The organism is Kribbella sp. NPDC051137, from assembly GCF_040682535.1.
Classification (GTDB): Bacteria; Actinomycetota; Actinomycetes; order Propionibacteriales; family Kribbellaceae; genus Kribbella; species Kribbella karoonensis.
Genome location: NZ_JBFBBI010000002.1, coordinates 1,319,494 through 1,432,539, shown reverse-complemented (window position 1 = coordinate 1,432,539; position 113,046 = coordinate 1,319,494). Strand labels below are relative to the sequence as shown.

Genomic DNA, 113,046 nt, shown 5'->3' with positions numbered 1-113,046 from the left:
TGGAACGTAGCCCACGACGGCGCGGGTTCTTGCAGCGGTGGGGTCTTGTGGCGAGACTGGCCCGCATGGAGGGGACCTGCGCATGGTGACGACGATCGGAGTGGTGGGACCGTCGGACCTGGTCACCTCCAGCAGCCGGATCGTCAAGGGGCTACGCGGCGTCGAGGTCGTTCCGCTGCGGTACCGGCGGGAGACCGACACGCCGAAGGTGATGGCCGAGGCGCCGGGCAGTGTCGACGCGTGGCTGTTCACCGGTGTGGTCCCGTACCAGATCGCCGCCGCCCAGGATCTGCTCGACCGGCCGGCCGCTCATGTCGAGTACACCGGCGCCACGCTGATGCGCACGCTGGTGCAACTGCTCCGCGAGGGACACGACGTCACCTCGCTGAGCATCGACGTACTCGACGAGGCCGACGTCCGGGAGACGTTCGACGAGGTCGGGCTGCCGATGCGCGGCGTGCGGGTGCTGCCGTACCGGCCCGGGCTGAGCCTCGACGACATCGTCACGTTCCACCGGCAGGCCAAGGCCGAGGTGGCGATCACCTGTCTGCGATCGGCGTACGAGAAGCTCCGGACCGAGCAGACCACGGTGCGGCTCGCGCCGTCGGTGCACTCGGTGCGCGCCGCGGTGAACAGCCTGCTGCTCGTTCATGACGCATTGCGCAGTGACGATGCGCAGATCGCGCTCGGGCTGGTCGAGATCTCGCCGGACGCCGAGAGCGCGCTGCGCCGCGAGGCCGGGTCGCTCGGCGGCAGCGTACTGCGCTACGACGACAAGCGCTGGCTGGTGATCGCGACCCGCGGACCGCTCGAGCAGGCGACCGCCGCGTTCACCGAGCTGAGCATGCTGACCCGGCTGAAGGAGCAGTTCGGGCCGGTCCGGATCGGCTTCGGCATCGGCGGCTCCGGCACCGAGACCGAGGTCCTCGCCCGCCGCGCGCTCGGCCGCGCGAAGACCGCCGGGCGGACGGCGGCCGTGGTGTCACTGCGCAACGACATCGACCTGGTCCTGGTCGGCGGCGCCGCGCCCCGCGCGCAGCAACGCTCGAAACTCCAGCTGCTCGCACAGCGTGCCGGCCTCTCGAAGGCGACCCTCGAACGCCTCCAGGAGCTCGTCCGCGCCACACCGGACGACGGGCTCACCACCCGCTCGGTCGCCGACCACCTCGGCATCCAGCCGCGGACCGCCCGGCGCGTCCTGAACCGCCTCGAGCGGGCCGGGCTCGCGGACGCCACCGGCACCCAGCTCGGCACCGGCAGCGGCCGGCCGCTGGTCGTGTACCGGGTTCATCTGTAGATCGTTTTGTTTCCCGAACGGTTGACGCGCCGACGCACGTCCGGCTAATTTCAGCCATGACCGTAATTCGGTGCGCACTGTCCCGGGAGGCCTTGTGGACAAGCGATTCGCACGGGGATTGATCAGTGTTCTGCTCATCTGCACAGGATTCGTGAGTGTTTCTGCTCCAGCCCGAGCTGCAGTTGCGGCCCCGACCGTAACCGACCTCGGGCCGGCATCCTCCGTCACCTCGACCAGCGTCGCCGAGCAGGTCGGCGACCGGATCTGGACCATCACCTCCGGCGTCTCGCCCGTCCAGGTCGGCGCGTTCGACCCCGCCACCAGGACCGTCGACCGCAAACTCTCGCTGCCCACCGGCGCCGGTGCCTGGGCGATGACCCATGTCGGCACCGACCTCTACATCGGGCTCTACACTCCCGGCGACGTCTACAAGGTCGACACCACCACCGGGACGGCCACGAAGGTCGCGCAGTTCGGTTCGTTCATCTGGTCGATCGCGGCGACCCCGGACGGGAAGATCGTGGCCGGCACCTACCCCGACGGCGCGGTCCACGAGTACGACCCGGCCACCGGCGCGACCAGGTCGTACGGCGCCGCGGTCGCGGGCGAGCAGTACGTCCGCAGCATCGCCGCCGACGCGACCACGATCTACGCCGGCGTCGGCACCAAGGCGCACCTGATCGCGATCGACCGGGCCGGCGGCGAGCGCCGCGAGATCCTGCCGGCGCGGTACGCGGACCGGACCTTCGTCGCCACGCTCGCGCTCGACGGAACGAGGCTCGCCGCGAGCCTCTCCCCCACCGGGACGATGCTCGTCTACGACACCAACGACCTGAGCAACCCGGTCGAGGTGCAGACCCCGGGCGGCGACCAGTACATCACCGCGATCACGCTGACCGGTGACGACATCTACCTCGGCACGCGGCCGTCCGGGACGCTCTACCGGTACCGCGGCAACACCCTCACGCGACTGGGATCGCCGTACGACGGGGCGTACTTCAACCGGATCTTCGTCGACAGCAGCACCGTCCGGGCCGAGCTGACCAGCCAGGTCGTCGACTTCGACGAGTCGACCGGGACGTTCACCGGCACCGACCTCGGCCAGGCCGGGCTGCCTCCGGCGCCTGAGCAGGCGATGGCGATCACGGCGACCCAGTCGTCGGTCCTGGTCAGCGGCAAGGCCGGCATCCAGGTGCACGACCTGGCGACCGGCGCGAGCACCCGGACCTTCCTGCCCGGCGAGGCGAAGACGATGACGCCGGTCGGCCAGAGCGTGTACCTCGGGGTCTACACGTTGGCCCGGCTCTGGCAGATGAAGCCCGACGGCTCGGCACTGCACGAACTCGGCCAGGTCGGCAACGAGCAGACCCGGCCGACCGACGAGGCGTACGACGAGAGCTCGCGGACGTGGCTGATCTCCACCGAGCCCGACTACGGCAAGTACGACGGGACCCTCGTCGAGCAGCACCTCGACACCGGGCAACGCGAGGTCCATCGCGGCGTCGTACCGCAGCAGTCGGTCCGCTCCGTCACCACCGCGGACGGCGTCGCGTACCTCGGCGGCGCGACGCGGAACAGTCTCGGCACCGATCCGATCTTGCCGCAGGCAACCGTTGTCGCGTTCGACCTGCGAAGCAATCGCACGCTGTGGGAGACGGCACCGTTGCCGAAGGCGCAGAGCTACAGCGACGTCGTCGTGTATCGCGGCAAGCTCTACGCGACCACCGACGACGGGCGGCTCGCCGTACTCGATCCGCTGACCGGCAAGCTGCTCGCGTCCACCACGATCGGTAGCGGGCAGAGCCGGCTGACGATCGCCCGCAGCGGTCTGTACGGCACGGACAACACGAGGGTCTTCAAGGTCGACGGCACCACAGTCACCACGGTGGTCGACGGTCTCGGTGCGCAGATCTACGGCTACCCGTTGATCACCACGTCACACAACGGCGACGCGCTCTACACGATCAAGGGCCGCAACCTGATCCGGATCGGCGGCCTCCGATGACGATCTCCCGCCGCACGGCACTGACGAGCGCACTCGCCACCAGCACGCTCGCTTCCCTCCCCACGCCGGCCCGAGGAGCCGACCTGCCCGTCCCGCCTGCTTCCGCCGCGGTCGAACCGGTCGACGGCACCACTCTCCCCACATCCGGGCCCGCAGTCACGACCGCAGCCGTCGTCGCGATGGCTGTCCTCGACGGGCGCGCGTACGTGATCAGCCGCGGTATCGTGCCGCCGCGACTGACCGAGGTCGACCTGGCCACCAAGCGCGTCACACGAACGGTGGAGTTCCCGGTAGGCGAAGGCGGCTGGGGCATCACCGTTGCCGCAGGCAAGATCTACGCCGGCCTCTACCCCGTCCCCGACGTCTATTGTTTCGACCCGGCCGACGGCTCCTTGACCCGCGTCGGCAGCCTCGCCGGTCCCGGCGGCTTCGTCTGGGACCTGACGACGGCCCCCGACGGCGGGGTCTTCGCGGTCAGCTACCCGAACGGCGCCGTCTGGCAGATCGACCCCGCGACGAACGCGCTCACCCAACTCGGCGCACCGGTCCCGGGAGCGCAGTACGGCCGGTACGTCGGTGCCGCAGGCAACTACGTGTACGCCGGGATCTACACACCCTCCCAGCTCGTCGGCTACGACCGCAGCACGAAGACCTTCCGAGACCTCACCCCGGCCTCGGCCCGCGGGCAGAACTTCGGCCCGTTCGCAGCCGCGGACAACCGGATCTACGTGGGCAGCAGCGAGGCAGTGTGGAGCATGTCCCTCGACGGCAGCGACGTACGGAGCGTGCCGCTGCCCGCCGACGAGACAGGCGTCGACGCGATCACCGTCGCCACGGACGGTACGGTGTACCTCACGACCCGCACGTCCGGCACGGTGTGGAAATGGGGCGCCTCCGACTCGGTCCTGACCGCGGTCGGAACGCCCGCGCCGGCGGACGAGCACCGCCGGATCGTGCTGCTCGACGAGAACACGCTGCTCGGCTCGACCGGTTCCGGCGTGCTGTGGTGGCTCGACGTACGGACCGGCGAGTTCGAGCTGCTCGACCTCGTCGACGCCGGGTTCACGCCCGCACCGGACAAACCGCAGTCGATCGCCCTCGGCGAGCCGAACCTGTACGTCGGCGGGCACTGGGTGATCTCCGAGCACGCCGGCGACCAGGTCCGCCGGCTCCGGGTCGCGGGCGAGGCCAAGACCCTCAACTGGATCCGCGGCGAGCTCTACACCGCGCTGTACCCGAGCACCGAGGTCGTGCGGGTGAACCCGCGGACGAAGGAGGTGCACAGCTTCGGGACGATCGGTCACGAGCAGATCCGCCCCTGGCAGGCGGCGTACGACGAGAAGTCGAAGCTGCTCGCGATCGCCTCGGCGCCCGGCACGGGCAAGCTCACCGGCGCGCTCACGTTGCTCGACGTACGGACGGGTGAGTTGGACGTGCACTACGGCGTACTGCCCGACCAGTCGGTGATGTCGGTCCATGTCGTCGACGGCGTCGCGTACCTCGGCGGCGACGTGGTCGGCGGTGGCGGGATCACGCCGACCCGTACCGCGGCCGCGATCGGTGCGTTCGACCTGGCGCGGCGCAAGCTGCTGTGGACGGTCGAGCCGCTTGCCGGTGAACGCTCCATCCAGAGTGTCGCCGTACACGACGGAACCCTGTACGGCGTCCTCAAACGGACCAGCGGCTCGTGGTTCACGTACGACCTGAGCACCGGAGCGGTCGCCCGCGGCACGAACAAGCTCTCCGGCTACGGACAGCTCTTCGTTGACCGGACCGGGGTTTACTGTGAGACCAACTTCGGCGGGAACCTGTACCAGCTCGGAGCGAATACGGCGACACTGCTGGTGAACAACCTCGGCGACGGGTGGTACACCGTGCCGCAACTGACCCCGGTCCGTGGCGCCCCGCGCAGTGTGTGGGGCCTGTCCGACCGCGACCTCGTCCAATTGCCTTTGCCCTGAGCAACCAACGGAGGGAATCGCTTTCATGGAGAAGCTCGCACGGGACGGCGGTACGCCGGTGCGCACCGAGCCGCTGCCGTCGACGATGGACGCCCGCGGCCGGCGCTTCGGCGACGACGAGGTCAAGGCGGTCGAGCGGGTGCTTCGCAGCGGCATGCTCTCGGCCACCTGGGGCGCCGAGGTACCGGCGCTGGAGCTGGAGTTCGCCTCGCTGCTCGGCGCCGGGTACGCGGTCGCCTGCAGCTCGGGTACGGCGGCGCTGCACCTGGCCGTCGCGGCGGTGAACCCGGATCCGGGTGACGAGATCATCACCACGCCGATCAGCGACATGGGCACGGTGTTCCCGATCATGATGCAGAACGCCGTACCGGTGTTCGCGGACGTCGACCCGATCACCGGCAACCTGACGCCGGAGACCGTCGAGGCCGCGATCACGCCGCGGACCAAGGCGGTGATCGTCGTTCACCTGTTCGGCAAGCCGGCCGCGGTCCGGGAGCTGCGCGAGCTGTGCGACCGGCACGGGATCCTGCTGATCGAGGACTGCGCGCAGGCCTACCTGGCGCCGGTCGGCGACACGTACGTCGGCCGGATCGGGCACATCGGCTGCTTCAGTCTCCAGCAGACCAAGCACATCAGCGCCGGCGACGGCGGGCTGACCGTCACCGACAACGCACAGCACGCGCGCCGGATGCGGCTGTTCGCGGACAAGGGCTGGCCGCGCGACACCGACGAGCGCACGTACCTGTTCCTGGCGCTCAACTACCGGATGACCGAGCTCGTCGCCTCGGTGACCCGCGCCCAGCTCACGAAGCTGCGTGCCGTCGTGAAGGACCGCCGTACGGCGGCCGCCCGGCTCACCGCCGCGATCGGGGACCTGGCCGGCGTCACGGCACCGCCCGACGGCGGCGACCACGTCTACTGGCAGTACCCGCTGATCATCTCCCCGGCGGCCGGCGACATGCGCGAGTGGGCCGCCGCGCTGACCGCCGAGGGGGTTCCGGCGAACGGGGGCTATCTGACCAGCCCGCTGTACGCCGCGCCCGCGGTCCGCGAGCGAGTCACGTACGGCAGTTCGGGGTACCCGCTGCGGGACGTCGAGTATCCGGTAGGCCTGTGCCCGAACGCCGAGGAACTGATCGGCCGGACTCTCCTCGTCCTGCCCTGGAACGAGAACTACACCGACGCGGACGTCGACGACATCGCCGCCGCCGTCCGCAAGGTCCACAACGCCCTGGAGACCGAATGACTGAAACGCCCCGGCTGCTCGACTGCGACATCCTGGTCGGGCACGACGTGACGACCGGCCGCTGGGGGCAGCCCGAGACCATCGCGAAGGTGCTCGCGGACAGCGGGATCTCCGGCGGCGTCGTGGCGGCGCTGCGGGCGGTGCACTTCGACGTACCGTCCGGGAACGCCGAGGCCGTGCATGTTGCCGCGGGCAACGGCTGGACGGCCTGCCCGGTGCTCGACCTACGCGACCCGCTCGGCGCCGAGAAGGAGCTGGAGCGGCTGCTCGCCGGCGACGCGCCGCCGCGGGCGGTCCGGCTGGCACCGACCGCGCAGAGCGTCGAGCCCGGGTTCCCGGCGTTCGAGCACGTCGTCCGGCTGCTCGCCGGCGCGGGGCTGACGATCTTCACCGAGGGCGACGTACGCAAGGTCGGACCCGCGCTGCGCGGGCTCGGCGCGCGGGTGGTGTTCCTCGACACGCACTTCTACTACCTGGGGGACTTCGTGCTGCTGGCCCGCTCGGAGCCCGGGTTCCACACCTCGACGCGGATGCTGACCGGGCCGGACTCGCTGGAGATCGTCGCCGCCGAGGTCGGCGCGGACCGGCTCGTGCTCGGCTGCCGGACGCCGTTCCACGAGACGCGGTCCGTCGTACGCCGGTTGCTCTCGTCGAAACTGAGCCCCGACGAGGTCGCGCAGGCCGGCAGCCGCAGCCTCGAGACCCTCCTGGAGCCCGCATGCTGATCGACGTCCACGCCCACTGGGGTCCGTGGTTCTTCTCGATGGACGTCGCGAGCATCGAGGTGAACATCGACGGCCTGGACCGGTTCGGCATCGACCTGCAACTGGTCTCCGCGATCGAGGCGATCGTGTACGACGCCCCGCTCGGCAACCGGTCGCTCGCCGCTCAGCTCCCGGCCGACCCGCGGCTGCGCGGCATGATCGTCGTCGACCCCCGACGGCTCGACGAAGCCCGCAAGGACCTCGACGAACTGCTCGCCGGGGACGGGCGGACGCGGTGGGTGGGCGCGAAGATCCACAGCGAGTACAGCCGGACCCCGATCAGCACGCCGCCGATGCAGGCCGCGATCGAGCTCACCACGGAGTACGGGCTGCCGACGCTCGTCCACACCTGGGGCGACACCGTGGTCGATCTCGCCGACGTCGCGGCGCGGGTGCCCGGCGCGCGGGTGCTCGCCGGCCACATGGGCGCGAACGGCTGGCCCCGGGTCCCCGAGGCGGCCGACCGCTCCGACCGGATCTGGTTCGAGCCGTGCTGGTCCGCCCCGGAGGCGAACCGGATCCGCTGGATCCTGGACCGGATCGGCCACGACCGGATGATGTTCGGCACCGACGCCACCCTGATCGACCCCTCCGTCGCCCTCGGCGCTCTGGAAGCCGCCGACCTCACCCCGGCCGAACACGCCGCCATCACCCACCGCAACGCCCAGTCCCTCTTCGGCCTCTGACCCTCGCCCGCCCTGCGCACACGAGGGGACAACCCGTCGTGTGCGTCAGGGGGTGACGAAGACCAGGATGTCGGTTTCGGGGCCGCGGAGCTCGGGTTCGCGCCAGCCGAGGTGGCGGTAGAAGGCGATCGCGTCGTGGTTCTGGTTCCAGGCGAGCAGCCAGGCGCGGGTGTTGGCCCGGGTCGCCGCCTCCAGCAGGCGGCGGGCCAGGCCGGTGCCGCGGGCGTGCGCGAGTACGCCGAGCTCGTCGACCTCGAACGCGCCGATCAGCAACTCCTCGACCTGCTCCGCGCCGATCCGGTCGAGCACGCTGCCGTACGACCGGTCGGTCCGGAACGGCGCCGGCGTCGTCCACCCGGTCAGGAACCCGGCGATCCGCCCGTCGCCCGACCGCTCGACCCACGCCTGGAACCCGTCCCGTTCCGCATCGCCCTCGAGCCGTTTGCGGAACGCGTTCCGGGTCTGTTCCGGGTCCCGGTGCTCGAACGGCGGTGCCGTGAACACCTCGACGTACGCCGTGGTCAGTTCGTCCGCGATCTCGAGTATGTCCCGCCCATGCGTGTACACCGCTCCAACCTAGGCGATGGAGCGGTGCGTCGTACTGCGAACTACTTGGCCGCGGCCGCCTTCTCCACGTTGGCCGGCGGACGGTCCGGAGCCGCCGCCGCTGCGCTGCCGGCCGGAGTCGGGGCGGGTGTGGCCGCGATCGTCTCCAGTTCGGCGCGGAACTGCGGAAGCATCCAGCGCAGCGGCTGGTCCAGAACCCGTGCGATGGTCGCCTCGTCGACCTTCAGCAGGTCGCCGATCCGGGCGAGCGCATCCGGCTCGTCGGTAGCGGCGTACAGCAGATGGACGACCTCGTGCCGGTGCGCGAACACCGCGAGCGCGGCAGCGGCCAGCCCGGCGTCGATTTCTGGCGGACTTGTGATTTCCCCGTTGACTGTCACGTCTCCAACAACCCGCCGGGGGGCGGATCGGTTACGCGTCAGTCTTTACAGCTGCCCAAACTCTCAGTTGGGCAGCCAGGAGACCTTGCCGAGCAGGTACGTCGCGCCGATCAGCGCGGTGGTGTCGATCAGGGTGTGGGCGACGACCAGCGGCATCACGCGGCCCCAGCGGCGGTACAGGTACGTGAAGATCACGCCCATGATCACGTTGCCGGCGAAGCCGCCGAGGCCCTGGTAGAGGTGGTACGAGCCGCGGAGCAGGGCGCTGGTCGCGGTGGCGCGGCGAACGGACCAGCCGAGCTGGTCGAGGCGGTGGTTGAGGTAGCCGAGCACGATGACTTCCTCGAGTACGGCGTTCTGCGCGGAGACGGCGAACAGGATCGGGATCCGCCACCAGTAGTCCGGGAGCTGCGACGGGTCGACGGTCAGGTTCACGCCGGCGGCGTGTGCACCGATGTAGAACAGCAGTCCCGCTCCCCCGATCACCGCCGCGATCGCCGTACCCCGGCCGAGGTCCCGCCACCGGTCGCGCAGGTCGAACCCGATCGTCGCGAGCGACTCCTTGCCCCGCACCAGCAGATGCCCTACCAGTACGACGGGCACCAGCGCGGTCGCCACCGCGAACAGCTGCCAGGCCAGATCCAGCCACGGCCGCCCCGGCGCCCGGGACCCCACGATGACCGCCGTCTGCCCACCCAACGGCTTCCCGGAGGTCAGCACCCCCGCAAACGAGATGACAGCCGCCACCCCGGACGCCCCCAACGAGAGCGCCAGCACCAACCAAACCTCCCGCCCAAGCACCCGCCGGCCAACGCCGGCCGGCGCCGCCGATCCGGTGGGCGCCGCGGGCGCGGATCCGGTGGAGGCCGCGGGTGTGGGTGGGGTGGTTCGGTCCGCTGGTGGGGTGGGGCTTTCGGCGGACTTCGTCATGGGTCAACTATGGCGCGGCGGACCAGCGAGGAGGTTCAGGAGGTGGTGGAAGGCGTCGGCGGGGTCGGTGGTGAGGGCGTACTGGGACTGGACCTGGAGGCCGTCGGAGAGGGCTATCAGGAGGGTGGCGATGGTGTCGGGGTCCGCGTCGGGGGTGAGGGTGCCTTCGGACTGGCGGATGCGGATGGCGTCGGCCAGGCGGGTGCGGATGGTCGCGTAGCGGTCGACGAAGAACTCGTGCGAGGTGTGCTCGGGGTCGCCCGCCTCGGCGGAGAACGTGGAGTAGAGCTGGACCAGCCCGGGCACGGTGCCGTTGTGCCGGATGACCGCCTGCAGCCCGTCGATCGGGTCCTCGTCGGCGAACCGCGCGGCATCCGCCTCGTCGCGGGCCCGCAGTACCTCCTCGAAGAGCTTCTCCTTCGAACCGAAGTAGTGCAGCATCCCCGCCTCGCTCAGCCCGGCGGCCGCCGCCAGCTCCCGCGTCGACGTCTTCCGGTAGCCGTGCCGCGCGATCACCTCGAGCGCCGCGCGCAGGATCTCCGCGCGCTTCGCGACCCCCTTCGCGTACGGACCCCGGGAACTAGCCATATCCAAAACCTAGCATCACTTGGTTTTCAGTCGTAGCATCGTCGCCATGAACGTCGACGACCTGCTCGGCCGGCTCTCCCTGGAGGAGAAGGTCCGGATCCTCACCGGCCAGGACTTCTGGTCCACCCACGCGCTGCCATCGATCGGCCTCCGCTCGATGGTGCTGTCCGACGGCCCGAGCGGCGTCCGCGGCCCGGTCTGGGACGAGCGCGACCCGTCGCTGAACCTCCCGTCCGCGACCGCGCTCTCCTCCTCGTGGGACGTCGGCATCGCGCACCGGTACGGCGTGGTGTCCGCGCTCGAGGCGCGCCGCAAGAACGTCGACGTCGTCCTCGGCCCGACCATCAACCTGCACCGCTCCCCGCTCGGCGGCCGGCACTTCGAGGCGTTCAGCGAGGACCCGGTGCTGACCGCGGACCTCGCCGCCGCGTACGTCGCCGGCGTCCAGGAGCTCGGTGTCGGCGCCACCCCGAAGCACTACGTCGCGAACGACTTCGAGACCGACCGCTTCACCGCGAACGTCGAGGTCGACGAGCGAACGCTCCGCGAGGTGTACCTGCTCGCGTTCGAGAAGGCGGTCACCGAGTCGAAGGCGTGGCTGGTGATGAGCGCGTACAACTCGATCAACGGTGCGACCGCGTCGGAGAACGAATTGCTCGAGACGCCGCTGAACACGGACTGGGGTTTCGACGGGGTGGTGGTGAGCGACTGGACGGCCGTGCGCAGCGTCGAGAGCGCCAAGCACTCACAGGATCTGGCGATGCCCGGGCCGGTCGGCGCCTGGGGCGACGCGCTGGTGGCGGCGGTTCGCTCGGGCGAGGTCACGCAGGACGCGATCGACCGGAAGGTACGCCGGATCCTCGCGCTCGCCGCTCGCGTTGGCGCACTGGAGGGCTTCGAGAAGCCGGCTGATCCCCCGCACGTCGACGGTGTGGCCTTCGCCCGGACGGCGTCGGCCGAAGGCACCGTCCTGCTCACGAACAGGCCGGCAGGCTCCGCTCGGAGTGAGTTGCCCTGGCGGGCTGACGAGCTCCGGAAGGTTGCGGTGATCGGGCACAACGCGCGTGACGCCCGGACGCAGGGCGGCGGGAGTGCGACCGTCATCCCGGAGAAGGTCGTCTCGCCGCTCGACGCGATCCGCGCGGCACTCCCCGGCAGCGACGTCAGCTATTCGATCGGCGCGGTCGTCCAGGAAGGTGTCGCGGACCTCCCGCTCGGCACGATGACCAACCCGCACACCGGCGAGCACGGTGCCCGCGTCCGGTTCCTGGCGGCCGACGACGCGGAACTGTTCGCCGAGGACCGTTTCTCCAGCGCGCTTGTGTACCTCGGAGGCAACGCCCCGATCGGCGACTCGGCCGTCTTCGAGTTCCGCACCACCTGGACACCCGCCGAGTCCGGCCCGGTGAGGCTCGGCTTCGCGTCGGTCGGCCACGGCCGGATCTTCGCCGACGGCAAGCTCCTCCGCGAGGACACCGCCGTACCCGTGGGCACCGACCTGGGTGCCGCGCTGCTCTCCCCACCGTCGATCTCGACCCCGCTGGACGTCACCGCCGGTACGCCGGTCGACGTCCGGATCGAGCTGGATCTGCCCAAGGTCGAAGGCGGGCTGAGCAATGCGCTGAGCATCACGGTCGGCGTCGAGCCCGCCGACGACGACCCGCAGGCACTGATCGACGAGGCCGTCGCCGCGGCCCGGGACGCCGACGTCGCACTCGTTGTCGTCGGCACCAACTCGAAGGTCGAGTCCGAGGGGTACGACCGGACCAGCCTCGCGCTGCCCGGCCGCCAGGACGACCTGGTCCGCGCCGTCGCGGCGGCCAACCCGCGGACGGTCGTGGTCGTCAACGCGGGCTCCCCCGTCCTGCTCCCCTGGCGGGACGACGTCGCCGCGGTGCTGGCGACGTACTTCGGCGGTCAGGAGTACGGCGACGCGCTCGCCGACGTGCTGCTCGGCCGGACCGAGCCGGGCGGCCGGCTGCCCACCACCTGGCCGCGTGCGGAGTCCGACGTACCAGTCATCAACGTCACGCCGGAGAACGGCGTCGTGCGGTACGACGAGGGCATCCACATCGGGTACCGGGCCTGGTTGAAGGCCGGGACGGCGCCGGCGTACGAGTTCGGCCACGGGCTCGGGTACACCACGTGGGAGCTGTCCGACCTGCGCGCCAACGACCCGTCGTCGGTCGCGCTGACAGTCCGCAACACGGGCGACCGGGCCGGCAAGCATGTCGTCCAGGTGTACGTCGAGCGCCCGGACAGCGCGGTGGAGCGCCCGGTGCGCTGGCTGGCCGGGTTCGAGGTCGTACGTCTCGAGGCCGGTCAGGCCCGTGAGATCACGGTCAACCTGCACCAGCACACCTTCGAGCACTGGGACAGTGGCCAGGGATGGACCACTGAACCGGGTGCTTTCACGATCCGAGCCGGCTCGTCGGTTTCGGACCTGCCGCTCTCCACGGAGCTTCAGGTCCGTTAGCTGCCCGGCTGTACGAGCTTCAACGGGGCTCGGGAGGGTTCGATGCCGGCCGTCGTACGACACGGCGGCCGGTATCGGACTGCCAGTACAGCACGGAGCGCCCGGAGCGGCGGCGCTCCAGCAGACCCGCGTCGGTCAGCACCCGCAGGTGGTCGGAGACAGTCGCGAGCGACAGGCCGGTCGTTGCCGCGAGCAACGTCGTACTGACCGGCGCGGCGGCCTCGGCCAGGATCAGCGCACGGTTGCGCCCGAGCAGCTGCACCAACGGCTCGTCCGGGGTCTCACTCGGCGCGAAGATCCCGGTCACCGGGTACGTCAGCGCGAACCGGTCCGGTAGCCGCCAGCTGACGTTGACGCGCTGCGTGTGCGCCGCGATGAACATCAGGTCCCGCCCGCGGACGTCCGTCGGCGGGTAGTCCCAGCGGTTCACCTGGATCCGCCCGTCGCCGAGCCAGCGCACGTCCGGCCCGAGCCCACGCAGTACGCCGGACCAGCCCTGCTCGCTGAGCCGCGCCGTCCGCGACACCACGTCGGCCTGCAGCACCCGCAGCCGCCGCGGCCACTCCGGCTCGACCGTCTCCGTCCACACCCAGCGCAGCAGCTCCGCCGCCGCCTCGGACAACCCGGACGTCTCGCGGACGACGGCCGGCAACGGCGTCCGTACGACGCTGAGGTCCGCCCGGATGCGGTCGTCGTCCAACGACGTCAGGTACGCGAGCTCCGCCTCCAAGGTGAGGTCCGGCTCCAGCGGCGGCACCGTGAGGAAGTCCGCGGCCCAACTCACCCCGAACGCGCTCTTCACCAGCTCCTCCCACAACGGATTGGCGTCGAGGATCGCCCGGTACGCCGCCACGTGCGTGTCCTTCCACGGCCGGAACCACGGCTCGACCGGCGACCGCAGCAGCTTCAGCGCAGCCACCGTTTCGGTGAGCTGCGACGTACCGAACCGCGCGTTCACGAGCGTGTCGGCATCGACCAGGAACTCGGACAACGTTTCGCCTCCACCCGAAACTGTAGGCGGCGGCGAGCGGGCCGTCGATCCTGCACAGCATGAGCACCTACCGGGCGGTCTTCGCCAACGCCGAGTTCCGGAACCTGTGGATCGGGAGCGCGCTGAGCAACGCGTCCGCGACGATGACGAGTCTGACGCTCGCGCTGATGGTCGACAGCGCGACCGGGTCGGCGCTGCTGTCCGCGATGATCATGTTCGGGCCGTCGCTGGCGCAGGTGCTCGGGCTCTCGACGCTGATGTCGGCCGCGGACACGGCGCGGCCGCGGCAGGTCCTCACCTTGCTGAGCATGCTCGCGACCGTCGAGGTCGCCGCGCAGGCCGCCTTCGAGCTGCCGCCCGGTGCCCGACTGGTGCTCGCGCTCGCGCTGGCGTACGGGTTGTCGATCGGCTCCGGGGCACGGTGGGGCCTGCTCAGCGAGGTGGTCGACGAGCGGCAGTTCGTCCTCGGCCGGTCGGCGATCAACCTGTCGGTCGGCGCGATGCAGATCGCGGGCTTCGGGATCGCCGGCGTCCTGCTGCAGACGCTCAGCCCGTCGACCGTCCTCTGGCTGGCCACCGGGTTCTCCGCGGTCGCCGTACCGGTCAACCGTTTCGGGCTCCGGGACCGCCCGCCGCGGCGGGTCGCGCGGACCGGTCTCGCCGAGACCTGGCGCGGCAACCGCACGCTGCTCGCGCAACGGCGTACGCGACCGTTGTTCGTCGCGCTCTCGATCCCGAACGGCCTGATCGTCGGGTGCGAGGCGTTGTTCGTCCCGTACGCCGGTTCGCGCGCGGGCTGGCTGCTCGCCGCGGGGGCGGCCGGGATGATGACCGGTGACCTCGTGGTCGGCCGGTTCCTGACCCCGAACGGCCGGCGGATCGCGGCACGGTTCCTGCGGTTCGTGCTCGCCGTACCGTTCCTCGGGTTCGCGTTCGACCTGCCGATCGCGGCGCTCTGCGTGCTGGTCGCGATCGGCAGCAGCGGGTACTCCGCCTCACTCGCCCAGCAGGAACTGCTCGTCGACCTCACCCCACCGGAGCTCCGCGGGCAGGTGCTCGGGCTGGAGTCCGCGCTCCGGATGACGACGTTCGGCGTGGTCGCGATCCTCGCCGGCGCGCTCGCGGACCTGACCTCGCCCGCACCCGCGATGACGCTCTGCGCCGCAGGCTCGCTGCTCGTGACTGTTGCCCTGACCCGCCCTCTAAGCTCGCTGCATGGAAGCGGTGCGGTTGCGGGAGGTCTCCAAACGGTACGGGCGGCGGGAGATCCTGACCGACGTCGACCTGCACCTGGACGCGGGTGAACTGGTCGCGCTGATCGGCGCGAACGGCTCGGGGAAGTCGACCGTACTGCGGTTGCTCGTCGGCCTGTCGCGCCCGTCGGCCGGTTCGGTCGAGCGTGCCGCCCGTGTCGTCGGCTACGTGCCGGACGTGTTCGCGTCGCACGATCGGCTGTCCGCCGCGACGTACCTGATGCACATCGGGCGGATCCGCGGACTCAGCGCCGACACTGCTCGCGACCGCTCGCACGAACTGCTCGAGCGGCTCGCGTTGTCCGGCGGCGCGGCTACCCCGATGCGCAAGCTGTCGAAGGGCAACGCGCAGAAGGTCGCGCTCGCCCAGGCACTTCTCGAACCGCCGCAACTGCTCGTGCTCGACGAGCCGTGGTCCGGACTCGACGCCACCGCCCACACCACGCTGCGCGAACTGCTGACCGAGACCGCCGAGCAAGGCGCGGCCGTCGCGTTCACCGAACACTCCGCCGAAACCGTCCGCACGACCGCCACCCGCGTCTGCGAGATCAAGCACGGCCGGCTCACCACCACGTCGGAGCAGCTCAGCATCACCGAGGTGTCGCTGATCCCCGGCACTGACATCGACTGGGCACAGCACCCCGACGTCCTCGACGTACGACGGCAGAACGGCCACGTCACGCTGACGCTGCCGACCGGACGGCACGACGCGGCGCTGCTGACCGCGCTCAACCACGGCTGGTCGGTCATGACCGTACGGCGGGTGAAATGAGCGCCCTCTACAAGTACCTGATGCACAGCGTTCTGCTCTCCCAGCGCTACCTCCCGCCGATGCTGATCTTCTTCGGCGCACTCGCCGTCGGTACAGCCTCCGACAACGGTCCACTGCAGTCGTCGTACGCGTTCGGCGTGCTGGTGATGCTCGTCTGCTCGACCTGGCTGACCGTCGCGATCGTCAATCACGAGGACCCGACGCAGCGGCAGATCATGCTCGTCACGGTCGGCAACTCGCTACGCGTCCTCGCGGTCACGATCGCGGTGGTGGTCACGTGGTGTGTGCCGTTGGTGCTGTTCGGGCTGATCTGCCCGCTGGTCACCGGCGATCACCGCGCGACGGCCGGCGACGTCCTGGTCGGGGCGCTCGCGATGCTCGCCTCCGCGATGATCGGGATCGCGATCGGCGTGCTGTGCTCGCGGCTGCTGATCCGCCGGATCGGGATCGCGATGCTGGCCGCGGCGACACTGATCCTGCTGATGATGGTGCGCCGGATCTCGCCGGTCGCCGCCTTGATGAAGGTGCTGTCCGACGAGAAGTCCGCGGCCGCGAACGCCGTACCGACGACGCTGCTCGCTGTCCTGTGCCTGGCTGTCCTGGTTGCCGCCGTACTCGTCGCGCGCACGGTGTCCGACCGGAAGGAGTAGTCAGGAGGCCGCGATCGACGACAGTCCGTGCCGGGCGGCCGAACCGCGGACGATCAGCGACGTGGCGAGCTCGACGTGGTGCGACACGACCGGCTCCCCCGCCGCGAGCTGCAGTGCCGTGCGGAGTGCGACCGCGCCCATCTCACGCAGCGGCTGACGGACGGTCGTGAGCGGCGGCGACGCGAGCCGGGCGACCTCGGTGTCGTCGAAGCCGACCAGGCTGAGGTCCTCGGGCACCCTCAGCCCGCGCGCCCGGGCCGCTTCCAGGATGCCGAGCGCGACCTCGTCGCTGCCGGCGAAGATCGCGGTCGGCCGGTCCTGCAGGTCGAGCAGCTTGGTCCCGCCGGCCACCCCGTCGTCGTACAGGAAGTCGCTGAGCCAGATGTACTCCGGGGGTACCTCGGCGCCGACGGACTCCATCGCGCTGCGGTAGCCGCTCATCCGCGCCTGGTTGCAGGTGGACGTCGGCGGGCCACCGACGTAGGCGATCCGGCGATGCCCGAGCGACAGCAGGTGCTGGGTCGCCGCCATACCGCCGGCGAAGTTCGTGGAGCCGACGCTGGTCACGTCGGGCTCGGGGATGTTCCCCGGATCGATGACCACCAGCGGCAGTCTCGCCCGCGCCAGCGCGGCCAGGTCGGCGGCGGACAGTTCGCTGGTGATACCGATCGCGGCCCGCCGGCCGTTCGCGACCAACTGCCGGATCCAGCGCGCCGTCCGGCCCGGGACACCGCCCGGGCCGAAGGCCGGCCGATGCTTCGGATGGGACGTCAGTACGACGTCCACGCCGGCCGTCTGGCCCGCCTCGATCACCCCCTGGATCACCTCGACCGAGTACGCGTTGAGGACGCCCTGGTAGAACAGCTCGACCGTGTCGCGCTGCGCCGGCTCCGGGCGGCGTCCGACGTACCCGTGCTTCTCGAGCACCTCCTGGACGCGGGCGCGGGTGGCCGGCGAGACGTCGCTGCGCCCGTTCAGCACCTTCGAGACCGTGGCGATCGAGACACCGGCCGATCCGGCCACGGTGGCCAGGGTGACGCGTCCCTTCAACCGCGACATGTCATCACCCTCCTCCTGGGTCCGCGCTGATCGTGACCGGCGTCGTCAGGACCCGGTCGTGCCCGACTACCCTCACATCTCCGGTCATCAGCAGCGTCGCACGACACGGCAGGTCCAGCGCGGACGTGCCCACCATCACGTCGAACTCCCCCGGCTCGACGATCCGCCGCAGATCCGGACCTGTGTACGCCGTGCGATCGGCGTGCACGCGGAACGTGACGTCCGCCGCCTGCCCCGGCTCCAGCGACACCCGCGCGAACCCGGTCAGCACCTTCAACGGCCGCGCGACCTGGGCGACCAGGTCCCGCAGGTACAACTGCACGACCTCGTCGCCTGCCCGGTCGCCGGTGTTCCGCACCCGCACCGTCGCGGTGAACTCGCCGTCACTGCCGATCTCGGACGCACTCAGCCGCAGGTCGCCGACGGAGAAGCTCGTGTACGACGCGCCGTACCCGAACGGGTACAACGGCCGCGTTTCCAGCCCGCTGATGCCGGCACTCTCCACACTGCCGAGCGCGGGCTGCAGGTACGTCCCGGGCTGGCCGCCCGACTGGCGCGGGATCTGCACCGGCAGCTTCCCGCTCGGTACGATCCGCCCGCTCAGCACCCCGGCGATGGCCGCGGCCCCTTCCTGGCCCGGGATGAACGCCTGCACCAGCCCTGCCAGCCGGTCCGCGTACTCGCCGAGCGCGTAGGGCCGCCCCGACACCACCACGAGCACCACCGGCCTACCGGTGTCGAGCAAGGCGTTGACCAGCTCACCCTGGACGCCGGGCAACCTCAGATCCTCCGCGTCACAGCCCTCGCCGGACGTCCCGTGCCCGAACAATCCTGACAGGTCACCGACGAAGGCAACCGTCACGTCACTGTCCTGAGCCAACGCGACAGCCTGCTCGAACCCGGAGCGGTCATCACCGGTCACGGCGCACCCCTGGGCGTACTCGACGCCGGTCAGCTCGTTGCGCAAGGCCTCCAGTGGCGACTGGATGGTGATGCCGAGGCCTCTCTCGGGGTAGCGCGGGAGGACGTGGTTCGGGAAGGCGTAGCACCCCATCAAGGTGCGCGGGTCGTCCGCGCACGGCCCCACGACGGCAACCTTCGTCAGGTCGGTCAGCGGGAGGACGGTGCCCGCGTCGAGGAGGACGATCGATTTCTCGGCCAGTTCGGCTCCGACGGCCCTGTTCTGTTCCGAGTTCAGGTCGACGGGCTCGGCACTGACCGAGGCCTCGGGAGTCCAGTCGGCGTCGAGCAGGCCCAGTTCGGCCTTCTGCTCCAGGACCCTTCGAGCTGCTCGGTCGATCAGGTCCTCGGAGAGTTCGCCGGAGCGTACCTTCGCGACCAGTCCGGCGTACCCGATCGTGTCCGGCAGTTCGACGTCCGTGCCGGCCGTCAGCGCGAGCACTCCGGCGCCGGCGTCGTCCGCCGCGACGTGGTGCATCGACGCCAGGAACGGGACCGCCCAGTAGTCCGACACGACCGTACCGCCGAACCCCCAGTCGCCGCGCAGTACGTCGGTGAACAGCCACGGGTCGGCGCTCGCCGGCAGGCCGTCGATGTCGGCGTACGAGCTCATCACCGACCCGGCTCCGGCCGTCGCGATCGCGGTCTCGAACGTCGGCAGGATGATGTCGAGCAGTTCGCGGCGCCCCATCGACACCGGCCCGTGGTTCCGGCCGGCCCGCGAGGCGGAGTACCCGGCGAAGTGTTTCAGCGTCGCGAGCACACCCGCGCTCTGCAGCCCGCGCACGTACGCCGACCCCAGAATCCCCACCAGATAAGGGTCTTCGCCCATCGTCTCCTCGACCCGGCCCCACCGGTAGTCGCGCACCACGTCGAGCACCGGCGACAGTCCCTGGTGGACGCCGACCGCCGCCATGTCCCGCCCGATCGCGGCCGCCATCCGCTCGATCAGCGCCGGGTCGAACGTCGCACCCCACGCGATCGACGCCGGATAGACGGTCGCGCCGTACGTCGTGAACCCGGTCAGGCACTCCTCGTGCACCAGCGCCGGCACGCCGAGCCGGGAGCCCTTGAGGACCACCTCGTGCTGGCGGGTCAGCTCCGCGACACCCTGCTCGACCGACTGCGGGTAGCTGCCCCAGACCCGGGTGAGATGCCCGAGTCCGTGCCGGCTCGCGTCCTCCAGCGACAGCGAACCACCGGTGGAGAACACGTCCTCCATCGGCGCGACGTTGATCGTCTCGTCCGCCGACCGCTCGGCAAGCTCCTGGTCGGCCATGTCGTTGCCGGCCCAGCGACTGCCGAGCTGCGCGACCTTCTCCTCCAGGGTCATCGCCGCCAGCAGCAGCCCGGCCCGCTCGGCGGCGGGCAGGGACGGGTCGGACCAGGGGCGATCGGTCGAGATGGACAAGAAAATCTCCCTTGATGAACATTCGTTTCGGTGAGCAATTATCGAAAAGTTTTCGATGCTCTCCGGCATCTCTGGCAACCTGTCGCCGGACTCTGGATCTCCTGCATGACCAGGCGATTGCGTGACCTCACTGTGACCCCGAAAAGTCCTTAGTTCAAGTCTTGACAGTCCATTCCCCGAAATCTATGTTTCGAAAACAAGTCATATCGGCAGGTGCTTCCGCAACCTGTGGGGGCAGCACGGAGTACGGAGATCACTGTGGATCCCAACACGACATCCCGGCGTACTTTCCTCGGCCTGGTCGGCGGTGGCGCGCTGGCAGCCGGCCTCGCGGCCTGCGGTAGCTCCGGCCCGAGCAGCACGCCCGGGTCGACCACCGGAGCCGGCGGCGGCACCGGCAGCGGTGCGACGTACTGGTTCCTCACCGGACAGCCGCAGCAGGGCATCCGCGAGGCGCAGGTCAAGCGGTTCAACGACGCCAACCCGAACACCAAGATCAAGACGACCGAGTTCCAGAACGACGCGTTCAAGCAGAAGATCAAGACCGCCATCGGCGCCGGTCAGGGCCCGACGCTGATCTGGGGCTGGGGCGGCGGCGGCCTGAAGGCGTACGTGGAGGCGGGCCAGGTCGAGGACCTGACCGACTGGTTCAACCAGCAGACCGAGCTGAAGAACTCGATCTTCCCGTCGGCGTTCACGGCGGCGACCGTCAACGGCAAGCTCTACGCCGTCCCGGGCGAGACCGTGACGCCGATCGTGCTGTTCTACGACAAGCGCGCGTTCGAGAAGATCGGTGCCCAGCCGCCGCAGTCGTGGGGCGACATCATGGACCTGGTGCCGAAGTTCAACGACAAGGGCATCGCACCGTTCTCGCTCGGCGGTCAGTCCCGCTGGACCAACATGATGTGGCTGGAGTTCCTGTTCGACCGGATCGGCGGCAGCGAGGTCTTCCAGAACATCTACGACGGCAAGAAGGACGGCTGGTCCGACCCGTCGGCGCTCAAGGCGCTCGAAGAGATGCAGAAGCTGATCAAGGCGAACGGTTTCGTCAAGGGCTTCTCGTCGATCACCGCCGACTCCAACGCCGACCAGGCGCTGCTCTACACCGGCAAGGCCGCGATGATGCTGCACGGCGCCTGGACCTACGGCAACATGAAGGCTTCCGGCGGCGACTTCGTGACCGGTGGGCACCTCGGCTACATGAACTTCCCGCCGGTCGACGGCGGCAAGGGCGACCCGACCGACACGGTCGGCAACCCGGGCCAGTACATGTCGATCTCCTCCAAGGCCAGCCAGGCCGACAAGGACACCGCGAAGAAGTTCATCGCGAACAACACGCTCGACGACGCCACGGTGGACGCCTGGGTGAAGTCCGGCAACATCCCGGTCGTGAAGAGCGCGAAGGACAAGCTGTCCTCGATCACCGACAAGAACGACAACGCCTGGCTGAACTTCGTCTACGACACCGCGGCGAACGCGAAGAACTTCGCCCAGTCCTGGGACCAGGCGCTCAGCCCGACCCAGGCCGAGACACTGCTCGACAACATCGCCAAGCTCTTCCAGCTGTCGATCTCCCCGCAGCAGTTCGCGACGAACATGAACGCGGTGATTGGCCAGTGACGGTTACCGCTCCGCCCGTCGCGCCGGCGGCCACTCAGCAACGATCGTCGTCCGGTGCCGGGCGGAGCGGTTCGGTTGCCTGGATGGTGCTGCCCGCGCTCCTGCTGTTCGTCGTGTTCGGTGTCATCCCGCTGATCGGCGTACTGATCCTGAGTTTCACCCAGTGGGACGGGCTCGGCGCGATCCACGCCGCCGGGGTGTCCAACTGGAAGTCGGTGCTCACCGACTCCCAACTGCTGCACAGCATCCTGGTGACGTTCGAAATCATGATCCTCTCGTGGGCCGTGCAGACGCCGATGAGCCTGCTGCTCGGCACCTTCCTGGCCGGCCGGCAGCGGTACCGCGCGTTCCTCGCGGTGCTGTACTTCATCCCGCTGCTGCTCAGCTCGGCCGCGATCGCGATCACCTACAAGGCGTTGCTCGACCCGAACTTCGGGCTCGGGCCGGGCCTGCACCTCGGGTTCCTCACCCAGGACTGGCTCGGCAGGAGCAACCTGGCGATCGGCGTCCTGATCTTCATCGTGTCCTGGCAGTTCATCCCGTTCCACTCGCTGATCTACCAGGGCGGCGTGCGGCAGATCCCGACCACGATGTACGAGGCGGCCGCGATCGACGGCGCCGGCCGGGTCCGGCAGTTCTTCAGCATCACGGTGCCGCAGCTGAAGTACACGATCATCACCTCGTCGACGCTGATGGTGGTCGGCTCGCTGACGTTCTTCGACCTGATCTTCGTCCTGACCGCGGGCGGCCCCGGTGACGCCACCCGGGTGCTCGCGCTCGACATGTACAAGCGCGGCTTCATGTCCAACCAGATGGGACCGGCCAGTGTGATCGCCTCGCTGATCGTGCTCCTCGGTCTCGCGCTCGCGCTGCTGCTGCGGCGACTCGGCGGCAGCACGACGGCCAGCCAGCAGGAAGGTGCGTGACCGATGCAGGTTCGCAAACTCACGCAACTGAACTGGTTCGGTGGCCTGGCCGGATGGATCTGGCTGGCGATCGTGCTGATCCCGCTGTACTGGATCGTCATCACCAGCTTCAAGGACCAGAGCGCGTACTTCTCGCAGAACCCGTTCGCGCTGCCGGCCGCGCCGACCGCCAACAACTACAAGCTGGTCATCGAGTCCGACTTCCCGCGGTACTTCGTGAACAGCGTGATCGTCACCGCGGGCACGATCATCCCGGCCGTCGCGATCTCGTTCATGGCGGCGTACGCGATCATCCGCGGTGCCGGCAGCAAGTTCCTTGCCGGGGTCAACGGCCTGTTCCTGATGGGGCTGGCGATCCCGTTGCAGGCGACGATCATCCCGGTCTACCTGCTGATCATCCGGATGCACCTGTACGACAGCCTGCTGGCGCTGATCCTGCCGTCGATCGCGTTCGCGATCCCGCTGTCCGTGCTGGTGCTCGCGAACTTCATCCGCGACGTACCGAAGGAGCTCTTCGAGTCGATGCGGGTCGACGGCGCGACCGAGTGGGGCATGATGCGCAAGCTCGCGCTGCCACTCACCCGGCCGGCGCTGGTGACCGTCAGCATCTACAACGGCCTCGGCGTCTGGAACGGGTTCCTGCTGCCGCTGATCCTCACCCAGAGTCCCGACAAGCGCACGCTCCCGCTGGCGCTGTGGACCTTCCAGGGTCAGTACAGCGTGAACGTCCCGGCGGTCCTCGCCTCCGTCGTCCTGACCACGCTACCGATCGTGATCCTGTACGCCGTCGGCCGCCGCCAGCTTCTCAGCGGTCTCACCGCAGGCTTCAGCCGCTAGGAACTCTACTTTCTGCTCGGGGGTTTCGGTCGGAGCCGAGCCATGCCCATCGACGTGCGTGGCGACGGCTCCACTTGTTCACCAGGGAGGCAGAAATGAAAGATCGCAATGCACCCGTGAGTGATTCGACCAACCTGACACCGCGGATCTCCCGCCGAGTACTGCTCGGCGCGGGCGCCGCCGCAGCGGCGGGTGTGGGCCTTGCGGCGCCCGCATTCGCAGACCCGGGCCCGGCGGCCGGACCCGGCGGGGTAACCCCGTTCGGACCTGTCGTCGTGACCGGTCAAAGTAGTTCGCGTACGTCGTACGCCCGCGCTGTCCGGCTCGGCACCTCGGCGCCGGGCAAGTCGCAGACCCTGCTCGCGACCTACCAGGGCGGAGGCCCGGGGTTCCCGCTCTATCGCAGTGATGACGCCGGCCGTACGTGGACGAAGCAGAGCAGCGTTCCCGACGCGGGCACGGCGTCGGGCGTGTATCTGCAGCCGTTCCTCTACGAACTGCCCCGCGCGTTCGCCGGTCTCCCCAAGGGCGCGCTGCTCTTCTCGTGCAACTGGCTCGGAAAGAGCTTCGACAGCACGAACATCCAGCTCTACGCCAGCACGGACGGCGGTCTCACCTGGCAGTTCCTGAGCACGGTGGCGCAGGGTGGACCGGCCAACACGACGAACGGCGCGACGCCGGTGTGGGAGCCGTTCCTTCTGCTGCACAACGACAAGCTGATCTGTTACTACTCCGACCAGCGCGACCCGCACTTCGGTCAGAAGCTGGCGCACCAGACCAGCACGGATCTGCGGACCTGGGGCCCGGTCGTCGACGACGCGACCGGAACCGCCTACGCCGAGCGCCCCGGAATGACCACAGTGGCACGGTTGAAAGGCGATCTGTGGATCATGACCTACGAGTTCGGGGAGCCCGACGACCCGTCCAACCCTGATCAGAACAACTACTCGTACCACGTGCACTACCGGCTGGCGAAGGACCCGGAGTCGTTCCGGTTCTCCCCCGACACCCCGCTCGTGGACCCGAACGGCTACGCCCCGAACGGGGCCCCGGTCGTCACCTGGTCCCGGTCGGGCGGCGTGAACGGCACAATCATTGTCACAGGCAACGACGATCAGGACTTCCTGATCAATCGCGAACTCGGTGACCCCGGGGCCTGGCGGCGTTTCTCGTCGCCGATGCCGGCCGGCTACAGCCGGTTCACGATCCCGATGGACGGCCCCGGGGACCCGCAGAACCGCGGCCTGGTTTTCGTCATCACGGGAGCGCAGTACGGCAAGACCGGGCCCGTCGAGGCGGGCATCATCGCGCTGGACGGCTGACCGCAGGTACGGCATCAGCCGATAGGAGCTTCCGGCTCCGGGGTCTGGTCGCCCACGACGCGAGCGCCAGTACGGCGAACGCGGCGGGGGCGATCATCCCGGAGTACCGGTGCGCGGCTCCGTTGGAGGCGGCGGCGCCGAGCATGTTGATCAGCACCCCGGCGTACGCCCACTCCTTCAGCCGCGGTAACCCCGGTACGGCGATCACCACCGCCGCGGCGAGCTTGGCGCTGCCGAGGATGGGCGACAGGTAGCTCGGATACCCGAGGTCGATCAGCATCGGGTAGAACGGCGCCAGCTCGAACAGGTCCATCGTGCCGCCGACGGCACACTCCCCCACCACGACCGCGGTGGTGGCCCAGTAGGTTCTTCGCATCCGACTCACCGGCTATCGAAACGGGTCCGTACTCTTCTGCTAACGGTACGATAGCGTTTCGATGGAGGTGGAGCAATGGTCTCTCGCGGCGACGGTGCGCGGCAGCGGATGCTCGAGGCCGCGCTCGCGGTGCTGGACGAGTCCGGCCTGGCCGGCTTCACGATGGAGGCGGTCGCCCGCCGGGCCGGCGCCAGCAAGGCGACGCTCTACCGCCGCTGGCCGAGCACCGGCGCACTGCTCGTCGACGCGATGGACGCGACCTACCGCCCGTTCCCCACGCCCGACACCGGCTCGGTCTCCAAGGACGTCACGGAGATCCTGACCGCGTTCGTCGCGCTGCTCGAACGGACGCCGTTCCCGCGCCTGCTCGCCGCCTTCATCGACGCCGCCGAACGCGATCCCGCGCTCTCGGGCATCCACCAGGACCTCACGAAACGCCGCCGCGAGCCGATGCTCGCGGTGCTGGAACGCGGACGCGACCGTGGCGAACTACCGCCCGACACCGACCCCGAGCTGACCACCGACCTGCTGACCAGCCCGTTCTTCTACCGTCACTTCGTCGCCCACCGGCCGATCCCGCGGCGGATGGTGTCCGACGTGGTGGCCCGGGTGCTGTTCCCGAAGACCTGACGGGTCCCGTCCGCGAGAATCACCAGCCCGGCGCGACCCGGCCGGGACCGCAGCCAGTCGAGCCCGTCCTCGCCGAGCGCGAACGCGGCCGTCGCGTCGATGTCGGCCTGGGTGAGTGACCGGTGGACGACGGTGACCGATGCCAGCACGATCGGCGTCACGCCGGTGCGGCCGTCAGTGATGTGGCGGCCGCGGCGGTGCAGGCCGGACGTCGCGATCGCGCCGTTCCGGATCGGGACCACCGCCACGAGCTTGTCCGGCGCGAACGGGTCCTCGATCCCGACCCGCCACGCCTCCGAGTCCGGACCCGAGACCCGGCAGGTCAGGTCCCCACCCGCACCGAGGCAGTAGTCCGTGGCCGGCAATTGCGCGAGCTTCTGCGCGGCGCGTTCCACCGCCCAGCCCTTCACGACGCCGCTCGGGTCGAGCCGGGCGTCCCGCCGTACGTCGAACGCGCCGCCGGACTCGATCCGGGCCTGCTCGCCGAGCGCGAGCACCTCCGCGACCTCGGGCGGGCAGTCCGCGATCGCCGGCGCGCCACGGTTCAGCCGGGACACGTACGAGTCGGCGCGGTAGGTGCTGAAGACCTGGTCCGCGGTGCGCAGTACGTCGAGTACCTCGGCCCACGCCCGTACGGCGCGGTCGTCGTCGGTGTGCCGGCCGCGCAGGGCGAGGCTGATCGGCATACCCATCACGTGCTCGACGTACCGCTTCATTTGCCCTGGTCCAATGCGCTTTGCAGAGAACGGATGTAGCCGTCGCTCGTCACGGTCGCGCCGCTGACCATGTCGATCTGTGCGCTCTGGGCCTGGACGGTCTCGTTGATCAGGATCGGCAGCGCGTACTGGTTGATCTCGGCGTCGCGGTGGTTGCCGTTCGGGTACTGGACGACGCTGACCGCGGTGATCTTGCCGGCCTGTTCGGTGAGCTGGACCTGGACGGGTCCCCACTGGGTCTGGGCGACGTCTCCGGTCACGGTCGACGTACCGGAACTCGCCGACGGCGTACTCGAGGGGGCTGTCGAGGGTTGTGCTGTCGAGGGTTCTGCTGTGGAGGGTGCCGGTGTGGTGACCGGGGATTCGTTGGGGCCGCCACCGATGACCGGGCCGCCGGCGGTGGACTCCGGGCCGGACGTCGAGGTGTGGTAGCCGAACATCAGGACGACCGCCGAGACGGTACCGAGGAGCCAGAGGACGATACGTTTCACGGGGTCACCACTTGAAGGTCTCGAGATGGAGCCGTTCGGCCGGCAGGCCGGCGGCGGTGAGGGTGGACCTGACCAGGTCGGTCCAAGCCTCGGGCCCGCACAGGTACACGTCCCGTTCGGCGATGTCCGGGATCCAGTGCAGGAGGGCTTGCAGGTCGTCGTACGCCGGGACGCCGGCCCCGAACCACGAGTCCGGCCGCCGGCGCGCGCCCGGCAACGTCAGCAAGGACAGCCCGCGCTCGTGCCAGAGCTTCTGGAACTCGTCGGGAAACAACGGCCGGTCCGTGTACCGCTGGACCAGCACCGCGTCGCCCGGCGCGTAGTCGAGTCCTTCCGCGAGCGCACGGAGCGGTGTGACGCCGACGCCTGCACCGATCAGCGCGATCTTCCGCTGTGTGCGGGCGCGCGGGCTCATCCGTCCGTACGGGCCTTCCACGAGCACCCGCGTACCGGGTTGCAGCGAGCTGAGCGCCGCGCTGCCGTCGCCGGCGTCCTGCACGGTGATGCGCAGGCCACGGCCGTCCGGTGCGGCTGACAACGAGTACGGGTTCGCCCGCGTCCAGCCGGGTCGGTCCAGGAACCGCCAGGCGAAGAACTGCCCGGCCTCGACGCGCAACCGGTCCAGCCGTCGCCCACCGACGTACACCGAGACGATCCCGTCGGATTCCGGTACGACGGCCGTCACCCGAAGGCGATGCCGGCCGTTGCGCCACACGGGGACGCCGATCCGGTACACGAGCACCGTGGCCGCGGCAACGGCCCACGCGGTCCACCAGAACACGGTCCGTCCGGTCGACGCGAGGAACTCCTGCCCGGTCCACAGTTGGTGCGGGAGCGCGAGGCCGACGCCCAGGTACGCGTACAGGTGCAGGAGATGCCACGACTCGTAGCGGAGTCGCCGGCGGACCGCACGGATGCTGGTCAGCACGGTCAGGCAGAGCGCGATCGTGCCGCCGACCGCCAGCAGCATGCCCGGGTAGTGCAGCGTCAGGTCCCACAGCGTCGCGGGTGTGCGCCCGAGCTCACCGGCGGCGTACCCCCAGGTGATCGTGACCAGGTGCGCGAGCATCAGGTTGAACGACGTGAACCCGGTGAGGCGGTGGATGCGCGCCAGCCGGTCCTGCCCGAACGCGGCCTCGAGGACGGGCACCCGCGCCATCAGGACGACCTGCGCCAGCAGCAGTACAGCGGAGCCGAGGCCCGTGAGGCGCCCGATCGACGTCAGTCCGGTCGCCCAGCCGCCGAGCTCCTGGACGCCACCGGCGGCGATCCACCAGTACGCGACGAGCAGCAGAGCCAGCCACAGCACCGCCAGCGATCCGAGCCGTACGGCGCCGTCGGTGCGGGCCCGCCGGCCCGGCAGCACGGCAACGGGCATTCCGGTCATGGGACTCCTCGCAGGGACGACGAACTCGTCTCAGTGTCGAGTCCGGCGCTGAGCGGGTGCTTCAGCTTTCCTGGGAGTCCGCTGTGAAGCGGGCGTTTGAGGCCGGGCCGTTGCCGACGGTCACCGGAAAAGGTATCGTCGGGTATTTGTGCCGGGAAATGAAAAGAAGCCCTCTCGGGGCTTCCAAGAACAGAATATCAAAGCTTTTCGGGCAAAGCAACACAAAAGATCGGGGGCACGGGTGCTGGAACAGGAGATCGCCGCAGAGCAAGGGGAAGTGACGGCGATGTACGAGCGGCTCGACGTACTACGGGAAAAGGCCCGCGGTGAACTCGGCCGGGTCCAGGCCGAGGAAACCGTGGGCACCGATCAGGCCGCCTCGGAGCGGGAATCCTTCACGCGGCTGTATTCCGGCCGGTTCGCCCAATTGTCGTCGGTGGAACGCGGCCTGTGCTTCGGCCGGATCGACGAGACGGCCGGCGACCGGTTCCACATCGGCCGGATCGGACTGTTCGACGACGACTACAACCCGCTGCTGATCGACTGGCGGACGCCGGTCGCGCAGGTGTTCTACCGGGCCACGTCCGCCGAGCCGCTCGGCGTGAAGCGCAGGCGGCACATCCGCCTGCACGGCCGTACCGTCGTCGGCGTCGACGACGACCTGCTGGACGCCGACGCGCTCGCCGACAACGAACGCGGCACGCTGATCGGCGAGGCCGCGCTGCTCTCGTCGCTCGGCGCGAGCCGCACCGGCCGGATGAACGAGATCGTCGCGACGATCCAGTCCGAGCAGGACGAGATCATCCGCTCCGGGCTGCCCGGGGTACTCGTCGTACAGGGCGGCCCCGGCACCGGCAAGACCGTGGTCGCGTTGCACCGGGCGGCGTACCTGCTCTACACACATCGCGAGCAGCTCGGACGGACCGGCGTACTGGTCGTCGGGCCGAACACGACGTTCCTGCGGTACATCGACGAGGTACTCCCTTCGCTCGGCGAGAACGACGTCGTGCTCGCGACCGTGGGCGAGCTGTTCCCGGGCGTGACCGCGACCGCGCCGGAGCCGGCCGAAGCCGTGCGGATCAAGGGCGAGGCGGCGATGGCCGACGTTATCGCGCGGGCGATCGCCGGCTTCCGGGTGGTGCCGGCCCGGCCGGTCCGGCTGAAGCTGAATTCCGAGGAGCTGGTGCTGCGCCCGGACGCGATCCGGAAGGCGCAGCAGGGCGCGCTCGCCGCGCAGCCGCTGCACAACCGGGCCCGGCCGCTGTTCGTCCGCCGGATCCTCAAGACCCTCACCAACCAGGTCGTCGAACGGATCGGCAGGCAGTACGTCGGGGACGCGGACGTCGAGGACATCCAGCAGGAACTGTTCGACGACGACCACGTTCTCGAGCTGCTGGACCGGTTGTGGCCGGAGCTCACGCCGGAGTTGCTCGTCTCGGTCCTGTTCTCGTCGGACGACCGTCTCGCCGCGGCCGCGCCGTACCTGACCGGGGCCGAGCGTTCCGCCGTACTGCGGCCGCTCGCGGCCGACTGGACGCCCTCGGACGCCGCCCTGCTCGACGAGGCCGCCGAACTCCTGGGCGAGACCGCCGAGATCGTTGTCGGGCGCAAGCGTCAGGCGGCGGAAGCGGCCGCCGCCGAGGACGCGAACCGGGAGTACGCCAGCGGTGTGGTCGACATCGAGCTGACCGCCGAGCGGATCGAGGTCATGCCCTGGGAGATCGAGCAGTTCCGCGACCTGATCGCCCAGCGCACGCAGCAGCTGGCGAACCCGGCACCGGCCGACGAGCGCAGAATCGACCGTACGTCGGTGTTCGGCCACGTGATCGTCGACGAGGCCCAGGAACTGTCCGCGATGGACTGGCGGATGTTGATGCGCCGCGCACCGCGCCGCTCGATGACCTTGGTCGGCGACATCGCCCAGACCGGCTCCGCGGCCGGCGTCCGCTCCTGGGCCGAACTCCTCGACCACTACGCCCCACGCCGCTGGCGCACCGCCGAGCTCACGGTCAATTACCGCACCCCGTCCGAGATCATGACCGTCGCCGCCGATGTCCTCGCCGCCATCGACCCCGCCCTGCGACCACCTACGTCGGTCCGCGACACCGGCACCCGTCCCTACATCGACCCGGTCCCCGCCGACGCCCTGATGGACGCCGTCCGCGCCGCGGTGAAGTCCGAACGCGACTCCGTCGGCGACGGCCGGCTGGCCGTCATCGTCCCCACGTCCCGCTACGCCGAGTTCGCCGCCGCCCTCCCCGACATCGCCCACACCCACGACCCGTCCGTCCTCGACGGCACCGCCGCCCTCCTGGACGTCCCCCAGTCCAAAGGCCTCGAGTTCGACAACGTCCTGATCGCCGACCCCGCCACCATCGTCACCGACTCAGACCGAGGCCTCTCCGACCTCTACGTAGCCATCACCCGAGCCACCAAACACCTCACCATCCTCGGCAACCTCCCACCCACCCTGAGACACCGGTGACGACTATTCCTTGTCCGGGGCAACAGATTGCTGGGTGGCTGACCAGCTGGCGAGGAGTTTGAGGGCGTCGGCGGTGGGGGTGGCGGTGGGGGCGGTGTAGACGACCATGGTGAGGCCGGGGTCGGAGGGGAACTCCATTGCCTCGAAGTCGATCTCGAGGTCGCCGACGACCGGGTGGTGGAGTTTCTTGCGGCCGGAGCGGTGGAAGCGGACGTTGTGGTCCGCCCACCGGGTCCGGAAGGTCTCGCTGCGGGTCGACAGCTCGCCGATCAGGTCGCTGAGGGCCTTGTCGTGGGGGTTCTGGCCGGCCTGCAGGCGCAGTACGGCGGCGATGTCGTCAGCTGCGCGGTCCCAGTCCACGAAGAACTCCTGCGCGGCCGGGTCGAGGAACGTGAAGCGGGCCGTGTTCGGGTGTGGGTCGGCGAAGAGGGAGGAGTAGAGGGCGCGGGACAGCTTGTTGGCTGCGAGGATGTCGAACTGGGCGTTGCGGATCCACGCGGGCGCGTCGGTGATTGCCTCCAGCACCTGTTGCAGCGCGGGACGGACGCCTTTGGTCGCGGGACGGCGGCGTACCGGGGTTGCGTCCGACTCCCGGGCCAGCGCGAACAGGTGGTCCCGCTCGGCCTCGTCCAACTGCAACGCCCGCACCAGGGCCTCCAGCACGCTCTCGGACGCGCCTGCCAGGTGACCGCGTTCCAGCCGGACGTAGTAGTCCACGGAGACGCCGGCCAGCAGCGCGACCTCCTCCCGGCGCAGGCCCTTCACACGGCGGTTGCCGCCGTACGCCGGCAGCCCGGCCCGCTCGGGGCTGAGTCGTGCACGCCGCGAGCTGAGGAACTCCTTGATCTCCGCCCGGTGGTCCATGTCCTCCAGACTACGGACCACCGCCACGCCAAGGGAGGCACTGGCATTACCTGGAAAGACAGGCACTGCCAGGGCCGGCAAGGACCGCCTTCACTGGAGCCATGCGAGCGACTTACATGTACAGCGCCGGAGACGTGCGGGTGATCGACGTACCGGATCCGGTGATCCAGCAACCAACTGACGCCGTGGTGCGGGTGGTGCGGTCCTGCGTTTGCGGGAGCGACCTGCACCCGTACCACAACCTGCCGGACACGCCGGGCGGGAAGACCATGGGACATGAGTTCGTCGGCGTCGTGGAGGACGTCGGGCGCGATGTCGGCACGCTCCGCAAGGGCGACTTCGTGATCGCGCCGTTCGCCTGGTCCGACGGCACCTGCGACTTCTGCCGGGAGGACCTGCAGACGTCCTGCCGGCACGGCGGGTTCTGGAACGCGAACGGCGTGGCCGGCGGCCAGGCGGAGGCGGTCCGGGTACCGCTGGCGGACGGGACGCTCGTCAAGGTCCCCGGCGGCGTGGACCCGGCGCTGCTGCCGTCCCTGCTGACGCTGTCCGACGTGTACGGCACCGGGTACCACGCGGCGCTCAAGGGCGGAGTGTCGGCGCGGACCACGGTCACCGTGATCGGCGACGGAGCGGTCGGGCTGCTCGCCGTACTCGCGGCGCGGCAGTTCGGGGCCGAGCGGATCGTGCTGATGGGCCGGCACAAGGACCGGACCGACCTCGGCGTCGAGTTCGGCGCCACCGACGTGGTCGCGGAGCGGGGTACGGCGGGGATCGAGAAGGTCCGCGAGCTGACCGGCGGCGACGGTACTCACGTCGTACTCGAGGCGGTCGGGCACCTGCCGGCGTACGAGCAGGCCCTCGGCGTCGTCCGCGCGGGCGGGGTGATCAGCCGGGTCGGGGTCCCGCAGTACGACGAGGCGCCGATCGGGTTCGGCACGCTGTTCCTGCCGAACGTCACGCTCACCGGCGGACCGGCTCCCGCACGGGCGTACGTCGAACGGCTGCTCCCGGGCGTCCTCGACGGCACCGTCGAGCCGGGCAAGGTCTTCGACCGGACGGTCGACTTCGACGGCATCCCGGACGGATACGCCGCGATGGACGCCCGGACCGCCTTGAAGGTCCTGATCCAGCCCTGAGGCGACACGGCACTGACGGCGGTCGGACCGTCACTGACTGCTAGCCTCGGAAGTTCGTAGGAACGGCTCGAGCAGTGGGGGCGGCTGCACAGTGGCGGACGAAGGACCAGAGACGGACGGGGACGGCGGCCGCGCGCGGGAGAGCTGGTTCGGGCGGCATCAACGCGCCGCCTGGATCGCCGCCGGCGCGAGCATCGTGGCCGCGCTGATCACCTCGCTGATTCCGGTCCTCGGCTCGTCCGGCGACGACAAGGTCGCCGGCCCGAGCGTCACGTCGGGGCCGGGGTCTCCGCCGGTGACGGTCACGGTCCCCGTCACCGTGGGTACGACCGTCAGGACCACCGTGCCGCCGTCATCACGGCCTACCGCGCCGACCCCGCCGCCTACCCGGCCAACGGGCTCGCAGCCGCCCGGAACGGCGAACCCGAGCTCCACGGCGGGCGCCGTGCTCTGGCAGGGCTCGCTGGTGCTCGACACCGACGCCAAGGACCTGGACGCCGTACCCCCTGTCCTGGGCGGCTACTACGACAGCGACATCTATATGCTGCTCGGCCATCAGATGTCCGGCACGACCGGCACTGTGATGTCCCGCTGGACGAAGCGCTCCCCCAGCCTGCCCGGGTACCGGGAGTGCGCCGCCTCGATCGGGCCCGAGGGCGGCGTCCAGCAGCAGCAACTCTCGAGGTCGACCGTGCTCTGTCTGCAGACCAACGAAGGGAACGTCGCCCGCCTCCGCGTCACGGCCCTGCCGGACAACGAGTACGGTATGGGCCACCGGGCGGTCTTCGACGTGGTCGTCTGGAGTGGTTCCTGAGCATCCCGAAACGTCGGCACGCAGTGAGGCGACGGTCACCGAAGGTGAGATCGTTGGGCTAATGTGTAAATTCCGTAACGAGGAGACTCCCGGAAAGCACTCTCCTCACGTACTCTGCCCAACCATGCACAGAGGCGAGCGGCGGGCCAAGCGGCCCAATGTCGTGTGGTCGGTGTTCGTGTTCCTGGTGGCGAGTGCGGTCGCCGGAGCACTGACCGCCGGACTTGCCCTCCCGTTCGCCGGCCTGGTCGGCGTCACCACGGCGAAGGCGCACGACTCGGTCCAGTACCTGCCCCAGGACCTGGAGACGGCACCGCTGGCCCAGAAGTCGATCATCCAGGACGCGGACGGCCGGGTCATCGCGACCCTGTACCAGCAGAACAGGACCCCGGTCACGCTCAAGCAGATCAGCCCGATCATGCTGAAGGCGATCGTCGCGATCGAGGACGACAGGTTCTACGAGCACGGCGCCCTCGACTTCAAGGGAACGCTCCGGGCGCTGCTGAGGAACCAGTCGGCCGGAGGCGTCCAGCAGGGCGGCTCCAGCATCACCCAGCAGTACGTGAAGCAGAGCCTGATCAACAAGGCGCGCACGCCGGAAGAGGTCAAGGAAGCCACCGCGGACACCTACGAGCGGAAGGTCGCCGAGCTCCGCTACGCGATCGCCGTCGAGAAGCAGATGACCAAGGGACAGATCCTCAACGGGTACCTGAACCTTGCCTTCTTCGGCGACCGCTCGTACGGCGTCGACGCCGCGGCCTGGCACTACTTCGGCGTCCACGCCGCCAAGCTCAACCTGCCGCAGGCCGCGATGCTCGCCGGGATCGTGAAGAACCCGAACGGCTACGACCCGATCGACAACCCGAAGCGCGCCAAGGCCCGCCGCGACGTCGTACTGCGGCGGATGCAGGAACTCAACATCATCACCGCCAAGCAGGCCCAGGACGCGATCAAGACCCCGGTGCTGAACCCGGCCGCGGTCAAGGTGATCCCGAACGGCTGCGCGAACTCGAAGTACCCGTTCTTCTGCGAGTACGTGATGGCGAAGCTGAAGGAGAACAACGCCTTCGGCAAGACCAAGGAGGAGCGCGAGAACTACATCGAGACGTCCGGCCTGGTGATCAGGACCTCGCTCGACCAGAAGGCACAGAAGGCCGCCGAGACCTCGATCGCGGAGCACTCCAAGCCCACCGACGACGTGATCGGCGCGGTCACCATGGTCGAGCCGGGCACCGGCCTGGTGAAGGCGATGGCGCAGAGCCGCCCGTACGGCGCGAAGAAGGGGCAGACGGCGTACAACTACAACGTCGAGAAGTCCTACCCCGGCGGCTTCGGCGGGTTCCAGAACGGGTCGACGATGAAGGCGTTCACGATCGCCGCCGCGATCGCCCGCGGCGTGCCGACGACGTACCGGATCCGGTCCCCGCAGACCATCAGCCTCGGTGGCAAGACCTTCGAGACGTGCAAGGGCCCGATCTCGGTCGCGTCGTACAACCCCAAGAACTCGACGAAGACGGTCCTCGACCCGTCGATGGTCGACGCGGCCCGTGCCTCGACCAACACCTACTTCCTGCAGCTGTCCCAGCAGATCGGCCTCTGCCCGATCGCCACCATTGCCGATCAGCTCGGCATGTACGACGCACAGGAGCTGAAGCCGCTGAAGCAGGTGATCTCGTACACGCTCGGTTCGGCCGGTAACGTCACGCCGCTGATGCTGTCCAACGCGTACGCGACCTTCGCGGCCCGCGGCATGTACTGCAGCCCGCAGGTGATCACCTCGGTCACCTCGCTGAAGACCGGCAAGCAGATCCCGACCCCCGGGCCGAACTGCCACCGGGTGCTGTCGCCGGGCGTCGCGGACGGTGTCAACTACGTACTGCAGCAGGTGATGGCCAAGGGCGGCACCGGCGCGAAGCTGAAGTTCGGCAAGAGCGACCTGGCCGGCAAGACCGGTACCACCGACGAGAACAAGGCCGTCTGGTTCGCCGGGTACTCGACACGGCTCGCGGCCGCGTCCGTCGTCGCGGACGCCGACCCGCGGCTCGAGAACATCATCAATCAGACCTTCAACGGCAAGACACTCCACGACGCGTCCGGTTCGGGGACCGCGGGCCCGATCTGGGAGGCCGCCATGCAGCTCGCGCTGCAGGGCCTGCCGTCGACGAAGTTCGTCAAGGCCGACGACAAGATCATCCGCGGCAACGTCAAGGACCTCCCGTACCTGAAGGGCATGACCCCCGCCGACGCCGCCGCCAAGCTGCTGTCGATGGGCTTCAAGGCCCAGATGGACCACGGCGCCCGGGTCGACTCCGACGCCCCCAACGGCACGGTCGCCTGGACCAACCCCCGCCAGGAGGACGGCGCCCCCGCCGGCAGCACGGTCACCCTGTTCATCTCCAACGGCAGCAAGGCCAAGCCGACCCCGCCACCGGTCACTCCCCCGACCCCACCGGTGCCCCCGGCAACGATCAAGCCGCCGCCGAACATCCCGACCTGCCCCCCGTGGGATCCCCGGTTTCCGAAGTGTAAACGCGGCTGAGGTTGTCCACAGGCCCGAACAAGTCGCCCCACACAGGCGCTCACGCTCCGTAGACTCCCGTGCATGAAGCGCCTGGGGCTCCGCATCACAGCCGTCTGCCTACTCCTCGTCCTGCCCGCCTGCACCTCCGCACTTGACTCGACCCGCAGTACCACCGACCGCCCGGCGGCGAAGCCTGTCGACTTCGGCCAGCCGACCACGCCGCAGGCGGCCGACAAGGTCTATCCGGCCGGTGACCGGACGGACCAGGTGCTGAAGGCGGTCGCCGCGCGCGAGGGCCGGGTGGTCGCGGCGGGCTACGACCAGTCCGACAACGTGAGCCGTCCGCTGTTCCTGAGCAGCGACGACGCCGGCAGGACCTGGACCCGGCGCGAGCTGGACAAGGACTCGGTCGAGCGCTCGTCGACCTTCGAAGGCGTACTCGCGCTGGCCGCGGGCCCGGCCGGGTTCGTTGCCATCGGTGACGGAAATCCCACCGGCGTGATCTGGCACAGCACCGACGGGGCGACCTGGCGACGGCTTCCCGCAGATCCGAAGGTGATCCACGAAACCGACTACCTGAACGCGATCACCGCCACACCGACCGGCTTCGCGATGGTCGGCGGCAGCACCCTCGCCGACGGGAAGATCGTCTACTGGCAGTCCGCCGACGGCATCACCTGGCACCGCACCGAGGGACCGTCGATCGGTCTCACACCGACCGTTCCCGGAGCCGCCGACGGCGACCAGATAGTTGCCTCCGGCAACACCGTGGTGGTGGCCGGCAACCTCTCCACACCCGACGACGCCGAGCACACCGAGCGGCTCCAGTACTGGTACTCCACCGACGGCGGCCGGCATTTCCGGGCAGCGGCCGTCAACGGCACCATCGCCACCGACTCCCGGGTGTACAACAACGCTCTCACGGTCAGCGACGGCAAGTTCTTCGCCCTGGTCCAGGGCAGCGGGTTCGACCAGGAGCACAACTCCTGGGACGCGGTGGTGGTCGAGGGCGGTCCCACCGGCGCCTCCTGGCGGGGCGCGGCGACGCCGTGGGCGCTCGGTTCGTCGTACGAGGACATCCCCGGCACGCTGGTGAAGGCCGGGAAGGAGTGGGTGGCCACGACGCAGGTCTCTTCGACCACCGAGGACACCACGGTCGCCGCCGGACCGAGCTGGGCACAGCTCGCCGACGTCACCGATCAGAAGAGCCAACGCGGCCGCGGTAAGCAGGTCGTCGCCGATTCGGTAGCGGTCGACGGTGCCACCGTGCTGGTCGGGTCCGACGACCGCTCGGGCTCGACCGAGGCATCGATCTGGCGGTACGCCGGAGCGCGCGTGTCACCGGTCGTGCTACCCGCCGGGGCTGCTGCCGGACGTCCGTCCGCGGCCGTCAACAATCTCCTTCGGGTCGGCAAGGACCTGGTGGCAGTGGGCGACGTGGCGAACGCCCCGACCGGGTGGACCCGGACCGGGTCGACCTGGCAGGCCGTCACGCTGCCCGGACGAACGAACGGCGTGACGCAGGACCTGCACAACGCCGCGGTGACGCCCGATGGGCGCGCTGTTGCCGTCGGCGCGCAGACCTTGCCGATCGGTCAGCGCGCCGCGGTGTGGATCCGGGGTGCCGACGACCGCTGGACCGCGGCCACGTCCACGGTCTTCGGCGTCGGAGCCCGGTCGCCGTACGGCGGACCCGACGCTCGGGCGATCGCCGTCGGGCCGTCCGGTTGGGTCGTGGTCGGCCAGCGTTTCGACGGTGACGAGCACACCGACGCGTGGTCGGCGTACTCGAAGGACGGGCGATCGTGGATCGAGGGTGTGGGCGGCAAGGCGCTGCCGGCGAAGGCGGCCGCCGACGACACCACGCGGCGTACCACGGGGCAGAACCTGCGGACCGTGGGGACCGACGAGGCCGTGATGCGGACGGTGCTCGCGGTAGGCCCACAGTTCGTGGCGGCGGGTGATCGCGGTGACGGCACTCAGGCGGTCTGGCTGTCGCCGAACGGGACCGACTGGAAGACGGTCGTGAACCTGCCCCTCGCGAAGGGCGTGCTGTCGGCGGGCGTCCAGACTCTCGCACGAGCCGGGAACACCCTGGTCGCGACCGGCGAGTACATCCGCAAGGACGGCGACACCGAGCGCGGGTGGGTGACGTGGACCTCCACCGACGGCGGCCTGACGTGGACGAACCAGATCGCCGTACCCAGCCGTGCCTTCGTCGCAGAGCTCGTTCCGGTGTCCGGCGGGATCCTCGCGCTCGGCAACACCGGCACCGGCGACGACACCGACGCAGCCGCCTGGTTCAGCCGGGACGGCCGCACCTGGAAAGCCGTGGACGTGCCCGGGGACCGTTCGAAGGGGCGTGGGCGGCAGGGGCTTGTCTCAGGCGTGGTGGACAACGGCAAACTGCTGGCGGCCGCGTTCGACATCCCGCCTGCGGGTGGGGGTTACTACACCCTTGAGATCGAGCTGCCGAAGTAGTCATTAGGCTTGGGCCAACACCTAGTACTTGTGAAAGGACTCCCCGTGAGTGTCGATGAGCTGACTGCCCAGGTTGAGCGTGCGCGCCAGGACTACGAGGCGCTGGTGGCGAAGGGGCTCAAGCTGGATCTGACCCGCGGGAAGCCGTCGCCGAAGCAGTTGGACGCGGCGAACGGGGTGCTCGGGCTGAGCGGGGATCCGGTGTCGGCGGACGGCACCGACCTGCGGAACTACGGCGGGCTGAACGGGCTGCCCGAGGTGCGGGCGATCTTCGCCGAGGACCTGCAGGTTCCGGTCGAGCAGCTGCTCGCGGCGGGGAACTCGAGCCTCGAGCTGATGCACGACGCGGTCGTGTTCGCGCTGCTCGGGAAGGTGCCGGGCGCGGAGACCCGCTGGGCCGACGTCGAGGGGCTGTCGTTCCTCTGCCCGGTGCCGGGGTACGACCGGCACTTCGGGATCTGCGAGCGGTACGGGATCAAGATGATCCCGGTGCCGATGACGCCCGAGGGCCCGGACATGGACGCGGTCGAGCGGCTGGTCGCCGGGGACGCCGCGATCAAGGGCATCTGGTGCGTGCCGAAGTACAGCAACCCGGACGGCACGGTGTACTCCGACGAGACGGTCCGCCGGCTCGCCGCGATGGAGACCGCGGCGCCGGATTTCCGGATCTTCTGGGACAACGCGTACGCCGTGCACCACCTGACGGACTCCCCCGCGCAACTGGCCGACGTACTCGCGCTGTGCGCGGAGAACGGGCACCCGGACCGGGCGTTCGTGTTCGGGTCGAGCTCGAAGATCACCTTCGCCGGTGCGGGCGTCGCGTTCTTCGGGTCGTCCCCGGACAACATCACGTGGTGGCTGAGCCACACGGTCAAGCGGAGCATCGGCCCGGACAAGATCAACCAGCTCCGGCACGTGCAGTTCCTCCGCGACGCCGAGGGTCTGCACGAGCACATGCGGACGCTGGCCGACCTGATCCGGCCGAAGTTCGACGCGGTCGACAAGATCCTCACCGCGGAGCTCGGCGGCACCGGGCTCGCGTCCTGGACGGCGCCCGCCGGCGGCTACTTCGTCAGCCTGCAGGTCCCCGAGGGCTGCGCCCGCGAGGTCGTCGCGAAGGCGAAGGCGGCCGGTATCGCGATCACCCCGGCCGGCGCCACCCACCCGTACGGCGACGACCCCACCGACCAGACGATCCGGATCGCCCCGACCTACCCCGAGCTCCCCGAGGTGGAGGCCGCGATCACCGGCCTGGCCACCTGCGTCCGCCTGGTGGCGAGCGAGAAGCTGCTGGCCGATCAGGCCTGAGGCAGTTCGAAGATCAGGCAGTTCGAGGTTGCGTGGGCGAGGAGTTTGCCGCGTTCGTCGTACAGGTGCGCTTCGGCGACCGCGGTACGGCGACCGCGGCTGATGATCCCGCCCTCGCAGCGCAGTACGCCGGACTCGACCGTGACCGGCTTGATGAAGCGGGTCATCAGGTCCAGTGACGTGTAGCCGAAGCCGGCCGGCAGCGTCGAGTGGACGGTGCAGCCGGCGGCGGTGTCGAGCAGGGTCGCGATGACACCGCCGTGGACGGTGCCGAGCGGGTTGTAGTGGAACTCGGCGGCCGGCATCAGCACCGTCACCTTGCCCTCCTGCACCTCGAAGCCGGTCCCGCCGACCAGGTGCAGGATCGGCGGCGCCGGGAGGTCCCCGTCGCGCATCGCCTGCAGCATCTCCAGGCCGGACGACCGTCCGAGCCGGGCCGCCGTCGCCGCCGGATCCGCCCATTCGAAGGTCCGGCTCCGCACGCCCTGCTGAGTCTCCGTCATGGACCGAGCCTCACACCGTCGGCTAAGTCTGTCAACGAGACTTAGCTCTCCAGGAGCAAACGTATGAATCTGTTCGGCCGCGGCCGCGATCGCTAGGCTCTCGCGGGGAGGATCGAAGTGAGGCAGTTCAACGCACCGCCGGAATGGCCCGCACCACCGCGACCGGACTGGCGACCGCCGCGTCGCTGGCAACCGCCGGAGACCTGGCCGCCACCGCCCAGGCGCTGGGCGTTCTGGGTCGACGAGGACGGCCGCCCCGTCCGCGGACCGATCGGGCGGTACGGCGGACCCCGCCGCACGACCACGCTCGCGATCGTCGTCGTACCGCTGACGTTGATGGTCGTCGTGTTGCTGAACCCGTTCGGAAACAGCGAGCAGACCAGTACGGCGCCGTTGTACCGGGCCACCCCGGTACCGGCGAGCCCGGTCACACGAACGCCGACGCCGGCACCACGACGTACGGAGCAACCGGTCCGGCTGATCGCCAGTACGCCGACGCCCACGCCCGCCGACGAACGGACCACGGAACGGCGGACGCCGACCCCGATGCCGACCCCGACCCCAACCCCGGCACCGACGCCCACCATGACGCCGACGCCCGCCCCACCAGCGACTCCGGCACAGGTCGTCTACAAGAACTGCGCCGAGGTCCGCGCCGCCGGCAAAGCCCCGCTACGTCGCGGCGACCCCGGCTACACGGAGCAGCTCGATCACAACGGCGACGGCGTGGCCTGCGACCGCGGAAACTCCTGACGGAGCCCCTCGCTCCAGAGTTCCGCGGTCTGGATGATCCAGAACGCCGCGAACAGCACGATCAGCGCGGCCTCGATCCCGAGCACCGCGTGCGCCCATCCGAACAGCTTCGCCCAGGCGACCATCAGCAGCGGTACGACGACCATCGCGACCGCGATCACGGAGTACCGGTTGGCCCGTGACCGCGGTACGTCGTGCTTGCGGCGGAGCTGTTCCGCGTTCACCAGCACGACCACGACGATGCACAGGAACATGACGATCGCCGCCGCGTAGTGCGCGTGCCCGATGAACCCGGACCGGTCGACCAGGAACCAGCCGAGCCCGCCGCCGAAGATCAGCACCGCGACGGCGAGCCCGAGCGCGTACGCCGGAGTCCACGCGCCGGGCTCCCGGAGCCGATCGCGGACGACGAAGTACGCCGTCAGCAGCAGGCACGGTACGCCGACCACGAACAGCGCGAGCATGTTGTTCGCGACGTTCGCCGACGCGTCGCCGAGCACCACCGGCACCGAGTGGCAGGTCCCCTGCCCCGGCGTCGGCACCAGCGCGACACCCGGCGCCAGCATGCCGGCCACGTTCAGCAGGATGTCCTCGATCTCGGTGTTGCCCTTCAGCACCACCATGCAGACGCCGATCGTGATCAGCCCGCCGACGAAGATCGCCCGGACCGGCGTGTAGTAGTACGCGCTGATCGACGTCTGCAGACAGTGCGGGGAGGTCTTCGACCACTCGATCAGCACCGCCGCGGCGAGCATCACGATCATCGCCACCATCGCCATCCGCAGGTAGCGGTACGTCTTGATCGAGTAACCGGCAGGCTCGCTCATCATGGCCCCCTCTGCTGGGCCTACTATCGCACGACGAGCGGCCGGAACGCTGCCTGAATGGTGCTGTTCGTGGCCCGGACGTACTGGTCCGGATCGGGGGCCCCGATGCCGTTGTACGTCGTGTACGAGATCGTTGCCGGGCAGACGGATCCGCTGATCTGCACGGTGGTCTTCTGGATCAGCCGCCCGGTGCGCAGCTCGTACACCTGGACCGGCACCGCGATCTTGTGGAAGGTCACGTAGTGGATGCCGGTGCCGCCACCGACGAACGGCTGGTACGGGCACGTGCGGACGGCTGCTCCCTGGGTGTCATCGCCGGCACAGATCACCATCGCGGCGTTGTCGGCCGTGGTGCCCTTCCACTGCGACGGCAGCTTGCTCGTGTAGTCGGTCGAGCCCGCGAACACCGCGCGGTTGAGGCCGGACCGCAGCTTCGGCGCGGGGCTGTACTTGGCGGGAGTCGAGCAGTAGTCACCGGAGCTGACCAGCTCACGGACGCGGGCCAGCTCGGCCTGGATCTTCGCCTGCAGGATCTCGTAGTCGGCCTTCTTGATCCCCGCCTGCGCGCGGGCGGTCTGCTTGGCGTGCGGGTAGCGCTGCACCAGGAGCACGTAGGTGCTGCGCGCGCCCGTCCAGTCGGAGCTCTTCAACTTGGCGTCGCCGCAGCCGAGCAGCGCGTTCGGCTCGATCTTCGGGACGATCTGCTTCGCCTCGTCGAGCAGGTTGCCGGCCTTGGCCCGCCCGCGCAGCCACTCGGTGATCGCGACCGTCTGGCAGGCGTCTTTCAGCGGCAGCCCGCGCAGGAACTCGTTCAGCGCCGTTCGTGTGGTCGCCTGCTGATCGGGCTGCGCGACGACCGCGGCGAGCATCTCGAATCCCACCTGCAGCCGGGCGGTGTCGGCCTCCGGCCGGGCGCTCCGCAGTACGGCCGCAGCCGCGTCGATCTTGTCGCAGGCGTCGGTATCGGTCTCGACCCGGACCGTCCTCGGCGCCTCGCCGATCCGGTGCCCGACGTTGTACTTCGCCTGCGCCGCGCGGACGCCCGGACAGTCGCCGGCCTGCCGTGCCGCGACGGCGTCCTTGTCGATCCGGTGTACGTCGTACCGCTCGAAGGCCACGCCCCCGAACACGAGGAGCGTGACGCCGAGCGCGACCAGCCGCTTGGTGAGGTTCGCCGTCCGGACGGGGTGGCGCTGGGCCAGGAACCAGCCGTGCACGACCTGGAGCAGGCCCCACCCGATCAGCGCGAACTCGTAGCCTGTCTTCCGTTGCATGCACAGCAGGACGACCAGGACCGCCGTACCGGCGAGGCTGAGGACGCCGAAGAGCCAGCGGCGGATCAGGAAGTACCCGAGACCCAGCAGCGAAGCGTTGCCCAGGGCAACGGCCAGTGGATCACGGGGCCGGCGGTCAGGCAATTTCGGTGCTGGTCCGGGGTACGGCAGGCCCTGCGGGGGCGGATACTGCTGATAGCTCATCGGCACCGCTCTCGGTCACGAACTGGTGGACCAATTGTCACCGCTGAGAGGAGCATCCGCAGCCCGAGTGACCGGTTCCTGTCAGCTGAGCCGGATCGACTTCTTGTTCATGAATTCCTCGATACCGGCCGGGCCGAGTTCGCGGCCGAGGCCCGAGCGTTTGATGCCGCCGAACGGGAGGTCGGCCTGCGAACCGCCGGCCCGGTTGAGGTACACCATGCCGGCGTCGATGCGGTCGGCGACGCGACGGTTGCGCGCCGGGTCGGTGCCCCAGACCGAGGCGCCGAGGCCGAACGGGCTGTCGTTCGCGAGCCGGATCGCGTCGTCCTCGTCGGCGGCCTCGAAGACCGTGACGACCGGACCGAAGATCTCCTCGTAGTACGCGTCCATGGCGGGTGTGACATCGGTGAGCACGGTGGCCTCGAGGTACGCACCGGGCGTGATCCGCCGGCCGCCGGCGCGCAGCGTGGCACCTTGCTCGACGGCCTTCGCGACCTGGGCGGCGACCTCGTCCGCGGCCGCCGCCGATGCGAGCGGAGGCAGGGTGGTCGACGGGTCGGCGGGGTCGCCCGGGACGTAGTACTCGGTGACACGCTTGGTCAGCCGGTCGACGTACTCGTCGTAGAGGTCCGCGAGGACGATCATCCGCTTCGGGGCGTTGCAGGACTGGCCGCAGTTGCGCATCCGCGCGGTCGCGGTGGCGTTCACGGTCTCGTCGAGGTCGTCGGCGTCGAGGATGATCAGCGGATCGGAGCCGCCGAGCTCGAGCACGGTCTTCTTGAGGTTCCGCCCGGCCTCGGCGGCGACCGCGATCCCCGCCTGCTCGCTCCCGGTCAGCGACACCCCGGCGATCCGCGGATCGGCGAGGATCGCCGGGATCTGCCGGCTGGAGGCGAACGTGTTCACGTAGACGTCCTCCGGTACGCCGGCCGCGTGCAGGATCTCCTCGATCGCGCGCGCCGACCGCGGACAGATCGAGGCGTGCTTGAGCAGGATCGTGTTCCCCAGCACGAGGTTCGGCGCCACGAACCGGGCGACCTGGTAGCAGGGGAAGTTCCACGGCATGATCCCGAGCAACGGGCCGATCGGTCCCTTGCTGATGACCGCCGTACCACCCTTGATGTCGAGCATCTCGTCGGCGAGCAACGCCTCCCCGTGCTCCGCGTAGTACCGAAAGATGTCGACGACGACACCGACCTCGCCGAGACCCTCGTTGACCCGCTTCCCCATCTCCAGCGTCATGATCCCCGCCAGCTCCTCGGCCCGCTCCGCGAACAACTCCGCGGCCCGGGCCACCACCCCCGCCCGCTCCCCCACACTCCACTCACGCCACCCCGCGTACGCCCCCGCCACCCGACCGACCGCGGCCGCCACCTCCCCGTCGGTCCAGTTCTCCACTTCCTCCACCAACACCCCACGCGCCGGATCGGTGACCGAGTACATCGACATCCCTCCATCCAGAGAAGCAACTCCACATACTGTATACAGTCTCCTCTCTCGTGTCGCGTGGACGGTACGGCTGGTCTCCAGGTACCTGGTCGAATCCAGCAGCTTCTTCGGCGCCGGCTATTCCTCGCCGTCGAGCGCTGACAGCAGTGCGGCGGGTGTCCAGCCGACTTGGACGCCGGGGGCCGCGTGCAGGTAGTCGACGACCTGGTCGACGGTCCAGGCGTGTGCTTCGACGAGGCCAGTGGCGATCCAGCGCAGGTACGACGCCGTGGGCGCGACAGGCGTACCGATGGTCCCGTGGGTGATCGTGTACATCGGTACGCCGTCCAGGTCGCCCAGGCGGACCACCGTCTCGTAGCGACCGGGGCCGACGGAATGCAGGTGGGCGACGGACGGCAGGATCGCGGCGAGTTCGTGTGCGTAGGCGCCGCCGGGTTCGCGCCACATCTCCTGGGCCGCGACGTCGGCGAACTGGTCCACTGTGAGGAGGTACGCGCGCCCGGCCAGCGAACCGTCGGCGGCCGGGTTGTAGAAGGCGGATCCGCCGCCCCACACCTTCGAGGCACCGCCGAAGACGAGTCCGCCGGGGACCAGTACGCCGGAGGAGCGTGCCGGCGGGGCGGGGTTGCGGCAGCCGGGATACACCCGGGCGCCACCTCGTGGTTGTCCGCCGGACAAGTAGCAGGTGAATCGTGCCAAGGCGAGGTTGGAGCCGTAGGCGACGTACCAGACCTGATCCATGACGCTTGCACCTTCCGTGGGCCAAAGCGTCCAGATTAGGGTGCCGGGAGGCTCCACCCGCCCCGACAAGGAGACCCAGATGCCAGACATCAACCGCCGGAGGTTCCTGCAGCTGGCCGGTGCGTCGGCCGCGTTCGCCGCGATGGCGAACAGCATCGAGCAGGCCGCCGCGATCCCCGCGCACCGCCGGTTCGGCACCGTCCAGGACGTCGAGCACATCGTCGTCCTGATGCAGGAGAACCGGTCGTTCGACCACTACTTCGGCACGCTGAACGGCGTACGCGGGTACGGCGATCCGCGGCCGGTGACACTGCCCAGCGGCAAGCCGACGTTCTACCAGAAGAACGCGCTCGGCCAGGAGATCCTGCCGTTCCGGCCGGAGGCGGACAACCTCGGGCTGCAGTTCATCCAGGACCTCGCGCACAGCTGGCCGGACGCGCACGCGGCGTTCAACGGCGGCCGCTACGACCAGTGGATTCCGGCGAAGACCCCGACCACGATGGCGTACCTGACCCGCGAGGACATCCCGTTCCACTACGCGCTCGCGGACAAGTTCACGCTCTGCGACGCGTACCACTGCTCGTTCATGGGTTCGACCGACCCGAACCGGTACTACATGTGGACCGGGTACACCGGCAACGACGGGACGGGCGGCGGCCCGGTGCTCGGCAACGACGAGGCCGGCTACGGGTGGACGACGTACCCCGAGCGGCTGGAGCAGGCCGGCGTGTCCTGGAAGATCTACCAGGACATCGGCGACGGCCTGGACGGCGACCACGGGTGGGGCTGGATCGACGACGCGTACCGCGGGAACTACGGCGACAACTCGTTGCTGTACTTCGACAACTACCGTAACGCGCAGCCCGGAACCCCTTTGTACGACAAGGCTCGCACGGGGACCGACGCGAAGGCCGGAGAGAGCCTGTTCGCGCAGCTGGCCGCGGACGTGAAGGCGGACCGGCTGCCCGAGATCTCCTGGATCGCCGCGCCCGAGGCGTTCACCGAGCACCCGAACTGGCCGGCGAACTACGGCGCCTGGTACATCTCCCAGGTTCTCGACGCGCTCACCGCGAACCCCGAGGTGTGGAGCAAGACCGCGCTGTTCGTCACGTACGACGAGAACGACGGCTTCTTCGACCACGTCGCACCGCCGTACCCGCCGATGGACGCGAACCAAGGCCTCTCGACCGTTGACCCGGCCCTCGATCTCTACACCGGCGCGAAGGCCGCGCACGGGCAGTACGGCCTCGGCCAGCGGGTGCCGATGATCGTGGTGTCGCCGTGGAGCACCGGCGGGTTCACCTGCTCCGAGGTCTTCGACCACACGTCGATCATCCGGTTCATGGAAACCCGGTTCGGCGTCCACGAGCCGAACATCTCGCCGTGGCGGCGGGCGATCTGCGGCGACCTGACGTCCGCGTTCGACTTCGGGACGTCGGCCACGCAGCCGGCCAGGCTCCCGGACACCAGCGGGTATCAGCCGCCGGACAACAAGCGGCACCCGGACTACGTGCCGACCCCGCCCGCGGTCGGCCAGCTCCCGGCGCAGGAGCGCGGCCGGCGGCTCACCCGTCCGTTGCCCTACGCGCCGATCGTCGACGGAGCCGTTGCCGACAGCAAGTACAAGCTGACCTTCAGCTCGGGCCCGCACGCCGGTGCCCAGTTCCTGATCACGTCCGCGAACCGCACCGACGGCCCGTGGACGTACACCACCGAGGCCGGCAAGACCGTCGCCGACAGCTGGAACCCGATCTACTCGGCCGGCGTCACCGACCTCACCGTCCACGGCCCGAACGGCTTCCTCCGCACCTTCCAGGGCAAGCCCGCCACCGGACTCGAGATCACTGCCCGCGAGAACGCCCGCACCGGCAACCTCGACCTCACGCTGACCACCGACGTGGCCCGCCGCGTCACGATCACCAGCACGTACGGCGGCACCTCGCAGCACCTCGACCTGAAGCCCGGCAAGACCACCCGCACGGTCGCCACCACGACCCGCTGGTACGACGTCTCCGTCACCACCTCCGACGACCCGACCTACCTTCGCCGCTTCGCCGGCCACGTCGAAACCGGCACCCCAGGCATCAGCGACCCGGCTATCAAGACCCACTAGGTCAGCACCGCCAGGCCTGCCAGGCCCAGGTAGACGCCTCCGGTGGTTTGCTGGAGGCGTCTGTGGGCCTGGGCGGAGCGCAGCCGGGTGGAGAAGGCGCCGGCCAGGACGGCGTACGTCGCGTCGCAGCAGGCGGCGAGGAGGACGAAGCAGGTGCCGAGGAGCAGGGCCTGCCCCGGGCCTTCGGCAGGGTGGATGAACTGCGGTAGGAACGCGAGGAAGAACAGGATCGTCTTCGGGTTCAGCAGGTCCACGAGGATGCCGTCGCGGATCATTCGCAGATGGCCGGCCGGGAGGGCGCGGTGCTTCGGGCCGTCGGTCTTCGGCGGGCGGAACTCGCGCACGCCCATCGCCAGCAGGTACGCCGCGCCGGCGTAGCGAATCACCCGGAACAGGTCCGGTGCGGACGCCAGTACCGCGCCGAGTCCGGCGGCGGCCGCGACGACGTGGACGAGGGCGCCGAGTTCCAGGCCGAGCACGGACGCGAGGCCCGCGGTGCGGCCGTGGCGCAGGCTGCAGGTGACGACGTACGCGACCGACGGCCCCGGGATGACGAGCACCACCAGAGCCGCCAGGCAGAAGGACAGGACTGTTGTCCCGCTTGGCATGATCCCCCCGATCAGGGCTTGCGCCCGCTGTCCGGTCGACCGTACGGAACGCCGCTGTCAGTTCGCTGTCAGTCGGCGGCGACCCGATGGATCGGTAAGGTGGATGGCCATATCTCTCGGGGGTGAGATGGGACAGCTCGACATCCGGCTGCTGGGCCCGTTCGAGATCCGTTGCGACGGGCAGGTGCTGCACGTTCCGGGACGCAAGGTGCGGGCGTTGCTGGCGATGCTCGCGCTGAGTTGCGGGCGGACCGTGTCGTTCACGGCACTCGGCGAGGCGCTGTGGCCGGACGATCCGCCGCAGCGGTTGCGGGGCAGCCTGCAGACGTACGTCGGGCGGTTGCGGCGGGTGCTCGGCGACGACGTGATCGGCACCGAGCCGACCGGTTACCGGTTGGACGTCCCGCCGGAGAGTGTCGACGTACTGCGGTTCCATGCCCTGCTCGATGCGGGAGAACCCCAGCAGGCGTTGGCGTTGTGGCGCGGAGAGCCGTTCGGCGGCGCGTTGTCGTCGTGGTTCGACCAGCAGGAGACTCCTGCGCTCGTGGAGCGTTACCTCACCGCGAGGGAGCAGGTGCCGGATATCCCTGCGCTCCAACGGCTCACGGCGCAGTACCCGCTCCGCGAGACGTTGTGGCTGACCTTCCTCACCGCGCTCCGCGACGCAGGACGTCAGGCGGAAGCGCTCAACCACTACGAGTCTGTCCGCCGGCATCTCGCGGAGCAGCTCGGGACCGATCCCTGCCCCGCGCTCCAGTCCCTTCACCGATCACTGCTGACGGACGCTGTACCGACAGGCACTCAGACGGCTGCGCTCACGCGGTTCTTCGGCCGGGACGGGGAGATCGGGCGGGTTGGGCGGCTGTTGACCGGGGCCCGGTTGGTGACGGTGGCCGGGCCGCCCGGCGCCGGGAAGACCCGGTTGGTACGAGAGTTCGTGGGCCGGGTGGCAGCGCCAGTTGTCATGGTGGAGCTGGCAGCGGTGGAGTCGGTGGCGCGTGCGGTGGACGAGGCGCTGGGTGTTCGATCCGACCGCGAGCTGTTGCTGGTGCTCGACAACTGTGAGCACGTCGCCGCCGAAGTCGCGGCGTACGTCGGCCAATTGCTGAAAGACTGCCCGACACTGCGGGTCCTCGCGACCAGTCGGGTGCCGCTCGGTGCGCCGGGCGAGCACGTGTACCGGCTGCCGCCGCTCGCGCATCGCGCCGCAGTGGAACTGTTCACGGATCGCGCCCGACTGGTCAACGCCGACATCACGTTCGACGACACCGTTCACCAGATCTGCCGCCAACTCGACGGTCTCCCGCTCGCGATCGAGCTTGCCGCCGCCTGGAGCCGGGTTCTCTCCGGGCAGCAGGTCCTCGACCGCCTCGCCCCGCTCCTGCACGAGCCGCACGGCCGGCAGACCACGATGCGCGCGGCACTCGACTCCAGCTACCGCCTGCTGCAACCGCCGGCACAACGACTCTTCGGCCACCTCGCCGTCTTCGCCGGCGGCTTCGACCTCGACGCGCTGGAGGCAGTCGCCGAGCACGGGGACCTCCTCACCGCGCTCGCGGTCCTGGTCGACCACTCGCTCGTCCTGACTGAATCCCTCGCGGACGGCCGGATGCGATTCCGCCTGCTGGAACCGGTCCGTCAGTACGCCGTCACCGTCTTCGAGGACGACACCGCCGTACGAGAACGCCACGCGCGCCACTACCTCACCGTCGTACTCCGGGACGACATCCGGCTCCGCGGTCCGGACCGCGCCGCCGCGGTCGTCGACCTGCAGCGTGAAGAGGCCAACGTCCTCGCCGCATTCGCCTGGGCCCGCACCCAGCCCACGGACCTGGCTCTCAGGCTGTCCACCGCGCTCGGCTACTACTCGGAGCACCGCGGTCAGGTCAACGAAGCGCGGCAACGCATCGAGCAGGTCCTCGACCAGGCCCCCACCGAGCCGAAGGTTCTCGCCGCGGCGCACGCCCGCCTCGGCCGGCTCGCCTGGCGGCAGCGCGACTACCCGGCGGCCCGCGACGCGTACGACCACAGCCTCGCCATCCGTCGCGAGCTCGGCGACGAGGACGGTACGGCGCGCAGCCTCCGCGATCTCGCCCTGGTCACGGCGTCCAGCGGCGACACCCATCGTGCGGCCGAGCTCTGCGAGCAGAGCATCGCGATGTTCACCCGCGCGGGCGACGAACGCGGCCGCGGCTGGGCGCTCACCGTCCTGGGCCTGACCCTGTTCGAGAACGACCGTTGGGCGGAGGGCGAAGCGCACTACCGGGCGGCCCTCGCCATCAGCCTGGCCGGCGGCGGCGCGGCGATGAACGTGACCGCCCGCCTGGGCATCGCGTTCTCCGCGGCCGTCGCGGGCGACGTCGACGCACACCGACGGCAGATCGTCGCGGTCGTCGATCAGATCAGCGCGGCCGGCGGCCTGATCGAGGATCCCGAGTGGCTGTGGGCCAGCATGAGCCTGGCCGCGAACGAGGGCCGCACCCGCGCCGCGCTCCGCCTCGCCGGTGCGGCCACCGCGCTGAGCCGCCAGGGCGGCCGGATGTCCGGCACCATGACGAGGTTCTGCGACGCGACCGTCGAACGCCTCCGGCGGCAGACCGGCGGACGGCGCGCCGCCCGGCTGATGTCCGAGGGCCGCAAGCTCACCCAGTCCGAGCTGATCGCCGACGCACTGGCACCACCGACGGTCGACGACCGGCCGTTGAGCCGCCGCGAACTCGAGGTCGCGACCCTGGCCGGACAGGGCCTCGGCAACGACGACATCGCCCGCCGCCTGCGGATCTCCCGCCGTACGGTCGAGACGCACCTCGACCACGTCCGGCAGAAGCTCGATCTGAACAGCCGGTACGAGGTCGTCACGTGGGCGCTGACCCGATCCGGATGATCCCGGATGTGCCCGGTGCGCCGACAGCGTCACGCTGCCGGGTATGAGCTACCTCTTCGGCACCACCAGCGAACTCGCCCGCGAGCAACTCGACTGCCTCGGCAACATCCTGGACGCCCCCACGCAGTGGTGTCTCGAACGCGGGGGCCTGTCCCCCGCCGCGCGCTGCCTGGACGTCGGCGCCGGCTCCGGCCGGATCGCGAACTGGCTGGCCGCCCGCACCCGCGAGGTCGTCGCCCTGGACCTCGACACCTCCGGGTTCCCGGATCTCGCCCCGAACGTCGAGGTCCTTCAGCAGGACGTCCGCGACGGCGTCGCCGGTCCGTACGACCTGATCCACGCCCGCCTGGTGCTGATGCACCTCCCCGAACGCGACCAGGTGTTCGCCGGCCTGGTGGACGCGCTCGCGCCCGGCGGCCGGATCGTGATCGGCGACTTCACCACCCGCCGGCTGCATCCGATCAGTACGCCGAGCCCCGAGGACGAGGCGCTCTGGGCGCGGATGCAGTACCTCTCGCACGAGGTCGGCAGTCCCGCCCGGGGCATCAGCTTCTCGTGGGCGGGCAGTACGGCAGCACGGATGCGGGCCGCCGGGCTCCACGACGTTCACACGATGGAGTACTCCGAGACCACGGCCGGCGGCACCGACGGTTGCCTGCTGCACCGCAATCTCAACCGCCAGGCCGAGCCGCTGCTGCTGTCCGTCGGCGCCACCCCGGACGAGATCGGCCGCTATCGGGAGCTGATGACCGACCCGTCGTTCAGCGCGTGGTTCTACCAGTTCCTGTGTACGTCGGGGACTAGATGATCGGTGCCTCCGGTGCTGTCGTGTCGGCCGGCGTGCTGTCCAGGCGGTCCAGCTCGTCGACGGCGATCCGGGTGGTCCAGCGCTGGTCCGGATCCGGCTGCGGGATCGAGTCGAGCAGCAGTTTCGTGTAGGAGTGCGACGGCTCGTGCATCACCGTCGCCACCGGGCCGCTTTCGACGATCTTGCCCTTGGTGATGACCATCACCTCGCCGCCGAGGTAGTACACCGTGGACAGGTCGTGGGTGATGAACAGCGTCGTCATCCCGTGGTCGCGCTGGAAGTCCAGCAGGATGTCCAGGAAGTGCTTGCGCACCTGGGCGTCCAGCATCGACACCGGCTCGTCGGCGATGATGAACGACGGCTTCAGCATGTGCACGCGGGCCAGCATGATGCGCTGCCGCTGACCGCCGGACAGCTGGTGCGGGTACCGGCCGAGGACGTTCTCCGGCTCCAGCCGGACGGCGCGCAGCGACTCCTCGATCAGCTCCAGCCCCTTGGCCCGGGTGTCGGCCAGCTTGAACTTCTTGACCGCCTTCCACAGCACGCGATCCACCCGGTAGAACGGGTTGAAGATCGCGTACGGGTCCTGGAACACCGGCTGCACGTCGCGCCGGTACTCGTCGTACTCGGCACGGCTCAGCTTGAAGATGTCCTTGCCGCCGTACAGCACCTGTCCGGCGGTGGGCTTCTGCAGGCCGAGCACGTTCCGGGCGATCGTGCTCTTCCCGCTGCCGCTCTGTCCGACCAGGCTGACGATCTGCGGCGGCGACGCGGCCAGCGTGAAGCTGACGTCGTCGACCGCGGTCAGGTAGCCGCCGGGCACGTCCCGGGCGTGGAATCGTTGCTCGACGCCCCGAAGTTCGAGTTCGGACTTCATGAGGCCCTCCTTCCGACCTGCGGGATCGACTCGATCAGCCGGCGGGTGTACGGATCCTGCGGGTCCTTGAACACCTGCCGTACGTCGCCGACCTCGACGAGCTGTCCCTCGTACATCACCGCGACCCGGTCCGCCAGCTGTGCGTGCACGCCCATGTCGTGCGAGATCACCATCAGCGTGACACCGAAGTCCTTGCGCAGGTCGGCCAGCGACTGCAGGATCACCCGCTGGATCGTGACGTCCAGCGCGGTGGTCGGCTCGTCCGCGATCACCAGGTCCGGCTCGAGCGCGACCGCGATCGCCATCAGCACCCGCTGCTTCATCCCGCCGGACAGCTCGTGCGGGAACATCCGGCCGACGCGGGGCTCCAGGCCGACCTGTTCGAGCAGCCGCGGGATCATCTCGCCGAGCGAGTCCTTGCGGTTCGGGGCGTGTTCGAGGATCACGTCCTTGAACTGGTCCTGGATGCGCATCACCGGGTTCAGCGAGCTCATCGAGCCCTGCGGGAGGTACGAGAGCGCGCTCCAGCGCAGGACCCGCAACTGCTCGCCCTGCACCTTCAGCAGGTCGACCGGCGAGTGGCCGGCCGGGTGGAACATCACCGAGCCGCCGGTCACCTTGCCCGGCGCCTTCAGCAACCGCAGCAGCGCGACGGCGAGCGTGCTCTTCCCGCTGCCCGACTCGCCGGCGATGCCGAGGATCTCGCCGCGGTGGACGTCGAGATCGATGCCGCGGACCGCCTTCACGTCGCCGCGGTTGGTGGAGTAGGCGACCTCCAGGCCTTTCACTTCGAGCACGTTATTCACCGGCCACTCCCCTCAGTCGCGGGTTGTAGACCTCTTCGAGGCCGATGTTCACCATGTTCAGCGCCGCGAACAGCAGCGTCAGCAATGCGATCGGGACCACGAACATCGGCCAGGCGCCGAGCGTCAGCGCGCCGGTGCCGATCGCGTTGAAGATGATCTGGCCGAGGTCGATGACCCCGCCCGGCCCGAGGCCGATGATCTCCAGGCCGACCAGGCCGAAGATCGCGCCGAGCGCCGACGACGCGAACCCGACGCCGATGAACGGCAGCAGGTTCGGCAGCAGCTCGGTGACGATGATCTCCACGTCCCGGGACTTGCTGACCCGCGCGAGATCGACGTACGGACGGGTCCGCAGGCTGAGCACCTGGGACCGGATCGTCTTCGCCGCGAACGGCCAGGAGAAGATCGAGATCATCACGCCGACCTGGAACAGGCTGACGTTCTTCGCGTACGCCGACAGCGCGATCAGCAGCGGGAACGTGGGGATGACCAACAGGATCCCGGTGAACGTGGAGAGCACGTTGTCGATCCAGCCGCCCTTGTACCCGGCGACGAACGCCACGATCACACCCGCGACGGTCGAGATCACGCCGGCGATCGCGCCGATCTGCAGGGACACCGAGAGCGCCTTCACGACCATCGCGAACACGTCCCGGCCGAACTGGTCGGTGCCGAACAGGTGCTTCGGTCCCGGCACCAGCCACTTGTCGTACGCCGCCAGCTCGACCGGGTCCTGTCCGCCGCCGATCGCCTTCACGATCAGCGGGCTGAACAAGGCGATCAGGACGAGCACGGCCAGGATGACGAGGCCGGTCGCGAGGCGCCGGCTGTTGCGGATCGTCCGCAGTACCGCGGTCAGTAGTCTCATCGTCATCACTTCCAGTACTTGACCCGCGGGTCGAGCAGCGGGAGCAGGAGGTCGAGGAGCAGCACGGCAGTCAGCACCGAGAAGATCGCGATGTCGGTGACACCCAGGATCGTGTTGAAGTCGAGCTGCTGGATCGCGGTCACCAGCGTGGTGCCGAGACCCGGGTAGTTGAACAGCTGCTCGACCAGCACGTTCCCGTTGAAGATGAACCCCAGCGAGATCCCGAACGCGGTGATCTGCGGCAGGTAGCAGTTCCGCAGCGCGTACCGGGTGAGGATCCGGCGGCCCTTCAGTCCCTTCGCCTCGGCGTACACCAGGTAGTCCTCGCCGAGGATCGGGATCATCAGCATCCGGGTGGACAGGATCCAGCTGAACGTCCCGATGATCACGATCGACAACCCCGGCAGCAACCCGTACTTGAGCACACTGCCGATGAACTGCGGTGTGATCCCCGGACTGATGTTGGAGTCGTACGCCGATCTCGCAGGCAACACGCCCATCGAGTACGCGAAGATGTAGACCAGGATCAGCGCGACGAAGAAGTACGGCACGTGCGAGAGCGCGATCGACAGGTTGGTGGCGATCGCGGAGCCGATCTTGCCGCGCCGCCAGCCGGCGATCGCGCCGATGATCATGCCGAGGATCCAGGCCATCACCGCGGAGATCCCGAGCAGGCCGATGGTCCACGGCAGCGACCGCAGGATGACGGTCTGCGCGGGCGTCGGGTAGTTGATCAGCGAAGGCCCGAGATCGCCGTGCAGGATCAGCTTCTCCATGTACTTGAAGTACTGGGTCAGCAGGTTCCCGTCGAGCCCGAACTCGTGCCGGTACCGGGCGATGAGTTCGGCGCTCGCCTGTGCGTTGTAGACGTAGTTCTGCTGCAGCGTCTGGATCAGCGTCTGGACCGGGTCGCCGGGCATCATCCGGAAGAAGAAGAACGCGATCGTCAGCGCGCCCCACAGCTCGATGAGGTAGAGCCCGAACCTCCGGATGGCGTACGCCGCCAGCGGATGCCGCGACAGCCAGGCCCGCACCCCGGACTGGGGTGCGGAGTCCCGGCTCTTGTCGACAGCTACAACCGGCGGCGCCTCCGCCGTCACGCCGGTCCCTTCTGCCCGGTGGCAGAGATCTTGCCGAGCACGAAGATGAAGTGCGGCCACCAGTTCAGCGGGACCTCGTACAGGTTGTCGTCGGTCGGCCAGTCCTTCCAGAAGGCCGTGTTGAAGTACGACGGGTAGCCGGTCTGGATCGAGGCGAGCAACGGCAACTGCTGGAAGTAGATCTCCAGCGCCTTGTCGAGCAGCGGCTTGGCCTCCGGCGAGTCCGGGTTCATCACACCCAGCTGACCGATGATCTTGTCGAACTCGGGGTTGCGGAACCGCATCTTGTTCTTCTGCGCGGCGTTCTTGCCGATCGGCTGGTACTTGTCGCTGGTCCAGTCGGTGTACAGCTGCACGGGGTCGATCGCGAAACCGGCCCAGTTCGAGTCGATGTCGTACTCGCCGCGCTGGAACTTGTCGTCGTGGACGCTGCCGGCCAGGCTGCGCAGAGTGGCCGGTACGCCGACCTTCCCGAGCTGGGTCTTCAGCAGGTTGGCGATCGCGTACTCCGGGCCGTCGACCGGCGAGACCGTGATGATCTCGAGGTTGATCTCCTTGCCCTTGTACGTCCGCTTGCCGGCCGCGTTCTTCGGCGCGATCTCGTCCAGCATCTGCGTCGCCTTGTCCGGGTTGAACTCGAACTTGTACTTGTTGGCGAGGTCGTCGTTCTTCCACTTGTCGTTGGTCGGGTAGTCCGCCCACGGGTACTGCGCGGGCGGCACCTTCACCGGCCAGATCGAGTTGCCGATCTTCTCCCGGTCGATGCAGTAGTTGATCGCCCAGCGCATCTTCGGCTCCGCCATCACGCCGCGCGCCGGGTCGCAGTTCAGCCAGAAGACCCGTGGGTTCGGGTCGTGGAACTGGGTCGTGACCAGGTTCGGGTAGCCGTTGTTGCGCAGCAGCTTGGCGTGCGGCTCGTCGACCGAGCCGACGTCGAACTCGGCCCGCTCGAACGCCAGCGACGCCTGGTCGAGCTGCTTCGACGTGCTCTGGAACACGACGTACTGCGGCTTGACGTCGAGCTTGTCCTTGTTCCAGTACTTGTCGTCCTTCTCCCAGATGAACATCTTCTGGTTCCGGATCGCCTGCTTCAGCTTGTACGGGCCGGAGCGGACCGGCGGGTTGTCCTTGTACTTCGTCGGGTCCTGCGACTTCCAGATGTGCTCCGGCATGATGTTGTTCGGCGCACCGGAGATCGCGGCGATGAAGTTGTAGTGGAAGCGCGGCGCCGGCTTCAGGAACGTGACCACCGCGGTGTGCGGGTCGGGAACGGCGACCGACTTGACGAACTCCTTCAGGTCGCCGCCGCCGCCGAAGAGGTCCGGGCGGTCCTTCAGCAGCATCACGGTGAACTTGAAGTCGTTCGCGCCCAGCGGCTGGCCGTCGTTCCAGTGTGCCTTCGGGTCGAACTTCAGGGTCAGCTCGGTGAAGGTGTCGTTGTACTTGTACTCCGTCGCCAGCCACGGCGTGAGCTTGCCGGTGGCGAAGCTCAGGAAGAACAGCGGTTCGGTGCTCAGCTCGACGCCGGCGCCCGAAGGCGATCCGTTCGGGATCATCCCGTTGAAGCTGTCGAAGACCGTGTACTCGACCTGGCCGACGATCACCGTCTGGTCCCGCGGGACCGGGATGTTCGCCTTGCCGATCTGGATGGACTTACCGGCGCTGGGCTTGTTGTTGGCGTTCGCCGGTTTGTCGGAGTACGAGCCGCCGCCGGAGCAGGCGGCCAGGAATGCGGTCATCGCGGCCGCGCCTCCTGCGCCGATCATGCTGCGGCGGGACAACTGGTACCGGACGACATCTTCGACGTTCTCGTACTGCGGGCGCGGCGCGTCATTCATGATGAATGTCACCTCCGTTTACGTTGCGTGGACAGGCGGATCACCGACCGAGAGGTGCCACGGACTATAGGTAGCGTTGACAACGTTGACAAGAGTTCGTTCCCACGTTGGAACCGCAACGTCATATCCGCAGATCAGTCGATATACCAACCGATGACAACGTTGCTCGCTCTGGGTAACGCCTCTAGGCGGAAACGCTTCCAAGCGCGATCACGCGGTGTGGTGGGCGGCCGGTTCCGGTCAGTCGAAGATTGCGTCGACCAGAAGTTCGGCCGCCCGGTCCGGTTCGTTGAGAACCGCGCGGATCACGTGCCGGCGGTCCCAGCGGCCGGCGGCCCAGGCGAGGGCCTTCGCGAGGCCGTCGAAGGTGGCGGCGTGCGGCGCGCCGTCGGCGTCCACCCACCACGAGACCTCGACACCGTCGACGGTCAGCTCCTCGTGCTCCCACCAGGTGGCCGGCACCTCGGGGACCAGTTCGCGGACCAGCTCCGGTACGTCGGCCGCCGTACCGTCGCCGTCGATCTTGCCCTCGGCAACCTCTTGGGCGAGCGGTACGTCGAACAGGTCGCCGAGCCCGTCCGCGGCCGCGCCGGAGCCGATCACGAACCCGCCCAGGTCGGCGCGCTGCACCCACATCGGTCCGTCGACGACGACCGCGTGCTCGGCGTCGGTCACCCGGGTGGTGCCGTCGGCGTCGAGGACCCGTACCCGGGCCGGCGCGTCGCCGGGGAAGAGCGCGAGGGTCCCGAGGCGGGCCCAGAGCCGGAGGAGCGCTGCCTCGTCGAGCTCACGGTCCGGGTCGGCGAGCCGTTCGAGGACGAGCGCGAGACCCTCGGCGTCCAGGTCACCGGCGTCGCGGACCAGGCCGACCGCCGTGCGGACCTCCGGGTCGAGGGCTGCGGTCCAGTCCGGCGCTTCGTCGAGGAAGCTCGCGAGGACCGGTTCGGCCTCCGGGTCGGCGCGGCCGGCGAGCAGCTCGCCGTCGTCGAGGCGGACGTGTTCGCGGATCCACCAGGCGGCGTACGACGGTACGCCGAGCGGCCGGTCGTCGGGTCCGACGACGCGGACCTGCGTGACCAGCGCGCGTCGCAGGACGGGGTCGGATCCCAGTATTCGCAGGGCTTCCGGCCAGCTGCCGTCGGTGATCCAGTCGAGGTCGCGGATCGCGTCGAGATCCCCGACGGTCGCGCCGTACGGCGACCCGTCCGGGGCCACGTCGTACGCCCAGTCCTCGATGCCGTCGAGGTCCCGGAGCACTTCCGGGAGGTGGTCCAGGGCGACCTCGGAGGCGGTGACGACGCCGAGGGTGCTGAGCACCCCGATGGCGTTCAACGGGGCCTGCCCGTAGCGCTCGACCAACTCCCCCGCCACGGGCGAAACCTCCGCCGGGTCGAGAACCTGCTGCGCGGCTGACCCCTCGATCACCAGGGCGTTCGCGGGTACCAGCTCACCGGTCGCATCCGGCAACACCAGATCCGACAACCACCACAAGCCCTCAGCCTGCGCCGGATCTGCGGCGATCAGCGCAAGCACTGCATGCGCGACGGGGAGGGTGCCTTCGGCACGGGCGGCCTCGCCGGTCCAGGTTGCCGGGTCGCCGGCCTCCCAGTCCTCGGCCGAGTGTTCGACGGCCGCGCGGATGGCGGGGTCTTCGAGGAGCGAGCGGGCGGTGGCGGGGACGGCGCCGAGGCGTTCGAGGGTCGGGGAAACGGCGTCGGGGTGGACGACGCGGACGCCGTACCGGGTGAAGGCTTCGAGGGTGCTGAGCGGGAGCTCGGGGCCGGGGAGGAGCAGGCCGCGGGCGCCGCGGACCAGGCGGCCGTCGGCGAGCGGGACCGGGAGGGTGCCGAGAGACTCGCGGATCAGCGGGTCGGCGACCATGGTCGCGAGGGACGTGTAGAGGTTGTGCCACCAGCTCGGCGGCTCCTCTCCCCCGAGCTGGTCGACCACCTCGGCAAGCTCGAGCCGCCGTACCTGCAGGGCATCCAGCGCCTGGCGGTCCGCACGCCGCGCGTGGACCAGGCCCGGTACGAGCGGTGCGAGCACCTCGGCGAACTGCTCGTCGGCGCCTTCCACGACGACGGCGTCGCGCGGGCGGACGGCCGCTCCGTCGACGGCCCGCAGGAGAGGTACGCCGGGCAGCACCTCGCGGATCGCGTCCCGCAGCATCCGGTCCACCGCGCCCGCCGCGAGGCCCGTCGGCACCAGCCGCAGTACGTCGTCCCCGTCGTCGAACCGGCGCCGCAGCAGCTCGCCGTACGCCGTCGCCGCTTCCTGCACGAGGCGATCGGTCAACGGGCCCTTCGCGACGTGACGGCGGGTCGAGTCGAGCGGGAACGTTGCCAAGAGCAACGCTTCGAGCGACAGCGGTTCGTCCGTCGGGGTGGGTGCGTGGACGACAGCCCCGTGGAGCTCTGCGGCGGCGTGTGGGAGGGCCCAGACGATCGACCAGGTCGGGCGGGTGCGTTCTTCGGTGGGGCGGTCGGCGAGCAGGGCCTGGCGCTCGGCCGGGGTGAAGACGCCGGAGGTCCGGTGGATGTGCCACCGGGACTCGGCGTTCTCGAGGGTTCGGCGGGTGTCCTCGGTCTCGATCTCGATCCGTTCGAGGCCGGGGAGGGCGAGGAGGAGGGCGTCGTCGGCCTCGGTGAGCAGACGGCGTACCAGCGCGACCGCGGCCTCGTCGCGGAGCGGCAGCAGTACGGCGGTGTCGTAGCCGGCCGGCGGTTCGCCCTCGGCCTCGAACGGCAGCCGCAGCACCGGCACCTGCCCGTCCCGGCGTCGAACCTCCGTCTCCAGCGAAGGCAACTCCGCCACAGCCGCCGCGGTATCGGCCTTGGAGAACCGCACACCCCCGGTCCCCGAAAGAACCACCGGCTCGTCCGTCACCGCCAGCACCGCCGAAAACCCCACGCCAAACCGCCCGACAGCCTCATTGCCGTCACGTTTGGCGGAGGCGCGGAGGGTTGCGAGGGATTGGACACCTTCGGCGTCGAGGGGTGCGCCGGTGTTGGCGACGACGAGCGTGTTGTTGCGGAGCTCGTACAAGACCCGCCCGCGCACGCCCTCCCGCAGCGCCGCATCCGCGGCGTTCTGCGCCAGCTCGATGACCACCCGGTCGGCGTACCCACCGAGCGCAAGTTCCTCCTCGGCGTTCGCGTCCTCCCGGAAGCGCACCGGCGCGGCCGCCCACCCCGCCAGCACCCGCTCGCGGATACCCGCCGTACCGAACACGTCATCTGTCACGGGGGCAGTATGCCGTTATCGTGGTCCGGTGATCGCTTCCGGCAGTCGGTACGTCGCACTCGGCAGCTCGTTCGCGGCCGGGCCGGGGATCAGCCCGATCGTGGATCCGCCCGCGGGCCGGTCCGGCAACAACTACGCGCACCTGGTCGCCGCCGAGCTGGGCCTCGACCTCGTCGACGTCTCGTACTCGGGCGCCACCACCGCGCACCTCATCGACACCCGCCAGGACGACGCACCGCCGCAACTCGACGCACTCACCCCGGACACCGCGCTGATCACGATCACCTGCGGCGGGAACGACCTCGAGTACGTCGGCACGTTCCTGCGCGGCAGCTTCCTGAACACGATCGCCAAACCCGCGACGATCCTCGGCCGCCGGGTCGCGAACCGGATCCGCGCGCGGGTCAGTTACCTCAAGGACGACGCGTCGTACCAGGCCGTCACCGACTCGCTGACCACGGTCGTCGAGCGCGCCCGCGAACGGTCGCCCGAAGCGCGGATCCTGCTCGTCGACTACCTCAGCCTGGTCGGTCCGGCGACCCGCCCGCGTCTCGACGTACCGCTGAACGAGGAGCAGCTCCCGAGCATCGCGATGATGGCCGACGGACTCGCGGCCGCGTTCGCGAAGGCAGCCGCCGCGGCCGGCGCGGACCTGGTCGCCGCGTCGGCGGCGAGCCGCGACCACGCGATCGGCTCGGCGGAGCCGTGGACCACCGGGTTCACGATGCTGCCGCCGAACCTCGGCGGTTTCGTCCCGTACCACCCGAACGCGGCCGGTATGCGGGCCGTCGCCGACCTGATCGTGGAGACGCTCGGGTCATGAAGGTGCGCGAGGCAACGACCGCGGACGTCGACACGGCGGTCGACACGCTGACGCAGGCCTTGCTCGACTACCCGATGACCCGCGCCTGCCTCGACCCGGACGGGTACGTCGACCGGCTCACGCAGTACCACCGGCTGTTCGTCGAGGCGATCGGGATCCCGCACGGCCGCGTCTGGGTGACCGACGACGTCCGCGCGGTCGCGGTCTGGCTGCCACCGGACCTCGCGGCGGACGCGTTCGAACCGCACAGCACGGCGTTCCGGGAGATCGCCGGATCACGGGCCGAGCTCACCGCGGAGTACGGCCAGGCGATCGCGCTCTTCCATCCGCGCACCCCGTCCTGGCTACTCGCGCTCGCCGCCGTACACCCGGACCACCAACGCCAGGGACTCGGCCACGCCGTCATCGAGCCCGGACTGGCGGTCGCCGATGCGGCCCACTCCCCCACGTTCGTGGAAACCCAGGACCCGGCGAACGTCGGCTTCTACGAGTCCTTCGGCTTCACGGTCATCGCCGAACTGGAACTCCCCCACAACGGCCCGATGCACTACGCCCTCTACCGGCCGGCACAACCATGAGCACCCAGGTCTGGGACGCGTCCGTGATCGGCTGGCGCCGCTTGGCCGAGCGGCCAGGTGTGTTCGTGTGGGAACGGCACGGCGACGCCGACTGCTTCTGGTGGACCGGTAGTCCCGGCAGGATCGCCCATCAGCTGTTCCTGAGTGCGCCGTCGGCCGAGATCCTGACCCGTTCGGTGCACGAGGCGCTGCAGACCCGCCGCGACGGCGGTGACGTCTGCCTCCGCATCCTCGACCGCGAGGATCTCGCCGCGGCGCTCGACGGATTCCGGCCGAAGTCCTCGAACACGGCTCCACTGATGCTCTGCGACCTTGCCGACCGCCCGACGGCAGCGCGTCCGGAGTTCAGGTCCGCGATCATCAGCGACTCCGACGAGCGAGCGCGGCTGCTGCGCATGGTGGGCGGCGTGTACGACGACCCGGACGGCCTGACCGCGTTCTTCCACGGGGCCGGCGACATCGTCGGAGTGTTCGACGGCGAGCGGCTGGTCTCGTCGGCGACCGTCGTGACGGCCGGGGACACTGCGAACATCTGGTCGGTTGCCACCGCTGAAGAGGAGCGCGGACGCGGCGCCGCCTCCGCTGTCGTCGCCGCGGCGCTGGATCACGCGGTCGCCGCCGGCTGTTCGCACGCCGCGCTCGGCACCTCGGACGAGCTGGTCCCTTGGTACGGCCGGTTCGGGTTCACCGAGGTCGGCCGGGAGCGCAGCGCGGTCGTCACGAACTGATCGTCCGCCACCCGGCGAACAGCAGGCGCCAACGCCGACGTACCGGCTGCCCGTTGCCGGCCCGGTGCCCGCGCAGCAGCTTGCTGTCGTCGGTCCGCCGACCGGCGGGCTCGCTGAGACCGTGCGGGTGTTCGCGGCCGTCCTTCGCGAAGTGGCTCAGTGACACCATCAGGTTGAGGGGTTCCATCGGTCTGTCCTTTCTCGACGCCTACACGGGTACGTCGGACGCGACCGCCGGAACTTGACATGTTCCGGCTAGGAATCTTCCTCAGTGGCGAGCACGAGCAGCCGGAGCAGGTCGTTCAGCTGCGTGCGCTGGTCCGTCGGCAGCTGGTGGATCAGCTCGTTCTCGACGCGCAGGATGTCCCCGATTCCGCGCTCCCAGAGCTCGTTCCCCGCCCGGGTCAGCGTTGCCGTCACCTTGCGCCGGTCGTCCCGATCGTGTGTGCGCTCGACGTACCCGCGCCGCTCGAGCGCGTCCAGCCGGTTGGTCAGCGCGGCCGGCGACATCCCCAGCTGCCGCGCGAGCTGACCCGGCGTCGCACGGTACGGCGCACCTCCGCGGCGCAGCATGTGCAGCGTCTTGAACTCCCACAGCTGCAGCCCGTACTCCGCCAGCACGGCCTCCCGCCGGCGCTCCAAGTACCGCGTCACCACCTGCAGGCGGACCGTGATCCCCTCGACGTCCCGGTCGAGGTCCGCCAGCTCTCCTGCCCAGAGGTCGACGTGCGTGTCCACAAAGTCCTTCACCCGGAGAACTTTTCAGCAGCTGAAGATTAGTTGTCAAATGTTTCGATGTCGAAATACCTTTTCGTCATGAACTCTGTCGAAGCCGTTGTCACCGCCGCCACCAAGCTGATGCTCGCCGGTCACTGGACCGCCGCGACCGAGCTCCTCGACGCCACCAGGTCCGACGACCCCGCGGAGCAGCACTCCCTCGCGCTCGCCCGCGCCGCGGTCGCCGTCGACCACGACTTCGGTCAGCAGTCCGACCACGCCACGGCCGCGCTCGCCGCCGTACCCGAGGACTCGTGGGACCTCGCGCTGCTCGAGCTCCGCAAGGACTACGCGGACGCGCTCTTCCGCTCCGGGGACGGCGACCTCCGCGACCGGATGCTCACGTTGGTCGGGGACGCCCCTGACGACGCGCGACGAGCCGCGGCGAGCTTCTGGGCCGGCGCGATCGCCGACAACGTGTACGAACAGCCTGCGGAGGCGATCGAGCACTACACCCACGCGCTGGAGCTGGGCGACGAGCTGACGAAAGCACAGGCGCTTCGGCATCTCGGACATCACTCACATGCCGCCGGGAACCTGGAGCTCGCACGAGAGCAGTGGGAGCAGTCGACCGAGCTCCTGCAGAAGCACGGACACCTCCGTCCGGCACTCGCCCAGCAGGCGCACCTCGCGATCCTGCTCCGCGACGAGGGCGACGCCGACGGATCAGCGGCGCTCGCGACCGAGGTGACCCGCTGGGCCCGTCAGCTCGGCATCGGGTTCATCGTCGACCAGACGGAAGAGCTGATGAGGGACCTGATGGTACGGCGAACGCCGCAGGAACGCCCGCGCTGAAGGCGACGTGATCCGGGGCCCGGTCCGGCGGCGTGAGGCCGACCGACAGCAGCAGACTGTCCGCGTCCAAGGTGGTCAGCGTCGCGTCGTGCAGGATCCAGGGTGGGTGCTCGTTCGGGAGGTACCAAGTGCGTCCGGCCCGATGGACATGCAGTCCCCAGCGAGCAGTGAGGAAGTCCTCAAGTGGACCGATCGGGAGGCGTTCGCCCATGTCCACGCCGACGGTCGCATGGGCGCCGGAGGCGCGGACCGTCGAGCTGTAGTCGTGGTGGTTGCCGTCGCGTTCGTGCGCCATCCGCGCCCAGCGGTACGGCAGCCCGAAGACGGTCCGCGCCGCCGCCACGACCGCGAGCCGGTCCGCGTCCAGGCTCAGGAACACGACTCCACGCCGGCCGGTCTCGTCGACGGAGTACAGCCGGAGGTTGGTCTCCAGGAACGAGCCGACGTACGGAACACCCGGCCCGCGCGGCAGCCCGGTGCCGACCATCCGGAACGGCACCAGCCCGACGTACGTCCGTCCCTCGAAGGTGTCCGGACGGGTCCCGGGTGGGAAGCACTGCGCGACGTCCGCGGGCTCGAAAGCCCAATGCACGAAGGTGAGATCGAGCCACCGCTGTCGCAGGATCCGCGGCCGCGGCAACGGCGGCGCGGCCGGCCAGCTCACTCCGCGCTCGGCCGGACCTCGCAGGTCGGCCGGCCGTCGTTCAGCTCGCACACCAGGAACCCGTCGGTGCCCGGCTTCCACGGCATGATCGCGTCACCCGCGATCAGCGCGTCCAGGGTCTGCAGCCCCGGGTCCCGCTGCTCCGCATGGTGGCGGTAACCGGCCGCGCCCAGCGCGAGCGCGATCGCCATCCCGAGCAGGTTCACCTCGGTCGGCTGCTCCGGGACGGTGGTCCCGTCGACCGGCTCCAGCTTGATGCCGTGCTCGGGCACCTCGACGATCCGTGCGACGTACTTCATGACGTCGAGCGTAGCGGTCAATCGCTGTCCGGTACTGCTTCTAGCCTCGGAAGCATGGAGTTTCGGGCAGAGGTACCACAGGCGGAGTTGGACGAGTTGCAGCGCAGGCTGGACGCGACGCGCTGGCCGGACCAGTTGCCGGACGCGGGGTCGTCGTACGGCGTGGAGCTCGGACGGCTGCGGGAGGTGACAGAGTACTGGCGCACGTCGTACGACTGGAGGCGCTTCGAGAAGCGGATGAATACGTATCCACAGTACGTGACCGAGGTCGACGGTCAACGGGTGCACTACGTCCTCACCGGCACGGGGACACCGTTGTTGTTGCTGCACGGCTGGCCCGGAGCCGCGTCCGACTATCTGGAGGTGATCGACGCGCTGGCCGAGGACTTCACCGTGGTCGTGCCGACGATGCCCGGGTTCGGGTTCAGCGGCGTGACGACGACGCACGGCTGGGGTGTGGACCGGATGGCGCGCGCCTGGATCGCGTTGATGGAACAGCTCGGCTTCGAGCGGTACGGCGTGCACGGGTACGACTGGGGCGCCCGCATCGGGCCCGCCCTCGCACGGCTCGTCCCGGAGCGGGTGGTCGGCCTGCACCTCGACGGATACTTCGTGTTCCCGCAGGGCGAGGAGCTGACCGAGGCGGAGCAGCAACGGCTCGGCGGCCTGGACCGCTGGCAGAACGAGCGCTCCGGGTACGCCGCGATCCAGGGCACCCGCCCGCAGACCCTCGCGTATTCGTTGCTCGACTCCCCGGTCGGACAACTCGCCTGGAACCTCGAGTGGTACGACGACTACGGCCACCGGGAAGGTGCCGTCAGCAACGATCACGTCCTCGACACCGTGACGCTCACCTGGGTGACGCGGACCGCCGGCTCACAGGCGCGCCTGTACCGCGAGGCGCAGTCCGCGTGGGGCGCACAGGTCTCGTACTGCCCGGTGCCGACCGGCCTCGCGGTGTTCCCGAACGACAGCACGGTCCGCAAGCTGGTCGAGCGCGAGTTCGACGTCGTGCACTACACCGAGTTCGACCGCGGCGGGCACTTCGCGGCACTGGAGGTCCCCGAACTCGTCGTCGAGGACCTCCGCACCTTCTTCAGTAGGTTGTAGCTACCGCACGCCCAGGAGGTGCTCCATCGCGAGCTGGTCCAGCTTCTCGAAGCCGAGACCGCGAGCGGCCGGCTCCTCCCGGTCGAACGTCGCGTTGCGGAGCTCGTCCAGCGACTCGCCCTCGCCCAGCGTCGGCTCGGACAGCTCCGCGACCCGCGCCGCGGCCAGCGCTTCCGCAACCTCGGGATCCGCGCGGAACGCGCGCACCTTGTCCCGCAGGATCAGGTAGTTGCGCATGCACGCCTTCGCGGTCTCCCAGACCCCTTCCTCGTCCTCGGTCCGCGGCGGCTTGTAGTCGAAGTGGATGTGCCCCTCGTACGCCGGGTAGGTTCCGGAACCCTGGAGTGCGTCGACGGTCCAGAACGCCCCGCGCAGGTTCCCGGCTCCGAACCGCAGGTCCTGGTCGAACCGCGGACCGTGCTGCCCGTTGAGGTCGATGTGGTACAGCTTCCCGTGCCACAGCGCCTGCGCGATGCCGTGCGCGTAGTTGAGCCCGGCCATCTCCTCGTGCCCGACCTCGGGATTGATGCCGACCAGTTCGGGGTCGGCGAGATCGTTGATGAAGGCAATGGCATGGCCGATCGACGGCAGCAGGATGTCGCCGCGCGGCTCGTTCGGCTTCGGCTCGATCGCGAAGCGGATGTCGTAACCCTGCTCGCGGACGTACGCGCACAGGATGTCCATCGACTCCTTGTAGCGGTCCAGCGCCGCCCGGACGTCCTTCGAGCCGCCGGACTCCGCACCCTCGCGGCCGCCCCACAGCACGTACGTCGTGGCGCCGAGCTCGGCGGCCAGGTCGACGTTCCGCAGTACCTTCGCCAGCGCGTACCGGCGTACCTGACGGTCGTTCGCGGTCAGGCCGCCGTCCTTGAAGACCGGGTGCGCGAACAGGTTGGTGGTCATCATCTCGACGCCCATGCCGGTGTCGGCGAGCGACTTCTTGAACCGCTCGAGCACCTGGTCGCGGGTGCCGTCGTCGGGGACGACGTCGTCGTCGTGGAACGTCACCGCGGCGGCGCCCAGCTCGGCGAGCTTCTCGACGGCGTGCACCGGGTCCATCGCCGGACGGACCGCCGTACCGAAGACGTCGACGCCCTGCCAGCCGACGGTCCACAGCCCGAAGGAGAACTTGTCGTCCTTGGACGGCGTGTAGTCGTTCATTGCGCAATCTCCTGCCATTGACGTGAGTTCGAACTGGCCTCGACCGCGGCGAGCACACGCTGCACCTGCAGCCCGTCGGCGAACGACGGCGCCGGGTCGGTTCCGTCCGCGATCGCGGTGACCAGGTCGACGGCTTGATGGGTGAACCCGTGCTCGTAGCCGAGCAGGTGGCCCGGCGGCCACCACGCGGCGACGTACGGGTGGTCGGGTTCGGTGGCGAGGATCCGGCGGAAGCCGGCCGTCCTCGCGTCGTCCGCTGCGTCGTAGTAATGCAGCAGGTTCATGTCCTCGAAGTCGAACGCGAGGCTGCCGAGGCTGCCGTTGATCTCGATCCGGATGGCGTTCTTCCGCCCGGTCGCGAACCGCGTCGCCTCGAAGACACCCAGCGCCCCGGAGCGGAAGGTGGCCAGGAACACCGCGGCGTCGTCGACGGTCACCGGGCCGCGCTCGGTTCCCGCCGTACCGGCCAGACCCGAGTGCTCCGCAGCGACCGGGCGTTCCTTGACGAAGGTCTCGAGCCGCGCGCTCACCTCGCCGATCGTGTCGCCGGTGATGTACTGCGTCATGTCGACGATGTGCGCGCCGATGTCACCGAGCGCACCGGAACCCGCCTTGGTCTTGTCCAGCCGCCAGGACAGCGGCGCCTCCGGGTCCGCGATCCAGTCCTGCAGGTACTGCGCGCGGACGTGCCGGATGGTCCCCAGCTTGCCCTCGGCAACGAACTGCCGGGCGAGCGCGATCGCCGGAACCCGCCGGTAGGTGAACCCGACCATCGAGCGGATCCCCTTGGCCTTGGCCGCTTCCGCCGCGGCGGTCATCGCCTCGGCCTCCTCGACGGTGTTCGCGAGCGGCTTCTCGCACAGCACGTGCTTGCCGGCTTCGAGCGCGGCGATCGCGATCTCCGCGTGGCTGTCGCCCGGCGTACACACGTCGACCAGCTGGACGTCGTCGCGCTCGATCGCCTTGCGCCAGTCGGTCTCGGTCGCCTTCCAGCCGAGCTTGGCCGCGGCGGCCTGGACGGCGTCGGCGTTGCGGCCGCACAGGACGTTCATCTCTGGTTCCAGCGGCAGGTCGAAGAAGCGCGGCGCGCTCCGCCAGGCCTGCGAATGGGCCGCGCCCATGAACGCGTAGCCGATCAGGCCGATGCCCACGTTCGTCATGACTCTCCTAGCTGTGTCGGGTCGGCGAATACTTGGTCGAGACAGATCTGCGCGCCGCCGCGGACCGCGGCCCCGAAGCCGAGGTCCGATCGGACGACCCGACAGCCGCCGCCGTCCGCGGCGAGCACCCGCTGCCGCAGCGCCTTGTCCAGCGGTTCTTCCAGCCACGGGCCGAGGACGGCGAAGTACCCGCCGAGCACGAGCGCGGCCGGGTTCAGGATGTTCACCAGGATCGCGCCGCCGACGCCCAGCCAGGTGCCGACCTCGGTCAGCGCCTCGAGCGTGCGGACGTCACCCGCCTCGGCGCGCTCCACGACCGCGGCCAGCCGGCGCTCGACGTCCAGCGACGGATCCCGGACCGGGTCGTCGGGATCCGTTGCCTTGCGCAACAGTGCGGTCAGTCCGACGACGGTCTCCCAGCAGCCGGTCCGTCCGCAGCCGCAGGCCTGCCCGTCCGGGGCCACCGGCATGTGGCCGACCTCGCCGCTGTAGCCGCGCGCGCCGCGGAGCAGCTGGCCGCCGGACACCACTCCGCCACCGACGCCCACCGCACCGGTCAGCAGGACGAGATCGTGCAGCGCGTCGGCCTCGCGGAGTTCGCCGTACGCCGCCAGCGTCGCCAGGTTCGCCTCGTTGTCCACCTGCAGCGGGTACGTCGGTTCGCCGAGGCGGGAGCGCATCTCCTTGGCGACGGACAGCTCGCTCCAGCCGAGGTTCGGGGCGAGCTTCAGCTCACCGGTCTCGCCCTCGACCAGCCCGGGCACGGCGAGCGTGACGCCGGCCAGTCGCCCTTGCCGCGCGTCCACCGCGTCGACCGCTTCCCGGACGAGCTCGGCGCACCGGTCGAGCGTCGTACCGGGTCCGAGGTGCGCGACGTCCACCGGCACGCGCTTCTCGTGGACGACGTTGCCCGCGAGGTCGAGCGCGACGACCGCGAGGTACTCGACGTTGATCTCGGCGCCGATGCCGCAGACGCCCGTACCGTCGAGCTCGACCAGCTGGCCGGGGCGGCCGAGCGCGCGGCTGGAGTCGGCGGAACCCTCACGGAGCAGTCCGCGTTCGACGAGTTCGGCGACCAGGCTGCTGACGGTCGCCTTGTTCAGCCCGGTCTCCTCGGCGATGCGCGCGCGGGAGCGCGGGCCGAGGTCGTGCACGTGCCGCAGCACCACCGAGAGGTTGTTCCGCCGGAGCGCGACGTGGTCGGCGGCAACACCTCGGTTCACCATCGCGCGCCACCTTTCCGGACTTAGTCTGTTGATCCAACAAACTAAGTTCGGGACGCCAGCACGTCAAGAGGTGCCGGTGGGAAGGATTTAGAACAGCTCCATGCTGTCGGCGGTGGCGGTGATCACCGGGTTGTCGAAGTACAGCCGGCAGGCGACGGCGTGGCCCGCGCAGGTGAGCAGCGCCGGGCCGGCCGCGTCGACGACCCGGTACGCGACCGGGTGACTGCAGCGCTCGACGTCGCCGACGTTCTCGCGGTGGCAGCCGAGGACGTGGCAGGTGATCGTGTCGCCGAGGTTCATCAGCGTCAGCCCGTGCTCGGGGCAGACACCCCAGCCGACGCCGCACGCCTGGCCCTCGTTCGCGGCCAGCCGGACGAGCTTGCCCGCGGTCGCCTCCAGCCGGCTCGCCAGGTCCCGGAACGTGGTCACCGCGTGGTCGAGGTCGCGCCGGAACCGGCGCAGCTCGACGGACTCCGGCATCGTCTGCGTCGCGGCCTGCAGGTCCTCGGCGAGCGTCATCGCCGCGACTGCGATCTCGTCGACCCGGACGGGCGTGTTGAACTGGCGCAGCGTCGTACCGCTCGGGTCACGAGGCCGGTCGCGAACCTCCGACAGCCACTCGGACCGGCGTACCACGTCCTCCGGCTGGTCGAGGCGGACCTCACCGACACGTTGCCCCGACTGCCACTCGCCGGGCGGCTCCAGGTGAGTGTTTGGTTGCGGAGTGTGACCGTTACTGGTTCCGTTCGCCGCCGCGGTCCCGTTCATCGGGAGCCGACTGCCCTCCGCTGTCCGCCCGTTCATACAGCCTCACTCGTCCCAGTCCCCTGTGGTACCTCGGTGGCCGATCGTGCCATGGCTCCGGCACTCAGGACCAGAGGGAAGCGACGGCATCACGCACCGCTCCCCCGTCCTTGCGGACAGCAACGAACGACCCCCGATGATCGACAGCTTCCCCCGTCACAGGGCCGTCGAATCACCGCGGTGGGGTTACTCAACGCGATCTTTGCATTTCCCGACGGACGGTCGTCACCCTGTCGCTGTCAGATGCTCGCCGAGGGGGTCTGCGAGACGTGCACTAGGGGTTGTAGTGCTGGATCGAGCCGCCCGCGGACAGGTCGACCAGGGTGTGCGCGAGGGATTGTGCGTCCGCGAGGACCTCTTGGAGATCCATGGTGGTCAGCTCACGATCGCGTACGACGACCGTGCCGGCGACGAGGACCGTGACGACGTCGGCGGCGCGGACGGAGTACACGAAGGCGGCACGTGGGTCGTGCAGCGGCTGGTTGTGCGGTGCGCTGAGGTCGACGAGCGCGATGTCGGCCTGGTAGCCCGGCTCGAGTACGCCGACCTGCCGGCTCAGGCCTGCCGCGGCGGCACTTCCCCGGGTCGCTAGTCGGAGGGTGTCGGACAGGGTCATCCACTCGGCGTCGTTCTCGCGTTGCTTCTGGGTGAGCGCGACCATCCGGATCGCCTCCCAGACATCGAGCGTGTTGTGTACGGCGGCGCCGTCGGTACCGACACCTACCTTGACGCCGGCCTTCAGGAGGCCCTTGATCGGCGTGACCTCCCCCATCGCCAGCTTGAGGTAGACCTTCGGGCAGGACGCCACCGCCGTACGGTCCGCGTACCGCTCCAGGATCGCCAGGTCCGGCTCACGGATACCGCAACCGTGCGCGATCAGGGCCCCGGCGTCGAGCACGCCCGTACGCTCCAGTACCTGCACCGGCGTCACGCCGTGCTTGTCGATCGACGCCTGCGTCTGCCCGTCGGTCTCCGCCGCGTGCAGGTGGACCCGGAATCCCTCCGCCCGCGCGATCTCCGCCGTACGCCGGAGATCGTCGTCGCTGACCGTGTACGTCGCGTGCGGCCCGAGGCTCGCGGTGATCCGCGGATGCAACTCCCGAAGCTCCCGCGTCACGTCGAAGGCAGCGATGAGGTCTTGCTCCGTGGAGGAAAAGTACGTCGGCGCGAGATCCGCCCGGATGCCCGTCTCCACCGCGGCGGCAGCGATCTGATCGGCGTGGAAGTAGTGGTCGACGAACGTCGTCACCCCGCCCAGCAGCATCTCCGCGCAAGCCAACCGCGCGCCGACCCGAACCCGCTCCGGCGTCAGGTTGACCTCCATCGGCCAGACTCGCCGGTTGAACCAGTCCTCGATCGCCAGATCCTCCGCGGCGCCCCGCATCATCACCATCGGGCTGTGCGTATGCGAATTCACCAACCCCGGCACCGCCAGCAACCCACTCCCGTCCACCACCTCCGGCTCATCGCCGCCGGGTCGGCCGTCGAGTTGGCTGCCCGGTTGGCTGCCGGTCGGGGTGACGGCGACGATGCGATCGTCCTGCACGTGGATGTCCCGTGCCTCCTCCACCCGGCACTCCCCCACCTCGGGCACCACCAGCACCACCACGTTCCGAATCACCAACCGCGCCATACCGTCCTCCAGTCGACCGGGCCTTCGACCAGCAGTCTCCCGGACCCCCGGTCCGTCCCACCGCCGAAGCCCCTCCGCCAGCTACCGTCGGCGGATGGACGTTGACTGGAATGTCGAGGTCGTGGACCAGATCGACGCGCACTGGCAGGAGCGGCTTCGGCCGCGGCTGGACGGGCTGAGCGACGACGAGTACTTCTGGCAGCCGGTCGCCGGCTGCTGGACGCTCAGCCGCCGCGGCGAGAGTTCCGCGCCGATCTCGTTCGGCGGAGGCGAGTTCACCATGGACTACGCCGAACCGCCCCACGACCCGGAACCAGTCACGACGATCGCCTGGCGACTGGCACACCTCATCGGCGGGCTGGCCTCGACGAGCAGCAAACGCTTCAGCAGCGAGGCCATCGGCATCGACACGTTCTGCTATGCGGGCACCGCCCAGGAAGCGCTGCAGCAACTCGACGACGAGTACGCGACCTGGCTGAACGGCGTACGCAGCCTCGGCACCGTCGGACTCGGCCAGCCGCAAGGCACACCACCCGCCTTCGCCCACGCGCCGATGGCGAAGAAGATCCTCTACACGAGTGTCGAACTCATCCACCACGGCGCCGAGATCTGCCTGCTCCGCGACCTCTACCTCCGGCTCGGCACTCCTCAGTAGTCGGCGGCCTGCAGCGCGGCGGCGATCGGTTCCAGCAGCGTGATCAGTTCGTCGAGCTCGGCCGCCGTGAGTACGTCGTACGCCGGTGCCGCCAGCTCATCGGTGAGAGCCTCGATCCGGGTCTTGAGATCGCGGCCGGCCTCGGTGAACCCACCGGCGGAGTTCACCAGGCCGCGGTTGCGGAGACCGTCGACGACTCCGGCCAGCTGGGCCTTGGGCAGGTGATGGACCCGGCCGAACTCCTCCGCCCGCATCCCCGCCGCGAGCGCCGCCAGAACGTGAGCCTCGGTCCCGCCGATTCCGTGCGCGACCAGGGCGATGTTGTGCCCGTCGCCCCGGTGTTCCCGCAGCAAGGTCGCCGCGTGCCAGAGCTTGGCGACCGGCTCCTGCGGTACGTCGATGGTCCGCAGGCCCGCGTACAGCACGCGGCCCTCGGTCGGTGCGCTGTACGCCGCCCGCGTGGCAAGCTCGGCCGCCCGTACCAGACCGGCCGAGTCGGCGAGCTCGTCCCCGATCAACAGCCGAAGGGCCTTGGCACTGCCCCGCTCGCGGACGGCGATCGCGTCCTCGGGCGTGATCTTCCCCCAGACCCACGGAATGTGCCGCGCCACCTCGCCGTCGGCGAAGTTGTAGAACACCGAGTGCACAACCTCGGCCGGCGCGAGCCCGAGCGGCGCGGCCCGGCCCGCGAAGTAGCCATCCCAGTAGTTGCGCATCCCCACGGCCAGGAACTCCTCGTTCGGCACGTCGGTGAACGTAACGGTCCCGATCGCCTCGGTGAACTCGGACATACGGTGAACCTTGGTCAGCGGCTGCGACATCCTCGACATCTCCTTCGCTAGTGACAGCGCCCTGCTGGACACCCTCTCGCCCATGCGACGAACAGCACCCCCCAAATCCGACACCCCCGAGTCGCCCTCTTCGCACCTACGAACCGTGAGGTGGCGCGCAGCAAGGATCTGAGCCTTTGCGGTCACATCTGCGGAGTGGTCCACTTGGCTGACCGCATGCGGTCAAGACCAGTGAGGTTGGCGTCATGGAGGCTGTTCCTGAAGCACTACTCGGGGAAGTTCGCGCTCGGTACGGCGTTGTGGCCAAGGACGCGGAGGCGATCAGCGGTGGGACTGCGAGCAAGCTGTGGAGACTGAGCTCGGAGCCGTCTGTGGTGATCCGGCTGTCCCAGTACTACCCGCTGCCAGAGCAGCAATGGTCCTGCAAGGTTGCCGCGGAGTTCGCCGGCACGATCCCTGAGGTGATTGCGCCCCTGGCGGCGTCTGACGGTGAAGCGGCGTTCCTGTGGCAGGGCCATCCGATCACTGTCTGGCCGTTCGTGATGGGCGCGCCGCTGGACAGACAGAATCCTCTTGAGCGTCGGCAGGCAGCTCGTCTACTGGCGCGGCTGCACATTTCTGCCCGCGTCTTTCCGGGCCTGGGCGAGGGGGTACCCCCAGCACGTGATGACTCCGAGGCCGAGCGGCTGTTCCCAGATCGCGAGCTGGATGAATGGCTGCGTTCACGGCATGGTCACGGCGGCGACGAACCGGTCGGATGGATGCACCGGGACTTCTTCCCAGGCAACGTCCTTTGCCGCGAGGGACGGATCGTCGGCGTGGTTGATTGGGACGAGGTCGAATGGGGACCGCTGATCAACGAACTTGCCTGGTCGGTCTGGGAGTTCGGAAAGACGCCTGCCGGCGATGCATTGGACCTTGACCACGCACTGGAGTTTCTGGGCGAGTACCAGCGGGCCGGCGGTCCGGTGCGGCCGTCGAATGCCTTGATTCCGCTGATACGAGCGCGTCTTCGCAGCGGGATCGCGTTCTGGCGGCGGGTTCACGCAGCCGATCCTGTCGAGGATGAGGCGATGGTCGAAGCCTTCGCAGCACTGCGTCAAGTTCGATTGAATCTCTGAGACCGCGGGTGGTCCCTGGGCGGTTTCCGTCGCTATCGGGTAGGGAGGTTGCGAAGGAATGTGCGTACGGCGTCGAAGGCCTTCTCCGGTGCTTGGCGGAACACCCCGTGCCCTACTCCTGCCAGCACCTCTACCTGGGTCGCGCTGCTGGTGAGTAGCGTCGCCAGGCGCCTGGCCGCGGGTGCGGGCGACACTGGATCGTCCTCGCCGGCCAGGATCAGCGTCGGGCAGGCGACCGCGGTCGCGAGAGCCGCGTTCACCTCAGCAGGCCCGCAGCCGCCTGCCCGGAAATGGGCTTGTACCTCGTCGTTGATCAGCGCGCGTGCCATGCGCGAAGCTATGTCGCCGTCTGAGGCGCCTGCATACAACGGCAAACCATGATCTGCCCAGGCCTTGGCCGCCGAGGGGCTGGTATCTCCGCCCAAGTGCCTTGCGGCAGCATCCCGGGCGACCTGCCCTCCGCGGCGCTCGAATACTTCGAGGCTCTCGTCCAGAGAAGTGGGCACGCCGAGAGTGCTCTCCAGGACCAGGCCCGCGACCAGACCCGGGTGCCGGGCTGCGCACTCGACCGCGACCCGACCGCCACTGGAGGAACCCACCAGCACCGGAGTACGGATGTCCAGCGCTTCGCAGAACGCGGCGACATCGTCGGCCCAGCGCGTCCAGGTCCACAGCTCCGGCTTGCCGCGGTCCGACCGGCCCGAACCGCGCTGATCGAGGTAGATCACCTGGGCGACGTCGGCGAGGAGCGAGAACTCCGGCTTGAACAGGCTGTGATCCGCACCCGGTCCTCCGTGCAGGAGGAGCAGCGTCGGCCGGGCCAGCATCCTGTCCCCCTGAGCAGTCAAGCCGCAGCCTTCGACGTCAAAGTAGAGCGACACATCGGCGACAGCCATACGCATCCCCGCAGTATGCCCGGTCCGAGAAGTGTCCTGTCGCTCCGTCAGCGACTGGTGGGGCGGTGTCAGAGGTCGGAGGTGCGGACGGATTTGGTTGCGGCGGTTGCTGTCGCCAGTAGGCAGATGAGGGCGCAGCCGGCGAAGAAGGCGGCTGTTCCCCAGAGTGCCGCGACGACGCCGGCGATCGGGTACAGGAGTGGGCTCAGGCCCACGGTGGAGAGGGAGGTTACCGACCCGACTCGGCCGAGGTAACGGGGATCGGTATTGCGTTGCAGTAGGGCGTTGCCGATTGCTGATGCGGCACCGCTGACCGTTCCGAGCAGAGCTGAACCGGCAATCAGCATGCCGGCGGTGGTGACCTGTCCCAGGGCGCCGACCAGAACGGCCGTCGCGAGCAGGCAGCAGGCGAGTACGACGCCTGCTCGCCGGATGCGAGTCAGCGCCGTGAGCAGAATCCCGGCGGCGGCACCTCCGATGCTGAACGCACTGAGGGTCCAGCCGAGGACGGACGCCGCCCAGTGGCGCTCGGCGGTCAGCAGGACCAGACCGATTCCCACCGGACCGCTGAAGCACAGCTCGCCCAGCCCAACCACCAGAACCAGCCGAGTCAGCTGGCGGTTCCCCCGAAGGTGCTTCAACCCGTCCTTGAGGTCGGCGAGGGGTGAGCCTGTCTTCCGCACGCCGGGTTCAATCCGGTTCAGGCGCACCGCGAGCAGAAGGCCGACGGACAGGCTGAACAACAAGCCGGCCAACCCGAGGCCGACGGCAACTCCCGCGGCGGTCAACACCATCGCCGCGATCATGGGACCAACCGCGTTGCTGAGCCGGACCGCCAGCATCCGCAGCCCTTGGACCCGGCCCAGCTGGCCCGGATCGGTCAGGCGGCCGGCCAGTGCCCCGACCGCCGGCATGAACAGTGCGTCGATCACGCCGAAGATCAACGCGACGGCGAACAGCATCCACAGCCGAGCGATTGCGAACTGCATCAGTGCGGCAGCCCCGAGCACGATCAGGCAGCGGGCGAGATCGCTGCCGATCACGACTCGGCGCGGCCCGTACCGGTCGGCGATTACTCCGCCGGCCAGCATCAGCACCGCCCGGGGAACGGCTCCGACGGCGAGCACTGCCCCGACCTGGGCCGGCCCGGCCAGCTGGGTCACCGCCCAGGACAGGGTGAGGAAGAAGACGACGTCGCCGCTGACCGACGCGGTGTAGGCCGCCGTCCAGCGCACGACGTTGCCGTCCCGGTAGGCGACGGTGGGACCCGCACCGCTTGGGAGACGTGCCCTAAGCGTCATCGTCCGGCTCCAACAGCGGAAACGCGTGCAACTGGAGGGAAACCGGCACGCCCGCACCGTCGTCGCGGTCGCGGTACTTCTTGATCACCGCAGCCAGCTCGGACTTCGCCTCGCTGAGCTCCTCCGGGGTCAGTCGTAGCGTGTAATTGCTGAACGTGGAGACGTCGTACCACTCGTCCGGCAGTAGCGGCGCCGTGTAGGCAAGCCGTCGCAGTTGCTCGCTGTACGCGAGCACGACCGCATGCAAGTACGCCCGGCTGTCCTGTCGCTCCTCGGGACCGTCGTCCGCGGGCTGGTGCACCGACGACCGGTGCCGAGCCCGCCACCAGCGGTCCCGCCGGGTGCCGCGCTCGACGTCCTCTTCGATCAAGCCTCCCTCGGCCAACCGTCGCAGGTGATAGCTCGCCGCGCCGGAGTCGATCTCGTAATGCGCCGCAAGCTGCCGCGCCGTCGCCGGACCGCGTTGCCGCAGGTGCTCCAGCAACGTCAGCCGCATCGGATGAGCCAGCACTCGCAGGCTCGCAGCATCCAGGACGACGTCGCCCGAGGGCATCTGGTCACTCACCACCCCACTCTAACCCAGAAGAGTTCTTCGCGAACACTTCTTCTGCTTTCCTGCAGGCCGGCAATCGAGGGGAACATCTGTTCGAATCTCCGGTATGGTGGGGGCATGGGTGCTGACCTTCAGGGCTCGTTGTTCGGTGGGTTCGAGGAGCCTGCGCTGGGGCCGTTGGGCGGGATGAGGCGGACCGAGCTCGGGCATGGGGCTTGGATTGACGTCTTGCCGGGGTGGCTTGCCGGGGCCGATGAGGTGTACGGGCGGTTGGCGCGTGAGGTCCCGTGGCAGGCCGAGCGGCGGCAGATGTACGACCGGGTGGTCGACGTGCCGCGGTTGTTGTGCTTCTACGGGGAGAACGCGACGCTTCCGCTGCCTGTCCTCGATCAGGCCCGGGATGCCTTGAGTGCGTACTACGCGGACGAGCTGGGTGAGCCCTTCCGGACGGCGGGGTTGTGCTTCTACCGGGACGGGAAGGACAGCGTCGCCTGGCACGGGGACCGGATCGGGCGGGGCAACCGCGAGGACACGATGGTGGCGATCCTTTCGGTCGGTGAGCCGCGCATCCTGGCGCTTCGCCCGCGACCGGGCAGTGGGCAAGCGGTGGCGTCGGCCGTGCGGTATCCGCTCGGCCACGGTGATCTGATCGTCATGGGTGGCTCCTGTCAGCGCACGTGGGAGCACGCGATTCCGAAGGCGGCAGGGCATGTCGGGCCGCGGATCAGCATCCAGTTCCGGCCGCGGGGCGTCAGATGACACTGCGCGGGACTCCGGATGAGGACTCCGCTCGGCGTTAGGTGAGGGCTGGGACGGGAGGCTGGTAGATGCCGTCTCTGGTGGCTATGTAGAAGCCGAGCAGGCGAATGCCGGCCGCCGCGCAGTTGCCCCTGGCAGCGGTGGCCCACTGGTCGTCGGCGTCGGTCGGGCTTCCGGAGCCGGAACGGCCCAGTGCCAGCACGAGCGCAGTGCCGGGTGCGGTGCGGACAGCTTCGATGATCGGGCCGAGCGCGGTTTCGCAGAGTTCGGTTGGGGTCGGTCCGGGTGATGGCAGCTCGACGATCACGGTGGATCGGAAGCGGTCGTCGGAGCCGCAGAGCAGGACGGTGAGGGTGCCGCGGGCGCGGTCGCCGAAACTGACCATCAGGTCGACGACGTTGGCGGCGAGCCCGGGATCGGTGAGTGGTTGGTCGGGCCAGGTGGAGGGCAGCTGTTCGAAGCTCATGCCATTAAAGATGCCGCGAATCACACCCCCGATCCGAGTTGTCCACAGATCAAAGTGGCCCATCAAACGGAACCAACAATGGACCTCTGGATTGGGCCGCACCGAGCCTAGGCTCATGAGCATGAGCAGCAGACTTCTTCCTCCGGCCGGCGCGCCGCGGGACCTGGCGATGGCGCAACTGGCCAATTCGGTCGGCGACGGCGCGTTCGTCGTCACCTCGGCGTTGTTCTTCACCCGCGTCGTCGGGCTCTCGACCGCGGAGGTCGGGCTCGGTCTGACCGTCGCGTGGCTGGCCGGGTTCCTGGCCGGCGTCCCGCTCGGCAGCCTCGCCGACCGGTGCGGCGCCCGCGGAACCGCCGTCCTGCTCGCGCTGAGCACCGCGACCGCTGTCGCCTCCTTCCTCGTGGTCAGGAGCTTCGCCGGATTCCTGGTCGCCGCGATCCTCTACGCCTGCAGCCAGACCGGCCTCACCGCGGCGCGACAGGCCTTGCTGGCGGGCCTCGTCCAGCCGGAAGAACGGACCAGGATCCGCGCCTTCCTGCAGTCCACGGTGAACGCCGGGCTCGCGGTCGGCGCGCTCCTCGGCGGCGTAGCACTTCGCTTCGACACGACAGCGGCGTACCTGATCGTCTTCGGGGTCGACGCGCTGAGCTTCCTGGTCGCGGCCGCGCTGATCCGTCGCGTGCCGCCGACCGCGACCTCGATCAGGGCCACGGGCGAGCCCAGGCTCGCGGTGCTGCGGGACCGCCCGTACGCCGTCCTCGCCCTGCTCAATGCGGTGATGCTGCTGTTCATGCCGCTGATCAGCCTGGTCGGCCCGCTCTGGATCGTCACCCGGACGAACGCGCCCAGCTGGGCAGTCGCGTCGCTGATGATCGTGAACACGCTCGGAGTCGCGTTCTTCCAGGTGCGAATCGCCAAGGCAGTAAGGGATCTGAGCACAGCCGCCCGTTCGGTCCGGTACGCCGGGATCGCGATGCTCGCCGCCTGCGCCGTGTTCGCGACGACCGCGGCCGGCCTCGGTCCGGCGACGACCGCCGCCGTACTCGTGGCGGCTGCCGCACTGCTCACCGTCGGCGAGATGAAGCTGGCCTCCGGTGCCTGGGAGATCAGTTTCGGCCTCGCCCCGGCGGACAAGCAGGGGCAGTACCAGGGGTTCTTCGGCACCGGCCCCGCGATCGCCCGGATGCTCGGCCCGGCGCTGCTCACCACGGTGATCCTCGGATGGGGTCCGATCGGCTGGATCGCGGTCGGCGCACTGTTCCTGGGGACCAGTTGCGCAACTGGTCCCGCCGTACGATGGGCTGCGCGGACGAGGGCCGTCAACGAGGACGCCACGCCGTCGCTGGTAGAGGAGAGCGCCGCCTGATGGAGATTCCCGGACTGGTCGAGATCACCACCCACGACGAGCTGCGCGAGGTCGTCCCGCCACCGATCGGCGCCGCGGTCGCCAAGGAGCGTAAGGAGCTCCACGACCTGGACCTGCTGTGGCTCGGCAACTCCCCGTTCTGCCTGATCGCCACCTCCGACGCCGACGGCAACTGCGACGTCTCCCCCAAGGGCGACCCGGCCGGCTTCACCAAGGTCCTGGACCGGACCACGATCGCGATCCCGGACCGGGCCGGCAACCGCCGCATCGACGGCTTCACGAACCTGCTGAGCAACCCGCACGTCGGGCTGATCTACTTCGTCCCCGGGCGCACCGACACGCTCCGGATCAACGGCCGCGCGCGGATCGTCAAGGAGGCGCCGTTCTTCGACGACATGGTGGTCAAGGGCAACCGTCCGCAGCTCGCGCTGCTGATCGAGATCGAGCAGATCTTCCACCACTGCTCGAAGTCGTTCCTGCGCTCGCAGCTGTGGAAGCCCGAGACCTGGAACCCGGAGGCGGTCCCGCGCCGCGCGGTGCTGTCGAAGACCTTCGAGCGCCCTGACGACGACCTGACCAACCTCGACGAGTACTACGGCCAGAAGTACGAGGAGTCGATCTACAAGGTCAAGTACTGAACTACTTCGGCGGGCGCAGCCCGAAGTACTCCGTGGCGACGATGACACCCGCCCCGGCGGCCGTCTACGGTTCCGTAGTGTGACCGAACCTCTCGACGTCCCGGACCTCGGGGCCCGGATCCGCCGCTACACGCTGCCGATCGGGCTGGCCGTGTTCACGGTGGTCGGGACGTTCGGCGCGGCCCGCGGCCAGACCGACCGGCACCAGCCGGACGCGTTCATGGTCGTGCTGCTGCTGATCGCCGCGCTCTCACTGTTCTGGCGGAGCACCCGGCCGGTGCCGGTGCTGTGGGTGATCGTCGGCGCGACGCTCGCCTACATGCTCCGCGAGTACCCGTGGGGCCCGGTCGTGATCCCGTTCGTGATCGCGGTCTTCACCACGATCCGCCTGGGCCACCGAATAGCAGGCTGGGCCGGACTGATCTCGTTGTACGTCGGACACGTCGGCGGCCGGATGATCCTCGGTCTGAACCAGGACGGCATCTACCAGGTGCTGCTCGTCGGTGCCTGCTTCTGCGTCCTCGGGTTCCTCGCCGAACTCTTCCGCGCGCACCGCGACCGCGTGACAGCGGCCGCGCGGACCCGTAAGGAGGAGGAGTTGCGCCGGGCCGGCGAGGAGCGGCTCCGGATCGCGCAGGAGCTCCACGACGTCGTGGCTCACCACATCTCGCTGATCAACGTACAGGCGTCGACCGCTCTGCACCTGGTCGACCGTCAGCCCGAGCAGGCCGCCCCGGCGCTGTCCGCGATCAAGGACGCCAGCAAAGAAGCCCTGGTGGAGCTTCGGTCGATCGTCGGGATCTTGCGGCAGTCGGGTGAGGCCGCCCCGCGCCAACCGGTCGTGGGCCTCGACCATCTCGACCACCTCGTCAGCCGTACGGCGCGCGCCGGACTCGAGGTGCACAAGATCATCCACGGCGACCCCCGCCCGCTGCCGACCGGCCTCGACCGCGCCGCGTTCCGGATCGTCCAGGAGTCGCTGACGAACGTCGTACGGCATGCCCGAGCGACCTCCGCGACGGTCCGCATCCAGTACGGCGAGCAGGCGCTCGTGGTGCAGGTCGACGACAACGGCGAGTCCCTCACCGCGCAGCCGAAGGAAGGCAACGGCATCTCCGGCATGCGCGAGCGCGCCACCGCCCTCGGCGGCACGCTGACCGCCAACCGCACCCCCACCGGCGGACTCCGGATCATCGCGAACCTGCCGCTGTAGGTTTCCTGTGAGTCCCGGCGCTCGCCGGCAGACCCCACGCGGCGGATTCACAGAGTTCTCACAGAACCTCCCGGAGCATGCCCAGATCCGGGCTGCAGGCTGCGGGGTATGACAACGATCGAGGTTCGCGGGCTGACCAAGCGGTACGGCTCCGAGGTGGTGGTGGACGACCTGTCGTTCTCGGTCGAGCCGGGGCAGGTGACCGGGTTTCTCGGGCCGAACGGGGCGGGGAAGTCCACGACGATGAAGATGATCATCGGGCTGGCGGCGCCGACCCGGGGTTCGGTGACGATCGGCGGCCGGCGGTACCGGGAGCTGCCGGTACCGTTGACCGAGGTCGGGGCATTGCTCGACGCGGGTGCGGTGCACGGGGCCCGGACGGCGTACGACCATCTACTGGCGCTTGCCGTCAGCAACGGTCTGCCGCGGCGACGGGTCGACGAGGTGCTGGTCCGGACCGGGCTGGAAGGGGTGGCGCGGAAGCGGGCCGGCGGGTTCTCGCTCGGGATGCGGCAGCGGCTCGGGATCGCCGCGACGCTGCTCGGTGATCCGCGGGTGCTGATCTTCGACGAACCCGTGAACGGGCTCGACCCGGAAGGTATCCGGTGGATCCGGGACTTCATGCGCTCGCTGGCGGCCGAGGGCCGGGCGGTGCTGGTGTCGAGCCACCTGATGAGCGAGATGGCGCAGACCGCCGACCACCTGGTGGTGATCGGGCGCGGCCGGCTGATCGCGGACATGGGGATGGCCGAGCTGATGCATGCGAACGGCGACGGCACGGTGCTGGTCCGTACGGCGGATCCCGGCGGGTTCGCGCGCCACCTGACAGCGGCCGGCGGCACGGTCCGCGACGGGTTGCAGAGCGCGTTGGTGGTGTCCGGCCTGTCCAGCAGCGAGATCGGCAAGCTCGCGGCATACCACGGGGTGCCGTTGTCCGAGCTGACGCCGCAACGGGCGTCACTGGAGGAGGCGTTCATGGAGCTGACCAAGGACAGCATCGAGTATCAAGGGGCGACCGTATGAACACCGTGAACGCGCTGCAGGCCGAATGGATCAAGCTCCGCAGCCTGCGCTCGACCTGGTACACGATCGGCTGCTTGATGGTGCTCGGCGTCGGCATCACGGTGCTGTCGACGAGCAAGGCCGGCGAGGACTACTGGAGCGGGACGGCCGCGGACCGGGCCGCCTGGGACCCGACCACGCACAGCCTGAAGACGTTCATCGTCGCCCAGCTGATCATCGGTGTGCTCGGCATCCTGGTGGTGACCTCCGAGTTCGCGACGGGGCTGATGCAGACCACGCTCTCGGCCAATCCACGCCGTAACCGGCTGCTGGCCGCGAAGGCCGTCATCGCCACCGCGGTCGCGGCCGTAGCAGGCCAACTGCTGATGTTCGCGTCGTTCTTCATCGGTCAGGCGTTGCTGGCCGGACAGCACGTGCCGTACGCCCACCTCGGCGATCCCGGCGTGCTGAAGGCGATCGTCGGCGGCGGGCTGTACCTGTCGGCGATCGCCTTGCTGGCGGTCGGTCTCGGCACGATCCTGCGGGCCACCGCGGGCGCCCTCGCCGTACTGGTCGGGATCGTGTTCCTGGTGCCGGCCTTGGGCGGGCTGTTCCCGTCCTGGATGCAGGGGGTCTTCGACTTCTGGCCGACGCTCGGGGCAGCGGCGATCTTCGGCACGGTGCCGGACCCGGACTTCCCGCATCCGTGGCTCAACATCGGCGGGCTGTGGGTCGGCGTGGCCGCCGTACTCGTGGCCGCGTTCGTGGTCTTCCGCCGGCGAGACGTGTGACCGGCTCCCGCAACTCCAGCTCCGTATTCTGGCGACCATGACTCGGCTACTCGTGGTTGACGACGAAGCGACCGTGCGCGAACTGCTGTCCGCGACGTTGCGCTTCGCCGGCTTCGAGGTGACGTCGGCCGCGACCGCTTCGGAAGCAGTCGCGGCCGCGGCCGAGGAGCCGCCGGACCTGGTGCTGCTCGACGTGATGCTGCCCGACGTGGACGGCTTCGAGGTGGTTCGCCGTCTGCGCCCGATCCCGGTGCTGTTCCTGACCGCCCGCGACGGGAAGGCCGACAAGATCCAGGGGCTGTCGCTCGGCGCGGACGACTACGTGACGAAGCCGTTCGACCTGGAGGAGCTGATCGCCCGGATCCGCGCCGTACTGCGGCGCACGACCGGGCGGCCGAACGACGTACTGACCGTCGGCGCGCTGGCACTCGATGCCGAGGGCCACCAAGTGACACGGGACGGTACGGCGCTGCGGGTCTCCCCCACCGAGTTCCGGCTGCTGCGCTACCTGATGGAGAACGCGGGCCGCGTGGTGTCCAAGGCACAGATCCTGGAGCAGGTCTGGCGGTACGACTTCAACGGGGACACGAGCATCGTGGACACCTACATCTCGTACCTGCGCCGCAAGGTCGACGACCAGGAGCCGAAGCTCATCCACACCGTGCACGGCATGGGTTACGTGCTGCGAGCGCCCCGATGACGAGGCTGTCGCTGCGATCCCGACTGCTGCTGCTCACCGCCGGCCTCTTGCTCGCCGGGTTGAGCCTGATCAGCGCGGTCGTCTCGAACCAGCTGGAGCGGTACCAACTGGATCGGCTGGACAGCCAGCTCCGGTCGTTCACCCAGATCATCGCCGAGGTCGCACCGAACGGCCCCGCACGCGGGCAGCCGGCCCGGCCGCAGCTCCTCGATCCGGCGCTGGACCTGATCGGCGCGCCGTACCTCGCCTACCTCGACGGTGGCGGCGCGGTCGTCGGTACGGTGCGCTCGTCCCGCGTGGCGGCCGCGTCGTTCCCGTCCGACGACGCGCTGCGTTCGGTGCCGGCCGACGGGTCGGCCGTCGTGCTGCAGGCTGCCGACGGTTCGGGCCGCTGGCGTGCTGTCGCCCGGCCGGCGTCAGGCTGGAGCGGCACCGTGATCGCGACCGCCCAGCTGACCGCCGCCGATGCGACGATCGCCAAGCTCCACACCACCAGCCTGATCAGTGGCGCCGCCTTGCTCGTCCTTCTCACGGCCGTCGGATGGTGGGCGCTGGGTCGCGGACTCCGGCCGCTGCGCCGGATCGAGCACACCGCCGCCGCGATCGCGGCCGGCGACCTGACCGAGCGGGTGCCGGGTCTCGCCGCACCCAACACCGAGATCGGCCACCTGGGAAGGTCACTGAACACGATGCTCGGCCAGCTCGAGCAGGCGTTCGCGGACCGGGAACGAGCCGAGACCCGGATGCGGACCTTCCTCGCCGATGTCAGCCACGAGTTGCGTACGCCGCTGGTCGGCATCAAGGGCTCCACCGAGCTGTACCGGATGGGCGGGTCCGACGCCTAGGAGGCGATGAGCCGGATCGACCGCGAAGCCACCCGGCTCACCGGTCTGACCGAGGACCTGCTGCTGCTCGCCCAACTGGACGAGGATCCGGCAGCCCAGCTGGAGTGCGCACCGATGGACCTGCGGACGATCGCCAACGACGCCCGGCACGACCTGCGCGCGCTCGACCCGACCCGGACGGTCACGCTGACCGGGCCGGAGAACCACTCCGCGCCCGGTCCCGCTCCGGTGAACGGTGACGAGGACCGGCTCCGGCAGGTGGTCACCAACCTGGTCGGCAACGCGATCGCCCATACGCCACCCCGCACGGCTGTCCGGATCAGAGTCGGCACGGACGGCGGCCGTGCCGTGCTGATGGTCGAGGACGACGGCCCGGGGATGACGGACGAACAGGCCGAGCGGGTGTTCGACCGGTTCTACCGAGCCGACCGGGCCCGCAGGCACTCGGCGGGTGCGGGCTCCGGTCTCGGCCTCTCGATCGCCCGGTCCATCGCCCGAGCGCACGGCGGCGACCTCGTCGTCCATACCGTGCTCGGACACGGCACGGTGTTCTCGCTGACGTTGCCGGTGGCGGCCTCAGGGCAGCTTGACGTGGGACGGGTTCAGGTCGGCGACGCTCGAGACACCGAGTAGCGCCATCGTGCGGCGCACCTCCTTGGTCAGGATCTCCGCGGCCCGGGCGACGCCGCGCTGCCCGCCGGCCATCAGCCCGTACAGGTACGCGCGTCCTACCAAGCAGGCGTCCGCACCGAGGGCGATCGCCGCCACCACGTCCGCGCCGGACATGATGCCGGTGTCCAGGTAGATCTCCGCGTCGCTGCCGATCGCCTTCCGGACGTCCGGAAGGATCCGCAGCGGTGTCGGTGCCCGGTCCAGCTGGCGACCGCCGTGGTTGGACAGTACGACGGCGTCCGCGCCCGCGTCGACGACCCGGCGGGCGTCCTCGACGGTCTGGATGCCCTTCACGATCAGCGGCCCGTCCCAGATCGACCGCAGCCAGTTGAAGTCGTCGATCGTCATCGTCGGGTCGAACAGCTTGTCCAGCAGCTCCGCGACCGTGCCGTCCCAGCTGGACAGCGACGCGAACGTCAGCGGCCGGGTGGTCAGCAGGTTCGCCCACCAGGCCGGGTGCAGTGACGCGTCCAGCACTGTCTTCGCGGTCAGCGACGGCGGGATCGTGAAGCCGTTGCGGACGTCGCGCAGCCGGGCGCCGGCCACCGGTACGTCGACGGTCAGCATCAGCGCCTCATACCCGGCGGCGGCCGACCGTTTCACCAGGTCCTCACCGGCGTCGCGGTCCTTCCACACGTACAGCTGGAACCATTTGCGGGCGTCCGGCGCGGCGGCCGCGACGTCCTCGATCGACGTCGTACCCATCGTGGACAGCGCGTACGGGATGCCGACGTCCTGGGCGACCCGGACGACCGCGCTCTCACCCTCGTGGTTCATCATCCGGGTGAACCCGGTCGGCGCGAACGCGAACGGCAGCTCGGACCGCTTGCCGAGGATCGACGTCCCGAGGTCGATGTCGGACACGTCGCGCAGGATCGACGGCTGCAGCTCCATCTCCGCGAACAGCCGGCGGGCCCGGCGCAGGCTGATCTCCGCCTCCGCGGCACCGTCGGTGTAGTCGAACACCGAACGCGGCGTACGGCGCTTCGCGATCGCGCGCAGGTCCGCGATCGTCAGCGCCTTCTCCAGGCGCCGGTCGGTCGAGTTCACCGTGATCGGCTTCGGCCGCAGCAGCGGCTTCAACTCGGACCATTTGGGCATCTGGCGATCGGTCATCACAACTCCCGGCTGAATCTGTGGTCGGACCACACCCTACCCTGTGGTCCGACCACACAGGTAGGGTCGTTCACATGAAGAACTACGAGCTGGTCCTGCACCGGGTGGAGGCCGACCTGGCCGCGGGGCGGCTGCGGGTCGGGGGGCGGCTGCCCGGGGAGCGGGCACTCGCGGAACAGCTCGGGATCAGCCGGCCGTCGGTGCGCGAAGCGGTCCGGGTGCTGGAGGCGATGGGCGTCGTCCGGACCGCGACCGGGTCCGGGCCGGAGGCGGGCACGGTGATCGTGGCGGAGCCGGTGTCGCCGCTGACCGCCGTACTGCGGTTGCACCTGGCAACCAATCACCTGCCGATGGGGGACGTCGTCGAGACCCGGCTGTTGCTGGAGTCCTGGGCGGCGCGGGAGGCGGCCGGACGCGAGCTCGGCGCGGGTGAGCTGAAGGTCGCCGAGGAGCTGCTCGACCGGATGGACGACGGCGGGCTGTCGCCGGAGGAGTTCCATCTGCTCGACGCGGAGTTCCACGTCGCGCTGTCGGGGCTGGCGGGGAACGTGCTGATCGCGGCGGTGATGGCGTCGTTGCGGTCGGCGATTCACGGGTACGTGCTGGCCGCGGTGCCGAATCTGCCGGACTGGGAGGCGACGGTGGTCGGATTGCGGGCCGAGCACCGGGCGATCCTGGCGGCGGTGCGGGGCGGGGAGCCGGAGCGCGCGTCCGCGTTGGTGGGCGCGCATATCCGGGGGTTCTACCGTGCGGCGCAGTTAGCAGGGTTTGACAGCGGTACGGCGGAGGCCGAGGATCACGATCGCGCCGACGACGAGGTGGAGTGAGGCGAGGCCGAGCTTGGCGCCGAGGCCGATGCCGTTCGTGAGCGGGCTGCCGAGGGACGTGACGCAGACGATGGCCGCGATGACGGTCCAGGTGGTGCGGGCGCGTGCGGTACGGCGTTCGAGGATCGCGAGCAGGCCCCAGCCGAGGAAGCTGACCACGGCGGTGGAGATCACCACGGCAGGGGCGCCGATGTGCTGAACGCCGCCTTGGCGGGCCGTCAGGGTGAGGCCGGCGAGCGGTGCAAGCAGCATCCAGTCCACGAGCGCGGCAACCACGGCAACGGCAACCACCGCGATTCGCCGGCGCCCGACAGCAACAACAGGATTCGTTTCGACCGGGGTTTGCATTCGGGGCTCCTTCGGTGGCTGGGTGATGGGGACCAGAGTGGTCTGGGGGGTGAGGTTGCGGCATCGGCCAGGTGGCTGTGGGGGTTCGACTTTGGTCGGTGGTCGGGACCGGAGAGGACGCCTAGGCTCAGGGGCATGGACGAGCTGTGCATGCCGCGGAAGCCGCCGAGGTATGTCGAGGTGGTGGCGGTCGCCGCGATCGCGGTGCTGGTGGGGCTGACGATCGTCGGACGGTTGCCGGACCCGGAGCACCGCAAGTTCCTGCCGTTGGACATCGTCGTCGGGATCGCCTCGGTCGGCGTGACGCCGTTGGTGTTCCGGCGGCCGGTGCCGGGCGCGATCGCGGTCGCCGTACTCGCCGCCTTCTCCCCCGCCGCGACCCCGCCGTCGACCGTCGGCACGTTGAACGTCGCGCTCCGGCGACCGCTCCGTACGTCCGTCATGGTCGCGGCGATCGGCACCGCGAGCCATCTCGTTCAGGGCCTCTGGCAACCGATCCACGGCCTCCCGTACTTCTGGTACGCCGTCCTCGTCGTCGTTGTCCACGCAGGGCTGCTCGGCTGGGGCCAAGGCACCCAGGCACGTCAGCAACTGCTCGCGTCACTGCGAGAGCGCGCCGTCCGCGCGGAGGCCGAGCAAGGACGACGTGTCGCGGAGGCGCGGTCCCTCGAGCGGACGAAGATGGCCCGCGAGATGCACGACGTACTGGCGCATCGCCTGTCGCTGCTGGCCACGTACGCCGGTGCGCTCGAGTACCGCCCGGACTCCTCGCCGGAGAAGCTGGCGACGGCGGCCGGTGTCATCCGTACGGGTGTCCACCAGGCGCTCGACGAGTTGCGCGAGGTGATCAACGTCCTGCGCGACGAGGACGTGTACGAGGGCCGCCCGCAGCCGACGTTCGGCGATCTCCAGGCGCTCGTCGACGAGTCGCGTGCGGCGGGCACCACGATCGCGTACGACGATCGGGTCACGGACGCCACGTCGTTGCCGCCGGCAACCGGGAGGACGGCGTACCGGATCGTCCAGGAAGGGCTGACGAACGCCCGCAAGCACGCCGCCGGATGCCCGGTGGCGGTGCTGGTCACCGGGCACCCCGGCGACGGGCTGCGGATCGAGCTGACCAACCCGGCGTCGAACGGTACGCCGTTGGTGCCGGGCAGCGGGACCGGTCTGGTCGGGCTGACCGAGCGGGTGCAACTCGCGGGCGGCACCCTCGACCACGGACGAGAGCCCGGTGGCGCGTTCCGGCTCGAGGCCTCGCTACCGTGGCCTCCATGATCCGGGTACTGGTGGTGGACGACGATGCGTTGGTCAGGGCCAGCCTGGAGATGATGCTCGACGGCGCGAATGGGATCTCGGTCGTCGGCCAGGCCGCGGACGGCGACGAGGTGCCGGCCGCGGTCGACGCGCACTTCCCGGACATCGTGCTGATGGACCTGCGGATGCCGAGAGTGGACGGGATCGTCGCGACCCGGCGGCTGCGGGGGCGGCCGAATCCGCCGGAGGTGGTGGTGCTGACCACGTTCGACACCGACGAGAACGTGCTGCACGCGCTCCGCGCCGGCGCCAGCGGGTTCCTGCTGAAGGACACTCCTCCGGCGCAGATCGTCGAGGCAGTACGCCGGGTCGCGGCCGGGGACCCGATCCTGTCGCCCGCGATCACCCGCCGGCTGATGGACCGTGCCGCGACGCAGGCGGACGCGCACACGATCGCGCAGCGGAAGCTGGAGCGGCTGTCGCCGCGGGAGTACGACGTGATGCTCGCGGTCGCGCAGGGCAAGGCGAACGCGCAGATCGCCACCGAGCTGTTCATGAGCCTGGCGACCGTGAAGGCGCACATCTCGCACATCCTCACCAAGCTCGAACTCGGCAACCGGACCCAGGTCGCGCTCCTCGCCCATGACGCTGGGCTCGCATAAGGTCAACGCATGATCAGGGTGCTGCTGGCGGATGACCAGGCGTTGGTGCGGGCCGGGTTCCGGTCGTTGCTCAACGCCGAGGACGACATCACCGTGGTCGGCGAGGTCGCGGACGGGGCGGAGGCCGTCGTGGTCGCGCGGCGGGAGAAGCCGGACGTCGTGCTGATGGACATCCGGATGCCCGGGACCGACGGGCTGGAGGCGACCCGGCGGATCGGGGCCGACCCGGAGCTGGCCGATGTCCACGTGGTGATCCTGACGACGTTCGACCTGGACGAGTACGTGTTCGAGGCGCTGCGGGTCGGGGCGAGCGGGTTCCTGGTGAAGGACACCGAGCCGGTCGAGCTGCTGCAGGCGGTCCGGGTGGTCGCGCGCGGGGACGCGCTCCTCTCCCCCGGCGTCACCCGGCGGCTGGTGGCCGAGTTCGCGTCCCGCAGCAGGCAGCCGCACGCCAGCAAGGAGCTCGACGTCCTCACCGAACGCGAGAAGGAGATCGTCGCGCTCGTCGGCGAGGGGCTGTCGAACGACGAGATCGCCGCGCGGCTGGTGCTGAGCCCGGCGACCGCGAAGACGCATGTCAGCCGCGCGATGATCAAGCTCGGCGTCCGCGACCGCGCCCAACTGGTCGTCGTCGCCTACCAGACCGGCCTCGTCCGCCCCGGCTGGCTGGGTTGACCTTCCACCTGCTCGAACCCGCACGCTCGCCTGTATGGAACACCTCGAACAGCTCACCGCCGCGGTCGAACGCGGCCGCACCGGCGACCGGGCAGCCGCCCGCCACGACCTCGGCAGCCTGTGGGAAGAGTCCACCGACCTCCAGGAACGCTGCGCGATCGCGCACTATCTCGCCGACCTGCAGGACGACGTGCACGCCGAACTGAGGTGGGACCTCCGGGCGCTCGAGTGTGTGCAGGACGATGGCTGGCTCCCGTCGCTGCATCTGAACCTGGCGGACGACTACCGGCGGCTCGCACAACCTGGGCCGGCGAACGAGCACCTCGAGGCAGCACGTTCTCGTCTCTCGGAACTGCCTGAAGGTGCGTACGGGGAGGTGATCCGCGCGGGGGTCGGGCATGTGGCGGATGCGCTCAAGGCGGGGAACGTGCGACCGCTGGAGTCCAGTCCGAGTAGCTGAGTACTCCGCCGGCGGTAGGCCGGTTCACTCCCCCGAGGCGACGCCGCAACTCGTCCGCGGCGACACCCTCTAGGTATGGATGCGTTGGTTGAGGTCAGCGGGCTGACGAAGAGGTACGGCGACACCCTTGCGGTGGACGGTGTCGATCTGACGGTGCTGCCGGGTGAGGTGTACGGGTTCCTCGGGCCGAACGGTGCGGGCAAGACCACCACGTTGCGGATCCTCACCGGGCTGATCGCGCCGACGAGCGGCAGCGTCCGTGTGCTGGGCGGCCGGCCGGGTGAGGCCGACGTGCTGGGGCGGACCGGGTCGATGATCGAGTCGCCCGCGTTCTACCCGTACCTGTCCGGCCTCGACAACCTGCGGCTGCTGGCCGAGTACGCCGACGTCCCTCGGCAGCGGATCGACGAAGTGCTGGAGCTGGTCGACCTCACGGATCGCGCGGCGGACCGGTTCTCGACGTACTCCCTGGGGATGAAGCAGCGCCTGGGGGTCGCGGCCGCGCTGCTGAAGGACCCGGAGCTGGTGATTCTCGACGAGCCGACGAACGGCCTCGACCCGGCCGGGATGCGCGACATGCGGCGGCTGATCCGCGAGCTGGGCTCCGGCGGGCGGACCGTGCTGCTGTCCAGCCACCTGCTCGGCGAGGTGCAGCAGATCTGCGACCGGGTCGGCATCATCAACGCCGGCCGGATGGTTGCCGAGCACCACGTCGACGAGCTGCGCGGCGAACAGGAGCTCGTCGTCCGCGCCACCCCGGGGGACCGGGCCAAGACACTGCTGGCGTCGTTCGGGACGGTCCACCTGTACGACGACACACTCCGGCTGCAGGTCGATCCGCGACGCGCCGCCGAGGTGAACCGGACCCTCGTCGAGGCCGGCGTCGAGGTCTCCGAGCTGCACACTGCCGAACGCGCCCTCGAGGACATCTTCTTCGAGCTGACCGCCGAGGAGAACGCCGATGCCAGGTAGCTACCGCGCGGAACTCCTCAAGCTCCGCAAGCGATCCGCGGTCTGGGTGCTGTTCGGCGCCGGACTCGTGCTCAGCCTGATCTTCGGCTACCTGTTGCCGTACCTCGCCTACGCGACCGGCGACGACACCCCGAGTACGACGGGTGTCCCACGGGCCGAGGTGCTCCGCGGGATGCTGCCGGCGCGCGTCGTCGACAACACGATCGGCGGCTACCCGATCTTCGCCGGTGCGCTCGCGCTGGTGCTCGGCGCGATCGTGATCGGCGGCGAGTACACCTGGGGAACCCTCAAGACGGTCCTCACCCAACGCCCACGCCGGCTCACGATCCTGGCCGCGCAGTTCCTTGCCCTCGGCACCACGATCGCGCTGTGGGTGCTCGGCATCTTCGCCGCCTGCGCGCTCTGCAGCGTCGGGATCGCGGCCGCCGAGAACGGCTCGACGAGCTTCCCGAGCATCGGTGACCTCCTGCAGGGTCTGGCCGGAGGCTGGCTGGTGCTGATGATGTGGTGCCTGGCCGGTGCCGCGCTGGCGGTTGCCTTCCGCAACGTTGCGCTGCCGATCGGCCTCGGTGTCGTGTGGATCCTCGGGATCGAGACGCTGCTGGCCGGGGTGGTGAGCAGCCTGCTCCCTGGCCTCGAGTGGCTCGCCGACCTGTTGCCCGGAACGAACGCCGGCTCGCTCGTGTTCAGCCTCACCGGAATGGCCGCCGCCGACGCGCCTCCCGGAGTACGGGACGCGGTCGGCGGCGGACGGGCACTGCTGACCCTGATCGCCTACTGCGCGGTCTTCACGGCCCTCGCGGCCTGGACCATGCGGCGCCGGGACGTCACCTGATCCCGGCGTGCACCAGGGCGAGCTCGCAGAACATCGCGTTCGCCCAGGAGAACCACTCGCGGGTGAACTTCCGCGGGTCGTCGACGTCGAAGCCCTCGTGCATCTGCCCGGTGCCGCCGGTGGTGTCGCGAAGGAGTTCGAGCAGCCGCTGCCGCTCGTCGGCCGACGTACTCGAGATGCCCTGCACGGCCAGGGCGATGTGCCAGATGTAGCGCGGCGGCGTGTGCGGGCTGCCGATCCCGGCGGCCGCCGTACCGCTGTAGTAGTACGGGTTGTCCGGGCTGAGCAGCAGCGACCGGGTCGCGAGGTAGGTCGGGTCGTCGGCGGCGGCGTACCCGGTCAGCGGGATCGACAGCAGGCTGGGCATGTTGGCGTCGTCCATCAGCAACGACTCCCCCAGCCCGTCCACCTCGTACGCGTACACCCGGCCGTGCACCGGATGCTCGACGGTCCCGTACTGCGCGATGCCCTCGTCGATCTCGGCCTTCAGCGCCTTCGCCCGGTCGGCCAGCGGCTCGTCCCGCAGTACCTCGGTGGCGATCTCCTGCAGGTACCCGAGCACCACCGAGGCGAACATGTTGCCGGGCACGTTGAAGCCCAGCTCGGTCGCGTCGTCGCTCGGCCGGAACGCGCTCCACGACATCCCGGTCGGCCGCGTCAGCCGGCCGCGACCCTCCCGGACCAGCGTGTCCTCGGGCCGCTCGTCGTGCCGCTGGAAGTGGTACGCCGACCGCGCCTCGTGGTCCTGCTCGACCGTCCACAGGTCCACGATCGCCTCGGCCGCGGCCCGGTAACGGCTGTCGATCACGTCGGCGCGGCCGGTGATCCGCCACAGCCGGTACGCCAGCTCGAGCGGGAAGCAGAGCGAGTCGATCTCGTACTTGCGCTCCCACACCCACGGCGACATGTCGGTCTCGTCCGTGACGTGCCCCGCGCCGTTCGCCGCCTTGTTGAACGCGTTCGCGTACGGATCGAGTACGACGTACTCCAGCTGCCGGTGCAGAACGCCGATCAGGACGTCCTGCAGCCCCGGATCGTCCTTGCACAGCAGCAGGTACGGGCGCAGCTGGGCGGCGGAGTCCCGCAGCCACATCGCCGGGATGTCGCCGGTCAGCACGAACGTCGTCCCGTCCGGCAACCGCTCGGCGACCGCGGGCAGGTTCTCGGCCATCGACCGCCGGAACATCTCCGCGATCACCTCGTCACCGCAGGCCTGCTGGACAGCCACGACGGCCCGGGCAAGCACCTCGGAGTCGATCATCAACACATCTACCTTTCACCAACGAGAGCGGGGTTGAAGGTCCGGTCGAGGACCAGGGTCGCGGCGCCGATCGCGCCGACATCGGTGCCGAGCGCGGTTCCGGTGACCTCGAACGGATGCACCGCCTGCAGCAGGAACCGGCCGTCCAGCGCCGCACGGACGGCGGCGTCCAGGACCGGAGCGAGATGTTCCCAGTGCGGACCGCCGAACACGACGCGGTCCAGGTCGAGCAGGTTCGCGACGTCCTCGACCACCTTGGCGATCCGGACGGCCAACTGTACGACGATCTGCCGTGCCCCGGCGGAACCGCCCGCGGCGAGGGTACAGAGCCGGGCGAAGGCCTCGTCGACGGCGGGACGGTCGTCCAGGTCGAGGTCACCGGCAAGTACTCCGGCGCGCACCGCCTGCTGCACCAGGTACCGCGGCTGGCTGGCCTCGCCGACACATCCGCGGCGGCCGCAGTAGCAGACCGGGCCGTCGGGGTCGACGATCACGTGCCCGATCTCGCCGACGTTGCTGGACGACCCGCGCACCACCTCGTCGCCGATCACCACGCCGGCGCCGACGCCGGTACCGAGGTAGAAGAACACGAAGCTGCCGCCCTGCCCGGCCCACTTCTCCGCGGCCGCGGCGGCGGTCACGTCCTTGTCCAGGACGACCGGTAGACCGGTGCGCTCCTGGAGCCTGCCGCACAGCGGGACCAGGTGCCAGGCCGACAGGTTCGGCGGGTCCACCACCACGCCGCGTTCGACGTCGATCGGGCCGGGCGCTGCGATCCCCACCCCGGTCACCCGATCGCGTGCCGCACCCGACGAGGCGATCACTTCCTCGATCGTCTTCGCGATGCCGTCGATCAGCAGGTCCGGGTCGTCGGCGTACTGGTCGACCGGCCGCCGGGCGACCACCTCGCCGGTCAGGTCCAGCAGCACGACGGTGACCACGGACGGGTCCAGGTGGACGCCGACGGCGTACCGGCCGGCGGGCTCGAGTTCGAGCAGGGTCCGCGGCTTGCCGAGCCCGGCGCCGCGCAGTACGCCGGCCTCGCGGACCAGGCCGGCGTCGAGCAACCGGCGGACGATGTTCGAGATCGCCTGCCCGGACAGGCCGGTGGCCTCGGCCAGCTCGACCCGGCTGAGTTGCTCGCTGCGACGGATCGCGTCCAGGACGACGGCGTCGTTGAACCCCCCGACACGATCCAGGTTCGTCCCCCGTCTAGCCATTCGGGTCCGCACCCCACGGCTGCGACCAGTCGTACTCGATCGTCGTGCCGCCGGTCCGCCACTCGTTCGGGGTGGTGTTCGTCAGCCAGTCCGCCGGCTCGATGCCTGATTCCGCGCCGCCGTCCAGGGCCAGCCGGATCCCGGCCCGCAGCTCCCGGTCGATGTCCGCGGTCCGGGCGGCCGGGTCGATCGACAGGAACAGCGCCGTCCCGGAGCGGGCGATCAGGTCGAGATAGCGCGCGTTCAGCTCCCACGGCGTCTGCGGCGTACACGGGACGCAGTCGGCGTCGACGGTGAAGAACCGGTTGTGCTGCGGCAGCCGGAACGCGAGCGTGTTCACGCCCATCTTCCGGGTCCGCTCCCAGTCCCGGCCGGAGGTGTCGTCGCCGATCCGCTGGACGTCGACGAGTCCGGCGGCCAGGTGGCCGACGGTGTTGCAGCCGATCACCACCAGGTCCTCCGCGGCGCTCCGGACCTCGCGGTAGAAGTCGAGCACGATCTCGGCGGTGGTGCGGGTCGGGTCGTGGAACTGCCAGCCCGCGTCGGTCATCCGGGCACCCATCGCGGGCCCGAAGCCGCCGAAGACGTCGTACGTGCTGAAGTCGTGCTTGACCAGCTCGAAGCCCCAGTCCTTGAACCGGCGCAGGTCCGCCTTGATGCCGTCGACGACCTCGGGGTACGTCGGGTCCAGCGCGCGGCCCGGCTTGTCGTGCGGGCCCTTGGACGCCAGCGGGCTCGGCTCGCGGACGAGCAGCGGGCGGAACCACAGGCCCGGGCGGGCGCCGATCGCCTTGACCGCGGCCGCCGTACCAGCCATGTCGTCGAAGACGCCCGGCGTACCGCGGTCCCAGGGGCCGCCGGAGCAGACGCCGCCCGGGTACCAGCCGTCGTCGACGACGCTGAACGGCTTGACCGGATGCCCGTCGGCGAGTTCGACGATCGTCGACGCGTCCTTGAGGACCGCCTTCTCGTCGAAGTTCTCGCCGTACGCGTAGTACCAGTTGTTGGCACCAACTACAGGCCCGGCCACCGGCGCGGGCTCAGGTCGCGCCGGTAGCCGGGTGCTCATGGAGGCGACCGCTGCGTTCAGGGTCTGCCAGGGTGTGCCCGTGTCCTCGAATCGTCGCACGACGGCTGCTTTCAGCGTACGGCCGCCCAGGTGGACAGGCCCGCCGCCGTTGCGCAGGTCGAGCCACAACGTGAACCCGTCACGGTCGACCGTCCACGCACAGAACGCGTTCGGCTGGACGTCGACGCCCATGCCGAAGGTTCCCGCGCCCGAGTGGACGAGGAAGTACCACGGCAGCAGCCGCTCGGGCTGCTGGTGCCGCCACTGCAGATCGCCGTACGACCGCTCCCAGGCGTCGCCCAGGACCAGCGCGTCCGCGGGCAGCTTCTCCGACCAACGCAGTGCCACCCGGGAGATCCGCGTGGCGGTGACCTCGACGGTTCCGTCGTTCCAGTCGATCGTCGCACCGGCGCGCGACGGGACGACCAAACCGTCCGAGGGGTCCGTCTGGACGAAGACAGCGCTGGGCTCGTTCACCTTGCTCCCTCGGGCGGATTAATTTCCCCAGAGACTTTAGTTAGTGCTCGTCAGCGTGGTCAAGGCAGTGACCAGGCGGTCGACATCGGACTGATCGTTGTACGGCGCCAGGCCGGCGCGGACCGCACCTTCCGGGCCGAGGCCCAGCAGGTTGGCAGGCTCGTAGGCGTAGAACGAGCCCGCCGGGGCGTTCACCCCAGCGGCCGCCAGGTGTTCGGCGACCTCCGCGGGGGTGTGCCCGTCGACGGTGAAGAGCAGCGTGGGCGTGCGGTGCGCGGCGTGGCCGTACAGCGTGACGCCGGGGATCGCCGCGAGCCGGGTCTCCAGGTCGTCGCGGAGGGCGTCCTCGTGCTCCTCGACCAGGCGGAGCGAGTCGACGAGCCGCTCGCGGCGGGTGGCCCCGGAGCCGCCCAGCCCGGCGATGAAGTCGACCGCGGCCGTCGTACCGGCGAGCAGCTCGTACGGCAGCGTCCCGAACTCGAACCGCTCCGGTACGACGTTCGTCGACGGCAGCAGCTTGTCCGGCGTCAACGTCTCCAGCAGTTCGGGCGCCGCAGTGAGTACACCGAGGTGCGGTCCGAAGAACTTGTACGGCGAGCAGGCGTAGAAGTCGGCGTACCCCGCGTCGACGGCCGTGTGCGCGGTCAGATGTACGCCGTCGACGTAGATCAGCGCACCCGCGGCGTGGACCTGCTCGGCAATTCGCCGGGTGTCCGGGCGGGTGCCGAGCAGGTTGGAGGCGGCGGTGACCGCGACCAGCCGGGTCCGGTCGGTGAGCAGCGGGCCGATGTCGTCGAGCTCGGAGGTCTCCGGGTCGAATCCGAGCCACTTGATCGTGGCACCCGCTGCCGCGGCGGCCTGCACCCACGGGCGGACGTTCGCGTCGTGGTCGAGGCGGGTGACGATCACCTCGTCGCCGGCGGTCCAGGTCTTCGCGAGCGTCCGGGAGAAGTCGTACGTCAGCTGGGTCATGCTGCGGCCGAAGACGATCCCCTGAGCGGTGGTGCCGAGCAGGTCGGCCATCGCTTCGCGGGCGCCGACGACGACCTCGTCCGCGCGGCGTTCGGCGGCGGTCAGCCGGCCGCGGTTCGCAAGCGCCGAGGTGAGGGTCCTCGCGACCGCGTCGGCGACCGGCTGCGGGGTCTGCGAACCACCCGGGCCGTCGAAGTGGGCGGCACCCTCCTCGAGCGCGGGAAACTGTTTCCGGACGGCGATCACGTCGAAGGCACTCATGGGCGTCATCCTCTCTCGCTCCTGACATCCGCCGCCAGCGCCTGCCCGAATACGGATATAAATGCGCGAATTGTCGGCTGCGTAGTGCAGGATGTCAGGAGTGAGCACGGTAACGACTCCTGACAACGCTCCCGCTCGAGCGTGGGTCCCGAACATGCTGGCGCTGGCCGCCATCTGGGGCTGTAGCTTCCTCTTCATCTCGGTCGGCGTCCGCGAACTGCCGCCGCTCTACCTGGCGCTCGGCCGGGTGCTGGCCGGCTCCGTCGTACTGCTGGCGATCCTGGTCGTGAAGCGCGAGCCGCTGCCGCGCGACCCGCGCTTGTGGGCGCACTCGTTCGTGGTCGGGGCGATCGGGTCGGCGATCCCGTGGACCCTGTTCGGGTACGGCGAGGAGCGCATCCCGTCGTTGCTGGCCGGCATCTGGAACGGCATCACGCCGCTGATCGTGCTGCCGATCGCGGTGCTGATCTTCCGGACCGAGAAGTTCTCGGCGCAGCGTGGTTTCGGGTTGCTGATCGGGTTCCTCGGGATGCTCGTGGTGCTCGGGGCCTGGCGGGTGCAGGCCGGCGCGGACCTGGCAGGACAGGGGCTGTGCATGCTGGCCGCGTTCTTCTACGGGCTCGCGATCCCTTACCAGAAACGGTTCCTGGCCGGCACTACGCTGTCGGGTACGGCGTTGTCCACGGCGTTGTTGCTCTGCGCAACGGTCCAGCTCGCGGTGGTCGCGCCGCTGGTCACCGGGCAGGCGCCGCCCGCGCCGTGGTCGCTGTCGTTGAAGGTCGTGCTGAGCGTGGTGGCACTCGGTGCGCTCGGCAGTGGGCTCGCCTTCGTCCTCAACATGCGCAACATCCGGCTGATCGGCGCCAGCCGCTCGTCGATGGTGACGTACCTGATGCCGGTCTTCTCGATCCTGGTCGGCGTGATCGTGCTGCACGAGCACATCACCTGGTACCAGCCGGTCGGCGGCCTCATCGTCCTCGCCGGCGTCGCCGTCTCCCAGGGCCTGGTGACCAACCTCCGCCGCAAACCGGCGGTCGTCACCGCAACCACCTGAGCACGCGGACCGCTACGCGCGACGCAGGTTGGGAACGGCGGCGACGACCACTGCGACGAGGGCGAGGAGGGTGCCGGCGACGACCGGGGCGGTGACCGGTTTGTCGGAGACCGGGATGAAGATGTCGATGAAGAGACTGGCGATCAGCTGACCGGCGATCGTCCCGAGACCGAGGACGAAGACGCCGACCACGCGGACCACGGCGGCGGCCGCGCTGATGAAGATCACGCCGCACATGCCGCCGAAGTACAGCCACGGCTCACCCGGCAGAGCCTTCGGCGCGCCGCGGAACGCCAGGTCGACGACGAAGACCAGCAGCAACGCGAGGAAGCCGACCAGGAAGTTCACCACGCCGGCCGCGACTGCGCCGTACGCGTCCGACGACGCGGTGCGGGCGACCCGGCCGTTGATGGCCTGCTGTACGGCGGTTCCGACGCCGGCGAGCGCGGGGAGGATCGCGAGCAGCAGCCCGTCGGGGTGACTGAGCTGCTCCGAGACCGCGAGCGCCACCGCGACGAGCGCGATCGCCGCGCCGACGATCCGCAGCGTGGTCAGCGGCTGCGGACCCGCCGGGCCGAACCCGAGGCGGTCGACCACGAGACTGCTGATCGCCTGCCCCGCCACGCCCGCCACCAGGAACACCGCGACGCCGATCACCGACACCGTGATCGACTGCGTCGCGACCAGGAACGCGCCCGCGACACCGCCCGTGCACTGCCACCAGCGCAGGCCGCCGTACCCGCGCATCGGGGTCCGGATCGCGCGCCACACGCTGCCGAGCCCACGCCGTACCCGGGGAACCACCGCCGTCGCGACCAGTAGCACCAGCAGACCGGTGCCGAACGAGATCAGCGCCGCCGGGATCCCGTCACCCAGCTTGCCGCCCAGCTCCCCGTTGATCCGGGACTGCACCGCGACCAGCATGCCGATCCCGAAGGCGGACGTCAGCCCGGCCAGATGGTGCTGCCGGGTCGAGCCCGCGGGGCGTACGGCCGTCGTCGTCACAGCTCCATCATGACCGTTCGCCCTGTAGCGCCTGACAACGGGTCCGAACTATGAGCGGCGGACCAGCGCCAGGTACATCGCGTCGGTGCCGTGCAGGTGCGGCCAGAGCTGTACGTCGGGACCGTCGCCGAGGTCGGGTACGCCCGGGAACAGCGGACGGGCGTCCTCGAGTGTCGCGTCCGCCCGGCGTCCCAGCACGGTGTCTACGACGGCGCGGGTCTCGTCCGGATGCGGCGAGCAGGTCACGTACGCGACGACTCCGCCCGGGCGGACCGAGTCGATGGCCGAGTTCAGCAGCGCTTCCTGGAGCGGCCGGAGCTCCGCGACGTCGTCCGGCGTACGGCGCCAGCGTGCTTCCGGGCGACGGCGGAGCGCGCCGAGGCCGCTGCACGGTACGTCGGCGAGCACCCGGTCGAAGGAACCGGCCGGCCACGTCGGCTTGGTGCCGTCGCCGACGAGCACCTTGTGGTCGCCGGGGATCGCGCGAAGGTTCTGCCGGACCAGCTCGGCCCGGTGCTTGAGCGGCTCGACCGCCGTCAGCCGGCCGTCCTTCACTAGGGCGGCCAGCAACGCGGATTTCCCGCCCGGGCCCGCACACAGGTCGAGCCAGTTCGCGTCGTCCCCGTCGACCTTCGCCGACGCCAACGCGACCGCCACCAACTGCGACCCTTCGTCCTGCACGCCCGCTCGGCCGGTCGCGACCGCCTCGATCCGTCCGGGATCCCCGCCGCCACCCAGCACGGCACCGTACGGCGACCACCGGGCGGCCTCCGCCCCGGCCGCCACCAGTTCGTCCACCTCCGACACGCCGGGCCTGGCCACCAGCGTCACCCGAGGCGGCTCGTTGTCCGCGACGAGCAACCGCTCCAACTCTCTCGTCGCATCCCCCGGCGGGGCGGCACCCGGCCCGTCCGTGAGCGCGCGGTCGAAGGCGTCGATCACCCACCGCGGATGTGCTTCGGCGATCGCCAGGTGCCCCAGCGGATCGTCCTCCCACGCCGGGGCGACGGTAGTGATCCACTGCTCCAGCGTCCGCTGACTGATCTTGCGCAGTACGGCGTTCACCAGACCCGTGCGTTTCTGGCCGAGCACCGCACGGGTGAGCGTGACCATCTCCGAGACCGCGGCGTACGAGTCCACCCGCATGTTCAGCAGCTGATGACTGCCGAGGCGCAGCATGTCCAGCAGCTCCGGGTCGAGCTCGGCCAGCGGTCGTGACACGCTCCGCGCCAGGAAGACGTCGTACGTGCCCTGCCACCTCAGCGTCCCGTGGACCAGCTCCGTGCAGAACGCCGCATCGCGACCCGACAGCCGTGCCTCGCGGAGCGCCTTGTTGAGGGCGAGGTTCGCGTAACCGCCCTCGGCGGTCACCTGCCGGATCACCTGGTACGCGACCCGCCGTACCCGATCCGGCTCTCGCTGCGGCCCGCGGTTCCGGGGTGAACGATCGCTCACCCCAGGACGTCCTCGTCGGTCAACCGCACACCACGCGCCCAGTCGGCCGCCGCCATCGGCTTCTTGCCCTGCGGCTGGACCGTCACCAGCTCGACGGCCTTGCTGCCGGTCCCGACCTTGACCGCGGACTTGGTTGCCTGCAACTCGCCCGGCTTGAGTTCTTCGGACGTCAGCCGCACGGCGAGGACCTTCAGCCGTTCGCCCCGGAACGTCGTCCATGCACCCGGTGCCGGGTTGCACCCGCGCACCAGCCGGTCCACCCGCTGGGCCGGCGCCTTCAGATCCAGCTCGGCGTCCTCGACCGTGAGCTTCGGGGCCAGCGTCACGCCGTCGGCAGGCTGCTCACGCGCCTCCAGCACACCGGCCTCGATCCCGTCGAGCGTGTCGACGAGCAGCTTCGCCCCGGACACCGCGAGCCGGTGCAGCAGGTCGCCGGACGTGTCCTCGGGGCCGATCGGCTCGGTCAGTACGCCGTACACCGGGCCGGCGTCCAGCGCCTTCACGATCCGGAACGTGCTCGCCCCGGTCACGTCGTCGCCGGAGATGATCGAGTGCTGCACCGGCGCCGCGCCACGCCACGCGGGCAGCACCGAGAAGTGCAGGTTGATCCAGCCGTGCTCCGGGATGTCGAGCGCCGCCTGCGGCAGCAACCCGCCGTACGCGACCACCGGGCAGCAGTCCGGCGCGATCTCCCGCAGCCGCGCCAGGAACTCCGGGTCGCTCGGCTTCACCGGCTTGAGGATCTCGACCCCGCCCAGCTCCTCGGCGTACTGCGCGACCGGCGAGGCGACCAGCTTCCGCCCGCGTCCGGCCGGCGCGTCCGGCCGGGTGACGACCCCGACCAGGTCGTGGCGACTGGCAACAATCGCCTCGAGCGCGGTGACAGCGGGCTCCGGCGTACCTGCAAAGACGACTCTCAAAGGCCGAATCCGTTCGTAGGGTGGGGAGAGACCTTGATCTGTGGGGGGCCGGCCAGGCCGGACCACTCGGACTCGCGGATGGCCTTCATGGCGGCCTTGCGGGTCTCGCGGTCGAGGCGGTCGACGAACAGGACGCCGTCCAGGTGGTCGGTCTCGTGCTGGATGCAGCGGGCCAGCAGGTCGGAGCCCTCGATCACCACGGGGTCGCCGTACATGTTGAAGCCCTTGGCGATCACCGACTGGGCGCGGCGGCAGTCGAAGGTCAGGCCGGGGATCGACAGGCAGCCTTCGGGGCCGAACTGTTCCTCGACGGAGAGCGAGAGCTCCGGGTTGATCAGGTGACCCAGCTCGCCCTCGACGTGGTACGTGAAGACCCGCAGGCCGACACCGATCTGCGGTGCGGCCAGGCCGGAGCCGGGCGCGTCCTGCATGGTGTCGGTGAGGTCCGCCACCAGGCGGCGCAGCTCGGCGTCGAAGTCGACGACGGGCTCGGCCTTGGTGATCAGTACGGGGTCGCCGAACAGGCGGATGGGTTGGACCGACACAGACACTCCACACGCTTCATGAACCGGGACCGGGACAGTTTAGTTGGCCCGTGCCGGAGATTCCCGGCGGGAGGCCCCTCCCGTTTGTTGCCACAAGCACGTACTGTGGTCCCAGGCGTACCTACAGTCACTGCCGTCACACGCCGCTCGGGAGACCCAATGCTCACAGCAGCACGGGGGGCAACTCTGGTCCTCCTGGGTGCACTGCTCGCCCAGGCACCCCTCACCGCCCAGGCCTACCAACCGGACGACTCGCCGTACCGGTCCACACCACCTGCTCCAACTCCGACGGAGCCCAGTACGACGCCGGCTGCTGACGAGCCGCCGGCGGCGCGGTCGTGGAGTGATGTGGTGAAGGAGGTGACGGAGACCTCGCCTGGTGATGTGCAGTTGCGGTCAGCGGATGTGTCCGCGCAGGCCGCGTCGATGCTGCGGTGCTTCAAGCTCGAGACCGAGAACTACTGCCTCGGGCTCGGGTTCGTCGAACAGGTGCCGACCGGGGCTCAGCGGCACGCGCTGATGGAGCAGCCGAGCCTGCGGACGGCCGACGCGAGTGCTGAGCAGGACATCCCCACGGGTGACCTCACGCCGGCCGCGCTCGTCGCCCAGCGCGCCGCCCTTCCGAAGAGCCAACGCGTCACAGTGGAGCTCGACGAGATGCAGGCCGCGTGGAACGGCCGCGAGAAGGCCCGCGAACTGCGCGAACTCGCCGAAGCCAACACCCCACACCCCAACCCGGCACCAACCTCGGACACCACCCCGAGCAGCAGCCCCACCAGCACGCCCACGGAAACACCCACCGAAACACCCACGGGTAAACCGACGACCCTGCCGAGCACCGTGGGGACGCCGACCAGCTCCCCCACCAGCACGCCGGCCACTCCGGCGGCGCCCGTGGTCGTGCCGGGTTCGGCGTACATCATGAAGGGGTATCAGACCTCGCAGGAGAAGGGGTACTGGTGCGGCCCCGCCACCTTCCAGTCGATCGACTGGGCGGACGACAACCAGAAGGACACCCAGGCGTCCTGGGCGAAGGACCTCGGCTCGACCACCGGCGGTACGGCGATCTCCGCGATGGTGCGGCAGACGAACCTGAAGACCGGCTGGACCAAGACGGCCGGCAGCTACATCGTGCAGAGCGTCTCCACCTGGAACGCGCAGACCTTCCTCCAGGTGCACGAGAAGCACCTCGGCGTCTACAAGGCCCCGGTGATCGAGCACGTGCAGCTCCTCAAGCGGTACTTCCCGTACCTCGCCTTCAACCACAGCGGCCACTACCAGGTCGGCCGCGGTTACGACAAGAAGAACGGCACGATCGCGATTTTCGAGGTGTTCAACGAGCACCGCTTCAACAGCCGCGGCAACGTCACCGACGGCCCGAAGAACATCCCGGCAAGCGCGCTCTTCAACGCCACCCTGGCCAACTCCTTCCAGAACATCGGGTTGTAGATGCGCCGTCGTACCGTTGCCGTAGGCACCCTGGTCCTGCTGCTCGCCGGCTGCTCCGGCACCACACCGGAGAGCACCCCGACCGAATCGGCGTCGCCGTCCCCCACCCCGGCACCGTCGAAGCCGACAGACGTGGGTACGGCGATCCCGACCTGGGCGAACGTCCTCCGCCAGCCGGTCGACGGCCAGCACCTCGTCACCCGGCAACGCTCGTACGTCGTCACCCGCGGCAGCGACGAGGCCGGTACGACGACGATCGCCGGTCGCGCCTCCAAGAAGGTCGTCGTCCGGCACGTCCCCGCCGCCGGGTTCGTCGCCCAGTCCCCGGTCGTGATCGACGACCGCTGGGCGCTGGTCGAGGACGTCCGCTCCGACGGCCCGGACCCGCAGATCAAGGTGCTGCGCTACGACCTGACGACCGGCAAGGGCACGACGCCCGCGATCCCGCCGGTGTCCGAGCCGGAGATCGGCGCGTACGACGGGACGTTCGCGTACAGCTCGACCGACGCGAAGAACCGCTCCTGCCTGATCGTCGCCGACCTCGCGACGCTGAAGTCCCGCTCTGTCACCTGCGTCCCGGCGCCCGGGTACGTCGCCGATCCGGTCGTGTCCGCCGACACTGTGACGTTCAGCGAGATCGTCGCCCCCGGGACCGCCCGCCGCTGCAAGCGCGTCCTCACCGCCGCACTGTCCGGCGGCACGCCGAGACCGGTGCCTGCGGCAACGAACTGCATCCAGTGGAGCGGCGCCACCCTGGCCGGCGCGACGGTCTGGTCTGAGGTCGGCGCCTCCGACCCCGACCAGTACCAGAGCAAGGCATACGTCCGGGAGTCCGGCGACTCCCCCGCCCGTCCGCTCGGCATTGTCGTCACCGACACGATCCTTGCCTGCGGCAACTGGATCCTCTGGGAGACGCGCACGGTCGGCAGCACTGGCGAGGAGACCTACCAGATCAACCGCTGGCGCCCGGGCCTCACCAAGTCACAGATCATGTACGCCGGGAAACCAGGCGTGGCCCTCACCCCGATGACCTGCCAGGACAACACGATCTACGTCGAGGCAGCACACCTGGCAACCACCCCGACGTACAACGAAACCATCTCGGCAGCGCTCTGATGTCCCACCTCGGCTCACCCGCCGAGCGCCCCAGCCCCGGTCGACTTTGTGCACCAGATCCGTATGCCAGGCGCCGCACCATACGGATCTCGTGCACAAAGATGCACCACCCGCACGGGGAGGTGCCGCGCGGTCGGCGTGGGGGCGCCTCTAGTGGCGCGCGTGGCGGATCTTCAGGCGGCCGAAGCCGATCACGCCGGTGAGGCGGACGTGCGGGCCGTTGCCGGTCGAGTTGCGGGCGGGCTTGTAGCGGCTGTCCTTCCACTCCGTGTGCACCCCGTCGAAGTCGACGACCGCGTTCCGGGGCAGGGTGATCTTGACGCCGCCGTGCATCACGTTGAGGTCGATGTCGACCGCGCCGTCCTCGAACTGCGCCTGCGACAGGTCGAGCCGGACCCGCCCGTACATCGACACGACCTTCAGGTATCGCGGCAACCGCCAGCTCCCCCGCCGGACGATCCGCCCGGACGCCGCGTTGATCGTCGACGTACTCCCCAACGGCACGGCCGGGAGCGCGGCGACGGCCACCTCGAGATCGAGGCGGGTCCGGGCGGACAGCACCTGATCGAGCTGCTGCTGCATCTCGTCGTGCGTGAGATACCCGCCGGTGTACGCCGCCTGCACGCGCTCGACAGCCGCGTTCCGGTCGACGTCGCCGATCGCGGGCGAGCGCTCTTCGGAGGTCACCGAATTACTGTAGTGCGAGCCCGCGGTCACGGAGCTGGGCGCGGAGGTTCGCGGCGCCGGTGAACACCTCGGCGTCCAGGCCGACCGCCCGGGCGCCGTCGACGTTGTACGCCATGTCGTCGGTGTAGAACGTCCGCGCCGGATCCAGCCCGAACCGCTCGATCAGGATCCGGTAGATCTTCTCGTCCGGCTTCGCGGTCTGCTCGACCCCCGACACCACCTCACCGTCGAAGTGGGTGAGGACCGGGAACGCCTCCTTCGCCACCTCCCACTTCTCACCGGAGAAGTTGGTCAGCGCGTACGTCGGTACGCCACCGCGCTGGAGCTCCGTGAGTACGCCGGCGGTGTCCTCGAACACGCCCTTCACCATCCGCAGCCACCCGGTGTCGTACGCCTCGATCCATTCGGCGTGCTCCGGGTGCAGGCTGGTCAGCTCCGCGACCGCCTCGGCCCACGGCCGGCCCTCGTCCTGCTTGTGGTTCCACGCCGGGGTCGCGACCTTGGTCAGGAAGTGCGTGCGCTCCTCCTCGTCCGGGATCAGGTCGGCGTACAGGTACGTCGGACTCCAGTCCAGCAGCACCCCACCGATGTCGAAAACCACCACGTCGACCGTCCGCTCACTCATACCCGCCACCCTACGAGACCGGGGGACGCGGCTTTCACCGTGCGGAGGATCGGCGCGGTCTCGATCGCGGTGATGTGCTCGATCGCGCCGAGACGTTCGGTGAGGTACGAGTGCAGCGCGTCCGGGCCGGCGCAGATCGCCTGCGTGACGAGGTTCGTGCGGCCGGTGGTGGCCGCCACGAAGGCAAGCTCGTCGTGCTCGGCCAGCGCCCGGCCGACGGCGTCGAGGTGTGCGGGCGGCACGGACAGCCAGAGCATCGCGCTGGTGGTGAAGCCGAGCGCCACCGGGTCCACGTCGGTGTCGAGGAAGATCGCGCCGCTCCGCAGCAACTCGTCGAGCCGGCGCGCGACGGTCGCCGTCGACCATCCCGTCCGTACGGCGAGATCCGCGTGCGACGCCCGCCCGTCCTCCCCGAGCGCCTGCAGCAGCTTCCCGTCACTGGCCCGCACCTTGACCGACGCACCGTCGACCAACTGAGGGCTTGGAGTCCGCGGAATGCCTGTCTGCAGGAGCGCGGCCTCCTGCTCGGCGGTGAGGCTGTTGGCGCGACCTCGCCAGGCGATCGGACCGCCGACGTACTGGTGCAGCAGATAGTGCGCCGACACCGAGGTGATGCCGCTGGTGCGCGGGATGTCGTTCAGCAGCAGGGCGTTCCCGTCGGACGGTGTGCTGTGCACGGTCGCGACGATCTCGGTACCGCCGGACGCGAGCTTGATCCAGCTCGTGTCCGGGCGGCGTGACAGTGCGCCGGCCAGATCCTGGGCGACCCGCGGTGTCGCAGTCAGTCTGAGCAGCCATTGCGAGCGCCCGGCCAACTGCGGATCCGGCAGCCCGACCACCCGCAGCCCGGCCTCGGCGCGAAGCCGGTTGAAACGCCGCGCGACGGTCTGCGTCGAGACCCCGAGCACCTCCCCGATCCGGCTGTACGGCGCCCTGCCGGCGAGCTGCAGCGCGTGGACCAAAGCCCGGTCGATCGCGTCCACCATGGTGACGATCATGGCGCCAAGGCCACCTGAATGGAAGATTCCAGCAGATCTCCGTCGATACATGGAAAGATCGGCTGCGGAGCGCCGATCGTGGGCGCCATGGAGAAGAAGTGGATCGGGCTGATCGCCCTACTGGTCGCCGAGGCGATGAACCTGCTCGACGCGACGATCGTCCAGGTCGCCGCCCCGGTGATCCACACGGACCTCGGCGGACGGACCGCCGACATCCAGTGGTTCAACGCGGCGTACACGCTGCCGTTCGCGGCGTTGCTGATCACCGGCGGCCGGCTCGGCGACCGGTTCGGGCGACGGCGCTGCTTCCGGATCGGGGTGGCCGTGTTCGTCCTGGCGTCGACCGCGTGTGCGCTCGCGTCGACCTCGTCGCTGCTGATCGGTTTCCGGGCGGTCCAGGGGGCGGCTGCCGCGCTGGTGATTCCGCAGACGATCGGGCTGATCAAGACGACCTTCACGGGCGGCGCGCTGGCGAAGGCGCTCGGCACGATCGGCCCGGTGATGGGGCTGGCCGGCATCTCGGGTCCGCTGCTCGGCGGCGTGATCACGGAGGCCAGCTCGTGGCGGGCGGTCTTCCTGGTCAACGTACCGCTCGGCCTGGCAGTCCTCGCGCTGTCGCACCTGCTCCCCGAGTCGGCTTCACCGCAACGGATCGACCTCGTCGGAGCGGTACTGCTGACCGGCGGTACGGCGCTGATCGTCTACCCGATCCTGCAGTCGCACGCGTGGTACCTGCTCGCGCCCGGCGCTGTCCTCCTCGGCCTGTGCTTCCTGCGGAAGGACCTGATCGAGGTGAGCCTGTTCGCGCACCGTGGGTTCGCCCCCGCACTGCTGACCTCGGCGTTGTTCTTCGCGGTGCTGAGCGGCGTGACGCTGGTCGTCGTACTGCATCAGCAGCTGACGTTGCACCACACCGTGATGCGTTCCGGTCTCGTACTCATGCCGTGGTCCGCCGCGTCGGGGATCGCCTCGCTGCTCGCGGGCCAGTGGCTGGTCGCACGCCTCGGTTCGCGGCTCATGTACGTCGGACTCGGCGTACTGCTGGCCGGTCTGGCGCTCGTGCCGTACGCGCTGCTGCCCGCGCTCGCGCTGGGTGGCACCGGGGTCGGACTGTTCACGACCTCGTTCTTCACCGAGGCGCTGCATCGGGTGGAGCCCCATCAGACCGGATCCGCGGCCGGACTGCTCAACGCGGTACAGCAGTTCGGCGGGACGCTCGGGGTGGCGGTGTTCGGGTCGGTGTTCCTGCGTCATCCGCAGGCGATCGACCGACCGGTGTGGGTGGCGGCCGCGACCATCGTCGTGACGGTCGCGACCGCGCACCTCATGCGGTCGCGTTCGTCGCGGCGCGGGCGTGTAGGGCGGGTGCCAGTGAGTACTGGCCGATGAAGATCGCGACGCCGAGTACGGCGCAGCCGAGCCAGGTGACGGTCGGGCCGAGGTGTTCGAGCGCGTTCGTGCCGGCCAGGGGGCCGACCACGGTGCCGACACCGAACGCCATCCCGGACAGGCCCATGTAGCGCCCGCGCAGGTCGATCAGCGCGAGGTCCGCGAACACCGCGCCGATCACGGCCGCGAACCCGATCTCGCCGAGCGTCCACACCACGACCGACAGCGCGTACCCCCACCAGCTGTGCACGACGGCGCCGACGCCGAAGCCGAGACCGACGACGAGCATGGACGTCGCGAGCAGCTTCGGGCGGTCGAGCTTCACCATCCAGCGGGCAAGGAACGGCTGCACGAGCACGATCACCACGCCGTTCAACGCGATCACCAGACCGTACGTCTTCGAGCTCAGGCCGTCGTCCGACATCGCGAGCGGCAACGTCGAGTAGCCCTGCATGTAGATCGTCGCGTAGCCGATCTGGATCAGGATCATCGCCAGGAACACCCGGTCCCGGAGTGCGACGCCGAGCACGGGCCGGCGCGGCGTGCTCTCGTCGAGGACCGGGCGGCTCTCCGGGACGAGTGCCCAGATCACCACGCCGGCGATCACCGACGTACCGGCGTTCAGCCAGAACAGCAGGCCGTACCCGACCGAGGCGAGCACGCCCGCGCTGACGGTCGAGACCGAGAAGCCGAGGTTGATCGCCCAGAACAGCAGGCCGTACGCGCGGACCCGTTCGGTCGGGTCGAGCAGGTCCGCCACGGTCGCCTGGACGGCGGGACGGAACAGGTCGCCGAGCAGGCCGACGAGGAACGCACTCACCCAGATCAGCGCCATCTCGCGGGCCGAGCCGAGCAGGATCAGCGCGGCCGCGGTGCCGAAGAAGCAGATCAGCATCGTCAGGCGGCGGCCGATCCGGTCGGCGAGGAAGCCGCCGGCGAGCTGGGCGGTCACGGTCCCGGCGCCGACGGCCGCGGCGACGGCCCCCGCCGTACCGGCCGAGAGGTGGCGATCGTGGGTGAGGTAGAGGACCAGGAACGGTTGGACGAAGCTGCCGAGCCGGTTGACCAGCTGGCACACCCAGAGCGCCCAGAACGCCCGCGGGAGGCCGGTAGGCCGGGAGTTGCCGACGGCGATCGCACTCATGGGACCAACTGTCCGGGGTCGCCGGGACATTGTCGACGATTAGTCTCAGGACTAATCTGGGCCGGTGATCACGATCAGGCTGAACGCCGCGGACGTCGGGCGGATCCGGTTCGCGCTGTCACCGCTCTGGGAGACCATGACGAGTGTCCGGGCGCTGAGCAACAACACCGCGCGGAGCGTCCACGGCCCGTGGTTGCAGAAGGTCCGGCCCACCATCGAGGGCGACGACCTGACGTTGCTCAAGGCCCTGATCCCGCCGTACGGCTATGTCCCCGACTTCCTCACGCCCGCGCCGCCGCGGCGGTCGACGAGCTTCGAGTCGGGTCTGGCCGCGGTCGCCGCCACTCCCCTCGACCTCGTGGCCGACGAACTCGGCAGGCTGCACACGGACACGCCGCACCCGCTGTTGCCCGAGCTGATCGCGCACCCGGAAGCCGGCCTGGAGCGCATCACCGAAGCCCTCGAGTCGTACTGGCGTCGCGCGATCGAGCCCGACTGGCGCCGGATGCGCGCCCTGCTCCAGGAAGACCTCGCGTTCCGGCTTGACGAGCTGGCGAGCGGCGGCCTCGAGCGCCTGTTCCGCAACCTGCACCCGTCGATCCACTACCGCAGCGACCGCATCGAGATCGACCGCCCGTACTGCTGCGACGGCGAGCCGATGACCGGCCAGGGCGTGTTGCTGGTCCCGTGCGTGTTCACCTGGCCCGCCGGCCTGGCCGTCACCGCGGCACCGCACGTCCCAACGATCACGTACCCGCCGCGAGGTCTCGGCCGCCTCTGGGAGGACCGCCAGGACGCCACCGACTCCCCGCTCGCGGACCTGGTCGGCCGGACCCGCGCCGCCATCGTCAGCCACCTGGACCTGCCGATGTCGACCACCCACCTGGCCAACCAGCTGGGCGTCTCCGCTCCGACCCTCAGCGTCCACCTCGGCATCCTCCGCAACGCGGGCGTGGTCGCCTCCCGGCGCGACGGCCGGACCGTCCTCTACCACCGCACGTCCCTCGGCAGTCAGCTGCTCGCGGCCTCGACCTCGCTGGCAACGACTGCTTGACAGGCCCGGCGGCATCGACCAGATTGGCGTACGGCGCCGACCGGTCGCCGAGCCGTGGGACATCCGCCCCAGTCGGGGTTCCATCGGGCGAAGGGGAATCAGCCCTCTCGGTCGTTGATGCCAGCAGGCCAACTCCGTACACCACGTCACTGGGGGACGAGGGTGTCAACGAGGAGGCTTGTGATGACGAAGGACGGCAATTTCAAGAAGGTCGTGCGCCGGCACGCCGAGCAGACCGGCCAGCGGTACACCGAGGCGCTGACCGATCTCGAAGGCCTGAACGACCGCATCTACCACCAGCCCGACGGCGATCGGCTGCTCGTGCACCTTCGGGACCGCTACGGGATCGACGCGGTCGCGGCGACGAAGCTCAGCGTGCACAAGACGTACGTGTTCCGCATCGACCGGAACGACGGTCCGCCGTGGATCGCGCGCGCGTTCCCGCCGGCCCGCTCCCGGGCCGACGTCGAGGGCGACGCCGCCGTACTGCGGTTCCTCGAGAAGCACGACTACCCCGCGGAACGGCTCGCGGCCGAGGACGCGGTGTCCGACTTCGACGGCAGCGCGGTGCTTGTCACCGAGTACGTCGAGAGCACCCCGCTGCCGGCCGAAAAGGGCTTCGAGATCATGGCCGACCTGCTCGGACGGTTGCACGCGCTGCCGTACGACGAGACCGTCAGCCGGCCGGGTGGGGCGAGCGGTGAGGACCCGCGCCGGATGGGGAGGCCTCGGCAGGATCTCCTGGCAGGATTGGCGTTCCTCGACGCCGTGGACACGAAGGTCGGGGCGGCCGACCGCGAGCGGTTCGAGCGGCTGCTCGATCAGGTGCGCTCCGCGGACGATGCCGAAGGTCT

Annotated in this window: 106 protein-coding genes (1 of these 106 only partly in view); 54 read left to right on the top strand and 52 right to left on the bottom strand. The window is 69.7% G+C overall.

Annotated features, from left to right (window positions below; genetic code table 11):
• Positions 1–82: 82 nt before the first annotated feature.
• From AB0M51_RS14325 to AB0M51_RS14300, 6 genes are all read left to right on the top strand, one after another.
• Positions 83–1,297, top strand: coding sequence for a helix-turn-helix domain-containing protein (locus tag AB0M51_RS14325; RefSeq protein WP_344187343.1), 1,215 nt, complete (start codon positions 83–85; stop codon positions 1,295–1,297).
• A gap of 151 nt (positions 1,298–1,448) precedes the next feature.
• On the top strand, positions 1,449–3,302 hold the full coding sequence (locus AB0M51_RS14320; protein WP_344187345.1) for a PQQ-binding-like beta-propeller repeat protein: 1,854 nt from the start codon (positions 1,449–1,451) through the stop codon (positions 3,300–3,302).
• On the top strand, positions 3,299–5,263 hold the full coding sequence (locus AB0M51_RS14315) for a hypothetical protein (RefSeq protein ID WP_344187346.1): 1,965 nt from the start codon (positions 3,299–3,301) through the stop codon (positions 5,261–5,263). The genes AB0M51_RS14320 and AB0M51_RS14315 overlap by 4 nt, the downstream gene beginning before the upstream one ends.
• A 25-nt stretch (positions 5,264–5,288) precedes the next feature.
• Complete coding sequence (locus AB0M51_RS14310; protein WP_344187347.1) at positions 5,289–6,509, top strand: DegT/DnrJ/EryC1/StrS family aminotransferase; 1,221 nt, start codon at positions 5,289–5,291, stop codon at positions 6,507–6,509.
• Positions 6,506–7,234 (top strand): hypothetical protein, encoded by a 729-nt coding sequence (locus AB0M51_RS14305; protein WP_344187348.1) that lies wholly within the window; start codon positions 6,506–6,508, stop codon positions 7,232–7,234. The genes AB0M51_RS14310 and AB0M51_RS14305 overlap by 4 nt, the downstream gene beginning before the upstream one ends.
• The gene (locus AB0M51_RS14300; protein ID WP_344187350.1) at positions 7,228–7,959 is read left to right on the top strand and encodes an amidohydrolase family protein; all 732 of its coding nucleotides are present in this window, start codon (positions 7,228–7,230) and stop codon (positions 7,957–7,959) included. Before AB0M51_RS14305 ends, AB0M51_RS14300 begins: the two co-directional genes overlap by 7 nt.
• Positions 7,960–8,004: 45 nt before the next feature.
• Here the strand turns inward: AB0M51_RS14300 and AB0M51_RS14295 are convergent, their stop codons facing one another.
• From AB0M51_RS14295 to AB0M51_RS14280, 4 genes are all read right to left on the bottom strand, one after another.
• Entirely contained in the window at positions 8,005–8,526 is a 522-nt protein-coding gene (locus tag AB0M51_RS14295; protein ID WP_344187352.1) for a GNAT family N-acetyltransferase, read from the bottom strand.
• 41 nt (positions 8,527–8,567) lie between these two features.
• Positions 8,568–8,906 carry a hypothetical protein gene (locus tag AB0M51_RS14290; RefSeq protein ID WP_344187353.1) on the bottom strand — a complete coding sequence of 113 codons (339 nt, stop codon included), beginning with the start codon at positions 8,904–8,906 and terminating at the stop codon, positions 8,568–8,570.
• A gap of 63 nt (positions 8,907–8,969) precedes the next feature.
• The gene (locus AB0M51_RS14285; protein WP_344187355.1) at positions 8,970–9,836 is read right to left on the bottom strand and encodes a type II CAAX endopeptidase family protein; all 867 of its coding nucleotides are present in this window, start codon (positions 9,834–9,836) and stop codon (positions 8,970–8,972) included.
• Between the two features lie 3 nt (positions 9,837–9,839).
• Positions 9,840–10,424 (bottom strand): helix-turn-helix domain-containing protein, encoded by a 585-nt coding sequence (locus AB0M51_RS14280; protein ID WP_344187357.1) that lies wholly within the window; start codon positions 10,422–10,424, stop codon positions 9,840–9,842.
• A gap of 46 nt (positions 10,425–10,470) precedes the next feature.
• On the opposite strand from AB0M51_RS14280, the gene AB0M51_RS14275 reads away from it, so the two are divergent.
• Positions 10,471–12,900, top strand: coding sequence for a glycoside hydrolase family 3 C-terminal domain-containing protein (locus tag AB0M51_RS14275; protein WP_344187359.1), 2,430 nt, complete (start codon positions 10,471–10,473; stop codon positions 12,898–12,900).
• Positions 12,901–12,919: 19 nt separating this feature from the next.
• Here the strand turns inward: AB0M51_RS14275 and AB0M51_RS14270 are convergent, their stop codons facing one another.
• Positions 12,920–13,891 (bottom strand): helix-turn-helix domain-containing protein, encoded by a 972-nt coding sequence (locus AB0M51_RS14270; RefSeq protein WP_344187361.1) that lies wholly within the window; start codon positions 13,889–13,891, stop codon positions 12,920–12,922.
• A 59-nt stretch (positions 13,892–13,950) separates the two neighbouring features.
• Between AB0M51_RS14270 and AB0M51_RS14265 the strand changes: the two genes are divergently transcribed.
• The 3 genes from AB0M51_RS14265 to AB0M51_RS14255 are packed head-to-tail and all read left to right on the top strand — an operon-like array spanning position 13,951 to position 16,566.
• On the top strand, positions 13,951–15,195 hold the full coding sequence (locus AB0M51_RS14265) for an MFS transporter (RefSeq protein WP_344187363.1): 1,245 nt from the start codon (positions 13,951–13,953) through the stop codon (positions 15,193–15,195).
• Positions 15,107–15,916 carry an ATP-binding cassette domain-containing protein gene (locus AB0M51_RS14260; RefSeq protein WP_344187365.1) on the top strand — a complete coding sequence of 270 codons (810 nt, stop codon included), beginning with the start codon at positions 15,107–15,109 and terminating at the stop codon, positions 15,914–15,916. Before AB0M51_RS14265 ends, AB0M51_RS14260 begins: the two co-directional genes overlap by 89 nt.
• On the top strand, positions 15,913–16,566 hold the full coding sequence (locus AB0M51_RS14255; protein ID WP_344187367.1) for a hypothetical protein: 654 nt from the start codon (positions 15,913–15,915) through the stop codon (positions 16,564–16,566). Before AB0M51_RS14260 ends, AB0M51_RS14255 begins: the two co-directional genes overlap by 4 nt.
• Here the strand turns inward: AB0M51_RS14255 and AB0M51_RS14250 are convergent, their stop codons facing one another.
• A complete protein-coding gene (locus AB0M51_RS14250; protein WP_363749451.1) occupies positions 16,567–17,625 on the bottom strand; it encodes a LacI family DNA-binding transcriptional regulator in 1,059 nt (352 codons plus the stop codon).
• A 4-nt stretch (positions 17,626–17,629) separates the two neighbouring features.
• Positions 17,630–19,996 carry a glycoside hydrolase family 3 N-terminal domain-containing protein gene (locus AB0M51_RS14245; protein WP_344187371.1) on the bottom strand — a complete coding sequence of 789 codons (2,367 nt, stop codon included), beginning with the start codon at positions 19,994–19,996 and terminating at the stop codon, positions 17,630–17,632.
• 258 nt (positions 19,997–20,254) lie between these two features.
• On the opposite strand from AB0M51_RS14245, the gene AB0M51_RS14240 reads away from it, so the two are divergent.
• The 4 genes from AB0M51_RS14240 (at position 20,255) to AB0M51_RS14225 (ending at position 24,701) form a co-directional block, all read left to right on the top strand.
• On the top strand, positions 20,255–21,616 hold the full coding sequence (locus tag AB0M51_RS14240) for an extracellular solute-binding protein (protein WP_344187373.1): 1,362 nt from the start codon (positions 20,255–20,257) through the stop codon (positions 21,614–21,616).
• Positions 21,617–21,699: 83 nt separating this feature from the next.
• A complete protein-coding gene (locus AB0M51_RS14235; protein ID WP_344187375.1) occupies positions 21,700–22,542 on the top strand; it encodes a sugar ABC transporter permease in 843 nt (280 codons plus the stop codon).
• Positions 22,543–22,545: 3 nt separating this feature from the next.
• The gene (locus AB0M51_RS14230) at positions 22,546–23,379 is read left to right on the top strand and encodes a carbohydrate ABC transporter permease (protein WP_344187377.1); all 834 of its coding nucleotides are present in this window, start codon (positions 22,546–22,548) and stop codon (positions 23,377–23,379) included.
• A 116-nt stretch (positions 23,380–23,495) separates the two neighbouring features.
• Positions 23,496–24,701, top strand: coding sequence for a sialidase family protein (locus AB0M51_RS14225; protein WP_363749450.1), 1,206 nt, complete (start codon positions 23,496–23,498; stop codon positions 24,699–24,701).
• Here AB0M51_RS14225 and AB0M51_RS14220 read toward each other — a convergent pair.
• Positions 24,682–25,077, bottom strand: a complete 396-nt coding sequence (locus tag AB0M51_RS14220; protein WP_344187380.1) for a DoxX family protein — start codon at positions 25,075–25,077, stop codon at positions 24,682–24,684. The genes AB0M51_RS14225 and AB0M51_RS14220 overlap by 20 nt on opposite strands.
• Before the next feature lie 75 nt (positions 25,078–25,152).
• On the opposite strand from AB0M51_RS14220, the gene AB0M51_RS14215 reads away from it, so the two are divergent.
• Positions 25,153–25,707, top strand: coding sequence for a TetR/AcrR family transcriptional regulator (locus AB0M51_RS14215; protein WP_344187381.1), 555 nt, complete (start codon positions 25,153–25,155; stop codon positions 25,705–25,707).
• On the opposite strand, the gene AB0M51_RS14210 is transcribed toward AB0M51_RS14215, so the two are convergent.
• From AB0M51_RS14210 to AB0M51_RS14200, 3 genes are read right to left on the bottom strand one after another with little or no spacing between them, the layout of a single operon-like run.
• Positions 25,629–26,423: an FAD:protein FMN transferase gene (locus AB0M51_RS14210; protein WP_344187382.1), complete on the bottom strand. Its 795-nt coding sequence runs from the start codon at positions 26,421–26,423 to the stop codon at positions 25,629–25,631. The genes AB0M51_RS14215 and AB0M51_RS14210 overlap by 79 nt on opposite strands.
• Positions 26,420–26,914 (bottom strand): FMN-binding protein, encoded by a 495-nt coding sequence (locus tag AB0M51_RS14205; RefSeq protein WP_344187383.1) that lies wholly within the window; start codon positions 26,912–26,914, stop codon positions 26,420–26,422. Before AB0M51_RS14205 ends, AB0M51_RS14210 begins: the two co-directional genes overlap by 4 nt.
• A gap of 4 nt (positions 26,915–26,918) precedes the next feature.
• Positions 26,919–28,301: a ferredoxin reductase family protein gene (locus AB0M51_RS14200; RefSeq protein WP_344187384.1), complete on the bottom strand. Its 1,383-nt coding sequence runs from the start codon at positions 28,299–28,301 to the stop codon at positions 26,919–26,921.
• Positions 28,302–28,587: 286 nt separating this feature from the next.
• Between AB0M51_RS14200 and AB0M51_RS14195 the strand changes: the two genes are divergently transcribed.
• Positions 28,588–30,786 carry an AAA family ATPase gene (locus AB0M51_RS14195; protein ID WP_363749449.1) on the top strand — a complete coding sequence of 733 codons (2,199 nt, stop codon included), beginning with the start codon at positions 28,588–28,590 and terminating at the stop codon, positions 30,784–30,786.
• Between the two features lie 3 nt (positions 30,787–30,789).
• On the opposite strand, the gene AB0M51_RS14190 is transcribed toward AB0M51_RS14195, so the two are convergent.
• Entirely contained in the window at positions 30,790–31,650 is an 861-nt protein-coding gene (locus tag AB0M51_RS14190; RefSeq protein ID WP_344187386.1) for a helix-turn-helix transcriptional regulator, read from the bottom strand.
• 101 nt (positions 31,651–31,751) lie between these two features.
• Here AB0M51_RS14190 and AB0M51_RS14185 point away from each other — a divergent pair, with 101 nt between their 5' ends.
• The 5 genes from AB0M51_RS14185 to AB0M51_RS14165 all read left to right on the top strand — a co-directional run bounded on the left by AB0M51_RS14185 (position 31,752) and on the right by AB0M51_RS14165 (position 39,913).
• Positions 31,752–32,789 carry an alcohol dehydrogenase catalytic domain-containing protein gene (locus AB0M51_RS14185; protein ID WP_344187387.1) on the top strand — a complete coding sequence of 346 codons (1,038 nt, stop codon included), beginning with the start codon at positions 31,752–31,754 and terminating at the stop codon, positions 32,787–32,789.
• 91 nt (positions 32,790–32,880) lie between these two features.
• Entirely contained in the window at positions 32,881–33,603 is a 723-nt protein-coding gene (locus tag AB0M51_RS14180; RefSeq protein ID WP_344187388.1) for a hypothetical protein, read from the top strand.
• Between the two features lie 124 nt (positions 33,604–33,727).
• Complete coding sequence (locus tag AB0M51_RS14175; RefSeq protein WP_344187389.1) at positions 33,728–36,142, top strand: penicillin-binding protein; 2,415 nt, start codon at positions 33,728–33,730, stop codon at positions 36,140–36,142.
• A gap of 63 nt (positions 36,143–36,205) precedes the next feature.
• Positions 36,206–38,605 (top strand): sialidase family protein, encoded by a 2,400-nt coding sequence (locus AB0M51_RS14170; RefSeq protein WP_344187390.1) that lies wholly within the window; start codon positions 36,206–36,208, stop codon positions 38,603–38,605.
• Positions 38,606–38,650: 45 nt separating this feature from the next.
• Entirely contained in the window at positions 38,651–39,913 is a 1,263-nt protein-coding gene (locus AB0M51_RS14165; RefSeq protein ID WP_344187391.1) for an aminotransferase class I/II-fold pyridoxal phosphate-dependent enzyme, read from the top strand.
• Here the strand turns inward: AB0M51_RS14165 and AB0M51_RS14160 are convergent.
• Entirely contained in the window at positions 39,904–40,416 is a 513-nt protein-coding gene (locus tag AB0M51_RS14160) for a PaaI family thioesterase (protein ID WP_344187392.1), read from the bottom strand. The genes AB0M51_RS14165 and AB0M51_RS14160 overlap by 10 nt on opposite strands.
• A 117-nt stretch (positions 40,417–40,533) precedes the next feature.
• Here AB0M51_RS14160 and AB0M51_RS14155 point away from each other — a divergent pair, with 117 nt between their 5' ends.
• Positions 40,534–41,169: an excalibur calcium-binding domain-containing protein gene (locus tag AB0M51_RS14155; protein ID WP_344187393.1), complete on the top strand. Its 636-nt coding sequence runs from the start codon at positions 40,534–40,536 to the stop codon at positions 41,167–41,169.
• Here AB0M51_RS14155 and AB0M51_RS14150 read toward each other — a convergent pair.
• From AB0M51_RS14150 to AB0M51_RS14135, 4 genes are all read right to left on the bottom strand, one after another.
• Positions 41,127–41,996 carry a hypothetical protein gene (locus AB0M51_RS14150; protein ID WP_344187394.1) on the bottom strand — a complete coding sequence of 290 codons (870 nt, stop codon included), beginning with the start codon at positions 41,994–41,996 and terminating at the stop codon, positions 41,127–41,129. The two genes, AB0M51_RS14155 and AB0M51_RS14150, sit on opposite strands and share 43 nt — an antisense overlap.
• A 23-nt stretch (positions 41,997–42,019) precedes the next feature.
• Complete coding sequence (locus tag AB0M51_RS14145; RefSeq protein ID WP_363749448.1) at positions 42,020–43,474, bottom strand: hypothetical protein; 1,455 nt, start codon at positions 43,472–43,474, stop codon at positions 42,020–42,022.
• 81 nt (positions 43,475–43,555) lie between these two features.
• On the bottom strand, positions 43,556–44,923 hold the full coding sequence (locus AB0M51_RS14140) for an NAD-dependent succinate-semialdehyde dehydrogenase (RefSeq protein WP_344187396.1): 1,368 nt from the start codon (positions 44,921–44,923) through the stop codon (positions 43,556–43,558).
• 117 nt (positions 44,924–45,040) lie between these two features.
• A complete protein-coding gene (locus AB0M51_RS14135) occupies positions 45,041–45,664 on the bottom strand; it encodes a histone deacetylase (protein WP_344187397.1) in 624 nt (207 codons plus the stop codon).
• 79 nt (positions 45,665–45,743) lie between these two features.
• On the opposite strand from AB0M51_RS14135, the gene AB0M51_RS14130 reads away from it, so the two are divergent.
• Complete coding sequence (locus AB0M51_RS14130; protein ID WP_344187398.1) at positions 45,744–47,777, top strand: phosphocholine-specific phospholipase C; 2,034 nt, start codon at positions 45,744–45,746, stop codon at positions 47,775–47,777.
• Here the strand turns inward: AB0M51_RS14130 and AB0M51_RS14125 are convergent.
• On the bottom strand, positions 47,774–48,385 hold the full coding sequence (locus AB0M51_RS14125; RefSeq protein ID WP_344187399.1) for a LysE family translocator: 612 nt from the start codon (positions 48,383–48,385) through the stop codon (positions 47,774–47,776). The genes AB0M51_RS14130 and AB0M51_RS14125 overlap by 4 nt on opposite strands.
• A 127-nt stretch (positions 48,386–48,512) precedes the next feature.
• Here AB0M51_RS14125 and AB0M51_RS14120 point away from each other — a divergent pair, with 127 nt between their 5' ends.
• Complete coding sequence (locus AB0M51_RS14120) at positions 48,513–51,269, top strand: BTAD domain-containing putative transcriptional regulator (protein ID WP_344187400.1); 2,757 nt, start codon at positions 48,513–48,515, stop codon at positions 51,267–51,269.
• A gap of 43 nt (positions 51,270–51,312) precedes the next feature.
• A complete protein-coding gene (locus AB0M51_RS14115; RefSeq protein WP_363749447.1) occupies positions 51,313–52,077 on the top strand; it encodes a class I SAM-dependent methyltransferase in 765 nt (254 codons plus the stop codon).
• Here AB0M51_RS14115 and AB0M51_RS14110 read toward each other — a convergent pair.
• The 6 genes from AB0M51_RS14110 to AB0M51_RS14085 all read right to left on the bottom strand — a co-directional run bounded on the left by AB0M51_RS14110 (position 52,070) and on the right by AB0M51_RS14085 (position 60,809).
• On the bottom strand, positions 52,070–52,954 hold the full coding sequence (locus tag AB0M51_RS14110; protein WP_344187402.1) for an ABC transporter ATP-binding protein: 885 nt from the start codon (positions 52,952–52,954) through the stop codon (positions 52,070–52,072). The two genes, AB0M51_RS14115 and AB0M51_RS14110, sit on opposite strands and share 8 nt — an antisense overlap.
• The gene (locus tag AB0M51_RS14105) at positions 52,951–53,760 is read right to left on the bottom strand and encodes an ABC transporter ATP-binding protein (RefSeq protein WP_344187403.1); all 810 of its coding nucleotides are present in this window, start codon (positions 53,758–53,760) and stop codon (positions 52,951–52,953) included. The genes AB0M51_RS14110 and AB0M51_RS14105 overlap by 4 nt, the downstream gene beginning before the upstream one ends.
• On the bottom strand, positions 53,753–54,628 hold the full coding sequence (locus AB0M51_RS14100) for an ABC transporter permease (RefSeq protein ID WP_344187404.1): 876 nt from the start codon (positions 54,626–54,628) through the stop codon (positions 53,753–53,755). The genes AB0M51_RS14105 and AB0M51_RS14100 overlap by 8 nt, the downstream gene beginning before the upstream one ends.
• A gap of 5 nt (positions 54,629–54,633) precedes the next feature.
• The gene (locus AB0M51_RS14095) at positions 54,634–55,728 is read right to left on the bottom strand and encodes an ABC transporter permease (protein WP_344187405.1); all 1,095 of its coding nucleotides are present in this window, start codon (positions 55,726–55,728) and stop codon (positions 54,634–54,636) included.
• A complete protein-coding gene (locus AB0M51_RS14090) occupies positions 55,725–57,566 on the bottom strand; it encodes an ABC transporter substrate-binding protein (protein ID WP_344187406.1) in 1,842 nt (613 codons plus the stop codon). Before AB0M51_RS14090 ends, AB0M51_RS14095 begins: the two co-directional genes overlap by 4 nt.
• Positions 57,567–57,806: 240 nt before the next feature.
• Positions 57,807–60,809 (bottom strand): hypothetical protein, encoded by a 3,003-nt coding sequence (locus AB0M51_RS14085; protein ID WP_344187407.1) that lies wholly within the window; start codon positions 60,807–60,809, stop codon positions 57,807–57,809.
• 28 nt (positions 60,810–60,837) lie between these two features.
• Here AB0M51_RS14085 and AB0M51_RS14080 point away from each other — a divergent pair, with 28 nt between their 5' ends.
• The 3 genes from AB0M51_RS14080 to AB0M51_RS14070 are packed head-to-tail and all read left to right on the top strand — an operon-like array spanning position 60,838 to position 62,938.
• Complete coding sequence (locus AB0M51_RS14080; protein WP_344187408.1) at positions 60,838–61,632, top strand: SGNH/GDSL hydrolase family protein; 795 nt, start codon at positions 60,838–60,840, stop codon at positions 61,630–61,632.
• Positions 61,629–62,210, top strand: coding sequence for a GNAT family N-acetyltransferase (locus AB0M51_RS14075; protein ID WP_344187409.1), 582 nt, complete (start codon positions 61,629–61,631; stop codon positions 62,208–62,210). Before AB0M51_RS14080 ends, AB0M51_RS14075 begins: the two co-directional genes overlap by 4 nt.
• Positions 62,207–62,938 carry a GNAT family N-acetyltransferase gene (locus AB0M51_RS14070; RefSeq protein ID WP_344187410.1) on the top strand — a complete coding sequence of 244 codons (732 nt, stop codon included), beginning with the start codon at positions 62,207–62,209 and terminating at the stop codon, positions 62,936–62,938. The genes AB0M51_RS14075 and AB0M51_RS14070 overlap by 4 nt, the downstream gene beginning before the upstream one ends.
• Here AB0M51_RS14070 and AB0M51_RS14065 read toward each other — a convergent pair.
• Both AB0M51_RS14065 and AB0M51_RS14060 read right to left on the bottom strand, forming a co-directional pair.
• Positions 62,928–63,125, bottom strand: a complete 198-nt coding sequence (locus AB0M51_RS14065) for a hypothetical protein (protein ID WP_344187411.1) — start codon at positions 63,123–63,125, stop codon at positions 62,928–62,930. The two genes, AB0M51_RS14070 and AB0M51_RS14065, sit on opposite strands and share 11 nt — an antisense overlap.
• 68 nt (positions 63,126–63,193) lie before the next feature.
• Positions 63,194–63,688, bottom strand: a complete 495-nt coding sequence (locus AB0M51_RS14060) for a MarR family transcriptional regulator (protein WP_344187412.1) — start codon at positions 63,686–63,688, stop codon at positions 63,194–63,196.
• Between the two features lie 66 nt (positions 63,689–63,754).
• Here AB0M51_RS14060 and AB0M51_RS14055 point away from each other — a divergent pair, with 66 nt between their 5' ends.
• Positions 63,755–64,510, top strand: coding sequence for a hypothetical protein (locus AB0M51_RS14055; protein ID WP_344187413.1), 756 nt, complete (start codon positions 63,755–63,757; stop codon positions 64,508–64,510).
• On the opposite strand, the gene AB0M51_RS14050 is transcribed toward AB0M51_RS14055, so the two are convergent.
• Both AB0M51_RS14050 and AB0M51_RS14045 read right to left on the bottom strand, forming a co-directional pair.
• The gene (locus AB0M51_RS14050) at positions 64,437–65,225 is read right to left on the bottom strand and encodes a DUF2071 domain-containing protein (RefSeq protein WP_344187414.1); all 789 of its coding nucleotides are present in this window, start codon (positions 65,223–65,225) and stop codon (positions 64,437–64,439) included. The two genes, AB0M51_RS14055 and AB0M51_RS14050, sit on opposite strands and share 74 nt — an antisense overlap.
• Positions 65,171–65,473, bottom strand: a complete 303-nt coding sequence (locus AB0M51_RS14045) for a hypothetical protein (RefSeq protein ID WP_344187415.1) — start codon at positions 65,471–65,473, stop codon at positions 65,171–65,173. The genes AB0M51_RS14050 and AB0M51_RS14045 overlap by 55 nt, the downstream gene beginning before the upstream one ends.
• Positions 65,474–65,527: 54 nt before the next feature.
• On the opposite strand from AB0M51_RS14045, the gene AB0M51_RS14040 reads away from it, so the two are divergent.
• Positions 65,528–66,583 (top strand): epoxide hydrolase family protein, encoded by a 1,056-nt coding sequence (locus tag AB0M51_RS14040; RefSeq protein WP_344187416.1) that lies wholly within the window; start codon positions 65,528–65,530, stop codon positions 66,581–66,583.
• Here AB0M51_RS14040 and xylA read toward each other — a convergent pair whose 3' ends face one another.
• The 5 genes from xylA to AB0M51_RS14015 all read right to left on the bottom strand — a co-directional run bounded on the left by xylA (position 66,584) and on the right by AB0M51_RS14015 (position 72,567).
• The gene (gene xylA, locus AB0M51_RS14035; RefSeq protein ID WP_344187417.1) at positions 66,584–67,744 is read right to left on the bottom strand and encodes a xylose isomerase; all 1,161 of its coding nucleotides are present in this window, start codon (positions 67,742–67,744) and stop codon (positions 66,584–66,586) included. It lies immediately after the preceding gene.
• Complete coding sequence (locus tag AB0M51_RS14030) at positions 67,741–68,904, bottom strand: Gfo/Idh/MocA family oxidoreductase (protein ID WP_344187418.1); 1,164 nt, start codon at positions 68,902–68,904, stop codon at positions 67,741–67,743. The genes xylA and AB0M51_RS14030 overlap by 4 nt, the downstream gene beginning before the upstream one ends.
• A complete protein-coding gene (locus tag AB0M51_RS14025; protein ID WP_363749446.1) occupies positions 68,901–70,130 on the bottom strand; it encodes an ROK family transcriptional regulator in 1,230 nt (409 codons plus the stop codon). The genes AB0M51_RS14030 and AB0M51_RS14025 overlap by 4 nt, the downstream gene beginning before the upstream one ends.
• Positions 70,131–70,217: 87 nt before the next feature.
• The gene (locus AB0M51_RS14020; protein ID WP_344187420.1) at positions 70,218–70,934 is read right to left on the bottom strand and encodes a hypothetical protein; all 717 of its coding nucleotides are present in this window, start codon (positions 70,932–70,934) and stop codon (positions 70,218–70,220) included.
• 274 nt (positions 70,935–71,208) lie between these two features.
• Positions 71,209–72,567: an amidohydrolase gene (locus tag AB0M51_RS14015; RefSeq protein WP_344187421.1), complete on the bottom strand. Its 1,359-nt coding sequence runs from the start codon at positions 72,565–72,567 to the stop codon at positions 71,209–71,211.
• 94 nt (positions 72,568–72,661) lie between these two features.
• Between AB0M51_RS14015 and AB0M51_RS14010 the strand changes: the two genes are divergently transcribed.
• On the top strand, positions 72,662–73,222 hold the full coding sequence (locus tag AB0M51_RS14010) for a DinB family protein (RefSeq protein WP_344187422.1): 561 nt from the start codon (positions 72,662–72,664) through the stop codon (positions 73,220–73,222).
• Here AB0M51_RS14010 and AB0M51_RS14005 read toward each other — a convergent pair.
• Complete coding sequence (locus tag AB0M51_RS14005; RefSeq protein ID WP_344187423.1) at positions 73,216–74,013, bottom strand: MarR family transcriptional regulator; 798 nt, start codon at positions 74,011–74,013, stop codon at positions 73,216–73,218. The two genes, AB0M51_RS14010 and AB0M51_RS14005, sit on opposite strands and share 7 nt — an antisense overlap.
• 245 nt (positions 74,014–74,258) lie before the next feature.
• Between AB0M51_RS14005 and AB0M51_RS14000 the strand changes: the two genes are divergently transcribed.
• On the top strand, positions 74,259–75,134 hold the full coding sequence (locus tag AB0M51_RS14000; RefSeq protein WP_344187424.1) for a phosphotransferase: 876 nt from the start codon (positions 74,259–74,261) through the stop codon (positions 75,132–75,134).
• A 32-nt stretch (positions 75,135–75,166) separates the two neighbouring features.
• Here the strand turns inward: AB0M51_RS14000 and AB0M51_RS13995 are convergent, their stop codons facing one another.
• The 3 genes from AB0M51_RS13995 to AB0M51_RS13985 form a co-directional block, all read right to left on the bottom strand.
• Complete coding sequence (locus AB0M51_RS13995) at positions 75,167–76,036, bottom strand: alpha/beta hydrolase (protein WP_344187425.1); 870 nt, start codon at positions 76,034–76,036, stop codon at positions 75,167–75,169.
• 62 nt (positions 76,037–76,098) lie between these two features.
• Positions 76,099–77,331, bottom strand: coding sequence for an MFS transporter (locus tag AB0M51_RS13990; protein ID WP_344187426.1), 1,233 nt, complete (start codon positions 77,329–77,331; stop codon positions 76,099–76,101).
• Positions 77,321–77,896 (bottom strand): helix-turn-helix domain-containing protein, encoded by a 576-nt coding sequence (locus tag AB0M51_RS13985; protein ID WP_344187427.1) that lies wholly within the window; start codon positions 77,894–77,896, stop codon positions 77,321–77,323. Before AB0M51_RS13985 ends, AB0M51_RS13990 begins: the two co-directional genes overlap by 11 nt.
• 105 nt (positions 77,897–78,001) lie before the next feature.
• Here AB0M51_RS13985 and AB0M51_RS13980 point away from each other — a divergent pair, with 105 nt between their 5' ends.
• Entirely contained in the window at positions 78,002–78,643 is a 642-nt protein-coding gene (locus AB0M51_RS13980) for an alpha-ketoglutarate-dependent dioxygenase AlkB (RefSeq protein ID WP_344187428.1), read from the top strand.
• Positions 78,644–78,680: 37 nt separating this feature from the next.
• On the opposite strand, the gene AB0M51_RS13975 is transcribed toward AB0M51_RS13980, so the two are convergent.
• Positions 78,681–79,133: a hypothetical protein gene (locus AB0M51_RS13975; RefSeq protein WP_344187429.1), complete on the bottom strand. Its 453-nt coding sequence runs from the start codon at positions 79,131–79,133 to the stop codon at positions 78,681–78,683.
• Between the two features lie 97 nt (positions 79,134–79,230).
• Here AB0M51_RS13975 and AB0M51_RS13970 point away from each other — a divergent pair, with 97 nt between their 5' ends.
• The 8 genes from AB0M51_RS13970 to AB0M51_RS13935 all read left to right on the top strand — a co-directional run bounded on the left by AB0M51_RS13970 (position 79,231) and on the right by AB0M51_RS13935 (position 86,300).
• Positions 79,231–80,478 carry an MFS transporter gene (locus tag AB0M51_RS13970; RefSeq protein WP_344187430.1) on the top strand — a complete coding sequence of 416 codons (1,248 nt, stop codon included), beginning with the start codon at positions 79,231–79,233 and terminating at the stop codon, positions 80,476–80,478.
• Positions 80,478–81,116, top strand: a complete 639-nt coding sequence (locus tag AB0M51_RS13965) for an MSMEG_1061 family FMN-dependent PPOX-type flavoprotein (RefSeq protein ID WP_344187431.1) — start codon at positions 80,478–80,480, stop codon at positions 81,114–81,116. Before AB0M51_RS13970 ends, AB0M51_RS13965 begins: the two co-directional genes overlap by 1 nt.
• A gap of 79 nt (positions 81,117–81,195) precedes the next feature.
• Positions 81,196–82,329, top strand: a complete 1,134-nt coding sequence (locus AB0M51_RS13960) for a sensor histidine kinase (RefSeq protein ID WP_344187432.1) — start codon at positions 81,196–81,198, stop codon at positions 82,327–82,329.
• A gap of 108 nt (positions 82,330–82,437) precedes the next feature.
• Positions 82,438–83,352: an ATP-binding cassette domain-containing protein gene (locus AB0M51_RS13955; RefSeq protein WP_344187433.1), complete on the top strand. Its 915-nt coding sequence runs from the start codon at positions 82,438–82,440 to the stop codon at positions 83,350–83,352.
• Positions 83,349–84,122: an ABC transporter permease gene (locus AB0M51_RS13950; protein WP_344187434.1), complete on the top strand. Its 774-nt coding sequence runs from the start codon at positions 83,349–83,351 to the stop codon at positions 84,120–84,122. Before AB0M51_RS13955 ends, AB0M51_RS13950 begins: the two co-directional genes overlap by 4 nt.
• Positions 84,123–84,159: 37 nt before the next feature.
• Positions 84,160–84,822: a response regulator transcription factor gene (locus AB0M51_RS13945; protein WP_344187435.1), complete on the top strand. Its 663-nt coding sequence runs from the start codon at positions 84,160–84,162 to the stop codon at positions 84,820–84,822.
• Positions 84,819–85,667, top strand: coding sequence for a HAMP domain-containing protein (locus tag AB0M51_RS13940; RefSeq protein WP_344187436.1), 849 nt, complete (start codon positions 84,819–84,821; stop codon positions 85,665–85,667). Before AB0M51_RS13945 ends, AB0M51_RS13940 begins: the two co-directional genes overlap by 4 nt.
• 6 nt (positions 85,668–85,673) lie before the next feature.
• Complete coding sequence (locus AB0M51_RS13935) at positions 85,674–86,300, top strand: HAMP domain-containing sensor histidine kinase (protein ID WP_344187437.1); 627 nt, start codon at positions 85,674–85,676, stop codon at positions 86,298–86,300.
• Here the strand turns inward: AB0M51_RS13935 and AB0M51_RS13930 are convergent.
• Positions 86,244–87,455, bottom strand: coding sequence for an alpha-hydroxy acid oxidase (locus AB0M51_RS13930; RefSeq protein ID WP_344187438.1), 1,212 nt, complete (start codon positions 87,453–87,455; stop codon positions 86,244–86,246). The two genes, AB0M51_RS13935 and AB0M51_RS13930, sit on opposite strands and share 57 nt — an antisense overlap.
• Positions 87,456–87,529: 74 nt before the next feature.
• Here AB0M51_RS13930 and AB0M51_RS13925 point away from each other — a divergent pair, with 74 nt between their 5' ends.
• The gene (locus tag AB0M51_RS13925; protein WP_344187439.1) at positions 87,530–88,282 is read left to right on the top strand and encodes an FCD domain-containing protein; all 753 of its coding nucleotides are present in this window, start codon (positions 87,530–87,532) and stop codon (positions 88,280–88,282) included.
• Here the strand turns inward: AB0M51_RS13925 and AB0M51_RS13920 are convergent.
• Positions 88,214–88,630 (bottom strand): DUF6069 family protein, encoded by a 417-nt coding sequence (locus tag AB0M51_RS13920; protein ID WP_344187440.1) that lies wholly within the window; start codon positions 88,628–88,630, stop codon positions 88,214–88,216. The two genes, AB0M51_RS13925 and AB0M51_RS13920, sit on opposite strands and share 69 nt — an antisense overlap.
• 135 nt (positions 88,631–88,765) lie before the next feature.
• Here AB0M51_RS13920 and AB0M51_RS13915 point away from each other — a divergent pair, with 135 nt between their 5' ends.
• The 6 genes from AB0M51_RS13915 to AB0M51_RS13890 all read left to right on the top strand — a co-directional run bounded on the left by AB0M51_RS13915 (position 88,766) and on the right by AB0M51_RS13890 (position 93,491).
• A complete protein-coding gene (locus tag AB0M51_RS13915; protein ID WP_344187441.1) occupies positions 88,766–89,908 on the top strand; it encodes a histidine kinase in 1,143 nt (380 codons plus the stop codon).
• Entirely contained in the window at positions 89,905–90,549 is a 645-nt protein-coding gene (locus tag AB0M51_RS13910; protein ID WP_344187442.1) for a response regulator transcription factor, read from the top strand. The genes AB0M51_RS13915 and AB0M51_RS13910 overlap by 4 nt, the downstream gene beginning before the upstream one ends.
• 9 nt (positions 90,550–90,558) lie before the next feature.
• A complete protein-coding gene (locus tag AB0M51_RS13905; RefSeq protein ID WP_344187443.1) occupies positions 90,559–91,224 on the top strand; it encodes a response regulator transcription factor in 666 nt (221 codons plus the stop codon).
• A gap of 34 nt (positions 91,225–91,258) precedes the next feature.
• Positions 91,259–91,684: a hypothetical protein gene (locus AB0M51_RS13900; RefSeq protein WP_344187444.1), complete on the top strand. Its 426-nt coding sequence runs from the start codon at positions 91,259–91,261 to the stop codon at positions 91,682–91,684.
• A 75-nt stretch (positions 91,685–91,759) separates the two neighbouring features.
• Positions 91,760–92,656 (top strand): ABC transporter ATP-binding protein, encoded by an 897-nt coding sequence (locus AB0M51_RS13895; protein WP_344187445.1) that lies wholly within the window; start codon positions 91,760–91,762, stop codon positions 92,654–92,656.
• On the top strand, positions 92,646–93,491 hold the full coding sequence (locus tag AB0M51_RS13890; RefSeq protein WP_344187446.1) for an ABC transporter permease: 846 nt from the start codon (positions 92,646–92,648) through the stop codon (positions 93,489–93,491). Before AB0M51_RS13895 ends, AB0M51_RS13890 begins: the two co-directional genes overlap by 11 nt.
• On the opposite strand, the gene AB0M51_RS13885 is transcribed toward AB0M51_RS13890, so the two are convergent.
• From AB0M51_RS13885 to AB0M51_RS13870, 4 genes are read right to left on the bottom strand one after another with little or no spacing between them, the layout of a single operon-like run.
• Positions 93,484–94,752 (bottom strand): glycoside hydrolase family 125 protein, encoded by a 1,269-nt coding sequence (locus tag AB0M51_RS13885; protein ID WP_344187447.1) that lies wholly within the window; start codon positions 94,750–94,752, stop codon positions 93,484–93,486. The genes AB0M51_RS13890 and AB0M51_RS13885 overlap by 8 nt on opposite strands.
• A gap of 8 nt (positions 94,753–94,760) precedes the next feature.
• On the bottom strand, positions 94,761–95,972 hold the full coding sequence (locus AB0M51_RS13880) for an ROK family transcriptional regulator (protein ID WP_344187448.1): 1,212 nt from the start codon (positions 95,970–95,972) through the stop codon (positions 94,761–94,763).
• Positions 95,965–97,518, bottom strand: coding sequence for a hypothetical protein (locus AB0M51_RS13875; protein ID WP_344187449.1), 1,554 nt, complete (start codon positions 97,516–97,518; stop codon positions 95,965–95,967). Before AB0M51_RS13875 ends, AB0M51_RS13880 begins: the two co-directional genes overlap by 8 nt.
• A 36-nt stretch (positions 97,519–97,554) precedes the next feature.
• On the bottom strand, positions 97,555–98,751 hold the full coding sequence (locus AB0M51_RS13870) for a cysteine desulfurase-like protein (RefSeq protein ID WP_344187450.1): 1,197 nt from the start codon (positions 98,749–98,751) through the stop codon (positions 97,555–97,557).
• Positions 98,752–98,851: 100 nt separating this feature from the next.
• Between AB0M51_RS13870 and AB0M51_RS13865 the strand changes: the two genes are divergently transcribed.
• Positions 98,852–99,805 (top strand): DMT family transporter, encoded by a 954-nt coding sequence (locus AB0M51_RS13865; protein WP_344187451.1) that lies wholly within the window; start codon positions 98,852–98,854, stop codon positions 99,803–99,805.
• A gap of 12 nt (positions 99,806–99,817) precedes the next feature.
• On the opposite strand, the gene AB0M51_RS13860 is transcribed toward AB0M51_RS13865, so the two are convergent.
• Genes AB0M51_RS13860 through def form a run of 4 tightly spaced genes read right to left on the bottom strand, consistent with a single transcriptional unit; the run spans position 99,818 to position 103,730 of the window.
• A complete protein-coding gene (locus tag AB0M51_RS13860) occupies positions 99,818–100,810 on the bottom strand; it encodes a DMT family transporter (protein WP_344187452.1) in 993 nt (330 codons plus the stop codon).
• Between the two features lie 48 nt (positions 100,811–100,858).
• Entirely contained in the window at positions 100,859–102,265 is a 1,407-nt protein-coding gene (locus AB0M51_RS13855; RefSeq protein ID WP_344187453.1) for a transcription antitermination factor NusB, read from the bottom strand.
• Positions 102,262–103,185, bottom strand: a complete 924-nt coding sequence (gene fmt, locus AB0M51_RS13850; protein ID WP_344187454.1) for a methionyl-tRNA formyltransferase — start codon at positions 103,183–103,185, stop codon at positions 102,262–102,264. Before fmt ends, AB0M51_RS13855 begins: the two co-directional genes overlap by 4 nt.
• The gene (gene def / locus AB0M51_RS13845; protein WP_344187455.1) at positions 103,182–103,730 is read right to left on the bottom strand and encodes a peptide deformylase; all 549 of its coding nucleotides are present in this window, start codon (positions 103,728–103,730) and stop codon (positions 103,182–103,184) included. The genes fmt and def overlap by 4 nt, the downstream gene beginning before the upstream one ends.
• A gap of 159 nt (positions 103,731–103,889) precedes the next feature.
• Between def and AB0M51_RS13840 the strand changes: the two genes are divergently transcribed.
• Positions 103,890–105,179 carry a C39 family peptidase gene (locus AB0M51_RS13840; RefSeq protein WP_344187456.1) on the top strand — a complete coding sequence of 430 codons (1,290 nt, stop codon included), beginning with the start codon at positions 103,890–103,892 and terminating at the stop codon, positions 105,177–105,179.
• The gene (locus tag AB0M51_RS13835) at positions 105,180–106,295 is read left to right on the top strand and encodes a hypothetical protein (RefSeq protein WP_344187457.1); all 1,116 of its coding nucleotides are present in this window, start codon (positions 105,180–105,182) and stop codon (positions 106,293–106,295) included.
• 150 nt (positions 106,296–106,445) lie between these two features.
• Here AB0M51_RS13835 and AB0M51_RS13830 read toward each other — a convergent pair whose 3' ends face one another.
• From AB0M51_RS13830 to AB0M51_RS13820, 3 genes are read right to left on the bottom strand one after another with little or no spacing between them, the layout of a single operon-like run.
• Complete coding sequence (locus AB0M51_RS13830) at positions 106,446–106,982, bottom strand: DUF1707 domain-containing protein (RefSeq protein ID WP_344187458.1); 537 nt, start codon at positions 106,980–106,982, stop codon at positions 106,446–106,448.
• 4 nt (positions 106,983–106,986) lie between these two features.
• A complete protein-coding gene (locus AB0M51_RS13825; protein WP_344187459.1) occupies positions 106,987–107,607 on the bottom strand; it encodes an HAD family phosphatase in 621 nt (206 codons plus the stop codon).
• Positions 107,604–108,605, bottom strand: a complete 1,002-nt coding sequence (locus AB0M51_RS13820) for an AsnC family transcriptional regulator (protein ID WP_344187460.1) — start codon at positions 108,603–108,605, stop codon at positions 107,604–107,606. The genes AB0M51_RS13825 and AB0M51_RS13820 overlap by 4 nt, the downstream gene beginning before the upstream one ends.
• An 87-nt stretch (positions 108,606–108,692) precedes the next feature.
• On the opposite strand from AB0M51_RS13820, the gene AB0M51_RS13815 reads away from it, so the two are divergent.
• On the top strand, positions 108,693–109,994 hold the full coding sequence (locus AB0M51_RS13815; RefSeq protein ID WP_344187461.1) for an MFS transporter: 1,302 nt from the start codon (positions 108,693–108,695) through the stop codon (positions 109,992–109,994).
• Here AB0M51_RS13815 and AB0M51_RS13810 read toward each other — a convergent pair.
• Complete coding sequence (locus AB0M51_RS13810; RefSeq protein ID WP_344187462.1) at positions 109,930–111,138, bottom strand: MFS transporter; 1,209 nt, start codon at positions 111,136–111,138, stop codon at positions 109,930–109,932. The genes AB0M51_RS13815 and AB0M51_RS13810 overlap by 65 nt on opposite strands.
• 64 nt (positions 111,139–111,202) lie before the next feature.
• Between AB0M51_RS13810 and AB0M51_RS13805 the strand changes: the two genes are divergently transcribed.
• Both AB0M51_RS13805 and AB0M51_RS13800 read left to right on the top strand, forming a co-directional pair.
• The gene (locus AB0M51_RS13805) at positions 111,203–112,192 is read left to right on the top strand and encodes a winged helix-turn-helix domain-containing protein (RefSeq protein WP_344187463.1); all 990 of its coding nucleotides are present in this window, start codon (positions 111,203–111,205) and stop codon (positions 112,190–112,192) included.
• 183 nt (positions 112,193–112,375) lie between these two features.
• Positions 112,376–113,046: the 5' portion of a phosphotransferase gene (locus AB0M51_RS13800; RefSeq protein WP_344187464.1), read on the top strand. It continues 403 nt past the right edge of the window; only the first 671 of its 1,074 coding nucleotides appear in the window; it begins with the start codon at positions 112,376–112,378; its stop codon lies off the right edge, out of view.

Bases quoted from the DNA above. Each gene is read 5' to 3' on its own strand.
- AB0M51_RS13880 (WP_344187448.1), bottom strand. From the start codon at position 95,972: ATGGCTAGACGGGGGACGAACCTGGATCGTGTCGGGGGGTTCAACGAC.
- AB0M51_RS13900 (WP_344187444.1), top strand. From the start codon at position 91,259: ATGGAACACCTCGAACAGCTCACCGCCGCGGTCGAACGCGGCCGCACC.
- AB0M51_RS14145 (WP_363749448.1), bottom strand. From the start codon at position 43,474: ATGAGCTATCAGCAGTATCCGCCCCCGCAGGGCCTGCCGTACCCCGGA.
- AB0M51_RS14215 (WP_344187381.1), top strand. From the start codon at position 25,153: ATGGTCTCTCGCGGCGACGGTGCGCGGCAGCGGATGCTCGAGGCCGCG.
- AB0M51_RS14220 (WP_344187380.1), bottom strand. From the start codon at position 25,077: ATGCGAAGAACCTACTGGGCCACCACCGCGGTCGTGGTGGGGGAGTGT.
- AB0M51_RS13990 (WP_344187426.1), bottom strand. From the start codon at position 77,331: ATGACGCTTAGGGCACGTCTCCCAAGCGGTGCGGGTCCCACCGTCGCC.
- AB0M51_RS14265 (WP_344187363.1), top strand. From the start codon at position 13,951: ATGAGCACCTACCGGGCGGTCTTCGCCAACGCCGAGTTCCGGAACCTG.
- AB0M51_RS13935 (WP_344187437.1), top strand. From the start codon at position 85,674: ATGAGCCGGATCGACCGCGAAGCCACCCGGCTCACCGGTCTGACCGAG.
- AB0M51_RS14045 (WP_344187415.1), bottom strand. From the start codon at position 65,473: ATGAAGTACGTCGCACGGATCGTCGAGGTGCCCGAGCACGGCATCAAG.
- AB0M51_RS13930 (WP_344187438.1), bottom strand. From the start codon at position 87,455: ATGACCGATCGCCAGATGCCCAAATGGTCCGAGTTGAAGCCGCTGCTG.
- AB0M51_RS14125 (WP_344187399.1), bottom strand. From the start codon at position 48,385: ATGCCAAGCGGGACAACAGTCCTGTCCTTCTGCCTGGCGGCTCTGGTG.
- AB0M51_RS14030 (WP_344187418.1), bottom strand. From the start codon at position 68,904: ATGACGAACGTGGGCATCGGCCTGATCGGCTACGCGTTCATGGGCGCG.
- AB0M51_RS14100 (WP_344187404.1), bottom strand. From the start codon at position 54,628: ATGAGACTACTGACCGCGGTACTGCGGACGATCCGCAACAGCCGGCGC.
- AB0M51_RS13965 (WP_344187431.1), top strand. From the start codon at position 80,478: ATGGAGATTCCCGGACTGGTCGAGATCACCACCCACGACGAGCTGCGC.
- AB0M51_RS14055 (WP_344187413.1), top strand. From the start codon at position 63,755: ATGAACTCTGTCGAAGCCGTTGTCACCGCCGCCACCAAGCTGATGCTC.
- AB0M51_RS14250 (WP_363749451.1), bottom strand. From the start codon at position 17,625: ATGTCGCGGTTGAAGGGACGCGTCACCCTGGCCACCGTGGCCGGATCG.
- AB0M51_RS13970 (WP_344187430.1), top strand. From the start codon at position 79,231: ATGAGCAGCAGACTTCTTCCTCCGGCCGGCGCGCCGCGGGACCTGGCG.
- xylA (WP_344187417.1), bottom strand. From the start codon at position 67,744: ATGAACGACTACACGCCGTCCAAGGACGACAAGTTCTCCTTCGGGCTG.
- AB0M51_RS14230 (WP_344187377.1), top strand. From the start codon at position 22,546: ATGCAGGTTCGCAAACTCACGCAACTGAACTGGTTCGGTGGCCTGGCC.
- AB0M51_RS14140 (WP_344187396.1), bottom strand. From the start codon at position 44,923: ATGTCGATGTACTCGGTCACCGATCCGGCGCGTGGGGTGTTGGTGGAG.
- AB0M51_RS13940 (WP_344187436.1), top strand. From the start codon at position 84,819: ATGACGAGGCTGTCGCTGCGATCCCGACTGCTGCTGCTCACCGCCGGC.
- AB0M51_RS13890 (WP_344187446.1), top strand. From the start codon at position 92,646: ATGCCAGGTAGCTACCGCGCGGAACTCCTCAAGCTCCGCAAGCGATCC.
- AB0M51_RS13955 (WP_344187433.1), top strand. From the start codon at position 82,438: ATGACAACGATCGAGGTTCGCGGGCTGACCAAGCGGTACGGCTCCGAG.
- AB0M51_RS14300 (WP_344187350.1), top strand. From the start codon at position 7,228: ATGCTGATCGACGTCCACGCCCACTGGGGTCCGTGGTTCTTCTCGATG.
- AB0M51_RS14070 (WP_344187410.1), top strand. From the start codon at position 62,207: ATGAGCACCCAGGTCTGGGACGCGTCCGTGATCGGCTGGCGCCGCTTG.
- AB0M51_RS13905 (WP_344187443.1), top strand. From the start codon at position 90,559: ATGATCAGGGTGCTGCTGGCGGATGACCAGGCGTTGGTGCGGGCCGGG.
- AB0M51_RS13825 (WP_344187459.1), bottom strand. From the start codon at position 107,607: ATGAGTGAGCGGACGGTCGACGTGGTGGTTTTCGACATCGGTGGGGTG.
- AB0M51_RS14115 (WP_363749447.1), top strand. From the start codon at position 51,313: ATGAGCTACCTCTTCGGCACCACCAGCGAACTCGCCCGCGAGCAACTC.
- AB0M51_RS14025 (WP_363749446.1), bottom strand. From the start codon at position 70,130: ATGGTGAACCGAGGTGTTGCCGCCGACCACGTCGCGCTCCGGCGGAAC.
- AB0M51_RS14280 (WP_344187357.1), bottom strand. From the start codon at position 10,424: ATGGCTAGTTCCCGGGGTCCGTACGCGAAGGGGGTCGCGAAGCGCGCG.
- AB0M51_RS14200 (WP_344187384.1), bottom strand. From the start codon at position 28,301: ATGACCGGAATGCCCGTTGCCGTGCTGCCGGGCCGGCGGGCCCGCACC.
- AB0M51_RS14195 (WP_363749449.1), top strand. From the start codon at position 28,588: ATGTACGAGCGGCTCGACGTACTACGGGAAAAGGCCCGCGGTGAACTC.
- AB0M51_RS14135 (WP_344187397.1), bottom strand. From the start codon at position 45,664: ATGGATCAGGTCTGGTACGTCGCCTACGGCTCCAACCTCGCCTTGGCA.
- AB0M51_RS13910 (WP_344187442.1), top strand. From the start codon at position 89,905: ATGATCCGGGTACTGGTGGTGGACGACGATGCGTTGGTCAGGGCCAGC.
- AB0M51_RS14160 (WP_344187392.1), bottom strand. From the start codon at position 40,416: ATGACGGAGACTCAGCAGGGCGTGCGGAGCCGGACCTTCGAATGGGCG.
- AB0M51_RS14235 (WP_344187375.1), top strand. From the start codon at position 21,700: ATGGTGCTGCCCGCGCTCCTGCTGTTCGTCGTGTTCGGTGTCATCCCG.
- AB0M51_RS13925 (WP_344187439.1), top strand. From the start codon at position 87,530: ATGAAGAACTACGAGCTGGTCCTGCACCGGGTGGAGGCCGACCTGGCC.
- AB0M51_RS14120 (WP_344187400.1), top strand. From the start codon at position 48,513: ATGGGACAGCTCGACATCCGGCTGCTGGGCCCGTTCGAGATCCGTTGC.
- AB0M51_RS14000 (WP_344187424.1), top strand. From the start codon at position 74,259: ATGGAGGCTGTTCCTGAAGCACTACTCGGGGAAGTTCGCGCTCGGTAC.
- AB0M51_RS13885 (WP_344187447.1), bottom strand. From the start codon at position 94,752: ATGATCGACTCCGAGGTGCTTGCCCGGGCCGTCGTGGCTGTCCAGCAG.
- AB0M51_RS13915 (WP_344187441.1), top strand. From the start codon at position 88,766: ATGGACGAGCTGTGCATGCCGCGGAAGCCGCCGAGGTATGTCGAGGTG.
- AB0M51_RS14175 (WP_344187389.1), top strand. From the start codon at position 33,728: ATGCACAGAGGCGAGCGGCGGGCCAAGCGGCCCAATGTCGTGTGGTCG.
- AB0M51_RS13920 (WP_344187440.1), bottom strand. From the start codon at position 88,630: ATGCAAACCCCGGTCGAAACGAATCCTGTTGTTGCTGTCGGGCGCCGG.
- AB0M51_RS14190 (WP_344187386.1), bottom strand. From the start codon at position 31,650: ATGGACCACCGGGCGGAGATCAAGGAGTTCCTCAGCTCGCGGCGTGCA.
- AB0M51_RS14170 (WP_344187390.1), top strand. From the start codon at position 36,206: ATGAAGCGCCTGGGGCTCCGCATCACAGCCGTCTGCCTACTCCTCGTC.
- AB0M51_RS13895 (WP_344187445.1), top strand. From the start codon at position 91,760: ATGGATGCGTTGGTTGAGGTCAGCGGGCTGACGAAGAGGTACGGCGAC.
- AB0M51_RS14010 (WP_344187422.1), top strand. From the start codon at position 72,662: ATGGACGTTGACTGGAATGTCGAGGTCGTGGACCAGATCGACGCGCAC.
- AB0M51_RS14285 (WP_344187355.1), bottom strand. From the start codon at position 9,836: ATGACGAAGTCCGCCGAAAGCCCCACCCCACCAGCGGACCGAACCACC.
- AB0M51_RS13810 (WP_344187462.1), bottom strand. From the start codon at position 111,138: ATGAGTGCGATCGCCGTCGGCAACTCCCGGCCTACCGGCCTCCCGCGG.
- AB0M51_RS14020 (WP_344187420.1), bottom strand. From the start codon at position 70,934: ATGAACGGGCGGACAGCGGAGGGCAGTCGGCTCCCGATGAACGGGACC.
- AB0M51_RS14255 (WP_344187367.1), top strand. From the start codon at position 15,913: ATGAGCGCCCTCTACAAGTACCTGATGCACAGCGTTCTGCTCTCCCAG.
- AB0M51_RS13995 (WP_344187425.1), bottom strand. From the start codon at position 76,036: ATGCGTATGGCTGTCGCCGATGTGTCGCTCTACTTTGACGTCGAAGGC.
- AB0M51_RS14005 (WP_344187423.1), bottom strand. From the start codon at position 74,013: ATGTCCGAGTTCACCGAGGCGATCGGGACCGTTACGTTCACCGACGTG.
- AB0M51_RS14075 (WP_344187409.1), top strand. From the start codon at position 61,629: ATGAAGGTGCGCGAGGCAACGACCGCGGACGTCGACACGGCGGTCGAC.
- AB0M51_RS14310 (WP_344187347.1), top strand. From the start codon at position 5,289: ATGGAGAAGCTCGCACGGGACGGCGGTACGCCGGTGCGCACCGAGCCG.
- AB0M51_RS14185 (WP_344187387.1), top strand. From the start codon at position 31,752: ATGCGAGCGACTTACATGTACAGCGCCGGAGACGTGCGGGTGATCGAC.
- AB0M51_RS14015 (WP_344187421.1), bottom strand. From the start codon at position 72,567: ATGGCGCGGTTGGTGATTCGGAACGTGGTGGTGCTGGTGGTGCCCGAG.
- AB0M51_RS13950 (WP_344187434.1), top strand. From the start codon at position 83,349: ATGAACACCGTGAACGCGCTGCAGGCCGAATGGATCAAGCTCCGCAGC.
- AB0M51_RS13815 (WP_344187461.1), top strand. From the start codon at position 108,693: ATGGAGAAGAAGTGGATCGGGCTGATCGCCCTACTGGTCGCCGAGGCG.
- AB0M51_RS14210 (WP_344187382.1), bottom strand. From the start codon at position 26,423: ATGAAGCGGTACGTCGAGCACGTGATGGGTATGCCGATCAGCCTCGCC.
- AB0M51_RS14040 (WP_344187416.1), top strand. From the start codon at position 65,528: ATGGAGTTTCGGGCAGAGGTACCACAGGCGGAGTTGGACGAGTTGCAG.
- AB0M51_RS13870 (WP_344187450.1), bottom strand. From the start codon at position 98,751: ATGAGTGCCTTCGACGTGATCGCCGTCCGGAAACAGTTTCCCGCGCTC.
- AB0M51_RS14315 (WP_344187346.1), top strand. From the start codon at position 3,299: ATGACGATCTCCCGCCGCACGGCACTGACGAGCGCACTCGCCACCAGC.
- AB0M51_RS14305 (WP_344187348.1), top strand. From the start codon at position 6,506: ATGACTGAAACGCCCCGGCTGCTCGACTGCGACATCCTGGTCGGGCAC.
- AB0M51_RS13820 (WP_344187460.1), bottom strand. From the start codon at position 108,605: ATGATCGTCACCATGGTGGACGCGATCGACCGGGCTTTGGTCCACGCG.
- AB0M51_RS14275 (WP_344187359.1), top strand. From the start codon at position 10,471: ATGAACGTCGACGACCTGCTCGGCCGGCTCTCCCTGGAGGAGAAGGTC.
- AB0M51_RS13840 (WP_344187456.1), top strand. From the start codon at position 103,890: ATGCTCACAGCAGCACGGGGGGCAACTCTGGTCCTCCTGGGTGCACTG.
- AB0M51_RS14090 (WP_344187406.1), bottom strand. From the start codon at position 57,566: ATGAATGACGCGCCGCGCCCGCAGTACGAGAACGTCGAAGATGTCGTC.
- AB0M51_RS14260 (WP_344187365.1), top strand. From the start codon at position 15,107: ATGGAAGCGGTGCGGTTGCGGGAGGTCTCCAAACGGTACGGGCGGCGG.
- AB0M51_RS13945 (WP_344187435.1), top strand. From the start codon at position 84,160: ATGACTCGGCTACTCGTGGTTGACGACGAAGCGACCGTGCGCGAACTG.
- AB0M51_RS14065 (WP_344187411.1), bottom strand. From the start codon at position 63,125: ATGGAACCCCTCAACCTGATGGTGTCACTGAGCCACTTCGCGAAGGAC.
- AB0M51_RS14130 (WP_344187398.1), top strand. From the start codon at position 45,744: ATGCCAGACATCAACCGCCGGAGGTTCCTGCAGCTGGCCGGTGCGTCG.
- AB0M51_RS13980 (WP_344187428.1), top strand. From the start codon at position 78,002: ATGGGTGCTGACCTTCAGGGCTCGTTGTTCGGTGGGTTCGAGGAGCCT.
- AB0M51_RS14150 (WP_344187394.1), bottom strand. From the start codon at position 41,996: ATGAGCGAGCCTGCCGGTTACTCGATCAAGACGTACCGCTACCTGCGG.
- AB0M51_RS14110 (WP_344187402.1), bottom strand. From the start codon at position 52,954: ATGAAGTCCGAACTCGAACTTCGGGGCGTCGAGCAACGATTCCACGCC.
- AB0M51_RS14325 (WP_344187343.1), top strand. From the start codon at position 83: ATGGTGACGACGATCGGAGTGGTGGGACCGTCGGACCTGGTCACCTCC.
- AB0M51_RS13835 (WP_344187457.1), top strand. From the start codon at position 105,180: ATGCGCCGTCGTACCGTTGCCGTAGGCACCCTGGTCCTGCTGCTCGCC.